Here is a 106,336-nt window from a genome sequence, read left to right as displayed (position 1 = left end):
CTCCGGCCGACGATCTCGGCGACTTCGGCGAAGGGGTAGCGGAAGACGTCGTGCAGGATGAACGCCACGCGCTCGGCCGGTGTCATCGACTCGAGCACGACGAGGAAGGCCATGTTGACCGACTCGTCCAGGGTGACCCGGTCAGCCGGGTCGACGCCCGGCCCCCCGCCGGGCCACTCGTCGCGATCGGGCAGCGGCTCCGGCACCCATTCGCCCACGTAACGCTCCCGCCGCACCCGCGCCGAGCCGAGCAGGTCGAGGCAGATGCGCCCGGCGACCGTCATCAGCCAGCCGCCGGGCGACCGGACGGCCTCCCGCTGCCGCGGGGTCATGGCGTACCAGCGGGCGTAGCTCTCCTGGACCACGTCCTCGGCCTCGGCCAGGGAGCCGAGAAGCCGGTAGGCCAGATTGATGAGCTGCCGCCGCTCGCCCATGATCGCACTCAGACCCGGATCGGCTCCGGCTCCGCCGTGCCCTGGCTCGGATGGGGTGGTCATGGTGTCGCCGGCTCCCTGGATCGCGTCTTCCCTCACCGGATCCGACGAGACAGCGCGCCGGACTGTGAGGCCGCGTGCCACCTCACATTCCCGGCGGTCACGTCGTCAGGCTACTGAGACACCATCCGGCGCTCAGACAAGGGAGACCTCACGATGTCCACATCCACGACGGCCGAGCAGCACGATCTCCAGTCGCGGCTGCCCGAGCCCGGCCAGTTCTTCCCCGAGCTGGGGGGAATCGCCGCGGCCATGACCAAGGCCACCCGGAACGGTTCGATCCCGCAGACCACCGTCGGCCTGGTGCAGCTCCGCGCCGGGCAGCTCGTCGGCAGCACGTACCACATCGTCCGGCAGAGCGGACTCCTGCGCCAGGCCGGGGAATCGGAGGAGCGCATCACCGCCGTGTCGTCCTGGCGGGACGCCCCCTACTTCACCGGCCCCGAACGGGTCGCCCTGGAGCTCGTGGACGCCGTCCTCACCCCGAACCCGTCCGGGGAACGCGTCCCCGACGACCTGTACGCCAAGGCGGCCGTCCACTACGACGAGAAGGCCCTCTGGACGCTCATCCTGGCGATCGCCCAGATCAGCTTCTTCATCCCCGTCGCCCTCATCGCCAAGCCGATCCCCGGCAAACCCCTCGGGAAGAACTACAGCAGTTAAGGACGCGTCACCGGGCGCCCTGGGTACGCACAGAGCCGGTCACGATTCCGGCACCTGCATGGTAACTTAGAGTAATGATCGAGTCGCAAAATGTGACCGAGAGTGACCATGCTGGGCAGGGGATCCTGCTCACCGGAGCGACAGGTTTCATCGGCGCCCATCTTCTCCGCAGGCTCCTGGAGAGCACCACCACCCGGATCCACTGCCTGGCCCGGGGCGCGACGGCCGCGGCGGTCGCGGGACGGCTTCAGACGACGCAGTCCCGCTACCGCCTGGGCCTGCTCGACCCGGGCCGGATCGTGGCCGTGCCCGGCGACCTGGCCATGCCCGCGCTGGGCCTGACGACGGACCGCTTCGGCGAGCTGGCCCGGCAGGTGAGCACGGTCGTCCACGCGGGCGCCCAGGTCAACCTCCTGCAGCCCAGCCGCATGCTGGAGGCCGCCAACGTGGTGGGGACGCGGGAGATCCTGCGGCTGGCGGAGGCGGGCGGGGCCACCGTCGCCTACCTGTCGACGTCGGAGGTGTTCGGCCCGGCCGACGGCGCGGTCGACGAGGACACCGTGCCCGTCGGCCCCCTCCAGCCGGTGTCCGGCTACGGGCAGACCAAGCGCGCCGGCGAGCTGCTGGCCCTGCGGGCTCGGGACGACGGGCGGCCGGTGCGGGTCCTGCGGCTCGATCGCGTCGCGGGCGACAGCCGTACCGGCGCCTGCCAGCCCGACGGCGACGACTTCTGGCTGCTCGTACGCTCGGCGCTGACCACCGGCGTCCTCCCGGACACCACGGTGAACCTCACCCCGGTCGACTTCGCCGCCGAGGCCGTGCTCGCCCTCGCGACCGCGACCGGCGGGCCGGGCCCCGTCGCGCACATCTGCCATCCCCGGCCGATCCGCATGGGGGACGTGGCGGCGGCGCTCGGCGGCACCGGGCGGCCCGTACGCGTCACGTCCGTGGACGAGTGGGCCGCCACGCTGCGACAGCTCGGAGAGCGCCCCTACTGCGACCCGCTCGTCCGCCTGCTCCCCCTCATCGCCGAACGCGTCCTGGGCGGCAGGCCGCGCTTCCAGGCTCCGCGGACCACCACCGCCCTCGACCGGCTGGGGCTGCGCTACCCGCCGGTCGACGGCCCCCTCCTCGCCCTGTACGTACGGCATCTGCGCTCGACCGGCTTCCTGCCGGCCTCCGATCCGGACGACCAGACGATGAGCATCGACCTCCGGGGCTGAGAACACCCGGTGCCGCAGCCGAGCGCGTCACCATCCACCCCCGGCGCAGACGGTTCACCTACGACGAACCGGCACGGCGTCAGCGCGGTCGCCTGGCGTGGGTGTCGCGCTCGCGGCGGACGGTCGGCCGCCTGCCCTTGATCGTGGCGTGGCGGAGGGCGTCGATCACCTCGTCGACCGCCGCCTGCGGCACCTCCACCAGCGAGAACCGGTCGGCGATCTCGATCGCGCCGATGTCGCGCCCGCTCAGGCTGGACTCGCCGGCTATCGCGCCGACCAGGTCCTGCGGCCGGATGCCGGCGCTGCGGCCCAGGTTGAAGAAGAGGCGGGCCATGCCGCCGGCCGGCCCGCGCCCGCGCCGGTCGCCCTGCGGGGCGGAGTCGCGCTGCCCGCGCCGGTTGTCCAGGGCCCGCGGGGCCACCTCGGGGATCTCCTGCTCGTCCAGCGCGGCCCCGCTGGACTCGTGCGCCAGCTTGACCGCGGCGAGCGCCACCTCCATGAGGTCGAACTCGTCGGTGAGCGACTCGACCACGACGTGGTAGGACTCGAGGTCCTCCTGGAGCAGGCATTCCTCCAGCGCGGCACGGGTCAGCTCCATCCGGCGCGCCCGCAGGTCGGCGACGGTGGGCAGGCGCTCGACCCGGATGCGCTGCTTGGTCACCCGCTCGATCGACTTGAGCATGCGGTGCTCGCGGGGCTCCACCAAGGTCATGGCCACCCCCTCGCGACCGGCGCGGCCCACCCTGCCGATGCGGTGCACGTAAGCCTCGGGCGCGGACGGGACGTTGTAGTTGACGACGTGGGTGAGCTGCTCGATGTCGAGCCCGCGCGCCGCCACGTCGGTGGCGACGAGCAGGTCGGCGGTCCCGGCCCGCAGCCGCGCCATCACCCGGTCGCGCTGCTCCTGCTCCATGCCTCCGTGCAGCGCCTCGGCGCGGTAGCCGCGGCCGTTCATGGCCTCGGTGAGCTGGTCGACCTCTTCACGGGTGCGGCAGAAGATGATCGCGGCCGTCGGCGCCTCGATGTCGAGCAGGCGGCCGAGCGCCGCCGGCTTGTGCGCCCTGGCGACCAGGTAGGCGATCTGCTCCACCAGCGGCGTCGCCTCGCGCCCCTCGGCCGCCGCGCGCCCCATCTCGATCCGGACCGGGTCGCGCAGGTGACGGCGGGCGATCCCGTCGATGCGCGGCGGGAGCGTCGCGGAGAACAGCACGGTCTGGCGATCCTCGGGGGTCGCCGCGAGGATCTCCTCGATGTCGTCGGCGAAGCCCATGTCGAGCATCTCGTCCGCCTCGTCCAGCACGACGGTACGCAGCCCGGCCAGGTCGAGCGTCCCCCGGCCGATGTGGTCGAGGGCGCGGCCCGGCGTCGCGACCACGACGTCGACCCCGCGCTTGAGCGCCTGCAACTGCCGGCCGATGGGCGCGCCGCCGTAGATCGGCAGGACGCGGGTGCCGAGGGTGCGGCCGTAACGGTGGAACGCCTCGGAGACCTGGACGGCCAGCTCGCGCGTGGGCACGAGCACCAGCGTCACGGGCCCGGAGCCGTCGGTGGAGGGCGGTGTGCGCTGCAGCACGGGCAGCGCGAACGCCGCGGTCTTCCCCGTGCCCGTCGCCGCCTGCCCGAGCAGGTCACGCCCCTCCACCAGCGGCGGGATCGCCTCGGCCTGGATCGGCGTGGGCTCCTCGTAGCCCAGGGCGGACAGCACGTCCAGGAGCTCGGGGCGGAGCCCCAGGTCGGCGAAGGTGGCCTCACCGCTGGTCGCGTTCATGGTCATCGCCGACTCCTTACGTACTTCCACAGCTTTTCGACACTCCTGACACCTGGTCGTCCTCCAGAAGGGCGGTGACGCACCCCATCCCCTGACGGGCGGGAGCGTCAGGGCCGCGTCAGGGCACTGACGCCACCCCGCCGAGCACGGCTCAGAACACCGTCCCACCGTGCGCAATACCGCAGCTCTACCCAGGCGGACAGCCTGGGAACGTCTCGAATCACCCTTCGGGCGGCAGACCCCGTCGCGATGAGCACGACGCTGGAATCGCCCCGGCGGGGAGCGGCGGCGGCAGAAAGCAGGGAGGACTTCGAGGCCTGTCACGACCACGACCGGCAGGTCGCCGGAGACTTCGCCACCCTGATCATACTGAGCGGAGAAAGTAACCGCACCTCTGCCCCCCTCGCGACCGCCACGGGCCGGCTCGGGGACGGCGGGCTCAGCTGAACTCCCGCCAGGGCGCGAAGGCGTTGCGCACCCCGCTGAGGGCCGGGGCGAGCTCGGGATGATGGCGCCGCAGGACCTCGGTCATCCCGGTACGGTCGATCCAGTCCAGCCCTTCCGGGCTGTAGATCTCGGCCGTGTGCAGATCGGTGAAGAACGGGTCGCTCTTGAGCCGGCGGGACGCCATGAGCACGAAGATCCGGAAGGCGCTGTCCGACAGCGCGAAACCCGCCGGTTCGGCCCCGGCGAGCAGCCCGACGCTGGTGTCCACGCTTTCCAGGTCGCCGCCGTCCCACCAGTGCGTGACCGTGTTCTCGAACGTCGGCGGCGCTCCGGGCACGGTGTGGCCGGTGGGGTGGGACCAGGTCCGGCGCACCCGCAGGGGCCGTTCGCCGCCCGCCCCCGTGGGTGTCGTGCAGGTTGTGCCTGGAGTTCTGCCTGGTCTACACGCTTCCCGCGTTCCTGCGCGGCGCCGTCGTCGGCAACCCCGCGCGCATGCGCCTGCTGGCCGCACTCGACACGCGCGCCAGGGGCGCGGCGTCTTCGGCGCCGTGCACCACCGAAGTCCGCAGATCGACTACGCCGACGCCTTCACCCGCGAAGCCTGGCTGGACGGGACGGCGCAGGCGGACTGGTGGATCGTCCCGTTCGCCGGCGGGCCGGGCCGCTGCCCGGGGGCCGAGCTGGGGCTCCAGGTCACCGCGTCGGCGCTGGCGCGCTGCTGCGCCAGGACGACCTCCGCCCGATCGGCCCGGGACTCGTACCGGTGACCCGCGGCAACTTAGAGTGAAAGTGACACGCCGCCCGGCGGGGAAGGGTGGCAGGCATGGACCTACGCCAGCTGCGCTATTTCGTCACCCTGGCCGAGGAGCTGCACTTCGGCCGGGCGGCGGCTCGCGAGCACATCGTGCAGTCCGCGCTGAGCCAGCAGATCCAGCGGCTCGAACGCGAGCTGGGCGTGCAACTGCTGGAACGCAGCACCCACCACGTCGCCCTCACCCCGGCGGGCGCCGCCTTCCTGACCGAGGCCCGCCTGATCCTCGACCACGTGGGCCGGGCCACGCGGGCCGCCCGTGACGCGGCGACGCCGACACCTCCGCTGCGGGCCGGCATCGTCGACGCGGGCTACGACTCCATGCCGCAGATCCTGCGCGAGGTCCAGCGGCACCATCCCGGCCTCACGATCAACCAGGTCGAGGCGGGCACCCCGGAGCAGTACCGGCAACTGGCGGACGGGCGGCTCGACATCGGGATCGGCTGGGCGGCCCAGCCCGTTCCCGGCGTGGCATCGGAGCTGATCCGGCTCGATCCGCTCGGCGTCCTGCTGCCCGACGAGCATCATCTCGCCGGCCTGGAGACCGTGCCCGTCGTCGCGCTCGCCGACGAGCTGCTCCTGTTCGGCGAGGAAGGCCAGACGCCTGAGCTCAACACGTTCGTCAGCGAGCTGTGCCGCTCGGCCGGGTTCACGCCCACGCCCTACGAGGGGACCGTGGAGAGCACGCGCGCCGCCGCGGACCTCGTGCTCCGGCGCCGCTGCGTCTCCTGCCTGCCGTCCTCCTTCCGCTCCTCCAACCCGCCCGGCACCACCTGGCGTCCTCTGTCCGAACCGGCCGCCCACTATCCGTGGTCGCTGCTGTGGCGCGAGTCCAGCCCTTCCCCGCACGTCTCCGCCGTCATCAACAGCGCCAGACGGCTCGCCCGGCAGCTCGGCTGGCTGGAGCCCGCGCGGCCGGAGCGAAGAGACCCGGCCGTCGACGACCTGCCCTCCTGAGCCATGCCGGGTCCGCGGTCGCTCAGGGTGAAAGGTCAGTCATCTCCGGGGCCGTCGTCGCCCGTGTCGAGGAGGTGGGCACCGGCGTCGTGCAGGGTGATGCCGTGGCCGCTCGGCTCGGGGCCGGAAGGCGCCTTCTCATCCGGCACGGCGGTGGCCCTGAATCGGGTGTCGCGGGTCGGCCCGTCGCCCACGAGGTGGCCGCGCAGGTGGCCGGAACGGTCGTACACGGCCCAGCGACCGGCCCCCACCTGTGGCATCGCGTCCGGGTTGTCCTTGAGCCACTGCGCGTTGGCCGCGTGCACCGCCCGTTCGTCGGGCGCCTCCGGCTGGGCGGACGCCTCGGCGGCGGCGAGATCTGGGGTGTTGCGAGCACTACTCATGTTGCGTCTCGCTCTCCGATTGTGGCCGATGCCCTCCGAACCTCGGAGGGACGGTCTTCGGCCTGAGAACTCATGCTACCGGCGCGCCTGACACTGCCCTGGACGCGCGCGGGTCGGGCGGCGCGAGACGATACGGTGAACTGTCACGAACCGATGCGACGACGTCCTCCCGTCCCCGGCACGGGCGAACGCCGCGAAAGGGGCCTGCCATCATGAGCGCCACCGGGCCGATCCGGCGGGCGGCCATGGCGCTGGGAGCGGGCTGGCGGCGAGCCCGTGACCGTCATGCCCGGCTCGACCACCTGGTACGCGCCGTGGTGCGCTACGACCACGCCGACGCCGGGCGGTTATCGGCCGCGCTCACCTACTACGCCTTCTTCGCCACCTTCGCCCTGGCGCTGCTGGCCTTCGCGATCCTGGCCTGGATCCTCGACGACCCGACCGCCCTGGCCACGGTGCAGCAGTACCTGAGCGAGAACTTCCCGCGCCTCGACGTGCAGGCGTTACGTGACGCCACGGGCACCGCCGGCGTGGTCGCCCTCGTCGCCCTGCCGCTGACCGGCCTGTTCTGGATGGACACCCTGCGATCGGCCAGCAGGGCGATCTGGCGGCTGGAGGAATATCCGGGCAACTTCTTCCTGCGCCAGCTCATCGACCTGGCCGTGGTGGCCGGCCTCGGGCTCCTGCTCGGCATCTCGCTCGCCCTCGCCTTCGCCGCCGAGCGGCTGCTGACCTGGCTCACCGCCCTCACCGTGGGCGTGGACGCCCTTCCCGCCCAATGGGTGCTCACCGCCGCCGCGTTCCTGCTCGGCTTCGGCATCAACACGCTGCTGGCCATGGCGCTGCTGACCGCGCCGCCCCGGTTGCGGCTGTCGGCGCGCCGCGTCATCAGTCCCGCGCTCGTCATCGCCGTCGGCCTGGAGATCCTCAAGACCCTGGGCCAGGCCTACGTCAACCTCACGGCGACCAACCCCGCGTACCAGGTCGTCGCGGGCGCCGCCGGGATGCTCCTGTTCCTCAAGGTCGTCAACCAGCTCATCCTGTTCGCCACCGCCCTGGCCGCGACCAGCACGGCCGGGGACGTCACCGACCTGGCGGCCCAGCGCGCCCCCTGAGCCTGCCTGCTCATCGCGATTGGTGATGGGCCTTGCTGGCATTGGCCGTTTCCGTCGTACCGCCGAGCGCATTGACTGGTGGGCGAGCAGCAGGCGCATCGTGCACCGCTGTCATGTGAGGCGGTCGCGATGTCCCTGGACGCGGAGGGAACGAAGGCGGCAGCGCGTGCCGGACTGAACGGTCAGGTGCCGCGCTGCGATCATGTCGACGTGCTCCCCCTCGTGGAACCCGGGAGACGTGAATGCCTGCCATGCCTGGCCGCCGACCGCGCCTGGACGCGGTTGCTGATGTGCCTGAGCTGCGGCTGGGTGAGCTGTTCCGGCGATTCGCAGGGCGGCCACGCCAAGGCTCACTACCAGGAGACCGATCATCCGGTCGCCGCGTCCCTGGAACCGGGGTCGACCTGGCGCTGGTGCTATGTGCACCGGCGGAATGTCTGAGCGAGACGAAAGAGATTTCATGACCATTTCCGAACAACCGGTGAAACGCCGCAAAGACTACGACGGCACCTCACCGTTCCCCGAAGCGGGAGAGCACACTCCGGGACGCCCGATCCAGGTGGCGCTGACGGCGGCGATCGTGATCCTGCCGTTCATCGCCCTCGGTGCGACGATCTTCCTGGCATGGGGGCAGGGAGTGGCTCTCACCGACCTGCTCCTGGCGGCGTTCTTCTACGTGGTGACCGGTCTCGGCGTCACCGTGGGATTCCACCGGCTGCTGACCCACGGCTCCTTCACCGCGCGGCCCTGGCTGCGGGTGGCCCTGGCGGTCGCGGGATCGATGGGGTTCCAGGGCAACGTCATCGACTGGGTGGCGGTGCACCGCCGCCATCACGCGTTCACCGACCAGCCGGGCGACCCCCACTCCCCCTACCGGTACGGCACCGGCCTGCGCGGGCAGCTCCGGGGACTCGCCCACGCCCACCTGGGCTGGCTGTTCTCCGACGACCAGACGCCCGCGGACCGCTACGCCCCGGACCTGCTGGCCGATCCGGCCATGACGCGCGTCGCCCGTGCCTTCCCCGCCCTGTGCGCGCTGTCACTGGCGCTGCCGTTCCTGGCCGGCTGGGCGATCACCGGCACCCTGTACGGCGGCCTGACCGCCTTCCTGTGGGCCGGGCTGATCCGCATCGCCCTGCTCCAGCACGTCACCTGGAGCGTCAACTCCCTGTGCCACGTCATCGGCAGCAGGCCCTTCAAGACCCGCCGCCACGACCGCGCGACGAACCTGTGGCCCCTGGCCCTGCTGTCCTTCGGCGAAAGCTGGCACAACGGTCACCACAGTGACCCCACCTGCGCCCGTCACGGCCTCGATCGCGGCCAGATCGACCCGTCCGGAGGCACGATCCGCCTGTTCGAACGGCTGGGCTGGGTGAGCGACGTACGCTGGCCCGACGCCGACCGCCTCGAGCGCCGCCGCGCCGACGCCCCGCCACCAACCCCCTGACCGCCGTTCCTGACCGCCATGCCCCTGACCGCCCCATGCCGCTGACCGCCGTCCCGCGCACGTGCCACCGTCGAGCACGTGCCACGCGGGCTCATGGCACCAGCGGCAGCCGCCGGTCCAGGCCGGTGATGCGCAGCAGCCGGCACATGAACGGGCGTGGTGCGGCCAGGGCGACGGAGATGCCCTGAACGCGGGCGCGGGACTGCAGGCCCACCAGCACCGCCAGCCCGGACGCGTCGCAGAACGACACCTCGGAGAGGTCGAGGATGAGCGTGCTGGTGCTGTAGTGCAGCGTGTTCAGCAATTGCTGACGCAGTGCCTCACTGGTGAAGAGGTCGATCTCGCCCCCCAGACGGACGATGGTGGGCTCCGATGGCCCCGCCACGCCCAAAGGCGATGCGTCGATGACGGTCATGGAATTCTCCGATCGGAGAAGTGCAGGAGCGAGGGAATTTCCGTGCCGGCGGACCGGCCACGGCGCCACAGGGAGTACGTTCGCCAGGTCTCGCCCACAGCGACGCGCCGGACCGGGATTCCACGGGAATGTCGAACCGAAACCGGAATCGTGTGAGCGACGGGGGCTTGCCAGGCCCGATGGCTGCTTCTCGTTGATCGATTTTGTCGTCGCGGGCGACGCCGACCTCGGTGTCGACGCACGAAATATCCCCGGACTTATAAGATTACCTGCCGCAACTCACCAATAAAGGGGCATTTAATCGTCCAGGCCAAAGCTTGGCGCTCTTTTGCCTTCCACAATCCGCCGCGCGGGCAGAAGGGACGTGCCGCCTACTCCTGCTTGTGCACCGTGACGGCCTGAACCGCGGTCAGCAGGATCGTGTGCACCGGGGACTCGTGCCGCGTCGAGGCGGATCCCTGCGCGTATTCGTCGAGCACGACGGTGTTGCGCGTGCGGTCCAGTTCGACGACGGCGCCTTTGAGGGATTGACCCCCGTAAAGGTGAACCGTTACCCGCTGCTGGTTGCCTTCCACGCCGGACAGTACGTGCATCCACACGTCCACAACGGCCATCTGTCCTCCACCCGAATCCTGGGAGCGGCGGGAACGTCGAGGTCTGTCCCTATTGTCCCATGTCAGGCCGGAGGGCTCCGGATGGGTGCCCGTCGAACGGCTCGCAGCCATGCTCACCTGACCGCCGGCATCGACAGGCGGCCTCGGATTCCGCCGGGCGGGCGGGGTTCCGGCATGCAGAAGTCGGCATGGAGAAGACTGCCGACCGCGAATGAGCTCTCCGGCTTCACCCAGGATCGACAGATTCGGTGGCGTCGCGGCAAGCCGACCGTCTCGTCACACGCTGCCGGCGGCTCGTCAAGGCCGCAGGCAGGTGGCACGCCGGCCGTCGCCTGCCTTACGACTGGGGAACGGCCGTCGTCATCACAGCTTGACGAGTTTGGCGTACGGCGCGGTGATGCGGCGAGTCTCCTCACCGAAGTCGACGAGAACGGCGAGGTTCTCCTCCACCACCACGACTCGGCCGAGGCCGTACTTGTCGTGGCTCACCTGGTCGCGCACGGCATACTGCTCGACTGGGGGTGGTGGGGCCTCCGGGACGTTGAAGGGACTTCCTGGCAGGCGTGGCCGGGCCGCGGCGCGAGTATGCCTCATTTGTGTCAGTATGTGCCATGCTGGCGAATAAAGCGACCTGTTTGGCAGAAACCGTGTCCAGGCTGCTCGCGTGCCGGCACTCCGTCACCCTCGCGCTCAGGCTACAAGGCCCGCGCCCCGGGCGTCCTGCCATCTCTCACCTGCGACGTCCCGCTCTGCGAGATCTGGGTCACAACCGGACACGCGCAGGGCCCCTCCCGGGTGCCGGGAGGAGCCCTGCGCGATCGGTCCTGAGCGTCCCGCCCGGAGGCGGGCCTGCGGTCAGGGCAGGTTCGGGTCGCGACCGTAGTAGTCGCCCACCTGCTCCCGGTAGCCGGGGTCGGTGTAGGTCGCCTCGTCGAACTCCGGCGCGTTCTTGATCTCTTCCTTCGTCCGCGCCAGGAAGACCTTCTTGTTCTGGGGATCGACCTCGGTCACGGTGCTGGCCGGCAGGACGACCTTCTTACCGAAGATCCAGAAACCCGTGTCGACGACCAGGTAACTGTCGCCCACGGCATTGCTCTCCTCGTCGACCGACCCGATCTTGCCGTCGGTCGCTTCGACGTCGAAGCCGATCAGGCTCAGGCTGGTGTCGGAGTTGACGCCGTCGCGATAGCTCCACGGCTGGCTCATAAGCGGGTTGCTCCTGTCGTTGATGGTGTGACTGCAGTGCGCTACCCCGTGCCCGGCGGGCAAACCTGCGGCCCGCCCGTGGCGCCGGCTACTGGTCGGCGCTGGGGATGTCGAGAGGGTCGTGCGGGGCGTCGGCCTTGGCCTTGGCCATCTGCTCGCCCAGTTCGCGCAGCCGGTTGCGGCCCATGGCCTCGCGGACCTTGGGGAACCAGTCCTGCTCCTCTTCCTCGACGTGGTGGCGCACGTTCTCCATGAGGACGGTCATCTTGGCGTCGTAGCGCTCGTCGGCGGGGTCGAGCTTCTTGAGCTCCGACAGCATCCAGACGACGACGTGGTGCTCCTCGACGCTCTCCAGGACGTGGTCGTCGGTGTCGGGCGCGCCCTCGCGGACCGCCGGATAGAAGATCGTCTCCTCGATGAAGGTGTGGGTGGTCAGCTCGTCGATGACCCGGCCGACGATCTTCTGCTTCTCCTTGTGGGCCTTGGGCCCGGCCTTCTCGAACTGCTTGAACAGTCTCTCGACGGTCTTGTGGTCGTCTTTGAGCAGGACGATGGCGTCCATGAGGGTCTCCTCGGGGGTCTGTCTCTTCGGAGGAACGGGTCTCCCCGCGTACCCCGCGGCCACGCCTTCACACGCGGTCTACGCCCTCCCCGGAGGGTTCGGCGCGCGGCGTACGAGATCGAAGCGTTATGGCCAGGAATGCACCCGTTCGTTTCCCGTCCGGAACTGAGGGCAGTCGTGGCGGCATGGCTACCCTCCTTTGGATCATCGCCGTCGTCCTCGTCATCGCCGGCATCTACGTGCTGCTGGCCCGTCGCGACATTCTGTGGGGCATCGTCCTCATCGTCGTCGGACTGCTGATCGGTCCCGGCGGTGTGAGCATCTTCAACGTCTAGGCGCGCTACCAGCCACTGCCGGGCCGCGCCTCCGACGTGGCCCGGCAGTGGCGCACCCTCAGGGACCGCACGTTGTTTCGTACGTTGTGAGGTGGCAGCTTGGAACGCGAACGGGACGTGAGCACCGAGTCACACGGTGAACGCGCGGACCGCAACTTCATGGAACTGCTGCAGGGCTCCAGGGTCGCGGTGACGGGCGTGCAGGTGCTGTTCGCCTTCCTGCTCACTGTGCCGTTCTCCCAGGGCTTCTCCGCCCTGGCCATGGCCGACCGGTGGCTCTACTACGTGGCGCTGGTGAGCGCCGCGCTGGCGGCCATCTGCTACATCGCCCCCGCCAGCCAGCACCGGGTGCTGTTCCGCCAGGGCCACAAGGAGACGCTGGTCCAGCGGTCCAACTTCTACGGCATCGCCGGCGCCCTGGCGCTGGCCGTCGCCATGACGAGCGCCACCGCGCTGGTGATCGACTACCTCTTCGGCAGCCCGGTCGCGTGGATCACCGCGGGAGCGCTGGCCGCTCTGGCGGCCTGGACGTGGTTCGTGCAACCGGCGGTCAGCCGCGCCGGCGACCCGCCCGCCGATCCGCCCGGCGACCCGTCCCCCGGGTCGGAGCCGGCGGCCGGCGCCCACGAGCCCAACCGGCTCTGACACCGCCGATCGTCGTGCCGCCGTTCCCTGGCGGCACGGCCGGGCCGTGCGCCTCGCCGAGGCGCTCCCCGGCCCTCCTGGTCACCCGGCCTGCGGCGGCAGGGCGTCGGCCATGTGCGGGCGGCGGTCGAAGACCCGCGCCAAGCCGGTGATCGCCAGCCAGCGCTCCAGATCGGCCTGAAGACCGGTGAGCACCAGATGGGTGGAGGCGGCCCGGCAGCGCCGCAGGGCGTGCACGAGCGCGGCCAGCCCGGACGAGTCGCAGTGCCCCGCCGCCGACAGGTCGATGATCATCGTGGCCGGGGGCGGCCCCAGCAGCGCGGCGTCCACCTCCCGGTTCAGCAGCGAGGCGTAGTGGAAGTCCAGGGCGCCGTGAACCTCGATGATCAGCGCGTCCGCGCCGACGGTCATGCTGACGGCGCAGAATGTCGGCTGTCGGTGATCCATCGAAGTGATCAGCCCCCTTGTGAACGACGCGTACCGGATGGATGCATCGATCCAGGCGGAGTCGGTCATCTCCTCTACCGGCAAAGGGCGGCTTGTAACCTGACACTTTCCGTGCGCACGTCGCCCGGGTGGGCCGATGTCACAGTGGCCGGTGCATGATGTGCAGGCCGACGTACCCCTGGGCCGGGTGGTGGAAGCCCTCCGGCACCGTTCCGATGATCTCGAAACCGAGCGACCGGTACAGCCGCACCGCGTGCGTGTTCGTCTCCACGACGGCGTTGAACTGCATGGCCCGGAAGCCCGCCACGCGTGCCCATTCCAGGGTGTGCTCGCACAGCGCCCGGCCGACGCCGTGTCCCGTGTGCGCCGGGTCGACCATGTAGCTGGCGCTGGCGACATGGGCGCCGTTGCCCGCCTGGTTGTTGTTCATCTTGGCCGTGCCCAGGACCGTGCCGTCGGGGTCGACGGCGACGACGGTGCGGTTGGGCGCCTGGAGGAGCCACCAGTCCCGGCCCTGCTCCTCGCCGAGGTCCACGGGGTAGGTGAAGGTCTCGCCCGCGGCGACGATCTTGTGGAAGAAGGGCCAGATGGCCGGCCAGTCCTGGGCGGTGGCTTCCCTGATCAGCATCGGGTCATTGTGCCGGACGGGCGTGCGCGCGTTCCAGCCACTTTCCCGCCGGCACGACGGGCACGACGGCCGGGTGCCGGCCTCACCGGTTACTGGCCCTGGACCAGGGCCACGATCACCGAGGTCAGCGCGACCGGGCCCATCACCGCCACCGTGACCACGGTCGCGCTGTGGCCGGGCAGGAGGCGGTGGAGGGTACGCGAGGCGGCGCGGCGTACCGGGCCCGCGCCGGGCAGGACGAACAGCCCCAGCGTGAACACGCCCGCTGCCAAGGACTCCGCGTGGCTCGTGCCCAACCGGCCGGCCATGTTCAGGAAGCCCGCGGCGACGACGCCGAGCGCCAGCGACAGCAGCAGGTGGCCCACCGTGACGAGCGCGGCCTTGGACAGGGTCGGCCGGTCCTCGCCGAAGAAGTAGTCGCCGGCACGCAGCGCCACCGAGAGCGCCGCCGCCAGCAGCCCCACGACGACCGGCATGATGACGGTGAACGCCATCAGCGTCACGAGCGCGAGCACGCCGACGAACCCGCTGCCGGTCAGGAACCGCCGGAGGTCGAAGGGCTGCGCGGGTGGCGCGGGCGGGCGACGGTCCTCCGGGCGGTCGGTGTGGAGGGTCGGCGCCGGGGCGGGCACGTAGGGGGGCGGCCGCTCCTCCTGGCGCCTCGGGGCGTACTCGACCGGCGGGAGCAGGTCGGAGACGATGTCCATGGTCAGCGTACGGTCGGCGAGGCCCTTGCCCCCGCCCGGACGGCCGGCCCGGTCAGGCGCCCCGCTCCCGCGGCCGGTCGGGTCGAGCGCGCCGGACATCCGCAGCAGTTCGCGCGCGCCGGGCCGGGCGGCCGGATCGACCTGCAGCGCCCGGGTCAGCCAGTCCCGCAGCCACGCCGGCGCCTTGTCGAGCTGCGCCCGCCCTTCCATGGTGTTGAAGCAGACCGCCTCGAACGTCCCCGTCCCGAACGGCGGCAGCCCCGTGGCGGCGAAGAACACCGTCGAGGCCAGCGCGTGCACGTCGGCCGCCTGGGTGATCTGCGAGTCACGGATGATCTCGGGGGCCAGGTAGCCCGGCGTGCCGACGAACATCCCGGTCTGCGTCAGCCGGGAGGCGTTCACCAGGTGCGCGATGCCGAAGTCGATGACCAGCGGCCGGCCGTCGACCAGCATCACGTTGGACGGCTTGAGGTCGCGGTGGATCACGCCGGCCGCGTGGACGTCCACCAGCGCCTGGCACAACCCCTGGGCGAGCGTGACGACCTCGGCCGCCGCCAGCGGGCCGTCGGTCAGCACGGCGCTCTCCAGCGTGCGGCCCGCGGCGAACCGGGTCACCACGTACGGCCGCCCGCCCGTCAGCTCGGCGTCGATCACCTCGGCCACGTACGGGCTGCGTACCCGTCGCATGGTCTCCACCTCGCGGAACAGCCGGTCGCGCGCCTTGAGGTCGGCGGCCACATGCGGGTGCAGCACCTTGATCGCGACTTCACGACCCGCGCCGTCGAGACCGAGGTGGACGACCCCCATGCCGCCCTCGCCGATCTTCCCGATCACCCGGTAAGGGCCGAGATGTTCCTGGGTCTGTGTGCTCATTCCCGACGTCATCCTCCGTGATTCCCCCGCACGAAGCGCCTTCGTGCGCACCGGCCCGGACATTGTCCCGCAGCGCTCCCCCCGATTTGCACAGTAAGCGAAGATCGGCCCGAACGCGGCGCTTGTGCGTTCCGCGGGCCGGTTCCCGCGCCCCGGAAGGGCCGTGTGGCCGGAGCGGGCGCGTACTTGTGGACAGGCCGGTTCACACGGTAGAAACAGGGCGAGAGAGCGCTCTCTCGCCGCCTCGTCCACCCCCCGATGTCCTCTCTCATACAGAGGCGCTGCGCACGTAGCGGAAAGGACGACCCCTATGACGACCCAGCCTCCCGGCGACGAGAGCCACCCGAGGCGGCGCCCCAGGCGGATCCGCCGGGCGTTCACGTTCGGCCTCGCGCTGGCGACCGCCGTCCTGTCAGCGGGAACGGCCGCCGCCGACACCGCCGCCACGCGCCCCGTCGGCACCCCCGATCTCGGGCCGAACGTCACCGTCTTCGATCCCGGCATGCCCGTCGGCACCATCCAGGCGACCTTGGACGCGGCCCACGCCGCCCAGGTCGACGACGAGATGGGCACCGCGCGCCACGCCTACCTCTTCAAGCCCGGCACGTACGGCACCGCCGAACAGCCCCTCCAGATCAAGGTCGGCTACTACACCGAGATCGCCGGCCTGGGCGCCTCACCCACCGACGTCGTCATCAACGGCAAGGTCGAGGTCTACAACCGCTGCCTGGCGGACGGCGGAACCGGCAACTGCCTCGCGCTCGTCAACTTCTGGCGCACCCTGTCCAACCTGTCGATCAACGTCAACGCGGCCGGGCAGGACGGCTGCCGGGCCTCGGCGAACTTCTGGGCCGTCTCCCAGGCGGTGTCGCTGCGCCGTCTCAACATCAGCGGCGGCAACCTGTCGCTGATGGACTACTGCACCGCCAGCCCGCAGTACGCCAGCGGCGGCTTCATCGCCGACTCCAGGCTGCCCTCCGTCACCAACGGCTCGCAGCAGCAGTGGCTCACCCGCGACAGCGAGGTGGCCGGCTGGTCGAACGGCGTGTGGAACCAGGTCTTCTCGGGCGTCGTCGGCGCCCCGGCCGAGACGGGCTTCCCGGCTCCGCCGTACACCACCCTCGACACCACTCCCGTCAGCCGGGAGAAGCCCTACCTGTTCGCCGACACGCAGGGCCGGTACGGCGTCCGCGTGCCCGCCGCCAGGAGGAACACGCGGGGCATCACGTGGGCCGACGGCATCACGCCCGGCCGTACGCTGCCGATCACCGACTTCTTCATCGCCAAGCCGTCGGATCCGGTGCAGGTCATCAACGACCACCTCGCCCGGGGCAGGCACCTGCTGCTCACCCCCGGCGTGTACGACATCGCGCGGAGCATCGAGGTCAGGCACCCGAACACGGTCATCCTCGGCCTCGGGCACGCCACGCTGACCGCCGTCAACGGCTCGACCCCGCTCGACGTGGCCGGCGTGCCCGGCGTCGTCGTCGCGGGCGTGACCATCGACGCCGGCCCGCAGAAGTCGCCGGTCCTGCTGCGGGTCGGCAAGAAGAACGGGGGCGGCCGGGGCACGCCGGACAACCCGACGACGCTGTCCGACGTGTACTTCCGGGTCGGCGGGCCGCACGTCGGCAAGACCGACGTCGCGCTCGAGGTCAACAGCCACGACGTGCTCATCGACCACGCCTGGGTGTGGCGTGCCGACCACGGCGTCGAGGGCTTCACCGACACCCAGCGCTGGAACATCAACACCGGCCGCAACGGCGCCGTCATCAACGGCGACCGCGTGACCGCGACCGGCCTGTTCGTCGAGCACTTCCAGCAGTACAACACCGTCTGGAACGGCGACGACGGCACCACGATCCTCTACCAGAACGAGCTGCCCTACGACCCGCCCACCCAGGCCGACTGGATGAACGGCGCCGTCGAGGGCTGGGCCGGTTACAAGGTCGGTGACGATGTGCGGCGGCACCGCCTCTACGGCGGCGGGGTCTACGTCTTCAACCAGAACAACCCGCAGATCCACACCGAGAACGGCTTCGAGGTGCCGCGGCGGCCCGGCGTCCGGCTGCACCACATCATGACCGTCAATCTCAGCGCCGGCACGATCGACCATGTCGTCAACGGCGTGGGCGACGCGGCCGACACGACCAAGGTCGGCGCGCCGGTGTACGTCACCGACTACCCGGCTCCGTAGGGCCGCCCCGGCGGGCCGGAGTCCATCCGGCCCGCCCGGGCGGTATACCGAAACCGGCGTCAGGCCGGTACGCGCTCCACCGGGATCCACAGCTCGGCGTCGGCCTGTGTCCCGTCGGCGGACAGCCGCGTCGAGGAGATCTCCGGTCCCGGCCGGCTGCGGTAGGGGTTGGCCGGGAACCACTGGGTGAACACGTCGCGCCACAGGTGCTGCAGCGCCTCCGGGAACGGCCCGGAGCTCTCGAACACCGCCCACGCGCCGGCCGGGACGGCGATCGCGTCCAGCCCGGCCGGGGGCTCCGCGCCGGTCACCACGCCGACCCAGTAGTCCAGCTCGGACCCCTCCGCCCGGTCGCCCGGCAAATTGTCGCTCACGTTGACGATGCCGCGCGGCTCCTGGTCGGACAGGTGCCCGAGGCGGTCCAGCGCCTCCTGGCCGACGCCACGGACGAAGGCCACGATGGCCGGGTTCATGCCCTCGTGCACCAGCGGCACGCGCGCCTTGTGCCCCGCCAGCGTGAACGCCTGCTTCTCCACGATCCGATATCGCATGGTGCTGTTCCCTTCAACGATGAGGCGGAAGGACATGCGGGGCTGGGAGCGCAGCGCCGTACCGGTGCGCCGGGCCTCGCCCGGTCCCACCCCGTGCACGGCGCGGAACGCCCGCGCGAACGCCTCGCCGGAGCCGTAGCCGTGGCGGACCGCGATGTCGAGCAGCGGTTCGGCACCGCCGATGACCTCCGCGCCCGCCACGGTGAGGCGCCGGCGCCGGATGTACTCCGACAGCGGCATCCCGGCCAGCGCCGAGAACAGCCGCCGGAAGTGGTATTCCGACGTGCACGCGATCCGCGCCAGCTCACTGCCCTCGATCGGCTGATCGAGATGGCCCTCGATGTAGTCCAAGGCCTGATTGAGCCCGTCCAGCACGTTCCGCCCGCCTTCCTTGCTTGCCTCACCACCGTAGGAAGCAACCATGGTGCCGCACCCGACTATCCATGCCCGGTTCGGTCGGGTGCGGCCCGCCCTCACGACACCGATCAGGACAGCGTCAGGGTGAGCGTCGCGGTGTAGGCGCCCGGCCTGGTGGCGGCCGGGACGGTCAGGGTGAGACCGGCCGCGCACGCGGAGGTGCCGGTCCCGGTGCCGGTCGCGGCCGAGCAGAGGGTGGTGGCCTCGCCCAGCGTGGCGCCGGGGCCCGGGGCCGCCGTGCCCTGCGTGCTCGGGGTCCAGCCCAGGGCCGAGGCCGCGATGGCGCCGCCCGCCGCCGAGGTGAAGTCCGTGACCTGGCCGACCAGGCTCCACCCCGCCGCGGTCCCGCGCTGGTCGGCGACCGTGGCGGTGTTGAGCGACCCGGAGGCGGACCGACCGGCCGGGGCGGCCGAGAGGGTGGCCGCGGTGCCGGCCACGCTCAGGGTCAAGTGGCCCGCGACGACCTGCGCGCTGACGGTCTGGGCGGCCGCCGCGCCCCCGCCGACGGTCAGCAGGGCGGCCTTGGTGGCGATGCGGCCCGCCGCGTTGGTGAAGATCGCGCGGTACTGGGTCCGGTCCTGGTCCGCCCGCACGGTCAGGGTGCCGGTGCCGGCGCCGGGCACGTCGGCCCACTGGCCGCCCGGGGGCCTGGACTGCCAGGCGACCGTGGGTTCCGGCACGCCGGTGGCCGCCACGGTGAACGTGGCCTCCGCGCCCCGGGCCGCCGTGGTGCTGCGCGGGTCCTGGATGATCGTGGGTGACAGAGCGCGGGTCAGGACGGTGAGGCGGTCCTGGGTGTTGTCCGGAACGTAGAGCCTGTCGTCGGGGCCGATCGCGATGCCGTACCGTGCGACGCCGCCCGGGATGCCCTCTTCCACGAGTTCGCCGTGCCGGTAGACCAGCACGTCGGAGCCGAGGGCGCGGGACACGTACAGGTCGCCGGTGCGCGGGTTGACCCCGAGGGCCGTCTGGTAGAGGACCGTCCGGAAGATCTCGGTGCCCGATGAGGTGATCCTGGCGGTGTTGCCGAAGAGGCTGCCCGCGTAGAGGACGCCGTCGGGTGCGAAGGCGAGGAGCTGGTAGGCGTCCTCGACGACCGTGGTGGCCGCCAGGGTGGCCGGGTCGTGGCGGGTGACGCCTGGTCTGACCCCGGCCCCGGTGTACGGCGTCCCGTCCGGCGCGACGGCCACCGACGACGCGTACGGCCGGTTCACGGTGGCCGCGACCCTCCAGGTGTCCCCGTCGCGCGTGATCAGCGACAGCCTGGCGTCGCCGAGGTTGGCGCCCGCCTCGTAGTGGATCACGTAGACGCGGTCGCGGCCGAGATCGAGCGTCAGGGCCTGGGCGTACGTGGCGTTCAGGTCGAGGACCTTGGTGCCGTCGGCGCGCCACAGGGCGACGGTGCTCTGGTCGCCCTCCTTGCCCCAGGTGCGTCCGGTGAGCACGTAGGCGTCGCCGGTGGCGGAGTCCACGCGTACGTGCTGGGCGCCCGGAATGTCGGTGGCCGTTCCCCCGGGGAGGGTGGTGACCCTGCCGCCGCCGGCCGCGTACACGCGGTTGCGCTTCTGGTCGACGTCCACGCTCGTGATCCCGGAGTCGTACCCGAGGGAGGTCGGCTCGGAGGTGTGCCTCGCGGTGCCGGGCGGCGTCCACTCCTCGCCGGGCTCGCCCGGCCCGCCGCCGCCCGCGCCTTCGGGGATCGGCGCGGCCGAGCCGGGCGCCGGAGCGCCGCCGGGGCCGTCATAGGCGACGGTGACCGGGTCGAGCGCCTCGCCCTGGCCGTAGAAGCCGGCGAAGGCGGGCACCCCGGCCGCGGTCAGGGCGGCGGGCAGGTCCGTCCACGCGCTGCCGTCGGGGGTGTCGAGCGTCAGGGTCGCGAGGTCGACGACCGGGTACGAGACCGGCTTGGTGCCGTCCAGCGGGAGGCTGGTGACGTCGGCGTACAGGGTGCTGCCGGTGGCGCCGATGGCCACCTGCGGATTGGCGATGATCAGGTCGAGGGCGCCCGCGTGGCCGGTGAAGCGGACCCGGCCGGTGTAGGAGAGCAGGGCGGTGCGCTGCTCGCCGTCGAAGGAGCCCTTGGCCAGGGGGAAGCGGAAGGTGCCGTCGCCGTTGTCGATGGCGCCGTCGCCGACGGTGATGGTGCCGTGGGCGATGGGGCCGGTGATGTAGGCGCGGAATCTCTCCTTGACGCCCCAGTCGAGGGTGCCGGCGGTGATGGGGACGGTGTCGGCGCTCGCCGACGGAGCGGCGGCCAGTAAGGTCGCCGCGGCCAGCATCGAGGCGATCATGCCCCGGAGTACACGCATGGTTCAGCCTTCTCGTGTCGGCCCTACGACGCTGTCGTCGAAGGGAAGCAGGGTCTCCGCCCAAGGGAAGATCACGAACCAGAGCAGGGCGGCGGCGGTCGCCAGCAGGACGGCGCAGCACAGCAGCCGGGTGGCCCGTCCGCCGGGCAGGCGCCGCCAGAGCCAGGCGTACATCTCAGGTGTCCTTCCGGGCGGTCTCGTCCAGTTCGGCGTGGACGACCAGCCGCTGCTGGTCGGCCATCTTGGGATGGCAGGTGGTGAGCGTGAGCAGGCGCTCGCCGGGCCGGGCGGCCAGCACCTCGACCGCCTCGGGCGCCACGACGAGCCGCTCGGTGACGCGGTAGACGTAGGAGGCGCCATGCGTCTCCACCACGACGGGGTCGCCCTCGCGCAGCAGGTCGAGGTCCCAGAAGAAGGCGGGGATGCGGTGGGCGGCGACGGCGAAGTTGCCCTCCTGGCCGGGGTGCGCGGTCTCCGGATAGTGGCCGGGGCCGCGCTTGAGCGCCTTCTGCGAGACGCCCTCCACGACCACCCAGCTCTTCTTCAGCCGGGGGATGCGCATCCGGCTGACCGGCTCCTCGGGCTCCGGTGCGCTCGCGGGGGCGGCGGCGGGCCGGACGGGAGCGGTCCACACCGTGGACAGGCGGGCCTGCTGCCGCTCGATCTCGCCGTCCGTGCCGTACAGGCCGTAGACGGCGAAGAAGGTCAGCACGATCCCGCAGGTCAGCACCAGCTCGCCGAACGCTCCCGCGGCCCGCGCGGCCAGCAGCCTCATCGCCTGGCCACCACGAGCGGAACCCCCGTCCGGGGGTGCGGCAGCACCTCGATGGCGTGCCGGTAGACGCGGGAGAGCAACTCCTCCGTGAACACCTCGGCCGGCGGGCCGCACGCCGCCACCACGCCCTCGGACAACACCGCCACCCGGTCGGCGTACGCGGCGGCGAGCGCCAGGTCGTGGAGCACGACCACGACGGCGTCGCCCTCCCCCGCCCGCGCGCGGGCGATGCCGAGCACGGCCTCCTGGTGGTGGATGTCGAGCGCGGCCGTCGGCTCGTCCAGCAGCAGCATCGGCGCGCGCTGGGCGAGCACCCTGGCCAGGGACACGCGGGCGCGCTCGCCGCCGGACAGCTCCTGGAAGGAGCGGGCGCGGAACCCGCGGGTGGAGGTGCGCTCCAGCTCGGCCTCGACGATCTCCTCGTCGTCCCGCTCCTGCGGGGTACGAGCCCACGGGGCGCGGCCCATCATGACCACCTCCTCCACCGTGAAGGGGAAGGACAGCGCGAGCTGCTGGGGCAGGACCGCCCGCCGCAGCGCCTGCTCGCGGGCCGTCCATCCGGCCAGGGACCGCCCGTCCAGACGCACGGCTCCCGCTGCCGGCCGCTCGTCGCCCGCCAGCACGGCCAGCAGCGTGGACTTGCCGGAGCCGTTGGGCCCGACGAGGGCGAGCACCTCACCGGCCACGATGCTCAGGTCGACGCCGCGCAGCACCTCGGCGCCGCCGTAGCCGAAGCGCACGGCGCGGCTCTCGGCGTAGACCGCGCCCGCCTCGGGGCGCCGCGGCGTCATGCCCAGCCTCCCTGCTTGGCCCGCGTGCGCATGAGCAGCCAGAAGAAGAACGGGCTGCCGATCAGCGCGGTGAGCACGCCGAGCGGCACCTCGGCGGGCGCCGCGACGGTCCTGGCCACCAGGTCGCCGCCCGTGAGCAGCACCGCTCCGCCCAGGGCGCTGGCGGGCAGCAGGACGCGGTGTCCTGGCCCGGTGATCATGCGGATGAGCTGCGGCACGACCAGGCCGACGAAGGTGATGATGCCGGCGACCGCCACCGCGGCCGCGCTGAGCAGGGCGACGAGCACGACGCAGACCAGCCGGACCCGCTCGACCTCCACGCCCAGGTGGCGGGCCGAGCGCTCGCCGAGCGAGAGCAGGTCGAGCGGCCGGGCCAGCCGGGGTGCGGCCAGCAGCCCCAGGGCGGCGCAGGGCGCGACGGCGAGCACCGTCTGCCAGCTCGCGCCGCTGAGGCTGCCCAGGGTCCAGAAGGTGATCGAGCGCAGCTCGGCGTCGTCGGAGAAGAAGGTCAGCAGGCCGATGGCCGCACCGGTGAAGGCGTTCAGCGCGATGCCGGTCAGCAGCAGGGTGATCACCTCGGCCCGGCCGCGGCTCCTGGCGACCAGGTAGACGCCGATGACCGAGGCGAGCCCGCCCAGGAAGGCGGCGGCGCTCACCGACCAGGTGCCCAGCAGCGTGAATCCGGCCACGATCGCCGCGACGGCGCCGAGCGCGGCGCCGGAGGAGATGCCGATGACGCCGGGTTCGGCCAGCGGGGTGTGGAAGACGCCCTGCATCAGCGCCCCGGCCACGCCGAGGCTGGCGCCGATGAGCACGCCGAGGACCACGCGGGGGAAGCGCACGTCCCACAGGACGGTCTCGGTGAGCCGGTCGAGCGCGGCGCCCTGCGCCAGGCCCACCCTGCTCAGCACGGAGCCGAGCACGTCGGCCGGCCCCGCGGGGTAGGCGCCGCTCGCGCCGGAGGTCAGGAAGATGACGGCCAGCGCGCACACGAGCCCGGTGATCAGCACGGTGCCACGGCGGGCGCCGGTACGCGGGCGTTGAAGCCGCCGCGTGCTCATGTCGCGTACAGCCGTTCGACCAGCGTCTCCAGCACGCGGGCGGTGCGGGGGCCGAAGTTGAGCAGCGAGCCGTCCTCGATGTCGACGACCCGGCGCCCCTGGCCGGCGGGCGTCTGCGCGATGCCCTGGATCTTGACCAGGCCGTCGACGCCGCCGACGGAGGCCAGACCCTTGCTCATGACGAGGATGACGTCGGGCCGGGCGGCGATCAGCGCCTCGGTGGTGATCGGGGTGAACGCCTTGGTCAGGCCCATCGCAGAGCCCGCGTCCACGCCTCCCGCCGCCTCGATCATGGAGTCGGCCCCCGACCCCTTGCCGCCGATCAGGTAGACGCCGGCCGTGCCCCGCAGGTAGAGGAAGGCGACCCGGGGCTTGGCCGCCGCCGGGGCCTTGGCGCGCGCCGCGCGTACCTGGGCCTTGGCGCGCGCCGCGCGTACCTGGGCCTTGGCGCGCGCCGCGCGTACCTGGGCCTCGGTGCGCTCGGCCAGCCGGTCGCCCGCGCCGGCCACGCCGAGGGCGCGGGCGATCGTCTTGATGCGCGGGGTCACCTCGGGCAGGCTCCACGCGGGATCGACGATGACGACCGGGATGCCGGACCCGCGGAGCTGCTCCATCGCCTCGGGCGGGCCGGTGTCGCGGTCGGCCAGGATCACGGTGGGGCGCAGCGACAGCACGCCCTCCACGGAGACGTCGTGCGCGCGGGTCACCAGCGGCAGGTGCGCGGCCTCGGGGAACGTCGCGGCGATGTCCCTGCCGACGACGTTGCCGCCCAGGCCCAGGGTGAAGACGACCTCGGCGATCGCGCCCGTGAGCGGAAGGATCCTGGAGACGTCGGTGACCGTGACCTTCGTGCCGTCCGCCGAGGTCGGCTTCACGGGCAGGTCCGGCCGGGGCTCGTCCGGGAGGATCTCCAGCGGCGGGACGGACGGCGGGGCCGACGGTACGGGCGCGCGCGGCGGCTCGGCGCGCGCGCACCCCGAGACGGCCAGGGCCAGCGCCACCAGCCAGGGGGCGAACCTCATGCCGGCCTTCTCCTCCGGGCCACGATCACCGCGCCAGCGGCCAGCACCAGCACCCCGCCGACGCCCGCCGCCACCGGGCCCGTGGGGAAGCCGCCGGCGAACGTGACCGGCACGAACACGTCCTGGCTGCGGTCGGCGGTGCGCGTGTGGTCGGCCCGGGTGACGATCCCGCAGGAGAGCTCGCGGCAGTCGAAGACCTGGGAGCCCTCGGCCGCGACGCCGATGACCGGGCTGATCTTGAGGGTGACCGTGAACGATCCGGCGTCACCGTACGGCTGGGCCAGGCCCTCGCCGTACTTGGGCGGGTTGGAGGAGATCCACTTGGACGCGCCGGACGCTCCCGACAGGTCGGCGCCGCCGCCGCAGGGCGTGGGCAGTTCGCCCGGTTTGGGCAGGACGCAGAAGGCGACGTAGACGCCCTTGGACGCGTCGTACCCCGAGCCCGTGACCGTGATCGTCTCCCCGTCGGGGGACAGGCCCGCGGCCTGCGAAACCGTCAGCCGCTGACCGGCCGCGCCGGTGGCTGCGGGAGAGGGCGAGAGGGCGAGAGACAGGGGGAGCAGCAGGCACGCGGCGCCTACTTTATGACGTTGTGTCATCAAAATGTTGACTTCTCCCTCGGAAGGTGATCCAATCACGGCGCGAACTTAGGTAAGGCTCACCTAACAAGGTTAGATCAATGTACAGGGGAGACAAGGGAGTGTCCACGTGGTGGTTCCGACCCGCCTGCTGCTCACGGCGGGAATCCTGGCGATCGCGGTGCCCCTGCTCGCAGGACCGGCACAGGCCGCGGACGAGTCGGCGACCGGACCTCAGGGCCAGACCCTGACCGTCTCCAAGGCCGCCCTCAGCCCGGCCGGTGAGGAGATCACCGTCACGGGCAAGGGCTACGACGTCGCCAAGGGCATCTACGTGGCCGTCTGTGTGGACAAGGGCGCCGGGCAGCTCGCCACTCCCTGCGTGGGCGGCGTCGACATGAGCGGCGGCAGCGGCAGCTCCAAGTGGATCTCCTCCAACCCGCCCGACTACGGCAAGGACCTCGCCCTGCCGTACACCGACGAGGGCGGCGGCAAGGGCGGCTTCAGCATCAAGCTGAGTGTGAAGGCCAAGGACGACATCGGCACCGACTGCACGGCCGCCGGCGTCAGGTGCGTCGTCTACAGCAGGGCCGACCACACGCGCAGCGCCGACAGGACGCAGGACGTCAGGATCCCCCTCACCTTCTCCGCCGGCGGCGGCTCCACCAGCCCCTCCCCCACTCCCACGCCCACCCCGAGCGCGACCCCGTCAGCGAACCCGTCTGTGACCCCGTCTGTGACCCCGTCTGTGACCCCGTCCGCCACGCGGTCGCCCGAGAGCACGCCGAGCGGGGACGTCGAGACGCAGATCGACGCCAAGGTCGAGCAGACGCCGACCCCCGAGCCCACCCGGCGCGCCAAGCTCGCCAAAACCGGCGTGGACGTGTGGACGGCCACGGTGGTCGGGCTGGCCGTGCTGGCGGGCGGCGGGATGCTCATGTACATCGGCCGTGAGATCCGCGCCGGCGCCCGCCGGTAGAAGACGTCGCCGGAGACCCCTCCGGCACGACCGGGGCGTCACCGCCCCGGTTCCCGCCAACAGAAAGTGAGGACCATGAGCACCCTGAAGCTGCGGCGCGCCGCAGTGGTGGTGGCCGGACTGGCGTTGGCTCTCGGCTCCCTGGCCGGCCCCGCCCTGGCGGACGTCAGCGCCACCGGGCCCCAGGGCCAGACGCTGACCGCCGCCAAGGCCGAGATCGATCCCGCCGGTGAGAGCATCCGCGTCACCGGCACGGGATACGACATCGGCAAGGGCATCTACCTCGCGCTGTGCGTGTCCAACGGCGCGGGGCAGGTGGCCACGCCGTGTGTGGGCGGCATCGACATGACCGGGCAGAGCCACGGCATGTACTGGATCTCGTCCAACCCGCCGCCGTACGGGGTCGGCATCGCCAAGCCGTACACCGACGAGGGCAACGGCAAGGGCGGATTCGACCTCACCCTGGACGTCAAGGCGACCGACGACCAGGGCGCGGACTGCACGGCGGCCGGTGTCCAGTGCGTCGTGTACACCAGGGCCGACCACACGCGGGGCGGCGACCGTACGCAGGACGTGCAGATCCCCGTGACGTGGAAGAGCGGGGGCGGCGACCCCGACCCCGATCCCGACCCGGGGACCGACCCGGTCGCGACCGCCGACCAGACCCTGTCGGTCGACGTCACCGGCGGCGCGCTGTCGCTGTCGGTGGCCGGTGACGCGGTGGCGCTGTCGGCCGCGACGGTCGGCGGCACGGCCACCGGGCAGATGAACGCCGCGACGGTCACCGACCAGCGCGGCAGCTCGGCCGGGTGGAGCCTGGTCGGCCAGATCGGCGACTTCACCGGCGACGCGGGCACCATCCCCGCGGCGCAGCTCGGGTGGGCGCCGACCGCCACGGGCGACGGCGTCACCGCCGGCGGCGTGGTGCGGCCGGGCACGGGCTTCGGCACTGCGGCGGCGCTCTGCACCGCCCCGACCGGCAAGGGCGCGGGCTCCTCGGACTGCGGGGCCGCGCTCAACCTCGGTATCCCGGGTGGGACCAAGCCTGGCGGCTACAGCGCCACGCTGACGCTCACCCTGTCGTAAGCCGGGTGGTGGACGCCTGAATCGTCCACCACCCTCTTCGTGAAGGTTAACCGCTATGAAGAAGCTGGCCGCCGCCTTCGCCCTGCTGGTCGGCTGGGCCGTGCCGAGCGCCGGCGAGGTCCTCCGGGCCGCGCCGGCCTCCGCCGGCGTCCACGGGACCGCGCCCGCCGCGGACGACCTCCGCTGGGCCGTGCAGCCCTCGTCGGCGAGCGGCCCGACCGGCCGCGACTACTTCGTCTACGACGTCCGGCCCGGCCAGACGATCACCGACTACGTCGGCGTCACCAACCTGGGCGGTGACCCGCTGACCGTGAACATCTACGGCACCGACGCCTTCACCACCCCGGACGGCTCGTTCGCGCTGCTCACCGCCGACAAGGCGGCGTCCGGCGCCGGCACCTGGATCGCCGTCTCCACCGCCACACACACCATCCAGCCGGGCAGGCGGACCGACGTCCCCTTCGCCATCACCGTGCCCGCCGACGCCACCCCCGGGGACCACGTGGGCGGCGTCATCGGGTCGGTCTCCGGGGAGGCGCTCTCGGGGAACGGGCAGCGCATCAAGGTCGACCGGCGGGTGGCGGCCCGCGTCTACCTGCGCGTGGCGGGGCCGCTGCGGCCCGCGCTCCAGTTCGACGCGCTCGACGTGGCCTACGACGATCCGGTCAACCCGTTCGCCGGCGGCGGCGCCGAGGTGACCTACACCCTGCGCAACACCGGCAACGTACGGCTGGGCGCGGGCAGTGAGGTGAGCCTGGCCGGCCCGCTGGGCTGGTCGCTCGGGGAGCGGGGCAAGGAGCTGCCCGAGGTGCTGCCCGGGAGCACGCTGACGGTCAAGGAACGGTTCGAGGGTGTCTTCCCGGCCGGCCGGGTCACCGCCACCGTCACCCTCAGCCCGCGCGTGGCGGTGTCCGAGCCGATCGCCCGCGCCACGGCGCGCTGGGCCGTCCCCTGGCTCCTCACCGCCGTCCTCGCCCTCGCCGTGGCGGTGATCGTCGTGGTACGGATCCGGCGGCGCCGGCGATGAGGGCCCTCCTGCTGCTCGGCTGGCTGCTGCTGGCCCCCGCGCCCGCCCCGGCGATCGGGCTGGACCGGGCGGAGGCGGCCGTGGGTGAGACGATCACCGTCGCCTTGAGCGGCTGGCCGTCGGGCAACGTGCTCGTCGAGGTGTGCGGCAACGAACGGCGCGGGGGCTCGGGCGACTGTGCCGTCTCCGGCGGGGTCACCGCCGTCGTGCTCGACGGCGGCGCCACCCGAACCTCCCTCCCCCTGTCCGCCCCGCCGGTCGCGTGCCCCTGCGTGGTGGCGGCCACGGGGGTGACCGGCGGGGCCGTCGTGACCGCGCCCCTCCGGCTCACCGGCGCTCCCGAGACGGCGCCCGCCCCCGCGGCCCAGGGGACGTCCCGGCTCACGATCGTCGGCACCGCGATGCCGGACGGGCCGTCGTGGTGGTGGCTGTTCGGCATGTCCGGCACCAGTCCCCTGGAGATCACCGTGCGGAACGACGGCACGGCCCCGGCCGTCGACCCTCCGGTCACCCTCTCGGCCGGCCCTCGGGGGGCGCCGGGCGCGGTCGTCGCCGCACCGGGGCTGGGGACGATCCAGCCGGGCGAGCAGCGTACGTTCCGCGTGGAGGTGCCGCTGGAGGGCCCGGTCTTCGGCGACTACGAGATCACGGGGACGGTCCAGGACGCCGTCGTGCGCGCCGGCGACTCGGTCTACCCGTTCGCCCTGCTCGCGCTCCTGGTCGTCCCGCTGCACCTGACCACCGCGTGGATCGTCTTCAGCGCGCCGATACCCGCGTCCGGGCGACGCGAACAGGAGCTCGTCCCGTCGTGACGGCAAGGCCGCGCCCGCCCGCGAGCCGGAGGCCACCCTGGAGGTGGTGAGAAGAGGAGGGAAGGAATAATGCCCCCCATGATCAAACGCCATCTGACGAGGTCAGTCGCCCTTGCCGCCCTGTTCATGAGCGTCGCCGCCCCCGCCACGGCGGTGGCGGACGGCGAGCCGGCCCCCTCGACGAGTCCAGGCCCGGTCTTCAAGACGGTCACGGACAAAAGCGCCCTGCTCTCGCTGCAGACGTTCGGCCGCCCCGACGGGAAGGACATGATCTTCCGGATCTCCGGCAGTGTCTATGCCAACGTCGAGGGCAACAGCCTGGACCCGGCGTTACGCCACGGCCAGAAGCTGTTCAACATCGAGGGCTACAACATCCGCCGCCTCTACCGGGTGCCGGACACCAACCAGCTCTACCAGCTCTCCCGCGAGATCGTCTTCTACACCGACCCCGCCGACCCGACGCGGATCCTGCGGGAGTGGAAGAACCCCCTCGACCAGAAGACCTACCCGGTCGTCCCCATCAACAACGACACGGTGAACTTCGGCCCGTTCACCGTCACCCCGTCCTACGTGGGCCCGCCGCTGCGCCAGTCGTACGACGAGAGCGTCTGGACCAGTGACATCCCCGTCCGCACCGACTTCGGCACCGGTCTCGGCGAGCGGTTCGGGCTGGTCGGCGGCGTGTACGCGGCGCAGGAGATGTTCGACTTCTCCGTGGACGACCGCGAGGTGGCCGCCCGCGCCGTCGCGGGCAGGGTGCCCTCCGGGGCCATGAAGACGAAGATCAGTTGGGCGCGCACGAGCCCGTGGACGCCGTTCATGTGCCTGGCCGAGAGCGAGGTGCGCGGGCAGCTCACCTACCGCGCCCGAAGCTGGTCGCTGAACTCCTACGCCGACATCGAGTCGTGGCTGCGCGCCGAGATCGAGGCGGACTACCCGCTGTACAAGAGCACGCCCAGCGCTCCCGGCCCGAGCGAGAACTCCTGGAGCTCCTTCTACAACAAGCAACTCGGCAAGGGTGCCACCACCTGGGCCGGCTGGTGCGCCGCCAACGGGCGCGCCTGACCGCGCCGGTCCGCGCCCGTCCGAGCCCGTCCGCGAACCTCGGCGCCGCAGCGGCGCCGAGGTCTCAGGGCTTGGGCAGGCGGGAGATCAGCCAGGTGACCGCCAGGGCCGCGGCGCACATGCCGGACAGGGCCCACAGCCCGGCGTCGAAGGAGCCGGTCGCGTCCTTGAAGGCGCCCAGCCCGAACGAGAAGGCCACGCCCCCGAGGTTGGCGCAGAAGTTGCCGAACCCGGTGACCAGGCCCGGGTTGGCGGTGCCGACGTAGCGCAGCGGCACGGCGAACAGGGGCCCGAAGTAGAGCTGGAGGAAGATCGAGTTCACGGCGATCACCGCGATCAGGGCCGGGAGGGCGTCCACCCAGGGGATGAGGAAGATCGTGACGGCCAGCATGCCCAGGGAGAGGCCCACGACGGCGAGCGGGCGGCCGAGGCGGTCGGACACCCAGCCGCCCAGGAAGTTCGACGGGGCCGTCACCGCCGCGCCGATGGCCACGACGGCGCCCGCCACGGCGAGCGAGTGCCCCTTGTCCTCGACGATGAGGCTGGGCAGCCAGAACGCCATCCCGGTGACCACCGCCAGGCGGACGAACTGGATGAAGCCGGCCAGCCACACGGCCCGGTGCGCCAGGAGCTCGCGGGCCTCGGTCCAGGTCGGCGGCTTGGCGCCGGCCTTGCGCGGGGCCGGGGCGCCCAGCTTGGCGAACGCGAGCAGGACCAGCAGGCCGCTGGCGGCGAAGAGGATCAGCAGCCAGCGCCAGCCGAGCGGGCCGACCAGCGCCGGGCCGAGCGCGTTGAGCAGGATGTTGGAGGAGAAGCCGCCGGCCACGTACAGGCCCATGGCCGTGGCCCGGCGGTCCTCGCGGAACTGGCGGCTGATCAGCATGAGGCCGGGGGCGAACACCAGCGACCGGAAGATCCCGGAGACCGCCTGGTTGGCGAGGAGCCAGCCGTAGGAGTCCAGCAGGGCGAAGGTGATCGAGAGCAGGTTGGTGCCGAGCAGCCCGGCCACGAACAGGCGCTTGGGGTCGAACCGGTCCGACAGGTAGCCGGACGGGATCTGCATGAGCGCGTACGTGAACGTGCCGGCGGCGGCGATCAGCCCGGCCTGGGACGGGCTGATGCCGAGGTCCCCGCGGATGAGCGGCAGGAACAGGGCGATGCCGCCGAAGGCCAGGCCCTGCATGCTCTGGCACACGACGATCAGCGCGATGTTGAGCCTTCGTAAGCGTGCCGACGGGCCGACGGTTTGTGTGGTCATCAGACGTGACGATAGCCCCCAGGGCGAATTCCGCCACGGTGGGGCCTTCGCGCCGGGAACCGCCCACTGGTCGAAAGTTTCGGCGATCGCCAGCCGAAGCGAGCGAAGACTGCCTATTTTCAGCTAGTTTCCGAAATTTTCGACGGTTCTCGCTGCTCAGATATGATGTCAGCCGAAATATTTCGGCTTCTGCGTTGACATGTTTCGGGACGATTCTCAGACTGATCGCCAACACCCCCACCCCGGAAGGGAGAGCCCCGGTGATCAAGATCCTTTCGAGGGTCGTCGCGCTGGCGGTGGCGGGAGCGGTGACGCTGGCGCCCGTCCAGAGCGCCGCGGCCGCCGGCGTCGAGAACGAAGGCGCCGACTGCGCGGTGCCCACCCTGCCCGACGCGGGATCCTTGCCCACCAACTCCCGGCTTCCCGATCCCTTCAGGAAGCTGGACGGCACGCGCATCACCACCAGGTCCGAGTGGCGGTGCCGCCGGGAGGAGATCAAGAGACTGGCCGAGAAGTTCGTCTACGGCGAGAAGCCCGCGAAGCCGTCGAGCGTCACGGGCACGGTCTCGAGAACCGGCATCACGGTCAACGTCAGCCACAACGGCAGAAGCTCCAGTTTCTCGGCGGGCGTCTCGTTGCCCAGTGGCTCCGGACCGTTCCCGGCCGTCTTCGTCCTGGGCGGATTCGGCGCGGACACGGCCGCCATCACCGCGGCCGGCGCCGCCGTCATCACCTACGACCCGTACGCGGTCGGGCGCGAGGGCACCCCGCGCAGCAACAAGCAGGGCGCCTTCTACAGCGTGTACGGCTCCTCGAGCAGCACAGGGCTGCTGCTGGCCTGGGCCTGGGGCGTGAGCCGGGTCATCGACGTCATCGAGCAGTCGGGCGGCGCCATCCTGCGGGCCGACGCGACCGGCGTCACGGGCTGCTCGCGGTTCGGCAAGGGCGCCTTCGTGGTCGGCGCGTTCGACCAGCGCATCGCCCTGACCATGCCGATCGAGTCGGGCAGCGCCGGCGTGCCCATCTTCCGCGGCATCCCCGGCGAGGGCGCCCAGAGCCTGAGCAGCGCGTACGGCGAGCAGCCCTGGCTGGGCGACGCCTTCGGCACCTTCACCGGCAGTCCGGGCCGGCTCCCGGTGGACACGCACGAGATGGTGGCCATGGTCGCGCCGCGCGGGCTGTTCATCATGGACAACCCGCACATCACCAATCTGGGCCCCAGGTCCGCGAGCGTGGCGGCGCTCGGCGGGGCCGAGGTCTACAAGGCGCTCGGCGCCGGGGAGAACATCACGTACTGGTCCGACGTCCAGGACGGCAGCCACTGCGCCAACCGGCCGGAATGGCGGACCCCGTTGCAGCAGAACATCCAGAAGTTCCTGCTGAAGACGGGCAACGCGCCCGGTGCGATGCGGATCTCGTCGAGGGCGAGCGGCAACCTGGCCGAGTGGCGGGACTGGCAGACGCCCACCCTCGGCGACTCCGGCGACACCACCGCCCCGAGCACGCCGGGCGCCCCGGCCGCGTCCAACGTCACCGCCACCGGCGCCACGCTGACCTGGGCCGCCTCCACCGACCAGGGCGGATCCGGCCTGGCCGGGTACGACGTCCACCGCGAGCAGGGCGCCACCGACCCGCGGCTCGGCCAGTCCGCCACCAACTCGATCACCCTCACCGGGCTGACCGCGAACACCCAGTACCAGGTGTACGTACGGGCGCGCGACGGCGCGGGCAACCTGTCCGGCGAGTCGCCGCCGGTCACGTTCACCACGGCCACCGGCGGTGGCGACACCTCGCCGCCGACGGCCCCGGCCGGCCTGGTGGCCTCGGGCACCACGGCCACCGGCACGACCCTGAGCTGGACCGCCTCGACCGACGACACCGGCGTCGCCGGTTACGACGTCCTGCGCGCCCCCGGCGCGAGTGGCGGCACGTTCGCCCAGGCCGGCACCTCGGCCACGACCTCGTACACCGACACGGGCCTGACGCCGAGCACCACGTACCGCTACCAGGTCAGGACGCGGGACGCCGCGGGCAACGCCTCACCGGTGTCGAACACCGCGGCGGTCACCACCCAGCCCGGCACGTCCACCGGAACCTGCACGGCCGTCCCGACCGTACAGACCCAGTGGGCCACCGGGTACGTCATCCAGCCGCTCACCATCACCAACACCGGCACCTCGACGATCACCGGATGGACGGTCACCTTCACGCTGCCCGCCGGGCACACGCTGACCGGCTCCTGGAACGGCACCGCCACCGCCAGCGGCCAGACCGTGACCATCAGGAACGCCGGCCACAACGGCACCCTCGCCCCGGGAGCCGCCACCACCGGCGTCGGCTTCCAGGCGACCCGCCCGAACGGCGACACCGCCCTTCCGTCCGGATACACCTGCGCCTGACCTCCCGGCCCCCTGAGCGAGGGGCCGGACCTCAGGCCGGCTCCGTCGGCTCGGCGCGGTCGAGCGCCCGCACCGCGGCGATCGCCTGCTCCACGTGGTCGTACACGGTCACGGCCCGCCAGGCGCCGGTGATCTCCAGCAGCCGGGCCACCCTCGTCTGGAGCCCGGCCAGGTGCAGGGCCGCGCCGTGGGCGCGGGCGAGGGTGGCGGCGGCGAGCAGCACGGCCAGGCCGGAGCTGTCCAGGAAGGTCAGCCGGCTCACGTCGATGATCAGGTGCTCGTGCAGGTCACGGCGCACCCGGTCGACGTAGGTCTCCAGGTAGCCGGAGGTCGCGGCGTCCACCTCCCCCGACAGCGTGATCAGTGTCACGCCCGGCAGGTGGCGGCTGGTCAGCTTCATCACGTCCGCCCGAAGCGGCCGGTGGGGTGATCGAGGATGGCGGTGGTGGCCTCCTCCACCCCCGCATGGATGTTCATGGCGTCCCACACTCCGGTGATCTGCAGGATCCGGGCCGGCAGGTCCTGCACGGCGGCCAGGTGCAGGGCCCCGCCCTCCCGCCGTACGTCGGCGTGCACGCGTAACAGCGCGTGCAGGCCGCTGCTGTCCATGAAGGTCAGCCCGCCCAGATCGAGGACCAGAGGCCCGCCCGGCAGGCGCGAACGGCCGACTGAGGACTCGAGGTGGTCGGCGTTGGTGGCGTCGAGCTCGCCGGCCACGGTGATCAGCACACCCGCGGGCAGCGGCCGGCAGTTCAGACTGAGGGGAGACATGGCGACCTCGGCTGCGCGGCTCAACCTGTCGGCATGTGGGCGACGGTGACGAACATGAGTGGTCCCCCAAGTAGGTCGGCTACGGCTGTGACGGCGTCGATGCCGTCACGGAAGAGGCTACGGCCGAAGGCTGTTACGCGAAAGACAATTCGTCATAAGATCTTCTGGTAAGGATTTCGTCCGCCTCCGGAAAGCGGAGAGCTCAGGCGGAGAGAGCACAAAGGGCCGTGGCCACTTCGAAGGACCGCCCGTCAACGTGGACGTTTCTGACCCATCATGCCCGGGTGTTGGTGGAGATCGCCCGCGATCCCGAGGCGCGCCTGCGTGACATCGCCGAAAGGATCGGCATCACCGAGCGGGCGGTGCAGATGATCGTGTCCGATCTCTACACGGCGGGCTACCTCAACCGGGAGCGCGTCGGCCGGCGCAACCGCTACAGCCTCGACCTCGACCTGCACTTCCGCTATCCCACCGAGTCCGGCCTGCCCGTCCGCCTGCTGATCGGCATCTTCACCGACCACGACCTGGAGCCCTGAACGGCTCGGCCCGGCGGCCCGCACGGATCCTCAACACATCCTCAACCGTCCCCGGCCTACGTTCCTCACGTCGATCACCACGAGAGGAAGGCCAGAACATGACCAGGACATCCATCCGCCTGCGCGCCTCGGTCGCCGGCGTGGCCATCGCCGGCGCGCTCTCGGCCGGGCTGTTCGCCACCGCACCGGCGGCGAACGCGAGCGTCACGGCGGTCCAGGCCGCGGGCGCCCAGGCGCTCGGGGGCACGGCCCCGGCCTGTGTGGCCCGCTACGCCGCCAAGCCCGTCGGGACCATCGTGCTGCGGAACAAGTGCCGCAAGACCATGCGGGTCAAGGTCATCGTCAAGCGCGGCCCGGACAGCCCGTGCTGGACCGGGTTCAGGCCCGGCCAGATCCGGGTCTGGAAGTGGCTCGACTCGACCTTCGCGCGCTACGAGAGGACCGTCACCTGCTGACGGCGCCCATCGGCGGTCGCCCCGCACGGGCGACCGCCCGCGGGAGGGGAGCCCGTCGCCCGGCGGAGAGCCGGGCGACGCGATGGGACGGACGGTTACGCGGCCTTACGGATAGTTGCGTCGACCCGTAATGTGTCAGGAACCGAACCGAACGATCGTCAAGGACCACTGCCATGGCCCAGACCAGTCCCCCCAGTCCTCCCGTAGCCGACGGCAACGACCCGCCCGCCCTGAAGCAGGTGATGGGCCCGGGTCTGCTGTTGCTCTTCATCATCGGTGACATTCTCGGCACCGGGATCTACGCGCTGACCGGCCAGGTCGCCGGCGAGGTGGGGGGCGCCGCCTGGCTGCCCTTCGCCATCGCCTTCATCGTCGCGTTGATCACGGCGTGCTCCTATCTGGAGTTGGTCACCAAATATCCGCAGGCCGCGGGCGCCGCCCTCTATGTCCATAAGGCCTTCGGCAAACACATTCTGACCTTCCTGGTGTGCTTCGCCGTGATGTGCTCGGGCATCACCTCGGCCTCGGCGGCGTCGCGGGCCTTCGCCGCGAACCTCGCCACCGGGTTCGGCCTCGACGTCGGCAACGGCGTCATCCTGATGATCGCGCTGGCCTTCATGCTCCTGGTCCTGGCGGTCAACCTGCGCGGCGTCGGCGAGAGCGTCAAGGTCAACGTCGTCCTCACGGCCGTCGAGCTCTCGGGTCTGCTGCTCGTCATCGTGATCAGCGCGTACTTCATCTCCGGCGGGAACGCCGACTTCTCCCGTGTCGTCGCGTTCGAGACGCCCTCCGACAAGAGCGTGTTCCTAGCGGTCAGCGCCGCGACGTCGCTGGCCTTCTTCGCCATGGTCGGGTTCGAGGACTCGGTCAACATGGCCGAGGAGACCAAGGAGCCGGCGCGGATCTTCCCCCGCATGATGTTCACCGGCATCGGGATCACGGGGCTGATCTACGTCCTCGTGTCCATCTGCGCCGTCGCCGTGGTCCCCGTCGGGGAGCTCGCCGCCAGCGAGACCCCGCTGTCCACGGTGGTGCAGACCGCGGCGCCCGGCTTCCCGATCTCCGACCTGCTGCCGTTCATCTCGATGTTCGCGGTGGCGAACTCCGCGCTGATCAACATGCTGATGGCCAGCCGGCTGCTCTACGGGATGGGCAAGCAGGGCGTGCTGCCGCCGTTCCTGGCCCAGGTGCACGCCACGCGGCGCACCCCGCAGGCGGCGATCCTTTTCACCACGCTGCTCGCGGGCGGCCTCATCACGTTCGTCTCGCTCGACCCCGACAGCCCGGTCGTCTCGCTGCTGGGCGGGACGACGTCGCTGCTCCTGCTCGCGGTCTTCGCCCTCGTCAACCTGTCCGTGCTCGTCCTGCGCAAGGACAAGGTGGCGGGTCAGCACTTCCACGCGGGCCGCGTTCTGCCCGTGGTGGGGACGATCACGTGCCTGTATCTGGTGCTGCCGTGGTCCTCAGGGCGTCCGGTGGGCCAGTATCGGATCGCGGGTGTGCTGCTGGCGATCGGCCTGGTCCTGTGGGCGGTCACCTGGTTCACCCACCAGCGCCAACGCTCCTAGCCTCGGAGCCGGCCGAGCTCGCCTGGCGACGGCCGCGGGTCGGGTCCCGCGTGACGTGCCGGGCGAGCAGGGCCGCCATGGCGACGGCGATCAGCACCAGGCCGAGGTTCGGCCAGGCGAACTCGCCACGGACCACGTAACTGAAGACCGAGACCGTCAGGACCCCTCCCGCCCAGCCGAAGGCGAACAGCAGCGCGGTGGGCGCGTGCCTGGCCGGCAGCGCGCTCCTGATCGCCAGGAACGCGGCCACGGCCACGTCCGGCCACAGGAAGGGGTCGTCCGGTCGATGAGCGCCGTCCAGGGCCAGGTAGCCGGCCATGATCAGGCTCATGAGGGCGGCGGCGCAGCAGGCCCCAGAGGAAGGCCAGCGGGATCGCGGCGAAGGCGACCTGCACGGACAGGGCCACCGCCAGCCGGCGACGAGACCTCACCCGCCACGCCGTCACGCCCGCCACGAGATAGGCCGCACCGGTGACGATCGGCACGAGCGGCCATCCGGGCAAGCCCAGCGTGTCCAGGGCCGGCCTCCCTCACTGGTCCGACGAAGTCCACTGAGAGAACGCGGTGAGCCCGGCGGGGGTTCCCACCGGCATCCCGGCCGACCCGCCCCCGTGCCGCTGGGCCGGACCAGGCGTATTCACGGCGGCTTCAGGGCGGCTCCCACGGCCACCCGTGGTGACCTACCCGCCGCACGCTCCTGACGGCTCCACGCCGAGCACCGGTCGGCGGTGTACGCCTACGCGGAATGGCGGACCAGGTGGGCACGGACGCTCTCGACGTCGACCCCCTGCTCCTCGGTCCGGTCGATGCCGAGGCCGCTCAGGATGGTCAGGACGTCGATCCAGTGCCGGCAGGCCTCCCCCGGCCGGTCGAGCGCGGCGTGGGCGTGGGCCAGGCCGTCGTGGGCGCGGGCCCGGTCGCTGGGCTGGTCGAGGTCCGTGGCCAAGGCGAGCGCCTGCCGATGGCTCTCCAGCGCCTGCTCCGCCCGCCCGCTCTGGAGCTGCAGCCGCCCCAGGCTGTGGACGGCCTCGAACTGCCAGTTGCGGTTGCCGATCTCGCGAGCCAGGTCGAGGGCCCGCCGGTAGCCGTCGCGGGCCCGCTCGTGCCGCCCCTCCGCGCGATGCAGGTCGCCGAGCGCGTTGAGGACGCTGAGCTCGCCCAGCCGGTGGCCGGCGTCGCGCGCCAGGCTGAGCGCCCGGGTGAAGTAGCCGATGGCGGGCTCGTGCCCGCCCCGCTTGAGATGGATGCGGCCCAGGCCGATCAGGGCGCGCAGCTCGCCGATGCGGTGACCGATCGAGCGGGCGATGCCGAGCGCCCGCGTCAGGTCGGCGACGCACTGCTCGTGCTGGCCGAGCAGCCGGTGCACGTTGCCGCAGGCGATCAGCGCGTCCAGCTCACCGGTGCGGTGGCCGATGGCCGTGGCGATGGCCAGCGCCTGGGTGAAGTGGCGGGCGGCCAGCGTGTATTGTCCTTGGACCCCGAGGATCATGCCCAGGCTGTTGAGGGCCCTCACCTCGCCGGAGCAGTGACCGATGGCACGGGCGACGGTCAGGGCGCGCGTGATGTCCTCGGTGGCCCTGTCGCGCCGGCTCTGCATGCGGCTGATCTCGCCGAGCGCGATGAGCGCCTCCGCCTCGCCCAGGCGGTCGGCGGTGGCGCGGGCGACGGACAGCGCCCGCGTGTGCAGGCCCTCGGCCTCGGCGTAGCGGCCACGGGTGAACAGGCACCGGTGCAGCGTGGCCGACAGGTGCAGGACGTGGCCGGGCAGGCCGTGCTGGGCGAGGGCCAGCAGGTTGGCCAGCTCCGCGTCGAGCCAGGCGGTGGCCGCCGCCACGTCGGGCATGGACGCGGTGCCGGACGGCGGGCGCGGGCGCGTGTCGGCCTCGTAGGGGTAGAGGCGGTCCATGGCGGCCGAGGCGGCCCGGCTGTAGTGGTCGAGCAGGCGGGTCAGCGCGGCGCGCCGGTCGGCCTCGGGCTCCTCACCGGCGGCGGTCGTGGCGGCGTGGGCGCGGATCAGGTCGTGGAAGCGGTAGCGGCCGGGCACCGGCTCCTGCAGCAGGTGCGCCTCCAGCAGCCGGTCCAGTGAGCGGCCGGCCTGGGCGGGCGTGGTGTCCAGCAGCGCGGCCGCCGCCTCCGGCGCGATGTCCACCCCGGCGTGCAACCCCAGCAGCCGGTATGCCCGCCGCTCGGCCTCCCCCAGCTCCCGATATGACAGGTCGAGCGCCGCCGCGATGCTGCGCTGCCCGGCCCGCAACTCGCCCAGCCGCCGCCGGTGCTCCTCCAGCCGCTCCAGCAAGTGGCCCACGCTCCACGCCGGATGCGCCTTGAGCCGGGCCGCGGCCAGCCGGATCGCCAGCGGCAGCAGCCCGCACCGCCGCACCACCTCGGCCGGCTCGTCGCGCGCCGCCCCGGCCACCCGCTCCGCCCCGGCGGTCTGGGTGAACAAGGCGATCGCGTCGGCCAGGGGCAGGACGTCGACCGACACCGTACGGGCGTCGTCGAGGCCGACCAGCCGCCGCCGGCTCGTCACCAGCACCACGCAGCCGCCCACGCCCGGCAGCAGCGGGCGCACCTGCGCCTCGTCGGCGGCGTTGTCCAGGACGATCAGCATCCGGCGACCGGCCAGCACGCTGCGGTAGAGCGCGGCCCGGTCGTCGGCGTGCTGCGGAATCGACTCCCCCGGCACGCCCAGCACGCCGAGCACGCGGGCGAGCGTGTCGGCGGGATCCGCCGCGGCCACGCCCTGCGTGTAGCCGTGCAGATCGACGAACAGGTCACCGTCGGGGAAGCGGGGGGCCAGCCGGTGTGCCGCGTGCACGGCCAGCGCGGTCTTGCCGACCCCGGCCATGCCGTCGATCGCGGTGATCACGACCGTCGCGGCGTCGCCCACCTCGCCGAGCAGGGCCAGCTCCCGCGCCCGGCCGACGAACGCCGGCACGTCGACGGGCAACTGCCGTGGCGCCTCCCTCCGGGGTCCCCCGCTCCCGGTCGCCCACCGGAGGCCCGCCACCCGGCCGCCCACCACGTGCGGGGAGCCCTCTCCGCCGTCCGCCCACGGGGTGCTCCCCGCCGGTGGGAAATCCTCCGCGGTCCCGCTCGCCGATCGGGAACCGGGCGCGCTCTCGTCCGCCGCCCGCCGGGAATCCTCCGCGTTCGCGTTCGCCGCCCGGGTCAGGGCCGCCAGCTCCGCGTCGTCCAGCTCCAGCGCCGCGGCCAGCGACCGCACCGACGTGCTGCGCGGGCGCCGCAGCTCACCCGCCTCCAGCCGGCGCACGCTGCGGACGTTGAGCCCCGCCCGCGCCGCCAACTGCTCCTGGGTCAGCAGCGCCCGCTCACGCCACGACCGCAGCAACGCGCCCAGCGGGCCGGCGACGGCACCCCCATGTGCTCCTGACGCCATGAACACAACCCCCGCGCTCACTTGCCCGGATCAGAAACCGACTATTTCACACAGCGCCGACAATCCCGGGGCCCGGACGGCCGGTCACCGGACACGATTCTTATGCCCGGTGAATGTCCGGTTGGCGACCTGGTCCGGCCCCGGCCGGACCTGAAGAGTTGGACACCATGAGGTCCCCCTTCCTGAGCAACGGTCTTCGCGTGGCGCTCCTAGGACCGCTGGAGGTGTGGCGGGACGACGCCTCGGTCGCCCTGAGCTCGCATCGGCTCCGGACGCTGCTGGCCGTCCTGGCCATGGCCGCCGGCCGGACGGTCTCGGTGGACCAGCTCGTCGTCGCGTTGTGGGCGGACGACGTGCCGGCCAACCAGCGGCGTACCGTGCAGACCTACATCTCCCGGCTGCGGCACGAGCTCGGGTCCGAGGTGATCCGCACGACGCCGGAGGGCTACCGGCTGGACGTGGACCCGGACCGGATCGACGCGCTGCGGTTCCGCCGGCTGCTGGGCGACGCGACGCTGTCGCGGGGCACCCGGGCGGAGCTGGACCTGCTGGAGCAGGCCCTCGCCCTGTGGCGGGGCCGGCCGTTCGACGGGGTCGACTCGCCCGCGCTGCACGGGGCCAAGGCCACCCCCCTCGTCGAGCTGCACCTGTCGGCCGTCGAACGGTGGATCGACCTGGGGCTGGCCGAGGGACGCCATGCCGAGCTGGTCGCCGAGGTACAGGAGCTGGCGGCCCGCCATCCGCTGCGCGAGCCGCTGTGGGCGCGCCTGCTCCTCACGCTCGACCGCTGCGGCAGGCAGGCCGAGGCGCTGGCCGGGTACGAGCGGCTCAGGCGCCGCCTCAGCGAGGACCTGGGCGTCGACCCCTCCCCCGAGCTGCGGCGGATCCACCTGGCGCTGCTCAAGGGCGACACGTGGCAGGCCACGCCCATGGCGCCCCGCCAGCTCCCGCCGGGTGTGGCCGAGTTCGCCGGCCGCGGCGACGCGCTGAAGGAGCTGGACCGGCTGTTCGGCGAGGGTTCGAGGACCTGTGTCCTCACCGGCGCCCCCGGCGTCGGCAAGACCGCGCTGGCCCTGCGCTGGGCGCACCGGGCCGCCGAGCGTTTCCACGACGGCCAGCTCCACATCGACCTGCAGGGGTTCGGGCCGTCCGACCTTCCGGTCCGGCCCGACGCGGCGCTGTCGGCCTTCCTCCAGGCCATGGGCGTGCCGCCGCAGCGGGTCCCGCAGGGGCTGCAGGCCAGGGCCGCGCTCTACCGGACGATGCTGGCGGGCAAGCGCATGCTGGTCGTCCTGGACAACGCCCGCGACGCCGAGCAGGTGCGCTGGCTGCTGCCCGGCGGCGCCGAGTGCACCGTCCTGATCACCAGCCGCCAGGGGCTGAGCAGCCTGGTCACCACGGAGGGAGCCGCGCTGCTCACGCTCGGCGTGCTCTCCCGGGAGGAGTCCCTGGAGCTGCTCGCCCACCGCCTGGGCCATGAGCGGCTCGGCTCGGACCGGGGGGCCGCCGAGGAGATCGCCGACCTGTGCGCGGGGCTGCCGCTGGCCCTGGCCATCGTGGCGGGCCGCGCGGCGGCCGGCCCGTCCTTCCCGCTCGGCGCGCTGGCCGCCGACCTGCGCCGTGTCCGCGACGACATCGGGGCGCTGGCCACCCGGGACGCCCTCACCGACATGCGCACGGTGCTCTCCCGCTCGTACGACCTCCTGCCCCCCGACGTGGCCCGCCTGTTCCGGCTGCTGGCCCTGCACCCCGGGCCGGATCTCACCACCGCGGCCGCCGCCAGCCTGGCGGGCGTCGACCGTGCGCAGGCGGCCCGGCTGCTCGACACCCTGCTCGACGCCCACCTGCTGACCGAGGTCGCGCCCGGCAGGTTCGGCTTCCACCCGCTGCTCCACACGTACGCGCGGGAGCTCGCCCGCGTCGTCCCGGCCCATCGGGAGGTGGCGCGGCGGGCGATCGAGCACTACCTGCACACCACGTACGCGGCCGCCCGGCTGCTGGAGCCCGGCACGCGCCTGGTCGCCCTCGACCCGCCCGCCCCCGGCGTACGGCCTGAGCGCCTCGCGAACCACCGGCAGGCGACGACCTGGCTGCGCGCCGAGCACAGCGTCCTGCACGCCGTCCTGCGCCAGGCGCGGGCCGACGGGTTCCACGCCCACGCCGTCCGGCTCGCCCCGGCCCTGGCGGCCTGGTGCGACTGCCGGGCCGAGCGGTTCGGACACCGCGCCCTCGACCACATCCCGCTGACCAGCGCCGATTCTTGACCGGGACTTACCGCGACATAGGAGGATCGCTGCGATTGCGCCCGTTAGCGTGGCGCTTATGACCTCGACGAGGGAGACGGCGTTCACGGTGAACGGCCGTGCCGTCCGTCTGGATCTCGACCCGCGCGAGTCGCTGCTCGACGTCCTGCGTGAGCGGCTGGCGCTGACCGGGACGAAGAAGGGCTGCGACCACGGCCAGTGCGGCGCCTGCACCGTCCACCTGGACGGGCGCCGGATCGTCTCGTGCCTGACGCCGGCGGTCCAGGTGGACGGGCGGCGGGTCACCACGATCGAGGGGGTGGCCGAGCCCGGCGGGGACCTGCACCCGCTGCAGCGGGCGTTCGTCGACCACGACGCCCTGCAGTGCGGCTACTGCACGCCGGGGCAGGTGATGTCCGGGCTGGGCTGCATCGCCGAGGGGCACGCCGGCGACGACGACGAGATCCGCGAGTACATGAGCGGCAACCTGTGCCGGTGCGGCGCCTATCCGGGCATCGTCGCGGCGGTGCGCCAGGCGGCCACCGGCGAGCGGGACGGGTGAGGGTTCATGCGGCCGTTCGCCTACGAGGCCCCCACGACCCTGCCCGACGCGCTGCGCGCGCTGTCGGCCGCCGGACCGGGCACGAAGGTGCTGGCCGGCGGCACCACCCTGTACGACCTGATGAAGCTGGACATCGAGACCCCGTCCGCCGTCGTGGACGTGCGCGCCCTGAGCGAGCTGGCCGGCTTCGACACCGGCGGGCCCCGTGAGCTGACGTTCGGCGCCGGGGCGCCGATGGCCGACGTCGCGGCGGACCCGGTGCTGCTGCGCGACTATCCCGCGCTGGCCGAGTCCCTGGCCAAGGCCGCCTCCCAGCAGTTGCGCAACATGGCCACGGTCGGCGGCAACCTGCTCCAGCGCACCCGCTGCGCCTATTTCCGCGGCGGGCCGCCGTTCCCCTGCAACAAGCGGCTCCCGGGCAGCGGATGCGGCGCGATCGGCGGTCTCGACCGCGGGCACGCGCTGCTCGGCGGCAGCGACGCCTGCGTCGCCACCTACCCCGGGGACTGGGCGGTCGCGCTGATCGCCTTCGACGCCGTCGTGGACGTCGCCGGGCCGCGCGGCGAGCGCACGATCGCCCTGGCCGACCTGCACGTGGAGCCCGGGGACACGCCGGAACGCGAGCACACGCTGGACTGGGACGAGCTGATCGTGCGCATCCGGGTGCCGGTCGCGCCCGCCGGGCGCGGCTCGACGTACCACAAGGTCAGGGACCGGGAGTCGTACGCGTTCGCGCTGGCCTCGGCCGCCGCCGCGGTGGAGCTGGACGGGCGGGGCCGCGTCGAGGACTGCCGCATCGCGGTGGGCGGGGTCGCCACGCGTCCCTGGCGGTGCCGCGAGGCCGAGCGGGAGCTGGTCGGCGGGGTGCTGGACGGGCCCGGCGCGCGCCGGGCCGGCGAGGCGGCCCTGTCCGGGGCGCGTCCGGGCAGGCAGAACGCCTTCCGTGTCGAGCTGGGCGTCCGCACGGTCGCCGAGGCGCTGCGCATCGCCGGGGAGAGGGCCGCGCGATGACACGTCCGCGGCTGCCGCGGGTCGGCGCCAGGGAGAAGGTCACCGGGGCGGCGAAGTACGGGGCCGACCACGCGCCGGACGGGGTGGCGTACGCGATGCCCGTCGTCGCGACCGTCGGCAAGGGCCGGATCACCGACCTCGACGTCCGGGCGGCCACCGCGGTGCCGGGCGTCCTGCTCGTCCTGTCGCACCTCGACGACCTGGGCATCACCCCGGCGGGGTACATCATGGCCGGCGGCTACGCCTTCCAGAGCCTGCAGCCGATGCTGGACGACCGCGTCGCCTACCGCGGCCAGCCCGTCGCGCTGGTCGTGGCCGACACGCTGGTCGCCGCCACCGAGGCGGCCGGGCTGGTACGCGTCACCTATGACACCGAGCCGTTCGCCGTGGAGGTCGGCGCGGCGGGCACCGAGACGGTGCTCCAGGAGGAGGCCCTCCCGCTGCCCTTCCTCGCCGACGTGGTCGTGGGCGACGCCGAGGCCGCGTACGCCGCCAGCCCCGTGCGGGTGGATCAGAGCTACCGGAGCGGCCCGCAGCACCAGGTGCCGATGGAGCTGATCGGCGGCGTCGTGGAATGGCAGGGCGACACCGTGGTCGTGCACGAGGGCACGCAGAGCGTCGGGGCGCTGCGCGGCGGCCTGGCCGGCCAGCTCGGCATCGACCGCGAGCGGGTCGAGGTCATCTCCCCGTACGTGGGCGGGGCCTTCGGCCAGAAGAACTCCCTGCAGCCGCACCTGGGGCCGCTGGCCGTCGCCGCGCGCCGGATCGGGCGGCCGGTCAAGCTGGTCCTGCCCCGGGCGCACACCTTCCACGCGGCCAGCTTCCGCCCCGTGGCCCGGCACCGGATCCGCCTCGGCGCCGACCGGGCGGGCCGCCTGCTCGCCGCGATCCACGAGGTCGACCAGCAGGCGTCGCGGCAGGATCTGCTGCCGGCGACGTATACGGAGATCACCTCGCGCCTGTACGCCATCCCGGACTTCCGCGGCCGGCAGCGGCACGTCAGGACCGACACGCAGACCCCCGGCTACATGCGGGCGCCCTTCGAGCACTCCGCCGCCTTCGCCCTGGAGTCGGCCATCGACGAGCTCTGCCACGTCATCGGCCGGGACCCGGTCGCGCTGCGCCTGGACAACGACGCCGCGACGGATCCGGTGACGGGCAAGCCGTTCTCCTCGCGGCATCTCGGCGAATGCCTGCGCCTGGGGGCCGAGCTGTTCGGCTGGGCGGACCGCACGCCGGAGCCCGGCTCCATGCGCGACGAGGACGGCGCCCTGATCGGCTGGGGCGTGGCGGTGGGCGCCTATCCGTCGCTCACGGTGCCGACGCAGGCCCGGTTGCGCGCGTACGCGGACGGGCGGCTCGTGGCCGAGGTGGGCGGGCACGAGATGGGGCAGGGCATCACCACGGCCCTGACCTGCGCCCTCACCGAGGACCTCGGGATCGTCCCGGAGGCGGTGACCGTGGTGGTCGGCGACACGCGGGCCGTGCCCCACCACCTGACCGCCGGGGCCTGGGGGACCAACAGCACGCTGCGGGCGGCGCACGAGGCGCTGCGTGAGCTGCGCGCCGCACTCGGCCTCGCCCCCGAGGGCCCCGTCGACCTGGCCGCCGCCGTGACGGCGTCCGGCCGCGACCCTGTCGAGGTGGAGGTCGTCACCCAGGGCCCCGGCCAGCCGCCCGAGATGATCGACCGGATGCGGGCCGGCCTGGTGGCCCTGGCCGGCCCGGACTATCCCGGCTACGTCTCGTTCAGCTTCGTCGCGCACTTCGCCGAGGTCCGGATCGAGCCCGTCGTCCACCGCGTACGCGTCCCCAGGGTGGTCAGCGTCGCCGACTGCGGCCGCGTGGCCAGCCCGGTGACCGCCGAGGCGCAGGTACGCGGCTCGGTGGTGTGGGGGATCGGCGCGGCGCTGCGCGAGCACAGCGAGGTCGATCCGCGCTACGGCGGCTTCCTCAACACCGACCTGGCCGAGTACGTCATCCCGGTCAACGCCGACATCGGCCGGATCGACGTCGCCTTCGTCGACCGGCCCGACCACGTGCTCAACCCGATGGGGGCCAAGAGCCTCGGCGAGGTGGCCCTGGTCGGCATGGCCGCCGCCGTGGCCAACGCCGTGCACCACGCGACGGGGCGGCGGGTGCGCCACCTGCCCATAATGATCGAGGACGTCATGTGATCGGAGGCGCGAGGTGGGCCTGGGCGAGCTGGGGGCGTTCCTGAAGTCGCGCAGAGACCGGCTGAGCCCGGAGAGCGTCGGGCTGGCCCGGGCCCTGCGGCTCGACGACGACGAGACCGGCCACCTGTTCCACCTGGCGGGGCGGCCGGCGCCGATCGGTTCGGAGGCGACCCTGGTGCAGCACGCGCTGCGCGGGCTCCTGGATCGCCTGCGCGACACCCCCGCCATGGTGATCACCGACCTGCACGAGGTGGTGACGCAGAACCACGCGGCGCAGGTGCTCGTCGGCCCGCAGGCGGGGCTGACGGGGGTCCAGGCCGGTTTCCTGCACTGCTGCCGCCCAGCGGCTGCTCTGGTTCGTGCCGGACGGCGCCGGCGTGGTGGCGGCGCTGCACGCCCTCGACCCCGCCGACGTCTGGCGCGACATCCCCGGCCCGGCGTTCGGGCTCCGCCGAGGCCGGGGTTGACCACCCCAGGCTGCGCGCTGTCCCCACGAGCCCGATGACGGCACGCTGGAAGGTGGCGGCGCGATCGCGTGCCGCCGGGAGGAGATCATCATGCGCGCAGCAGTCGCGACCGGGGTGAACGCCCCGCTGTCCCTGACCGAACGCGAGATCCCGGAGCCGGGTCCGGGAGAGGTCCTGGTCGAGATCACCGCCTGCGGCGTGTGCTACACCGACCTGAACCTGGTGCGCGGCCACTACCCGTTCGCCCGTTTCCCGGTCGTCCCCGGCCACGAGATCACCGGTACGGTCGCCGCGCTCGGCGCGGGCGTGCCCGGCCTGGCCGTGGGCGACGCGGTCGGAGCCCAGTTCCTGTACGACTCGTGCGGCCACTGCGGCTACTGCGTGTCCGGCGACCAGATCCTGTGCCCGACCAAGCGCGTCACCGGCATCGTCGCCGACGGCGGCTACGCCGAGTACGGCCTGTTCAAGGGCGGCTACGTGACCCCGCTGCCGGTGGGGCTCGACCCGGTGGCCGCGGCGCCGCTGATGTGCGCGGGGCTGACCGCGTTCAACGGCCTGCGGCGGGCCGGCGCCACCCCGAGCTCACGGGTCGCGGTCATCGGCAGCGGCGGCATCGGCGCGCTCGCCGTCCGGTACGCCCTCGCCATGGGCGCGCGGGTCGCGGTGATCGGCCGCTCGGCCGACGGCGCGGCGAGCGCCAAGGAACTGGGCGCCGAGCTGTACGTCGCGAGCCGCGACACCGACCCCGCCGCGGCGCTCAGGGCGTGGGACGGCGGCGCGGACGTCGTCCTGAACGCCGCCCCGTCCAACGAGGCCGCCGCCGCGGCCCTCGGCGGGCTCGCCCCGGACGGCACGCTCGTGCTGTGCGGCTACGACAACACCCCGCTCACCCTGCGGGCGCAGCCGATGGTGCTCAACCGGCTGCGGGTCATGGCCTCGCCGTCCGGCTCACCGCACGACCTGCGGGACACGCTGGCCTTCTCCGCGCGGCACCGCATCCTGCCCGAGGTCACGCCGATCACGCTCGACCAGGCGCCGGAGGCGCTGGAGGCCATGGGCGGCGGGTCCGGCGGCGGGCGCCGGGTCATCACCTTCCGCTGACCCGCCGGGGCCGCTGTCGCTTCTGTACAAGCCCTGGGCTCGCCTTCCCGCCTAATCTCCTAGGCGCCGAACGCGACAAGGAGGGCTTGTGAAAAAGCTGGTCATTTCTGAGTTCGTCTCACTCGATGGCGTGATGGAGGGTCCGGGCGGCGAGCCGGGCTTCCGGCACAGCGGCTGGGTGCTGGAGCATTTCACCCCGGAGCACGACGCCTGCCGCTACGAGGAGCTCATGGAGACCTCGGCCCTGCTCCTCGGCCGGGTCACCTACGAGGGCTTCTCCGCCGCCTGGCCCAAGATGGGCGGCGAGTTCGCCGACCGGATGAACGCGCTGCCCAAGTACGTGGTGTCCGCCACTCTGCCCGAGCCGCTGACCTGGAACGCCTCCCTCCTCAAGGGCGACCTGACCAGCGCGGTCGAGGCACTCAAGCACCAGGACGGCGACGGGCACGTCTTCGTCCACGGCAGCCGGTCGCTGGCTCAGGAACTGCTCAGGCGGGGCCTCGCGGACGAGCTGCGGCTCATGGTCTTCCCCGTGCTGCTGGGATCCGGCGCGCGCCTGTACCCCGAGACGCCCGACAGGCTCTCGCTGACGCTGGCCGGAAGCCGCACGTTCGACTCCGGCGTGGTCCTGCTGACCTACGCCCGCGCCTGACGCGCCACCCGGTCAGCGGACGCGCCGTGGGCCATCAGGTGGGCGGCCGCGAGCGCCTGCCAGGGCCGCCACCGGTCCGCGGCCGTGGCGGGGTCCAGGCCCAGACAGGCCAGGGCGGCGCGGAGGTCCGGGTCGCCGGCGGGGAAGGCCGCCCGACGGCCGAGCCGGAACGCCAGGTCCTGCCGCAGGTCGTCGTCGTACGACAGGGTGTCTGTGCTCGCGTCCGGGCTCGCGTCCGGGCTCGCGTCCGGGCTCGCGTCCGGGCTCGCGTCCGGGCTCGCGTCCGGGCTCGCGTCCGGGCTCGCGTCCGGGTCGAGGGCGGCCGGTGCCGTGAGCGCGCTCACCTCGTCGTCCGCCAGCCCCGCGTGGGACAGGGCGGCCGGCGTCAGGGCGGCGGGCTCGGGGAAGGTGTGGGTGAGGCCGCCCCGCAGGCCGGGGACGACGGTCCCGGCTCCGGTGACCAGTGCCTTCAGCACCGTGGCCGCCTCCGTGGGGGTCCGCCTTCGGCGTACGACCGCCTGGACGGCGGCCTCGAGGGCGGTCCACGCTCCCGGCACCGCCAGCCCGGGGCGCCCGCGTACCAGGGGGCCGAGCAGCGGGTCGGCCGACAGGGCGGCCACCCCGGCCGCCTGGTCGAGGTCGGCGCCGAGCACCCGCCCCACCTGCCCCACGACGTGGATCAGGCCCTCCCAGTACGGCAGGTGCGCGCGCAGCAGCAGGAACCCGTCCCCGCCCGGCGACACCTCCAGGACGCCGGGGGCGCCGTCCACGGTGATCGTCCGCCGGTACGTGTCACCGTCCGCCTCCTCCACCCCCGGCACCGCCCGCGCCGCGAGCAGCCGCAGCACGGCGGGCCAGTCGTAGCCGGGCACGTGCGGCAGCCGCAGCGCCAGCCCTCCGTCGGCGGCCAGCCGGTCGGCGCGGTGCCGCCGGTCGCGCAGGTCGGTGGGCGAGGCCCGGAAGGTCTCCCGCATGATGCGGTTGAACTGCCGCAGGCTCCCGAACCCGGACGCGAACGCCACGTCCAGCACCGTCAGATCGGTGTCGTCCAGCAGCCGCCGCGCGAAGTGCGCCCGCCGCGACCTGGCGAGCTGGTCGGGCGTGGCGCCGAGGTGCCGCAGGAACAACCGGCGCAGGTGCCGCGGCGACAGGCCCATCCGCCCGGCCAGCGCGGCCTCGGCGGCGGCCGGATGCTCGTACGTGCGCGTGTTGCGGGCCAGCGGCCGGGCACCGCACCCGGGCCGGCAGTAGATGCCGGTGGTTACGACGGCCGAGTACGTGGTCATACCTCATGTGTACGCCCACCCGCGGCCCGATCACCGGCCGGATCCGGACATACGACCCCGGCCATGTGAGAGACCCGGTGGTGATGTCCGAATCCGGCCGGACACGCTCGCGTCGCGCCCGCCATCCTCTGATGGCGAATCCGCTCATCCGACGAAGAGGACCATCATGATCGACCAAGCCGCCCGGTTCCGTGCCCTGCACCAGGGCCCGGTGCTCGTGCTGCCCAACGCCTGGGACGCCGCCTCCGCCGCCGTCATCGAGGCCGCGGGAGCGCACGCGATCGCCACGACGAGCGCCGGCGTCTCCTGGGCGAACGGCACCCCCGACGGCTCCGGCCTCGACCGCGACCGCATGATCGACGCGGTCGCCCGCATCGTGGCCGCCGTGAAGGTGCCGGTCACCGCCGACGTCGAGGGCGGCTACGGCGACGTCGCCGCCACCGTGCGCGCGGTGATCCGGGCCGGCGCGGTCGGCGTCAACCTGGAGGACTCCCCCGGCCCTGACGGCGCTCCCCTGCTCCCGGCCAAGGACCAGGCCCAGCGCATCGCCGCCGCGCGGGCCGCCGCCGAGGCCGAGGGGGTGGACCTGTTCGTCAACGCCCGGACCGACGTCTACCTGGCCGGGGTGCCCGGCGACCGGGTGGCCGAGGTCGAGGAGCGGGCGCGCGTGTACGCCGACGCGGGGGCCGACGGGCTGTTCGTGCCGGGGCTGGTCGATCTGGACGTCATCGCCCGGCTGGCGGGCGGGCCGCTGCCGCTCAACGTGATGGTCGGCCCGGGGGCTCCGGCGGTGCCCGAGCTGGCGGCGGCGGGGGTGGCGCGGGTGAGCCTGGGCTCGGCGATCGCCCAGGCCGCGTACGCGACCGCCGCCCTGGCCGCGGCCGAGGCGCTGGGCGAGGGCACCTACGAGACGCTCGCCGGCGGGCTCGACTACGGCACCCTCAACAACGCGCTGCGGTGATCCCGCCGGGCGCGACCCGATACCCGCTGGAGGTCTGATGCGTCTCGACACGCTGTTCGTCAACGGCCGGTTCACCACGCTCGACGCCGGCCGGCCGGCCGCCACCCGCCTGGGCGTGCTCGGCGGCCGGATCGCCGGGCTGGACGAGGAGCTCGACGGCGTCACCGCGGACGAGGTCGTCGACCTGCGCGGGGCGCCCGCCGTGCCGGGGTTCAACGACGCCCACCACCACCTGAGCCTGCGCGGCCAGCGGCTGCGCGAGCTGGACCTGCGGGTGAGCGACCTGGACGAGCTGTACGCGCGGGTCGCCGCGCGGGCCGCCGCCCTGCCGGGGGGCGCGTGGGTCCGGGGCTCCGGCTACGACCAGAACAAGCTGGGCGCCCACCCGGCCCGCGAGGCCCTGGACCGGGCGGCGGGCGGCCGTCCGGTCTGGCTCCAGCACACCTCCGGCCACATGGGGGTGGCCAGCACGGCGGCCTTCGCCCTCATGGGCTTCCCCGCCCTGGAGGAGGTGCCCGACGTCCCCGGCGGGTCGGTGGGCCGCGACGAGCGGGGGCTGCCCGACGGTCTGCTCGCCGAGCAGGCGCAAAACCTGGCCCACCGGCTGCTGCGCCCGCTCGCGCACGAGGAGTTCGTCGAGGGCATCGCGCTGGCGAGCGCGGCCGCGGCGGCGGAGGGCCTGACCAGCTTCACCGAGCCCGGCGTCGGCGCCGGGCTGGCGGGCAACGGCCCCTGGGACCTCGCCTGCTTCCAGGACGCCGCGCGACGCGGCCTGCTCGCGCAGCGGGCCACGCTCATGCCCGGCTCCCCCAACCTGCACGCCGTGGACGCCGAGTTCGGCCTGGACCTGGGCGTGCGTTCGGGGCTCGGCGACGAGTGGCTGCGCGTCGGGCCGGTCAAGCTGTTCTCCGACGGCTCACTGGTCGGCAGGACCGCCGCCATGTGCCACGACTACGAGGGCGACCCCGGCAACCGGGGTTTCCTCCAGGAGGAGGCGGCGGCGCTGCGCGCGTTCATCCTGCGCGCGCACGCCTCCGGCTGGCAGATCGCCACGCACGCCATCGGCGACGCGGCCATCGACGTGGTCCTCGACGCCTACGCCGAGGCACAGGCCCGGCACCCCCGTCCCGGCGCCAGGCACCGCGTCGAGCACTGCGCGGTCACCAGCGACGCCCAGGTGGCCAGGATCGTGGCGCTCGGCGTCATCCCGGTCCCGCAGGGCCGGTTCATCTCGGAGCTCGGCGACGGCATGCTGGCCGCGCTGGGCCCGGAGCGGGCGCGCGGCTGCTACCGGCAGCGGTCGTTCCTGGAGGCGGGCATCGTCCTGCCCGGCAGCTCCGACTGCCCCGTGGTGGCGGGCGCGCCGCTGCTGGGTATCCACGACCTGGTCAACCGGACGACCGCGAGCGGCGTGCCGTTCGGCCCGGACGAGGCGCTGCGGGCCTACACGGCCGGCTCCGCGTACGCGGTGCACGAGGAGCACATCAAGGGCACGCTGAGCCGGGGCCGGCTGGCGGACTTCGCGGTGCTCTCCGACGACCTGCTGGCGGTCGGCCCTGAGACGATCAAGGACCTCACCGTGACCGCCACGGTCGTGGGCGGCCGTCTAGTCCACGACCGCCGCTGACCCCGCCCGGCGTCCCTCGTGGGCTCGGTCAGGCGAACGGCTGGGCGATCTGGTCGAGCGCTCGCGTGGTGAGCTCGTTCAGCATCAGCGTCTCGTTCTCGGCGCACCACCAGTGGGCGGCGACGCGCAGCGCGGTCAGGAACGCGGCGGTGACCATCTCGGGTCCGACGTCACCGCGCTGGTCGCCGCGCCGGTCGCCATGCTGGTCGCCGCGCTGGTCCCGCCCGGCCAGCCCGCGCTGTTCCCGCCCGGCCAGCGCCTGGCAGAGCTCGCGCTCCAGTCGCACCCTGCCGGCCAGTTGCCTGGCGAGCAGGGAGGGGTGGCGCATGGCCAGGCGGGCGCGGAGATGGTACTCCCGGTCGGGGCCGCCGCTCTCGGAGTAGAGGCTCTCCAGCGCGCCGCGCAGCGCCTGCCAGGCGGACAGGCCGGCGGGCTGCTCGCGTACGCGCCGGACCAGGGTGCCCAGGAGTTGCTCGTCGCCGTAGAGCAGCGCGGCCTCCTTGCCGTCGAAGTAGTTGGAGAACGTCCGCCGGGAGATGTTGGCGGCGTCGGCGATGGCCTCGACGGTGACGTTGTCCAGGCCGTGCTCGATGGCGAGACGCAGTGCGGCCTCGTGCACCGCCTGGCGGGTCTCGGCCTTCTTGCGCTCACGCAACCCTGCTGTGCTGTCCATGATGCGAGCAAGCTTACCCAATGGGAATAAATGCTCAATGAGCAAAGTTGCCGCTTGAGCATGTATGGTGTCCGGGTTGCATCCCATTTCCCCTTGATCGGAGGTTGCGTGTGAGTGCCCAGCCGGCAGCGCCGTCCGCGGCGGAGCCGATGACCCATCGCCAGATTCTCGAAGCCCTCAGCGGCCTGCTGCTCGTCCTGTTCGTCGCGATGATCAGCGGCACCATCGTCTCGGTGGCGCTTCCGCAGATCATCGGCGCGCTCGAGGGCAGCCAGTCGCAGTACACCTGGGTCGTCACCGCCTCCCTGCTGGCCTCGACCGCCTCGACGCCCATCTGGGGCAAGCTGGCCGACCTGTTCAACAAGAAGCTGCTGCTCCAGATCTCCATCGTGATCTTCATGGTCAGCTCGCTGGCCTGCGGGCTCGCCCAGAACACCGGCCAGCTCATCGCCTTCCGCGCCCTCCAGGGCCTCGGCATGGGCGCGCTGCAGATCCTCGCGCAGGTCATCATCGCCGCGATGATCTCGCCCAAGGAGCGGGGCCGTTACAACGGCTACCTCGGCGCCGTCATGGCCGTGGCCACCGTCGGCGGCCCGCTGCTCGGCGGTGTCATCGCCGACACCTCCTAGCTCGGCTGGCGCTGGTGCTTCTTCATCGCCGTGCCGTTCACCATCGCCGCCTTCGCGCTGCTGGCCAAGACCCTGCACCTGCCGACCGTGCGCCGTCCCGACGTGAGCATCGACTACTGGGGCGCCACCCTCATCGCGGCCGGCGTCAGCATCCTGCTCATCTGGGTCACCTTCGTCGGCAACTCCTTCGCGTGGCTGTCCTGGCAGAGCGCGGTCATGGCCGGCGGCGGCGTGCTGCTGCTCGCTGCGGCCACCTGGGTCGAGTCCGTGGTCAAGGAGCCGGTCGTGCCGCTGCACGTCATCCGGCGCCGTACCCCCGCCCTGGCCATCCTGGCCAGCCTCGCGGTCGGCATGGCCATGTTCGGCGGGTCGGTCTTCCTCGGCCAGTACTTCCAGATCGGCCGCGGGTACGGGCCCACCGCCGCCGGCCTGCTGACCATCCCCATGATGATCGGCGTGCTGCTCTCCTCGACGATCAGCGGCAGGATGGTCTCCAACAGCGGCCGGACCAAGCCGTACATCCTCGTCGGCCTGGTCGTCCTGCTGGCGGGCTTCGCCGGTCTGGCCACCATCGACCACGAGACCTCACTGGTGCTGATCTCGGCGTACATGCTGGCGGTCGGCGTCGGCGTCGGCATGTCCATGCAGAACCTCGTCCTGGTCATCCAGAACACGGTCCCGCTGCGCGAGATCGGCGCGGCCAGCGGCGCGGTCACCTTCTTCCGCTCGCTCGGCGGCACCGTGGGCGTCTCGGTGCTCGGCGCGGTCCTGGCCAACCGGGTGGCGACCGGCATCGCCGAGGGCCTGGCCGAAGCGGGCATCCCCGCGGCGGGCAAGGCGGCCTCGGGCAGCCTGAACATCGCCGCCCTGCCCGAGCCGGTCAGGGAGATCGTCAGGGCCGCGTACGGCGACGCCACCGGCCACATCTTCCTGATCTCGGCGGCCATCGCCGTCGTCGGCCTGATCGCCGCTGCCTTCCTCAAGCCGGCCCCGCTCCGCGACAGCCTGGACCTGCCCGAGCAGACCCCCAAGCAGGAGGCCGCCACCCCAGCCTGACCCGGACCCCAGCCCTGATCGCACCCCGCCTTGATCGACCCTGGCCTGATCGCCGCCGTCAGACCCGGGCCGACCTGACCCGGAAGGTCGCGTTCTCGCATCGCCCGCGGGGACGCGGCCTTCCGTCTTTGAGTCGCTTGACTTAACTAAGTAGGGTGACTTAAATGGCGTCGAGCCGACCAGAGGGAGAGCGATCGTGACCGAGGCGCCCGAATACCCCTTTCGCAACCCGAGCGCCCTGGAGCCGCCGCACGAGTGGGCCGAGCTGCGGCAGGGTTGCCCGGTGGCGCCCATCCGGCTGGCCAGCGGCGACCGGGCCCTGCTGCTGACCCGCTACGACGACGTCAAGCAGGTCCTGTCCGACCCGCGCTTCACCCGCCAGCTCGACGCCGAGGACGCCGCCCGGGTCACCGCCAACGAGTCCGGCGGCGTGTTCGGCAGCGGCGGCAACCTGACCGGGGAGAACCACCGGGCGTGGCGGCAACTGGTCGGCAGGGCGTTCACCGCCAGGCGGGTCACCGCGATGCGGCCCCGGATCCAGGCGATGGCCGAGCAGCTCGTCGAGCGGATGGTCGCCACGGGCGCGCCGGCCGACCTGGTGAGCGCGGTCGGCTTCCCGCTGCCGGTGTGGGCGATCTGCGACCTGCTGGGGGTGCCCGACTCCGACCGGAGCCGGTTCGCGTACTGGTCGGACACCATGCTGAGCATGACGAGGTTCGGTCAGGACGAGATCGACGCCGCGCAGGCCGAGTTCGACGCCTACCTGATCGCGCTGGTCGAGGCCAAGCGCGCCGAGCCGGGCGACGACCTGATCAGCGAGCTGCTCTCGATCGTCGAGGGGCTGGACGGCCGGCTCACCGAGCAGCTCATGCTGGGCACCGCCAAGGGCCTGCTGGTGGCCGGGCACGAGACCACCGCGAACATGATCGGCAAGATGGTCTCGATGCTCCTGGCCGACCGGGCCCGCTGGGAGGCGCTGGTGGCCGACCGTACGCTGATCCGCCCGGCGGTGGAGGAGGTGCTGCGCTTCGACGCCAACCCCGGCTTCGGCATGCCCCGCTACCTCACCGAGGAGGTCGAGGTGGCCGGCGAGACCCTGCCGAAGGGCACCACGGTGATCTGCAGCATGGCCTCTGCCAACCGGGACGAGCGGCAGTTCGAGGGCGCGGGCGAGATGCGGCTGGACCGCTCGCCGAATCCGCACGTCGCCTTCGGCGTCGGCCCCCACTCCTGCATCGGCCAGGCGCTGGCCCGTACCGAGTTGCAGACCGTGCTGGAGGTGCTGCTCGACCGCCTGCCCACGCTCGAGCCGGCCGTCCCGGTCGGCGAGCTCAGACGCCGCGAGGGCCTGATCGTCGGCGGGCTGGAGCGCGTCCCGGTCCGGTGGTGACGGTGCCCGGCAGAACACCTGGAACAGCACCCGGCAGAAGCGAGCGGGCGCTGGAGACTCGTGAGGCCATCCTCGACGCCGCCGAACGGCTCTTCGCCGAGCACGGGATCGGCGAGGTCTCCAACCGGCAGATCGGCCAGGCGGCCGGGCAGGCCAACAACTTCGCCGTCGGCTACCACTTCGGCACCAAGGCCGACCTGGTCCGCGCCATCGTACGCCGCTACACCACCGGCACCGAGGAGCGGCGCCTGCGCATGCTCCAGGCGATCACCGACTCCTCCGACCTGCGCGCCTGGATCTCCTGCCTGGTACGCCCCGCCACCACCCACCTCGACGCGCTGGGCGTGCCGAGCTGGCGGGCCCGCTGCCTGGCGCAGGCCGCCCTCGTCCCGGCCCTGCGCCGGATCGTCGTCGAGGAGTCCGCGGCGACGCCCTCGATGCGCCGCACCCTGGAGGGCATGTTCCGGCTGCTGCCCGGCCTGCCCGACGAGGTGCACGCCGAACGCGGCGACATGAGCCGCCTGCTCATCATGCACACGCTGGCCGAACGCGAGCGCGCCCTGCACGAAGGCGGGCCGACCGCGCGCACCACCTGGGAGACCACCGCCGTCGGCCTCATCGACGCCCTGGCCGGTCTCTGGCCGGCACCCGTCACGAGAACGGACCCGTCATGCGCGGACTGAAGGACAAGACGATCGTCGTGGCCGGCGGCGCCACCGGCATCGGCGCCGCCACCGCCGAACGGCTGGCCGAGGAGGGCTCGCGGGTCCTGGTCGGCGACCTCGACCTCGAAGGGGCCGAGGCCACCGCCGCCCGGATCGCGGCCGCCGGCGGCACGGCGGTGGCGGCCGGGTTCGATCTGGCGGACGAGGCGTCGGTCGCCAGGCTGTTCGAGCGGGCGGTGGCCGCGTTCGGGGGCGTGGACGGGCTGTTCAACGTGGGCGCCGACCTGTCGCCGGGCACGCTCGGCCGTGACGCGGACCTGCTGGCGATGGACGCGGCGGTCTGGCGGCGTACGTTCGAGGTCAACCTCATCGGGTTCGCCCACACCTGCCGCGCCGCCATCCCCCTGCTGCTGGACAGCGGTGGCGGCGCCATCGTCAACACCTCGTCCGGCGCCGCCTACGTCGGCGAGCCCGTACGACCCGCCTACGCCGCCTCCAAGGCCGGCATCAACACGCTGACCCGGCACATCGCCTCCCGCTGGGGCAAGAAGGGCATCCGCTGCAACGGCCTGTCCCCCGGCATGGTGCTCAGCGAGACCGGCCTGGCGACGATGAGCGAGGAGTTCAGGGCCGCCGGGCTGGCCGCGAACCGCAGCACCCGCCTGGGCAGGCCGTCCGACCTGGCCGCCGCGGCGGCGTTCCTGTTGTCCGGCGACGCCGAGTGGATCAACGGCCAGACCTGGTGCGTCGACGGCGGCGGCCTGCTGCGCGACTAGCCGGCCGCCGCCGGGGCGGTCACGGGCCAGGCGGCCGCCGGCGCCCCCGCCTGCCGGAGCACGCACAAGGTGCGGGCGACGGACCCGGCCGTCCGCCCGCTCCTAGAGGATCTCGATGGCGCGCTCGGGGCAGTTGGACACCGCCAGGCGGGCCTCGTGCTCGCCGTCCGGCGACACGATGCCGTCGCCGATGACCTGCCCGTAGCCCTCGTCGTCCTCGCCGAACAGCTCGGGGGCGAGGTCATAGCAGCGGCCGTGGCCCTGGCAGCGCTCCGGATCTATGCGTACCTTCATCGTTCGTGCTCCATTTCCGTCGTCTTCCGTCGTCGAACCGGCTCAGAAGATGATGATCGCGCGGCCGGAGGGGCGGATGCGGGCGGCGCGCGGCGGTGTTCGTAGCTTGCCGGCCGGCCACGTCGCGGTCCCGGGGTTCAGAGCTGCACGGAGGTGGTGGTGAGGAACTCCTCCAGGCCGAAGCGGCCGTACTCGCGGCCGTACCCGGACTGCTTGAAGCCGCCGAAGGGGGCCAGGCCGTTGTGCGCGCCGTCGTTGACGCGGATCTGGCCCGCTCTGATCCGCCTGGCCACGCGGCGGGCGCGCTCGGGGTCCGCGGCGCGTACGCCGGCCGCCAGCCCGTACGCGGTGCCGTTGGCGATGCGGACCGCCTCGTCCTCGACGTCGTAGGGCAGGATGACCAGGACCGGCCCGAAGATCTCCTCCTGGGCGATCCGGGACTCCGGGCTGACGCCGGTCAGCACGGTGGGCCGTACGTAGAAGCCGCGGTCGAGCCCTTCCGGCTGCTCGGGGCCCCCGGTGAGGGTCGTCGCGCCGTCCTCGTCCGCCGCGCGCAGCATCTCGCGCACCCGCTCCCGCTGCGCCGCCGACACCAGCGGTCCGAGCCGGGTGCCCGCGTCCCGCGGATCGCCGGGCGTGTACGTCAGCGCCTCCTCCGCCGCGATCCGCTCGGCGTCCGGCAGCCGCTCGCGCGGGACCAGCAGCCGCGTCAGCGCCGAGCAGGTCTGGCCGGAGTTCAGGTAGCACGCGCCCACGCCCTTGCGCACGGCGTCCTCGAACCCGGCGTCGTCGAGGTCGTCGAGCAGCACGTTCGGCGACTTGCCGCCCAGTTCGAGCGCGGTGCGCTTCACACCGGCCGCGGCCAGCTCCGCGACCCGCCGGCCGGCGCGGGTGGAGCCGGTGAACGAGACCATGTCGACCAGCGGGTGCGCGGCCAGCGCCTCCCCCGCCTCGGGGCCCGTACCGGAGACCAGGTTGACCACGCCCGGCGGGAACCCGGCCTCGTGCATCACCTCGGCCAGCGCGAACGCGTTGAGCGGCGTGACCTCGCTGGGCTTGAGCACCACCGTGCACCCGGCGGTCAGGGCGGGGGCGAGCTTGGCGGCGATCTGGTGCAGCGGGTAGTTCCACGGGGTGATCGCGCCGACGACGCCGATCGGATCCCGGTACACCACCGAGTCCCCGATCCGCTCCTCGAACCCGATCCCGGCCGCCACGTCGGGCATCGAGGCGAAGGTCCGGATCGGCGCGCCCACCTGGATGAGCCTGGTCAGTGGGAGCGGCATGCCCAGCTCGTTCACGATCGTGTCGGCGAGGTCCTCGGACCGCTCCTTCAGCGCGCCCGCCACGGCCGCGCACAACGCGGCGCGTTCGGCGGCGGGCCTGGCGGCCCAGGCGGGCAGCGCGGCGGCGGCCGCCTCGACGGCCCTGACCACGTCTTTGGCGCCGCCGCGCGGCACCTCGGCGATGATCTCCTCGGTGGCCGGATTGACCACGGGGATCGCCTCGCCCCCGCTCGCCGCCATCCACTCACCGTCGACATAGATCCGGTACGGCATGCGCCCACCCCAATGATGAGAAACCGATTCTAGATTATGATTCTAGACCGATTCATGATCCACCGATGCGCAGGGGAAGGGCGCGGGGGCCGCGTACCTGGCTGGCCGCCCAGGTCACCGCCTCCGGCTCATCGAGGGAGAACTCCGGAATGCGCTCCAGCCACACCTCGAGCGCGACCCGCAGCTCCATCCGCGCCAGATGCGAGCCCACGCACCGGTGGATGCCCAGCCCGAACGCGGCGTGCCGGTTCACCTCACGGTCGATCACCACCTCGCCGGCCCGGTCGAACTGGGCCGGGTCGCGGTTGGCGGCCGGGAAGGAGAGCAGGATCCAGTCGTCGGCCTTCATGTCGACGCCGTTCCAGCTCATGTCCTCCCTGACCAGCCGCGCCATCGTGACCGGCGCGTAGGCCCGCAGGAACTCCTCCATCGCGGTCGGCAGCAGCCCCGGCTCGGCCACCAGCCGCTCCCGGTCGGCCGGCGTCCTGGCCAGGTGCCACAGCGACGCGCCGATCGCGCTCCACGTCGTGTCGATGCCCGCGATGAGCAGCAGCATCATCGTCCCCACCACGTGGACGGGGTCGAGCTTGCGCCCGTGGAGCTCGGCGTTGACGAGGTAGGTCGTCAGGTCGTCGCGCGGGTCGGCGAGATGGTCGTTGATCTGCGCGACCAGGTAGCCGGACAGCTCGTTGAAGTGCTCGAAGCGCTCCTCGGGCGGCCGGTCGACGCTCTCCAGGACGTTCTCGACGAACTCCCGGAACCGCGCGCCATCCTCCGGCGGGAAGCCGAGCATGTCACCGATCACCCGCATCGGGATGTGCTGGGCGTAGTCACGGGCCGCGTCCACGACCTCCTGCCCCTCCAGAGCGTCGATCAGCTCGTGACAGTACGCCCGCGTCGCCGCCTCCTGCCGGGCCACCGCCGACTTGGTGAACGCCGGCAACAGCAGCCTGCGGGCGTCATGGTGGAACGGCGGATCGGAGGAGATGGGCGGGGCGCCGCCCACCGGGGCCAGATCGATCGACGGCTTGACGTTGGAGACGATGACCGACCGCGAGGAGAACCGCTCGGTGTCGTACGCGATCGCCGCGACGTCCTCGTAGCGGGTCGGCAACCAGACACCGCCGAACCGCTCGGTGCGCGCGATCGGGCAACGCTGCCGGAGCTCGTCCTGGATGGGGTACGGATCGGCGGCCCATTCGGGGTCGACGTGGGAGAAGTCGGTCGCCCAGTCCGAGACCGGGTCGGTGACGATCTCGCTGATGGTGCCGGTTGGACGGTTCTTGCGCGCTTCCTCGATGCCTTGCCCGAAGCGGTCGTCCACGGTCATCGTGCAACTCCATCCCTGGGGTCGTTCACACGTTGTGGGTCCGGCTCGTCGCGGCATGCCGCTTGGAAGAATTAAAAAAGCATTCATTTGCACCCGTCAAGAGGCACCCTCGTTGTCTTGACTCAGGGGAAGGGCCGGCTTCCTTCATCGTCACCTGCGCCGAGTTCGGCCAGAGATCGCTCGCCACGCCGACGACTCCATCGACAACCCCATCCCGGCGGCCCTGGCACTCGCCAGCCGCATCACCACCATCGTGATCAGCCCACGACACCTTCGCCGGCCCGTCCTCGGTGCTGCCATACTCCGGCGCCTACCGCTGATCCGCCGGCGTCGAGACGGTGGGCGGTACCACCGAGTGTTCCGGACCGGGTCGGGTTGGGAGGGATGGACGGCTACCGTGAGTCTTGATCATCGGTGGGCAGCGGGATGCGGCGGAAGAGCCGCCACAGGGCGAGGTCGTAGCCGATCTTCGCGATCCCGGCGAACAGGAACGGCGCGGCCAGGCTGACCGATGTCAGCGCACCCGCCAGCGCCGGTCCCAGGGGCCTGGTGAGGTAGCGGGCGGTGTTGGTGATCGCGGCGGCGGCGGTGCGTTCCTCGGGCGGGACCATCGCCATGACGTACGCCTGCCGCACGGGCACGTCCATCGACGACAGGCAGGCACGCCCGAGCAGGAGGGCGATCGCCAGCGGGAGGGAGGGCGAAAACGGCACCGCGGCCAGCATGACGTTGGCGGGCAGGTGGGTGAAGACCATCGTGGGCAGCAGCCCGATCCGGTCGGCCACCCGCGGCGCGGCCAGCAGCGAGGCGGTCTGGAGGATCCCGGCCACGGCGAAGGTGATCCCGATCGTGTGGGTGGTGGCCCCGAAGCGGACCGCGAGCCAGTAGCCGACATAGGCCTGAATGACGAACCCGCCGGCGAGGCTGTCGGTGGCGAACAGGCCCGCCAGGCGGGCCACCGGGCCACGGGAGCGGGCCATCATGCGCGACTGCGGTAGCGCGGGCGCCGGAGCTTCGACGGTCGCGGGCAGCCGGAGGGTGAGCAGCATTCCGGCGGCGGCCGTGCCGGCCAGGATGCCGCCGAGCAGTCTCCTATCGGCGGGCAGGCTCCCCAGGAGCGCGCCGAGCGTCCCGGCAACGGCGGCGATCGCGTTGTAGAAGCCGAATCCCCGCACGACCTGCTTCTGGGGACGGCCGGTGCCGGCCAGCATGACCTGTTCCAGCGTGGTGAACGGCCCGGACTCGATGACCTCGACCGACATCGCTCCGCTGAGGGCGGCCACGGCCAGCAGCCACCAGGGCAGGCCGGTGGCGATGACCAGGCCGCACAGGAGCAGGGCGGCGTACAGGCCCGCGTAGGCGCGGCGGCGGCCGAGGCGGTCGCCCCACCGAGCCAGGACCAGACTGGTGAGAAAGCTGCCGGCCAGAATGGCCGCCAGCACCAGACCGACCTCGGTGGCCGACAGCCCGTCGCCGCCCATGAGAGCGCCGAGCTGGACGGCGGCCACGCCGTACCCGAGACCGCGAAACGCCTGCGAGGTCAGCAGCACGCCCACGGTGCGGTCACGGGCAGCGCTCATGCCGGTGCGCTAGCCGGCGGGAGGATGTACGGGAAGGTCCATGGTCCCGATCTTGTACCGAAACCCGCCCCTGTGACGACTGGTTTTGTGGCGTCAACTCCGGACGAGGTCGGCGGTGCGGAACGGATGCCCGCCCCCTGAAGGCTCGAAGCACAGCACTCGATCTTCAGCGGGTCCCCTGTCATCTTCGCCCAATCCAGAGGCGCCGGCTGGTGTCAGCACGGCCGCATTGAAACAAATGCCGGACTTGGTTCTTTCGGGTTATGTCAACTGGCGAGACCGCCACCTGTTAGATTCGGATACCAAGATCAAGAAAAGGTGAGCGTCAGCGGTCCTCGCCAGGGGCCGCCGACGCGTAGGCGGGTCTCCACGGATCGAGGGGGATCGACGCTTCGACGGGGGCTTGATCCTGTCCTGCGCGGCCGGTGAACGCAGCGCGGTCAGGAGCGGTCGCGTGCCGTGTGAGTGGCCCGCTCAGCCGATCGACGATGGGAGCAATGTGCGAAGAAGAACATCCGTGCTCGCCACCGCTCTCGTGGCGATGGCGACGCTGTTAGCCGTGCCGACGGCCGAGGCGGCCGACGCGGCGACCCCGGGGGGCGACGTCACGGAGGCCGTGGGAGAACACGGCATCACCTGGGGACCGTGCGAGGAGGACGACACCGTCGAGTGCGGCACACTGGCCGTGCCGATCGACTGGTCCAAGCCGAACGGGCCCACCCTCGACCTGGCCCTCGCCCGGCGCAAGGCGACCGACCCCGCGGCCCGGATCGGATCCCTCCTGACCAACCCGGGCGGACCGGGCGGGTCGGGCGTGAACAACATGCTCCGCCCTTCCGGCTTCAGCGAGGAGGTCCAGCGGCGGTTCGACATCGTCGGCTACGACCCCCGAGGCGTCGCCCGCAGCAACGCGGTGACCTGCTCGGCGTCGGTGTACAACGAGATGCCGAGCCCGGTCATGACCAGCCAGGCCGACTACGACACGTGGATCGCCTACAACAAGAGGCTGCGCGCGGACTGCCGCAAGCGCACCGGTCCCGTGTACGACCACGTCGACTCGGCCAACGTCGCGCGTGACATGGACGCCATCCGTGCCGCACTCGGCGACGACAAGCTCACCTCGTACGGCGTCTCGTACGGCACGCTCGCCCAGCAGATGTACGCCGAGCTCTTCCCGAACCGGATCCGGGCCATGGTGCTGGACAGCAACATGGACCACAGCCTCGACGTCAAGGCGTTCCAGGAGACCGAGGCGGCCACCGTCCAGGACAGCTTCGACGAGTTCGTCGCCTGGTGCGAGCGGGACACCGACTGCGTCCTGCACGGGCGCGACGTCCGGGCGCTGTGGAAGGGGCTGCGCGACAAGGCGCAGCGCGGCGAGCTGTACTACCCGGGCGTCACCGACCGCCCGCTGAGCGCCCACAACCTCCTCTGGCTGGGCGTGGTGCTCAACGAGGGCCCCGCCTGGCGGCAACTGGCCAAGGCGCTCCTCGCCCTCGACGGCGGGCCGGTACCGCCGGACATGCCGCCGCCTCCCGGCAACGGACCCGTGGGCGGGCAGTACGCCGAGCTGCCGACCGCGGTCCTCTGCGAGGACTACAACCTGGGGCTGCGGAACTACCGGGAGTACGCGGAGGTCATGCGCAGCTCCAACGCGCTGGCTCCGGACATGCGCTACAACCCGATGCCGATGGGGGACATGCCGATCTGCCAGGGCCACCCCGTCAACAACCCGCAACACCGGCTGCGGTACACGGGTAGCGCCCCGCTGCTGCTGGGCAACTCCCTGCACGACCCGGACACGCCTTACGCGTGGTCGGCCAACGTGGCCCGCCAGCTCGGCCCCAAGGCCGTGCTGCTCACCTACGAGGGCTGGGGCCACGGCGTCTACGGCATGACCGGCTGCACCACGGCCGCGATGGACGACTACCTGATCTCGCTGACCGTGCCCGCGCCGGGCTCCCGCTGCCCGGCGGAAGAACCCGAGGGCTAGACAGATCGAGACGTGACCCCCGTTGCCGGGCCGGCGCGAGCCGGCCCGGCAACGGCGCGGTCGCGAACGGTGTTCGAGACGAGGCGTCGGCGCCGGGCGCTCACGCCTCGGTCAGCACGACGTCCTCGCTCTTGACGAACATGACGCGGTGGCCGAACTGGATCTGGTGGTACTTCTCGTTACCGCGGACCACGCGATGCTGCTGGTCGTCGAAGGTCGTCGCCTTGTAGAACTCGCCGGTCGTGGTCAGGCCGACCGTGTACGACTGCCCGGCGGAGAACGTGTACCGCAGCGGCATCGGCGGCTGCACCTCCACGTCCGCCGGGTACGCCGCCGGCTCCGGGTAGGCGCGGCCGTACACGGGGACCGACTCCAGGCCCTGCCGGGGCGTCGCGAAGAGCGTACGGCTGGGCACTGCCACCGGGTCGGAAGCCGGGTTGTGGAACCACGCCTTCTGGCCCAGGTACCAGATGGCCGTCCAGTCGCCCTGTCGCTCGGCGACGACGTAACGCTGGCCGGTGACGGCGCGGGCGGCGTGGTCGTACACGCTGTAGGTGGACTCGCCCGTCGGGTGCTTGCCGATGTCCTTCACGAGGGGCGACTCCCAGCGCGGCTCGGTGTGCAGCCAGATGGAGGCCGACCCGTGCGGTGGGCAGGCGGCTTCGGGGTGGTCCTTGTCGCAGCCGGTGTAGTGCGGGCGGTTGCGGTAGTAGTCGGGCAGGATCATGACCGTGGCCGTGCCGGAGTCGCCGTCGGCGCGCAGGGGCGCGCCCAGCAGGTCGAAGAAGTGGGCCCAGTCCCAGTACGGGCCCGGGTCCTCGTGCATCCCCTTCACCTTGCCCGGTGTCAGTCCGGGCACGTTGTCGTGGCCGAGGATGTGCGCGCGGTCCAGCGGGATGCCGAACCTGTCGGCCAGGTAGCGCACGAGCTTGGCGGACGTGCGGTACATCGCCTCGGTGTACCAGGTGCCGCCGGCGGCGAGGAAGCCCTCGTGCTCCAGGCCGATCGCCTTGGTGTTGACGTACCAGTTGCCGGCGTGCCAGGCCACGTCCTTGGTGCGCACGTGCTGGGCGAGGTGGCCGTCGCGCGAGCGCAGCGTGTAGTGCCAGCTCATCTCCGTCGGGTCCTGGACGAGGCTGAGCGTCTTGTCGTACAGCTCCTCGGTGTCGTGGAGGACGATGTACTGGATCGTCAGGCTGGAGGGTCGGTCGGCGATGTCGTGGTTGCCGTACTTGCCCCCCGGGAGTCTCCTGTAGAGCGCCGGGATCCACTCGCAGGCGATCGAGTCGGGGCTCTCCACGCCGTCGGCGACGGCCAGGTGCGGCAGGTTCAGCCGGGTCAGCCAGGAGCGGGACGGGTGCACGTCGGGAGAGGGCGGCAGCGTCACCTCCGCACCGGTGTCGGTCGTTCGGGTGGCGCCCTCGTGGATGACCTCGTACACCTCGTCGGCGAAGTCCGCCGCGATCTCCTCGGCCGAAGCGCCCGAGTAGCGCGCCACCGCGCCGTACCACTCGGCGGGGTCGGCGCTCAGCGGGGCGCCCAGGGCCTGCTGGTAGTCGGCGAGCAGCGCCGCGCCGCCGTCGATGTTGGCCGCCGCGTCCTTACGCAGGCGCTCGAGGCTCTCCCCGGTCAGCTCGGCGGCACGCTCCAGGGTGTGCGGGGGCGGGGGATGGCCGTTGTGCCGCCCCGCCGGCTCGGTGGGATGCAGCTCAGGGCGGGAGTCGTCGCCGCGCGGGTCCTCGTCCCCGTCGATGTGGTGGTGCCGCGACCCGCTCAGCACGGCGCCGTCGGTCAGGTGCATGGGGCCGAAGCCGGCGGCCGTGCTGAGCCTGCCGCCGTTGCCGTCCCAGCGCGACTCCATGTAGGACACGGCGAGCAGGACGCTCTCCGGTACGCCGCGCCGCTTCGCGGCCTGCGCGAACGCTTGAGGCATCGTGGTCATCACAACCACCTCCTACCTGCACCGTCGCATGGACGCCCGGCCCAACTGGAGGTGAAATGGCGTGATTTTCCGCTTTCTTGTGGCAATGCGAAGAGACTTTTCGCGGGTCGATGCGCCCCTGTCGCTGGAACCACATCCGCTAAGATCTTGCACCTTCGCAGGCCTAGGGATGGAGCACTCCCATCGGCGTTGAGATCAAGCTCTTGGGGCCGTGGGAGGTCACGGCCGACGGCGCCGTGCTGAAGCTGGCGGGAGCACGGCGGGCGGGCGTGCTGGCGCGGCTGGCGCTGAACGTCGGGCAGGTGGTCACCACCGAACGGATCCTGGCCGACGTGTGGGCCGACAGCTCGGCCGCCACGGCGGGCAAGCAGCTCCACATCGTGGTCTCCAAACTGCGGGAGGCCCTGCCGGGCGAGGTCATCGCCACCGTGCCCGGCGGCTACCGGCTCGACCTGCCACCGGAAAGCGTGGACGCGCACCACTTCTCCCTGCTGACCCGGCAGGCGCGCGCCACCCGGGCACGGACCACCGCGACCGGCCTCTACGAACAGGCGCTGGCGTTGTGGCGCGGAGCCGCGCTGGCAGGCCGGAACGACACGTGGGCCCAGATCGAGGCGGCACGCCTGGAAGAGGAACGCCTCACGACGCTGGAAGACTTCATCGACCTGCGCCTGACCAGCGGCGCCCACCATGCCGTGGTGAGCGAGCTGACCGCGCACGTCGAGGCGCACCCCCTGCGCGAACGCCCCCGCGCCCAGTTGATGCTGGCCCTCTACCGCGCCGCCCGGCCCGCTGAGGCGCTGACGGTGTACCAGGAGACCCGCCGCGTCATGGTGAACGAGCTGGGCATCGAGCCCGGCGTCACCCTGCGCAGGCTGCACCGCGCGGTGCTGACCGGCGACCCCGCGCTCGACCTGGCCCCCGAGCCCGACGCCGGCACCGCTCAGCACGTGGCCTGCGCCGAGCTCCCGGCCGACACGCCCGCCTTCACCGCCCGGTCCGCCGAGATCGCCTGGCTGGACAGGGTGCTCACCGACGCCCCGCCCGGCTCACCGGCGATCACCGCCATCGGCGGCCCCGGCGGGATCGGCAAGTCCACCCTGGCGGTGCACGCCGCGCACGCGGTCGCCGACCGGTTCGACGACGGCGTGCTCTACGTCGACCTGCACGGTGCCACCGCCGGCCTCCAGCCGGCGACGCCGATCGAAGCGCTCGGCCGGCTGCTGCGGTCGCTGGGCCTCGACGGCGCCTCCATACCCTCCGGCGTGGAGGAGGCGTCCGCCCGCTACCGGTCCCTCACCGCGCACCGCAGGCTGCTGCTCCTGCTCGACAACGCCGTGGACGCCCGCCAGGTCCGCCTGCTCATTCCCGCCGGGGCCGGCTGCGCCGTCATCATCACCAGCCGCCGCCCTCTGGTCTCCCTGGACGGCGCGGAGCACCTCCACCTGACCGGCCTCGGCCCCTCCGACGCCACCGCACTGCTGGCCCGGGTCGCCGGCCGCGAACGCGTCCAGGCCGAACCGGAGGCCGCCGACCGGATCATCGCCTTGTGCGGCGGCCTGCCGCTCGCCCTGCGCATCGCGGCCGCCCGCCTGGCCGCCCGCCCCGACTGGACCCTCACCTACCTCGCCGGGCAGCTCGCCGACGCCACCGGCCGCCTGGACGCCCTGCAACACGCCGACCTGGCCGTCCGCACCGCCATCGCCGTCAGCCACCACCACCTTCAGGACGAACCCACCGGGCGCGACGCCGCCCACCTGTTCACCCTGCTCGGCCTCCTCGACACCCCCACCCACACCCCGGCCGCCACGGCGGCACTGACCGACTGGCCCGATCACCGGGCCGAAACGGCGCTGGACCGCCTGCTGGACGCCCGCCTCCTGGAATCGGCCGGCCGCGACCGGTATCGGATGCACGACCTCGTCCGCCTCTACGCCCGCGAACTGGCCGCCGGAGGCCCACCCGAAGCCGGACGCCTCGCCGTCCGCCGCACGCTTCACCATTACCTGGCCACGGCCAAGACGGCCAGCCTCCTGCTCGATCCCACGTCGGCCCACGCTCTTTCCGACCACGACGCCGACCGTCCCGGGATCGCGCTGGCCACCGCGCAGGAGGCCGGCCACTGGACGGACGAGGAGCGCGACAACCTCCTCGCCGCCGCCCGCCAGGCCGCCGCCGTCCACGACGACCCCCAGACCGCCATCGGCCTGGCCTGCGCCCTCTACTCGCCCTTCGCCAGCATGTCCCTGCAGCAGGAACTGATCGACCTCCACACCCGCGCCCTCGAGATCGCCGTCGCGTGCGGCGACCTCGCCGCCCAGGGGCTGGAGCACAACCTCCTCGGCATGCGGTACCAGGAGATGGGGCGGCCGGCCACCGCGGCCGAGCATCTGCGGCAGGCGCTCACCTGCTGGGAGCGGGCGGACCGGCCGCGGCGCATGATGTCGGCCTACAACGGCCTCGGCATCGCCTACGCCCAGCTCGGACGGTACGACGAGGCCCTCGACGCCATGGAGCAGGGCCAGGCCCTCGCCAGGACGAGCCGGCTACCGGACTTCCAGGCCATCTTCCTGAACAACCGCGCGATGATCTACCGCAAGCTGGACCGGCTGGCCGACGCGATCGCGACCGCCCAGGCCAGCGTCGCCCTCTGGGCCGGGCTCGACAACCCGTTCTGGGAAGGGAACGCCCACGACACGCTGGCGGACGCCTACCGCGGGTCAGGCCGGCTCGACGAGGCCGAGTCCGCCTACCGGACGGCCATCGAGCTCCAGCGGGAGGCCTGCCAACACCTCGGGGAGGCCACCTCCTCATGGGGCCTCGGCCAGACCTACCACGACCTGGGCCGGCACGACGAGGCCTGGACGTGGTGGCGGCGATCGCTCGACGTCCTCCGCGACGTCGAGCTGCTGACCCAGGAAGAGGTGGATCACTTCCTGGGGCAGGCTGTACCCGACATACCCGGCCCGATCAAGAACCGCCTGTGAGTCCCGCCGGACGGCGTGCGTCTGCCCGTCCATCACCCGGCGCGCAGGCCGGTATGGGCGGCGCAGAAGGCGAGGACGTCGGCCTGCAGCGCGAGCCAGCGGCCGAGGGCGCGTGGGCCGTGGCCGACGCCGCTCTCGCACCGCAGCAGGACCGGCCGGCCGGAGGAGGTCGCGTGCTGGAGGGCGGCGGTCATCTTGCGGGTGTGCAGGGAGTCGACGCGTGGGTCGGTCCGGGGGCAGGTCAGCAGGATGGCCGGGTAAGCAGTGCCGGGCCGGACTCGGTGGTAGGGCGAGTAGCCGAACAGGGTGGCGAACTGGTCGGGGTCGTCGGCGGTGCCGAACTCCGCCGTCCACAGATGGCCGAGGCCGAAATGCTGGTAGCGCAGCATGTCGGTGACGGAGTCGGAGCACACGGCGGCGGCGAACAGCTCGGGAGCCTGGGTGAGGGCGGCGGCGACCATGAACCCGCTGTGGGAGCCGCCGCGGATCGCCAGTTGCCGGGACGTGGTGCGGCGGTGATCGATCAGCCAGCGGGCGGCGGCCAGGAAGTCGGCGATGGCCTGGGGTTTGTTGGCACCGCTGCCGGCCGCGTGCCAGCCGGTTCCCTCGTCGCCGCCACCGCGTACGCTCGCGATCGCGTAGGCGCCGCCGGCCTTCACCCAGGCGGCGATGGCCGGTGAGTACGCGGGCGGCATGCAGGCGCCGAACCCCCCGTAGGCGGTGAGCAGGACCGGGCACGGCCCGGTACGGCCGGGCGGGGCGATCAGATGCAGGCGCACCGGGGTGCCGTCCTGGGAGGCGTAGGTGATCTGTTCGACCACCGGCCCGGCGGCCGGTCGGCTCGCCCTCGAGCCCGCCACGGACCCCGGAGCGTGCCGGGCGCGGGGTGTCCGGGCGGGTGGGCCGGGATCGGGGACGCAGCGCCGTTCGGTCAGGTCGAAGCGGTGCACGGTGGGCGGGGTGACGAAGTCGGTGTAGGTGAACCAGGCGCTGGGCCCGCCCGCGGGAGGCGCGGTGAGCCGGGAGATGTGCCCGTCTCCTGGGGCGGCCACCTGGGCGAGGAGGACTCCGTCGGCGGTGTGCAGCCGCAGCCGGCTCAGGCCGTGGCGGTTGTGGGTGGTGAGCAGGTACGGCTCGCCGGTGGCGGGGTCGGTGAGCGTCACGCAGGCGGCCAGCACGCTGCCGGGCCGCTGGCCGATCACCGTGCGCCAGCCCTTCGCGTGCGGGTCGGCCGCGTGGACCGCGCACACGTGGCCGAAGGGGGCGTCGGCGTCGGTGATGGCGTAGATCCGGCCGCCGGGGGCGAACTTCAGCGCCGCGCGGGTGTTGTCCGCGGTGCCGTCGAAGACGGGGACGGGCCGCGGCCGCTCGCCGGGATGGCGCGGCACCCGGGCCAGCCAGAGGCGGTTGCCGCTGGTCGCCCCGGGCGAGGCCGACAGCGCCAGGTGGGCTCCGTCCGGGCTGGTGGCCACCGTCAGTTGCGGCAGCTCGGTCGTGAACAGCACGGGGTCGTGGCGGGGGTCGGCGCCGACGCGGTGCAGCCGCAACTGCCGGCCCGTCCGGCCTTGGGAGGTGCCGATGTAGAAGAAGCCGCTGTCGTCCGCCAGCCAGGCGACCGCCGTCTTGCGTCCCGGGTCCAGCGGCCCGTCCACGACGGTACGGCCGGCCACCCGCAGGACCCGCAGCCGTGGGCGTTCATCGCCCTGGTAGGAGCTCTGGCAGGCCACGAGGTCGCCGCTGGGCGAGGGCCGCCAGGAATCCAGTGTCGTCGCGCCGCTGGGGTCCGCGTCCAGCGGGTCCAGCAGGACCTGCGCGGGCCGGCCGGGCTCGGCGACCATCAGTGCGGGCAGCGGCCGGCCGGGTGAGTGCCGCAGGAAGAACCGGCGCCCGCCACGCCACACCGGTGGCATGCTCGCCTCTCCCCCGAAGGCGTCCTCGAGAAGCCGCTGCCAGGAGGCGCGGCCCGGCCAGGCCGCGGCGCTCTCGGCGAACAGGTGGGCCTGCTCCCGCAGCCAGGCCGCGCACTCGGGGCCGTCACCGTCCTCCAGCCACCGGTAGGGGTCGGCCACGGTGCGGCCGTGGAGTTTTTCGATCACGGCGGCCCTGCGGGGCGAGGGGTGGCCGGGGGGAGATGACGCCGGCGCGCCGGACATGGGTGGCCGTCCTTCCTCGGACAGGACGAGGCTCCCGAAGAAGATCCGGGAGCCTCGTGTGCGGCTCTTGGGCGGCGCGGCCGGTCAGTCCAGATCGCCTTCGGCCAGTTCGACGCGCCAGTCCTCCAGGGTCACGGCCTCGTCGGCCAGGATGAGGGGAAGGCCGAGATGGGTGGGAAGCTCGCTCATGACATCTCCTGTCGATAGGGTTTCTCATCTCCTTCCCTCACCGTGAGTGATTATGCAAATACACATGGTTGATGGGGGATGCCTAGAAGAGGTCGCTCCGGTCGACGCTCTCCAGGACGTTCTCGACGAACTCCCGGAACTGCGCGCCGTCCTCCGGCGGGAAGCCGAGCATGTCACCGATCACCCGCATCGGGATGTGCTGGGCGTAGTCGCGGGCCGCGTCCACGACCTCCTGCCCCTCCAGAGGGTCGATCAGCTCGTGACAGTACGCCCGCGTCGCCGCCTCCTGCTCGGCCACCGCCGACTTGGTGAACGCCGGCAACAGCAGCCTGCGGGCGTCATGGTGGAACGGCGGATCAGAGGTGATCGGCGGGGCGTCGCCCGCCGGGGCCAGGTCGAGTGGGGGCTTGTTGTTGCTGATGATGATCGCCCGGGACGAGAAGCGCTCGGTGTCGTACGCGATCGCCGCGACGTCCTCGTACCGCGTCGGCAACCAGACGCCCCCGAACCGCTCGGTGCGCGCGACCGGGCAGCGCCGCCGCAGCTCGTCCTGGATGGGGTACGGATCGGCGGCCCATTCGGGGTCGACGTGGGAGAAGTCGGTCGCCCAGTCCGAGACCGGGTCGGTCACGGTCTCGCTGAAGGTGCCGAACACCCGGTTCCTGCGTTCCTCTTCAAGCCCTTGGCCGAAGCGGTCCTCCACGCTCATCGCTGCTCCGTCTCTGACGTCGGTTCTCGCGCCGGGCCTCCATTCCCTCGATACGTCCGTCGGCCGCCGCCGGATTTCCCGGAACCCCGCCGATGGCCTTGACCGCGCCGGCCGCTCACTCCTGCGGGGCGTCACGGCGCCGCCCGATGAGGATCATCCACCTGGCGTTCGCCGGCCTGCCGGGTACCCTGAAGACGGCGTCCGTCCGCGCCCAACCTCCGGCGACCCGCCCCAGCCGGGTCACCTCAGGAGGCAAAGGGAGGTCCACCTCCCGGCCGGGGCTTCGTTGTCGATCGTGCGTCCGCCGCACCGGTCGCTGGGGGATCCGCGAGCGGGCCACGGGAGATGACGATGACCAAGAAGGCCGACTTCAAGCGACGCGTGCGCGCCCGCATGGCCAAGACCGGCGAGTCGTACGCGACCGCCCGCAGCCACCTCCTGGCCGAACGGCCGGACCCGACGGACGTGACCGGCACGACCGGCACGACCGGCACGACGGCCGCCGGACTCGACGACGAGGCGATGGCGGCGGCCCTGCACGTGAGCAACGGCGACGCCACCGACCTGCCCGGAACCGGGCTCACGCCACGCCTGGTGTACTGGCGCGACGTCCTGCACGAGGGACCGGTGCCCGCGGTGGGTCTCGAGGAGCTCCGCCGGATCAGGGCCGCCTTCCTGTCCGGGGCGGGCGCGGACGACCGCGCCGAGGGCGCGGCCATGTTCGCCGAACGGGACCGGACCCTGGAGGCCAACCGCGACGGCGAGTACGTCCTGTGGTTCGAGGCGGATCTGTACGACCAGTTGCAGATCATCCAGATCCTCGACCGCCTGGCCGGCCTCGGCGTGCCGGCGGAGCGCATCACCCTGATCTGCATCGGCGAGCACCCCGGCATCGCCCGCTTCGGCGGTCTCGGCGAGTTGACCCCCGCCCAGCTACGCGAACTGCCCGCCACGAACGCGTGCGCCCGGCTGACCCCCGCCGCGCTCCAGCTCGCCACCCAGGCCTGGGCCGCCTTCCGGGCGCCGACCCCGGAGGGGCTGCGCGCGATCGCCGGCAGCCGCCTGGCCGAGCTGCGCTTCCTGGGCGAGGCGTTCGACCGGCTCAGCCGGGAGTACCCGGCGGCGCGCGACGGGTTGTCGCTGACCGAACGGCGGATCCTGGCCGCCGTCGCCGACGGGGCGGCCGACGCCGGGACGGCGTTCGTCCGCGCCGCGTCGCGGGAGACGCGCCCCTACCTGGGCGACACCTGGGCGTTCGCGATGACGGACCGGATGACGCACGTCCCCGTCCCGCTCCTTCACGCCGATCCGGCGGACCGCCCGGCCGACCACGGCACCGGCCTGCGCCTGACCGAGGCCGGGACGCGAGTGCTCGCCGGCGCGGCGGACCACGTGCGGCTCAACGGCATCGACCGGTGGATCGGCGGGGTGCACCTGCTCGGGCGGCACGTGCCGTGGCGCTGGGACGACGGCACCGAGACCATCGTCCGTCAGGCGGAAGACCCGCCCCCCGGGCCGCTGTGATCCTTCTCGCCGGTGGTGCTCCTCCCGCGACGGGGAGGAGCGCCCTAGCCGATCGGCTCAGTTGAAGGGATTGTCATAGGTGAACCAATCCTTTTTCCAGGTGGCGGTCTGGCCGTTGAAATTGACGCCCTCCACCTCGAACCGCACGTTCCTGACCGTGCTTCCGACGTAATCCGTCTGACCGTAGAGCTGCGCCGGGTACCTGCACTGGGAGATATCCGTGTTCCCGTAATTCAAGCTGTACGAAGCGCGCTGGGTCGTCCGGTCGTTGATCCACACATACCCGCCGGCGGCACTGTAGCTCGACTCGCGGCACAGGTAGAACTGGTACGTGTACGTGTTGCTGTCGTTGAACTCGATCCAGCCGTACATGCCGGACAGCTTCTGGTTGTTGTCCCCGCGTACTTCCAGGAAAATCGTGACCGGGGCGCTTCGGGCGGTGGCCTGGGCCGCCGGGGCCGGCAGGGCGATCGTGGCCAGTAGCGCGAGAACGATGGTCACAAGCCTTGTGGTGCGGTTCCGCAGGATGGTTGATAACAATTCTTGCCCCTTTCGGCTCGGTGTCGCCAGGTGCTCGGAGGCTATTGGTTGAAGATTAATCCGTCCACTGGACGATTCGTCCCGACAGGAATCGGGCGGGCGTTAATGGGGTGGATCGCCGGGCTGATAAGAGTGGCTTCTTTTCGCCACTGGCGATGATGGCGGCGGCTCGCACCTGGGCCTTCCACGGCCGTGTCATGAAAGTTTCACGACCGAAACTTTCGGCGCCCATCGGGGGCACGGGAATGGCCGGGGCCTGCTCACCGTCCGGCCCATGGAAGGACCCGGTGAACACGGGCGCAGCCGAAAGACCCTTTCGCCGGGATCGGCCCCGCTCGTGGCGGGCCCTCCGAAGAGGGCGGCGCAAAGTTGCGGCGCATTGTGGGAGTTTTCTTGACGATCTACGATCCGAAGATGCGGCTGGTGGATATCCGTATTTATCCCGTTAAGTCGAGCGCCGGGTGCCCCCTGCCCGACGCCACCGTGGAGCCCTGGGGCCTGGCCGGGGATCGGCGGTGGGCGGTCGTCGACGAGGCGGGCGGCGATCTCTGGCTCGCCGAGCATCCCCGCCTGGCCTCCGTGCACGCCCAGAACACCGACGACGACGGCCTCCTCCTGGCCGCCGCCGGCCTGCCCGACCTGAAGGTCCCCCCGGCCACCGGCGGCCCGGTCCCGGTGGGCTTCCCCGGCCTGGATCACGCCATCGCCGCCGGCGACGACGCCCACGCCTGGTTCACCCGGCTCCTGGGCCGCCCCGTCCGCCTGGTCTGGCTGGACGATCCGCGCCGTCGGGCCATCGAGCCGTCCCACGGCGGCCTGCCGGGCGAGGTGCTCTCCTTCGCCGGGGACGCGCCGCTGCTGCTGACCTCAGCCGCGTCGCTGCGCCTCCTGGACGAGCAGATCGGCGGCGACACCCCGCTCGACATGGCCCGCTTCCGCCCCAGCGTGGTGATCGACGGCGCCGAGCCGTACGCCGAGGACTCCTGGAGCGAGGTCACGATCGGCGAGGTCCGCTTCCGCGTCTCCGAGCTGTGCGACCGGTGCGCGGTCACCACCATCGACCCGGTGACCCTGGTCAAGGGCAAGGAGCCGCTCCGCACCCTGGCCCGGCACCGCCGCTGGGACGGCAGGACCTGGTTCGGCATTCGCCTGGTGCCGCGCGACCGGGGACGGCTCAGGGTCGGCGATCCGGTGCGCGCGTCTGGACGCCCGGACTCCTAGCGCACGCGGCGGATCCGGATGCCGTGGGCGTCGGCGCGTTCGGTGCCCGTCGCGTCGACGTTGGTGATGGGGATCAGGCCGCGGACCTGGCCGGTGCGGCCGTCGGCCGTCATGCGGACGACCAGCAGGCCCGGGTCGTGGCCGTGCGAGGAGTGCGGGTCGCCGGAGAGCGGGTTCGGGCCGCGGGTGGAGGCGAACAACCACGCGCGGTCGGGCGACGAGGCGAACAGGTCCACCGTCGGGTCCGCGCTGTACGGCGACGTCAGCGGCACCGTGCCGGCCCGCGCGCCGGTGCGGCCGTCGAAGACCTCCGCCACGTTGCCGTCGCGGTCCCCCACCCAGACGTACCGGTCCTTGGCACTGACCGCGGTGCCGTGGGCGTCGCGCTCCGGCGAGTCGTCGTCGTACAGCCGCTGCACGGCGGGGGTGTTCGGCGGGTTGGTGGCCGCGTAGCCGCTCCTCGGCAGCCGGAAGACGCTGAACTGGTCGAGGTTGGCGGGGGTGCCGCCGCCTCCGTCGCCGAAGACGGCGCCCTTGGCCTCGACGAAGCCGCAGCCGTTCGCGGGGACGTTGGCCCCGTCGTACTCCCCCACGATCGCCATCGGCGTGGCCCGCCAGTCCACGACGAACAGGCCGCCGCCCCGCAGGCTGATGAAGACCGGGCCGTTGTCCGAGGCGATGAACGGGCAGATCGGGGCGTTGTCGGGGCGCGTGGCGGGCGCCTGGCAGGGGGCGCCGCTCGGGGTGGTGCAGCCGGCCAGGTCGAGCGTGGCCGCGGGCTCCTGGGTGAAGGTGTTCGCGGCGTAGTCCGTACGGACGCGCTCCAGCTTCTTGCCGTTCTGGTTGGCGATGACGAGGTACCGGTCGTCCTCGGTGGGCCAGAGGGCGTGCGCCTGGCGGGCACCGCCCGCGCCCACCTCGGTGGCCAGGCAGGCGAGCGGCCGGCGGGTAAGGGCGTCGAAGATCACCACGTGACCGCTGGCGACGAAGGCGAGCGCCGCGTGGGTGTCGGCCTTGTTGAAGACGATCATGTGGGGCCGGACCGGGTTCCGCCCGGTGCTCGCCAGGCACAGGGACGAGGTGGCGGCGCCGAGGTCGATCACGTCGGCGGGCCGGGCGGCGGACAGGCGTCCGGTGACGTCGCCGCCGTCGTACACGTGGATGGTGCCGCCGTACGCGAGGCCGTTCGTGTCGGACTGGTCGACCAGCCAGATCTCATAGGAGGAGCCCTTCGGGGCCTCGGCCGCCCCCACGGTGAGGGCCATCAGTAGCGCGACGATCACGGCACGCCATCTCACGGCGCCTCCCCATCCCGTCCGTCCCCATCGTCCAGCAGGGGCTCCGCTCGCAGTGTCTCCGCGATCTCGTATGAGGACAAGAGGGGATTTATCGTCCAGACCGACCCCCCGTGGTGCAATTGGCAAGGGTAGCCTAACCTTAGCTTCATGACCGAGGAGATCTCTCTCCGCGGCGCGGAGCTATACCTCAGCTACCACGGCACCACCGTGGTCGAGGACGGTCGCATCACCTTGCGCCCGGGCCACGTGACCGCCCTGGTGGGCCCCAACGGCAGTGGCAAGTCCACGCTGCTGCGCGCCCTGGCCAGGCTGCACCGACCCGACGGCGGCGCCGTGACACTGGGTGACGGCACCGACGCGCTGGGGCTGTCGGCGCGCGACTTCGCCAGGCGGGTCAGCCTGCTGGCGCAGAGCCGCCCCACACCCGGCGGCGTACAGGTCCGCGACGTCGTCGGGTACGGCCGCCACCCGTACAGGCGGCGCTGGCAGGCCACCGACCCCGAGGGCGCCACCGCCGTCGCCAGGGCGATGGAGCTGACCGGCGTGACCTCCATGGCCGAGCGGCCCGTGGACGAGCTGTCCGGAGGCGAGTTGCAGCGCGTCTGGCTGGCCACCTGCCTGGCCCAGGACACCGGCGTCCTGCTGCTGGACGAGCCCACCACGTTCCTCGACCTGCGCTACCAGGTGGAGTTGCTGGAGCTCGTCCGCGATCTGGCCGACGAGCACGGTGTGGCGATCGGCGTCGTCCTGCACGACCTCAACCAGGCCGCCGAGATCGCCGACCACGTCGTCCTGCTGCACCAGGGCCGGGTCCGCGCGGACGGCACACCCGCGGAGGTCCTCACCGAAGAGCTGCTCAGCGACACGTACGGCCTCCGCATCGAGGTCAGCACCGACCCCGCCACGGGAACGGTGACCACCCGGCCGATCGGCCGGCACAACACGAGCAAGACAAGCGTCGCAACGACATGACAGGAACCAGCATGCGCAGTGCCCTGACGGCCATCGCCGCCATCGTCGTCCTCGCCGCGTGCGGCACGACCGAGGCACCCGTACCCGAGCAGGCACCCACCGGCGCCGGCACCGCCTCGGCCACCGCCGCCCCCGTGACCGTGACCGACGGCCGGGGCAAGGAGGTCAAGCTCGACCGGCCGGCCACCCGGGTCGTCAGCCTCGAGTGGGGCGAGACCGAGATGCTGACGAGCCTCGGCGTCATGCCGGTGGGCGCGGCCGACGTCAAGGGCTACACCACCTGGGTCTCCGCCGCCAAGCTCGACCCCTCGGTCAAGGACGTCGGCACCCGGCAGGAGCCCAGCGTCGACTCCATCAGCGCCCTCCAGCCGGACCTGGTCCTCATGGAGGCCGAGCGGGACGCCCCGCTGGTCGCGCAACTGGAGAAGTTCGTGCCGGTGCTGGTGTTCACGGGCAGCGACGCGACCCGCAACCTCGACCGCATGCGCGAGGACCTCAACCTGATCGCCACGGCGGTCGGCAAGACCGACGCGGCCGCCAAGCTGCTGACCGCGTTCGACGCGGCCATGGCCGACAGCAAGCAGAAGATCGCCGCCGCGGGCGCCGCGGGCAAGCCGTTCGTCATGGCCGACGGATGGAAGCAGGGCAGCACGATCTCCATCCGCCTGTTCGGCAAGGGCGCGCTGGTCTCCGACGTCGCCGAGCTGGTCGGGCTGAAGAACGCCTGGACGGGCAAGGTCGACAAGGCGTGGGGCCTGGGCACCACCGACGTCGAGGGCCTGACCGGGCTCAAGGACCCCGACATCCGCCTGTTCTACAACGCCCCGGAGGACGACGTGTTCGCCGACGGGCTCGCGGGCAACGCCATCTGGAAGTCGCTGCCGTTCGTGGAGAAGCAGCAGGTCACCAAGCTGCCCAACGGCATCTGGACCTTCGGCGGCCCGCTCTCCTGCCAGCAGTACGCCGAGGCGCTGGTGAAGGCGTACACGGCTTGAGCACAGACGTCCTGACCCCGGCGGACGCGCCGCCCGACACGCCGCTGCGGCGGATTGGCACCGCCGGGGTCTTCCTCCTCGCGCTGGCCGCCACCGTCCTGGTGGCCGCCGTGCACGTGACGCAGGGCACCTCGTCGATCGGCGCGTTCGACCTGCTGGCCCTGCCGTTCGGCGGCAGCGACGAGGCCGCCCGCGTCCTGCTGGCCTCCCGGCTGCCCCGGCTGCTGGCCGGCGTCTGCGTCGGCGTCGCGCTGGGAGTGGCGGGCTCGCTGCTGCAGACGATCGCCCGCAACGCGATGGCCTCGCCGGACACGCTGGCCGTCAGCGCGGGCGCCTACCTCGCGATCGCCCTGGCGGCCGCGCTCGGGCTGACGTTGCCGCTGCCGGTGTCGGGCGGGCTCGCCCTCATCGGCGGGCTGGCCGCCGCCGCCCTGGTGCTGGCCCTGTCGGCGGGCGGGCGCAGCGGGACGACCCGGCTGATCCTGGCCGGCTCCGCCACCGCCCTGGCGCTCAGCTCCCTGACGAACCTGTTCATGATCCTGTTCGAGCAGGAGACCACCGGCCTGTTCGCCTGGGGCAGCGGCTCGCTCGTGCAGAGCGACCTGGACGCCGTCACCCAGTTCGGTCCCGTGATCGCGGTGGCGCTGGCCGTCGCGATGCTGGCCGGGCCCCGGCTGGACATCCTCGGCCTGGGCGACGACACCGCCACGGTGCTCGGCGTGAACGTCCGGCGCCTGCGCCTCTACCTCACCATGCTCGCCGTGCTGCTGTCGGCCGCCGCGGTCACGATCGCGGGCCCGATCGGGTTCGTCGGGCTGTGCGCGCCGGTGATCGTGCGGCTGCTGCCCCGCTCCATTCCCGGGCTGCACCGCAACCGGACGATGCTGCCCCTGTCGGGGCTGGCCGGGGTGCTGGTCGTGCTGGGCTCCGACATCGCGCTGCGGGCCGTGCTGGGCGGTCAGGCCGGGGTGGAGGTGCCGCCCGGCGTGGTCACCACGGTGCTCGGCGCGGTCGTGATGGTGTGGCTGGCCCGCCGCTACCGCGACGCGGGCCCCACCCGGCAGCCGCCGGCCGTGCGCACCGGCGCGAGCCGCTCGCGCGCGGCCTTCCTGGCCGTGGTCGCGGTCTGCGCGGTCCTGGTCGCGGGCGCGCTGGTCATGGGCATGCTCGCCGGTGACCGGTGGCTGCTCACCGGTGACGTGGCCAACTGGATCCAGGGCCGCAGCGGACGGGCCCTGACCTTCGTGCTCGACCAGCGCTGGCCGCGTGTGTTCGCCGCCGTGCTGGCCGGCGCCGCACTGGCCGTGGCCGGCTCGGCCGTGCAGGCCGTGTGCCGCAACCCGCTCGCCGAGCCGGGCGTGCTGGGCGTCACCGCGGGAGCCGGGGTCGGCGCGATCTCGCTGCTCACGCTCGTGCCGGTGGCCGGCATCTGGACGATGTCCGCCGCCGCGGGCATGGGGGCGCTGGTCGCCTTCGCCCTGGTGTACGGGCTGGCCTGGCGCGGCGGGCTCAGCTCCGACCGGCTGGTGCTGATCGGCGTCGCCGTACAGGCCGCGTGCACGGCCATCACGATCCTGATCATCGTGCTGTCCGACCCCTGGAACACCGCCAAGGCGCTGACCTGGCTGTCCGGCTCCACGTACGGCCGCGTCCCGGCCCAGCTCATCCCCGTCGCGCTGGCACTGCTGCTCGTCGTCCCGCTGCTGGCCTGGCTGCGCCGGGACCTCGACCTGCTCGCCCTGGACGAGGACACCCCGCGCATCCTGGGCGTCCCCCTGGAGCCGGTACGGCTGGGCGCGCTGGCCGGCGCCGTGCTGCTCACCTCCACGGCGGTGTCGGCGGTCGGGGTCGTCGGCTTCGTCGGCCTGGTGGCCCCGCACGCCGCCCGCGCCCTGGTCGGCGCCCACCACACCCGGGTGCTCCCGGTGGCCGCGCTGCTCGGCGGGCTCCTGGTGAGCCTCGCCGACACCCTGGGCCGTACCGTCATCGCCCCGGCCCAGGTGCCGGCGGGCCTGGTGACGGCGCTGCTCGGCACGCCGTACTTCGTCTGGCTGCTGTGGCGCGCCCGCGCGCGCAGCGGCTGAGCGCGGGTCAGGTACGGAACGGACCCGTCACGCAGTACGTGATCCCGCCCGACGACGATCCCGAGGTGCCTCGCTGGGAGGAGAAGTAGAGCCGGTCGCCGGCGGGGCTGAAGGCCGGCCCGGTGATCTCCGAGGCGCTCTGGCCGTTGATCCGCAGGAACGGCGAGATCTTGTCGTCCTGCGTGATGAGGCAGACCTCCATGTTGCCGCCGTCCTCGGCCACGTAGAGGTCGCCGGAGGCGGAGCCGGTGACGTTGTCGACGCCGGTGAGCGGTGGGGTGCCGGGGCTGACGAGGCTGTCGTCGTAGGCGAGCTCGTAGGTGCCGTCGGCCAGGTTGACCTGCCAGACCCGGTTGTCGCCCTTGGTGGTGAACCACACCGTGTCGCCGGCGCAGTGGCAGCCCTCGCCGCCGTTGAACGACTTCGACCCGGACACCTGGCTCCGCGTCGCCGTCGGCGAGCCGTCGGGGTCGGGGACGTTCGCCCAGGTGAACGCGCCCGACGTGGCGGAGCCGGCGACCAGGACCTGCAAGGTGCCGGCGGACAGGTCACCCCACGTCGCCGGGACGAACCGGTAGAAGCGCCCGTTCGTCTCGTCCTCGGTCAGGTAGACCACCCGCCGCACCGGGTCGGCGGCGGCCGCCTCGTGCTTGAACCGCCCCATCGCCGGACGCTGCACGGCGGCGCCGCCGAACGGGTCGCTCTCGTAGACGAAGCCCCTGCTGACCTCCTCGCACGACAGCCACGTGTCCCAGGGCGTCTTCCCGCCCGCGCAGTTCGTCCTGGTGCCGGACAGGATCCGGTACGCCGACGTGACCGTGCCGCCCGCGTCGAACCGCAGGGCCGAGGCGCCGCCGCCCGGGTTGATCTCGGAGTTGGAGACGTAGATCCAGCCGGCGCCGTCGCTGAAGCAGGCGCCGCCGTCGGGGGCGTCGTGCCAGGTGTAGGACGTGCCCGGGACGGCCTGGCGGGAGCGGGCGATCACCTGGCTGGTGAAGCCGGCCGGCAGGTGGATGCCGTTGGCGTCGGCGGCCTGTAAGGGGCCGTAGGGACCGGGGGCGTTCTGGGCCGGCGCGGCCAGGGCGGCGCCCTGCCAGAGACTGCCGGAGAAGGCGACCGTGCTCGCACCGAGCACCGACGCGCGCAGGAAATGACGACGTTCCATCGAGCCTCCTTGAAAAGGGTGCTGTCAGAAAACCTAACGACTCACGGCCGGACGGGAAGGGGTCGCCGCGCCTGCGCCGGAGCGGAAGGGACGTCCCGCCGACCAGGACCTGCCGAGCCGCTCATCCGGGCGGCAGGCCGAACCGGGTCAGCGCCTTCCTGCCGTCCGTCACGATGACCGTGAAGTCGTCATCACCCTGCGAGAAGGCGAGCTCGTCGTCCCCGTCGCCGTCGTAGTCGCCCGACGACAGCGGCGCGGCCCGGCCCACCCCGTCGATCCCACCACCGGCGCGCAGGCCGCCGGAGCCGCCCCAGAACATCCGGACGGGACGGTCCGGCCCGCCGAAGGCGAGGTCGTCGCGGCCGTCGCCGTCGAAGTCGCCCGCGACCAGCCGCCCCGCCGCGCCCTTGAACGTCGTGGCACGGCCGTTCCCGTAGGAGACGGTCAGGGTCTCGTGGACCGAGGGCGCCTCCGTCTCGTAGCCGGGCTCGTTGTTGCGGTTGCCGTCGTCGCCGACGGCCACGTCTCTGGCGCCGTCGCCGTCGAAGTCGCCGAACGCGGCCGACATGCCCGGGGTCAGCCTGCGCCCCTGCTTCGCCAGGCCGCCGGGGCCGGCCGCGAGCAGCCGGCCGGAGGTCTGCTCCCCGTCGTCGGCCTCGTACACGATGAGCCCCGTCGCGCGCCGTCCCTCGATCCGGTCCACGGTCATCCGCCAGAACTCCGCACCGGTCGGGGACGGCTGGACGGTCTGGCGGGCCGGGGCGCCCGCGCGGCTGAAGGGGCCGTACAGGACGGCCAGGTCGGTGTCGCCCTGGCCGGCGGCGGGCGGCGTGGACATGGCCACGTCGGCGGCGCCGTCGCCGTCGAAGTCACCGGCGACGGCGCGGTAGGTGCCCGCGTCGCTCGCCACGGGCAGCGGCACCGGCACCGGCGTCGCGCCGAGACCTCGCGGGCCGCCCCAGAAGACGTGCGGGCGCATCCGCTCGTCCGGGCCGCCCGGCCGGCCGTAGCCCAGGACGTCGCCGAACCCGTCGCCGTCGAGGTCGGCCCTGACGCCGACGTCGATCAGCCACGAGGAGAACGTGTCCGGCGAGATGACCGTGCGCCTTTCCGGATCGAGGCCCTGGGGCGAGCCGTAGACGGCCGCGAGGTAGCGCAGGTCCTTGCGGACCAGGTCCACCTCGACGAACAGGTCCGCGCGGCCGTCACCGTCGAGGTCGTCGGGGTGCCCCTGCTTGACCGCGGGGCGGGAAGGAGACGGGGTGGCGGACGCCCGGGGCTCGGGCCCGTCACCGCAGCCCGCGAGCACGAGGAGGGCCGACACCAGCCAGATCATCACCCTTCTCGGCACAAGCCCGAGCTTAGTGCGCCGTACGAGCCCGGGCCCGCACGGCGCGGGGGGCTTACCAGTCGCCCCGGTAGAGCTGGCCGCGGATCGCGCCGCCGGGGAACTTGGCGGTGTGCAGGTTCACGTACCAGTTCTTCGGGTTCTTCCAGATGCGGCCGGCCGTCGCCTCGGAGGTGGTGGTGCTGCCCGCCAGGCCGTTGATGCCGGCCGGCAGGCCCTTCTCGGCGGCGAAGAAGGGCACGACCACGGGCCCGTTCTTACCCTTCGGGGCGCGGTGGATGTGCGCGCCGACCGGTGCCCCGATGTGCCTCCAGGCGCTGGCGAACCACACCCGGTCGCCCTCGGGCTGCACGAGCCAGCCGGCGCTGCCGTTGCCGTCGCCGACCTTCGTGTTGGGCGCCGGCACCTCCTGGTCGCCGTCGGCGCGCGCGGTGAGCGTCTTGCCGAAGCCGTGCGACAGCACCGACTCCAGCTCCACGGGACGGATCCGGTGCAACTGGGCCCGTACGGCGCCGCCGCCGAACTCGGCGTTGTGCAGGTTGGCGTACCAGTTGCCGGGGTTGTTGACGATGCGGCCGAGCAGGCTGCGGTCCTTGACCAGGACCGTGCCCTTGATGGCGTGCAGCGTGGCCGGCAGCGCCTCGCCCAGGAACGGGATGCGGACGTCGCCGTTCTCGTCCGGCCCGCCCCGGTGGATGTGGAACCCGCTGGGCGCGTTCACGTTTTGCCACCGGACGGCGTAGTCGACGCGGTTGCCATGGATCCGGAACACGGCGAGCGCGCTGCCGTCCTGATCTCCTACCTTCACCCCCTCTGCAGGCACTTCGTTGGCTCCTTTGAGCGACGCGGCCAGGTAAATGGGAGTGCTGGCCTGCGCCGATGCCGGGCTCACCAAGGTGGCCATCAGTACCGTGACGACTGACAGGCCGGGGACGGCGAGGGTGCGCATGTTCATGATTACCCTTTCGATGCTCTCTCGGCCTGGTACGGCTGCCTTCCCCGCGGGGTTCAATGGTCACTCTGGGTTCGTCCCGTCTCAGCCCTTTCACCCTGGCCGGCGAACCCGCCACAGTGTCCGTAACCGGACAATTCGCTATGACGTAGCCGGATTTATCGACGAATCTCCCTAAGTTGGCGGCGAGCGGGCGAACCGTGATCTTCTGATGACCGGAGGGGGAGGCGTGAGAACACCGTTGCGCCGGTCACTGCGGACGCGGCTGGCACTGCTCGCCAGCATCGCCATGCTGCTGCTGAACATCGTCGTGAGCACGTTCGCCCTGATCAGGGTGCGCGACGACGCCATCGAGGTGCGGGCACGCGAGGTGTCCGGAGCCGCCCTGCAGGTCCTGCTGCAGCTCAAGCGGGGCCGGTTGCCCGACCTGCTCCCGCCGCGCGGGCTGGACGGCATCCAGGTGGTCAATCCGTCGGGGTGGGTGGTCTCCTCGACGCCGAACCTGATCGGCGAGCCCCGCCAGACCTCCGCCTTCCCGAGCTCCGACCAGGCCAACGACGTCACGGAGCTCTGCGACCTGCCCGCCTTTCCCGGACAGTGCGAGATCGTGGTCGCCCTGCGCGCGTACCAGCCGGAGGGGACCTACGTCATCTACGCCTTCGACCGGACCGTCCCCTGGTACGTCAGCCCCCAGGTGTTCGTCTTCCACCTCTGCGTGGCGGCCGGCCTGGTGGCGCTGGCCTGGCTGGGCGTGTCGCGGATCGTGAACAGGACGCTCGCGCCGGTCAGCGACATCACGCGGAGGCTGGCGGAGATCAGCGCGGGCGGCGGCGGGATGCGCGTGCCCGTGCCGGAGACCGACGACGAGATCCGGGCCCTGGCCGACACCGCCAACCAGACGCTGGAGCGGCTGGAGACCGCCATGCGGCAGCAGGACCTCGCGATGGAGCGGCAGCGCAGGTTCGCCGGTGACGCCTCGCACGACCTGCGCAGCCCGATCACCGCCATGCGCGCCCAGGTCGAGGAGGCCATGCTCCACCCCGAGGACACCGACTGGCGGGAGACGAGCACCGAGGTGCTGGCCAGCCTCGACCGGCTCCAGGCCATCGTCACGGACCTGCTCACGCTGACCAAGCTGGACGCGCACGCCCCGAGCCGCCGCGAGACGGTGGACCTGAGCGACCTGGTCGTCAAGGAGAGCGCCAGGCCGCGCACGAAGCACGTCGTCACGCGGGTGGAAGGCGGCGCGCTCGTCACGGGCGACCGGTTGCAACTGGCCCGCCTGCTGACCAACCTGCTGGACAACGCCGAGCGGCACGCCGAGTCGCAGATCGCCGTGACGCTGTGGCGACGAGAAGGGCAAGCCCTGCTCGAGGTGCTCGACGACGGCGGGGGCATCGCGCCCGACCAGCGCGAGATCGTCTTCCAGCGCTTCACCAGGCTCGACGACTCGCGTAACCGCGACGCCGGCGGCACCGGGCTCGGCCTGCCCATCGCCCGCGAGATCGCGATCGCCCACCGCGGCACGCTGGCCCTCGAGGACTCCGACGTCGGCGCCCGGTTCGTGCTGCGGCTGCCGCTCACGACCGCGGAGCCGCCCGAGAAGTCGGCCGCGGAGCCGGTGGAGGAGCAGGGACAGGAGTAAACGCTCGCCCCAGAGCCGGTCAGCGTTCTCCCCACCGGTGTTGCGCCACTTTTGGCGCCCCTTTGTCCGATGCCTATAACGGAGCGTCATTGACCTTCGTCGCAAGGGCGGGGAAACCGTGTTGATCACCAAAATAGGACGAACGGCCACGGGAGTGGGCCTGCTCACCGCCCTGTGCGTGCCCGGGCAGGCGGTCGCCGACGAGCCCAGCCGCCCCGCCCCCGCCGCGGCGGCGGCGCCGATGACCCTGGTGCTGGACGGCGATTCGCTCTCGCTCCGGGACGCCTTCGCGATCCTCGACGGCCGGCCCGTCGCCGCCAGCCTCGCGGCGGCCGCGCAGGCGACGATGAACGAGACGCGGGCGGGCGCGCTGAGGGCCCTGGACGGTCAGCGTGTGTACGGCTGGAACCAGGCGCTCGGGCCGCTGAAGGACCGTCCGCTCTCCCTTGAGCAGGCCGAGCAGTTCCAGCGCAACATCCTGCGCTCCCATGCCTCCGGCGTCGGGGAGCCGCTGCCCGACAACGTGGTCAGGCTGGCCCTGATCCTCAAGGCGAACCAGATGGCCAGGGGCCGGGTCGGCGTACGCCCCGAGGTCGCCCAGCGGCTGCTGGCGATGGTCAACGCCGGCGTCGTGCCCCGGATGCCGCAGATCGGCTCACTGGGCACCGGCGACCTGCAGCCGCAGGCGGCGGCGGGGCTGGCCGCGCTCGGCGAGGACGCGCCGGTGCGCTTCCGGGGTCAGGAGGGCCCCGCCTCCCGGCTGCTGCCGCAGGCCGGGCTGCCCAGGGACTTCGCCTTCCAGGCCGGGGAGGCGCTGCCGATCATCAGCGGCAGCACGGTCCTGGCGGCCTCGCTGCTGGACGCCGTGCACCGGGCCACCGCGCTGGCCGACCAGGCGGAGGGCGCCTTCGCCCTGTTCATGGAGGCGACACGGGCCGAGCAGGGCTCGCTCGACGCGCGTACCCACCAGGAGCGCCGTATCCCCGAAGAGGACGCGATCGCCGCCCGGCTGCGGGCGATGGTGGCGGGCTCGGGCTGGATGACGGAGGACGGCCGCAGGCGTCTCGACCCGGCGAACTACGAGCCCCGCATCCAGGACGCGGTGTCGGTGCGGGCGGCGCCGCACATCATGGCCGGCCTGCGGCAGGTGCTCGCCGACGCCCGCAGGACCCTCGTACGCGAGGCCAACGCCTCGACCTCCAACCCGCTGGTCTTCAAGCGCAAGAGGGGCCAGGGGTACGAGTTCGTGATGGGCGGCAACTGGGACGGCTCCGTCATGGGCCATCTCGCCGACTCCCTGAACGCGGAGATCACCGACGTCGGGGTGCTGTCGCAGGAGCTGTCGGGCCGGCTGCTGTCGCCCCGGTGGAGCTACGGCCTGCCGGCCAACCTGGCGGGCGAGCCGGTCGGCCTGAACTCCGGCATGGTGCAGGTCCAGACGGTGGCCGCCGCCCTCGTCCCGGAGATGCAGGTCAGGTCCACGCCGGCGGGGACGCTGTCCCGGCCGGTCAAGGACGGGCAGGAGGACCACAACACGATGGCGATGGCCTCGGTCCGGCACCTGCACGAGAACCTCGACCGGCTCGAGATCGTCCTGGCGGTCCAGTACCTGATGGCGGCCCAGGGCATCGACCTCATCGCGCCGAAGATGGCGGGCCTGCCGCTGGGGACCGCCACGCGGAGCCTGCACGCCGAGCTCAGGCGGTACGTCCGGCCCCTGGCCGAGGATCGTTATCTCACCCCCGACCTGGAGCGGGCGATCTGGCTGGTGCACAACCGGCGGCTGCGGCCGTCCGTCGCGACATGAGCCACGTCCGGCCCGGCTAGGGCAGCACCGAACGCACGGCCTCCTCCGAGCGGCCGACCACCGCCGACCCGTCGTCGGCCGTGATGATCGGCCGCTGGATCAAGACGGGGTTCTGTGCCAGCGCCTTGACCCACCGGTCACGGCTGCGCGAGTCGCGCGGCCAGGCGTCCAGGCCGAGCTCGGCCGCCCGCGGCTCACCGGTCCTGGTGAGGTCCCAGGGTTCGAGGCCGAGCTTGGCCAGGACCTCGCGGATCTCGGCCTCGTTCGGCGGGTCTTCCAAATAGCGGCGCACGGTGTAGTCGGCGGCCTCGGCGTCCAGCACGGACAGCGCGGAGCGGCACTTGGAGCACGCGGGGTTGATCCAGATCTCCATGACACCCGACCGTATCCGCACAACCGCTCTTCGGGCGCCCCGGTGAGCCTGCATCCTCGTCGCCGGCTGCGGGATGGCATCGTTCACGACTGGTGGGCCCGTGCCGGGCGGGCGTTCTAGGATGCCCGCAGATGCGGAGGAACGTCAGGCTCGTCCTGGTGAAGGCGGCGGGGCCGCTGCTGGTCAAGGCGGCGGTCCTGTCGCGCATGGACGGGCGCGGCCGGGCGGTCGTCGTGCTCAACCTCGCCCTGGTGTACCTCCTGCTCACCGCCGTGCTGGGCGTCGTCTACTTCGGGATCATCGGGGTGGGCGGCCGGCTCGGCTCGTGGTCGGGGCCGGCCGCCGCCCTGGCCGCGGGCGCGCTGTTCCATCCCGCCCGCCTGCGCCTGCGGGAGCTGGTGAACCGGCTGATCAACGTCGAGCTGGACCCGTACCGGCTGGCCGACCGGGTGAGCCGGAGCATGCGCGAGGCCGACGGGCCGGTGGAGGCGCTGGCCTCGGCGGTCACGGCCACCCGGCTGACGCTCGGCGCGGACGGGGTCGCGGTCGAGGTGGTGCTGCCCGGCGGGCGGGTCCGCAGCGTGGCCGACGGCGAACCGGGCCCTGACCTGTCGGTCGTCCGGCTGGAGTGGCAGGGCAGGTCGCTGGGGCGGCTGCTGGTCTCGGGCGAGCCCCGCGACCCGGCCCTGCTCGGGATGCTGGCCAGGCAGCTCGCGGAGGTCGCGCACGCCGTACGGCTCAGCGCGGATCTGCGGCGTTCGCGTGAGCGCATGCTCGTCACCCGCGAGGAGGAGCGGCACAGGCTGCGGCGCAACCTGCACGACCACCTCGGGCCCACGCTGACGAGCCTCGCGCTCAGCATGGACGAGGCGCGGCGCAGCCTGACCGGCGACCCCGGCGCTGCGGCTGACGGTGTCCGACGACGGGATCGGCCTGCCCGAGCAGCGCCGCCAGGGCGCCGCGCTCATGCGCGCCCGCGCCGAGGAGGTCGGCGGCACCTGCGTGATCGGGCCGCGCGCCGCGGGCGGCACGGAGGTGGCGGCCCTCCTGCCGGGGTGACCGCCACCGCCCGCGGGCGTCACGCGGAGGCTCAGGCCCCCGCGTAGGTGATGTTCGGCCGGGGCGGCTTCGTCATCCCGGAGCCGAGGAAGTAGTCGACGTGATGGGACTGCATGTACCCCTTGAGGGTCATGCCGTTGCGGTAGGCGGGGTTGTGGGCGAGCGTGTACAGGCGGGTGGTGCTCGGCTGGTTCGTGGTGAAGACGATCAGCTCGTTGTGGCCCGCGTTGGTGTAGACGGCCTCCTCGCGCCAGTCGCCGAGAAGGTCGCCCACCAGGGTCGGCCCGCCCTGGGCGGCGGTGACCGCACCGTACTGCGAGGCGGTGAGCAGCCGCGGCAGGCTGTTGGTCGGCCTCGGGTCGGCCGGGTTCCACTTCTCGAACTTGCCGTCGTTGAGCAGTTCCATGGTCACGTCGCCGTCCCACCACAGGCCGAGCTGCGGCCACGGCCGCAGCGAGGTGTCGGGTTCGGTGAGCTGGTCGGTGCGGGCGTTGTAGAGGCCGGAGAACGACCAGACCTCCATGCCGGGGAAGCGCGGGTCGATGTCGCCCGCCATGCCGCGCCCGACGTCGGCGGTGCCCGCCTGGACGTGCTTCCAGATCATGGCGCCGGTGCGGGCGTCGTAGTAGTACTCGCGCAGGCCGCTGGGGTTGACCTGCTGCACGCCGTAGCCCTGCAGGCCGGCACGGCTCGGGTCCATCTTGGCGATGTGGAAGCGGTCGCCGTGGATGATGCCCGCGCCGGCCAGCGAGTAGCGCAGGGTGCCGTCGCCGTTGAGCACGAACCCGATCTCGGCGACCTCGTCCCTGCCGTCGCCGTCGACGTCCACGATGCGGGTGTTGTGGCCGTCGGGGAGGTCCTGGTTGCCCCGCAGGAACTTCCACTGCCTGGTCAGGGCGCCGCCGGTGAACTTCCAGGCGGTGTAGACGAGGTTGAAGCCGCCGTCGCCGACGCGGTTCTTCATGTACGCGACCAGGCTGTTGCCGGTGCCGTCGAGGGAGCCGATGCCGAAGCGGGCGTACAGCGGGCCGTCGGCCAGGTAGTCCGTGGGAACGGGCGCCGTGGCCCGGGGCGCGCCGGTCCGGCCGTCGAGGATGGCGATGGACTGGCGGACGTTGTCGCTCTCGGTGTGCCTGGCGCCGTTGCCGAAGGTGACCCCGTTCGCGACCCGCACGGCGACTTCGGCGCGGCCGTCGCCGTCGAGGTCGCCGACCGTGACACCGTCGTTGTGGCCGACGTCGATGGTGGCCGAGCCGCCTTCGATGTTGTCCTGGTCGGTGCTGTTGGGCCCCATATTGACCGACCACAGGAACGTGCCGTCGCTTCGATAGGCCTCGATCGTCTGGGGGGAGGTCTGCCGGTCGATGACGTAGTCGTAGGCGCCGTCGCCGTCGAGGTCGCCGGCCCAGGTGAACTTCACCGGGCCGCCCGCGCGCAGCGGGACGCGGACCACCGGCTCGACGGCGTGGTTCGCGGTCAGCGTGAAGGATTCGCTCGCCGGCTGCCAGACTCCGTCGATCACCGGCCGGACGTAGTAGCTGTTGCGCCGGGTGAGATCGGCCGTGGCGTCCACGAAGTTCGTGCCGCCGGTCAGCAGGTCGGCGTTGAGTTTGACGGCCGCGCCGCCGGCGGTGGACCGGTAGACGTTGAAGCCGATGCCGTCGGGGTCGAGGCCCAGCAGCCGCCAGGTGACCAGGACGCTCGTGGCGCTCGAACGCACGGCGACGACGCCGCGGCCGAGGTTCTCCATCGGGCGGGCGGCCGCGCCGCTCGCGGACGTGGGGACGGCGACCACGGCCGTGCTCAGGGCCAGGATCGCCGAGGCGGTGACGGCGGCTCGGCGTAAGGCTTTCATGGGGACCTCCTTTGTCCGTGCGGGAAGGTGGTCTGTCCGTGCGGGAGGGTGATCTGTCTATGCGGGAAGGTGGTCGCCCACGAGGGCGAGGCACTGGATGGCGGCCAGGCCGTACTGCGCGGAGGCGTTGGCGGAGGTGAAGGCGGCCTCGTCGACGGGCTTGAGCACCTTCGGCCCCTCCACCCGCACCGACGCGAACTCCAGGGTCCGCGGGTAGCCCGCGTGGCCGGTGTCGAACTCCTTCCACGCCCGCGCGGCCAGGGTGGCGTCGCCGAGCTTGGCGGCGGCGTAGGCGGTGAGCCGGGAGTGGGCCTGGCGCAGGTTCTGGTTGCCGAACGACTGCCCGGTCTCGGCCTGCTGCTCGGCGGCGGTGCCGTTGTAGAGGCGGCAGTACTGCAGCCACGCCTTGGTGAACGCCTCGTCGCCGGTCGCGGAGATCAGCTCGCTGCAGAGCTCGACCAGGCCGAACACCGCGCCGAGCGAGCCGACGCTGACCGCGGGCTCCGTGGGCTTGAAGGTGCCGTCGTCGAGGTCGTACAGGCCGCTGCCGCGCACGAACCCGTTGGGCATCGCCGCGATCGAGCGCATGCCGTTCAGCAGCTTCTCCTTGGCGACGGGAGCGCCGCCGCGCTCCCACTCGGTCAGCCAGGCCAGCGCGAGGCCGCTCCAGTCGGTGCCGGTGCTGACGCCGAGCGCGTGCGGGTCCGGCTCGTACGGCTCCGTGCGGATCTTACGGATGGGGTCCAGGACCAGGAACGTCCTGTCCACGTCCACGAGGTCGCGCAGCAGGTCGCCGATGCGCTCGTCGGCGGTCAGGTAGTAGAGGAAGCGGCGGTAGCCGGCGTTGCTGATGCGGGCCTGCTTGGCGCTGTCGGCGTAGTGCTGCACGCCGTGCCGGGTGCCGAGATCCCGCCATTTGCCCAGATGGTAGACGTCGACCTCGCCCGTGTGGCGGGTCATGGCCTCGGCGAAGCGGAACGCCTCGGCCTTGCCGGTGCGCAGGTAGTGGTACCAGAGCCACAGGTCGGTGGACAGCTCGGAGTTGTCCCAGGCGTAGCCGCCGACGTCGTAGCGCCAGACGTGCCGGTCGCCGTCGTAGCTGTGCATGATGTCGCCGTAGTCCCAGAAGCCGTACCAGGAGCGCTGCTCGGTCTGCTTGCTGTGGTGGTCGAACAGGAAGTCGAGCCGGTCCTCGATCAGCCTCCTGGCCGGGGTCGAGCGGTCCACCGGCGACCAGTCGCCGAACACCCGGGCCGCGTGCAGGTGCGCCGGGGGCGCGACGACCAGCGGCGGCGTCCGTACGGCAGCGGTCAACTCGGCGATCCTCCCGGCGGCGGGGGTGGCCGCGAGGGCCCAGAACACCAGCTCCGTGGTACGCGCGATGCCGTACGGGGTGCCGAAGCCCGGCTCGTAGTCCTCGTAGGTGATCTCCAGCCCTTCGAGCTGCTCGGCGTAGGTGTCCTGGCCCAGGCCGTCGTGGTAGAAGCGCAGGTCCATCGGCCCGGCCTCGGGCGACCAGAGCCACACCGTGACCTCGGCCCTGTCGCCCGCCGCGCCGCGGATGTCGAGCCCGGTGGGGTGCAACTGCCAGAAGTTGCGCATGCCGAACGCGAACCCGCCCTCGGGGCCGCCCACGTAGCCGAGGCCGCCCGCCCGGCTCCCGGCGTCCACCGGGATCCAGCCGTGCCCGGCCTTGGTGCGCTTGCGGATCTGGAAGCCGTCCGCGGTGAGCTGGCGCAGCGTGTAGTCGCCGAAGGCCGGGATGAGGTGCAGGCGTGAGCCGACCCGGGGGTCCCACGTCTCGACCGGCGGGGTGGCCTGCCCGGCGACCTGCGCCTGGCGCACCGCCGCGCCCGGGTCGCGGCGCAGGCCGGTGATGCCGCGCACCGCCTCCGACAGCACGCCGTCGCCGGGGCCGGCGAAGCGTACGTGCCGGTTGTACAGCTCGCCGCGCATCGGCACCTCGAACCGGATGCCGAGGCCGCGGACGAAGTCCTTCTTCTCATCGCCGTCGTAGACGAAGCTGTGCACCGCGCGGATGCCGTCGCCGCCGGCGTAGAAGTACAGGCGCACGGTGAACGGCAGCCACGACCGGCCGCCGCGCCGGTGCGCGCCCTCGATCCGGACCACCGCGCGGACCGGGCCCGACTGCTCGACCGTCACCTTCTCGGTCCGGCCGGTGAACCGCTCGGTCTTCACCGAGCCGCCCTCGTCGTCGTCGATCTCGTCCTGGCGCAGGCAGACCAGTTCGCCGTCGCGGGCGATCTCGGTCTCGCCGCGCAGGATGGCGCGTACGAGCCTGTCGCCCTTCCTGGGGATCCGGCACCTGATCACGCCGGTGTCCACCTCGACCTCGTCGCGGCCGTCCCTGACGGTCACGGCGGTCGCGGGCGCGGCGGGGGCGCCGGCGGCGAGCACGTATCGCTCGGCCGGGGCCACCTCGGCGCCGATGGCGTGCGCGGTCCACTTCAGCGACCCGTCCGGCCAGTACGCCGTCGCCCACGTCTGCACCGGCACCTGCTGACCGGCCGCCGTACGCAACGCGAACGCCTGATCCTTGGCCACGGTGCCCTTCGGCCACGGCACCCCCCAGGTGGACCCGGCGGCGAGCTGTTTCGGCGCGCCGCCTTCGAGCCACGTGAGCTGGACGCCGTCCTCGAGCGGGCCGGCCGCCGCGGCCTTCTGCGCGGCGCTCGCCGGGCCGGCCGTCCAGCCGATCTGTCCGGCGGCGCCGACCGCCGCCGCGGTGAGGAGCAAGTTACGTCGGGACATCATCGCCATGGGGGGCTCCACGTGGGATCGGCGCATTGTTTAACCGTTTACTAAGCGCTGATCGCAGCATGGCGGGGCAACCCTGTCAAGGGTGAACGGCTTCGTCGGGTATGCGTTTGCAGCGACAACCCCAGGCCGATGGCGTCCGGATGCCCGGCGGCGAAGTTCACCGCACGCCGGGGCTTGCACGGATGTTAGGGAAGCGTTTTAATCAACCTGTTCCCTCTATCGGAAAGCGCTTACCCTCTAGTGACGAGAATCCCGTCGTCGTCGCTGAACAGCTCAGCGCCGGGGCTGAAGGTGACACCGCCGAACGTGACGGGCACGTCGCGTTCGCCGTCGCCCTCCTTGGCGCTCTTGCGCGGATTGGAGCCGAGCGCCTTGACGCCGAGGTCCAGCTCGCGCAGGGCCACGACGTCGCGTACGGCGCCGTGGATGACCACGCCCGCCCAGCCGTTGGCGACCGCGAGCCCGGCGATGACGTCGCCCATGAGCGCGCAGTGCAGCGAGCCGCCCCCGTCCACGACGAGCACCCGGCCGGCGCCCGGCTCCATCAGGGCCGACCTGAGCAGGACGTTGTCCTGGTGACAGCGGACGGTGGCGATCGTGCCGTGGAAGGCGGCCCGGCCGCCGTACTGGCGTAGCTGAAGGTCGCACGAGTCGAGCTCGTCGCCGCGCTCGTCGTAGAGGTCCGCCGTGGCCATGCTCATGCCGGGGTCTCCCCATCCTGTTCCGTGTGGTGTTCGCGCCACGCTACCGGCCCGGCGCTCGCCCGCCGTACGTCCCGGGCGGCCCGCCGGCGGGTGCGGGCGAGACCGTCAGCGTCTCGCCGCTGACCAGCGACGCGTCGTCGGAGCACAACCACACGACGGCGCCGGCGACGTCCTCCGGGCCGCCGCCGGGCCCGGTGGTCACGGCGTTGATCCGGACCCCCGAGCCGGCGCGGTCCCGCGCCGCCGCACGGGTCAGCTCGATCACCGAGGCGGTCGGGGCCAGGTTGACGATGCGGCCACCGGGCCGCATCGAGGGGAGCTCGTACGTCATGGCCAGGGACACCGCACGCGTGTACGCGTGGTTGAAGGCGGCGTCGAGCCGGCCGAACGCGCCGAGCGTCTGCTCCACCAGCCGCCGCACCGACACCGGATCGGCGAGATCCGTGGGGACGGCGACCGCGTGACCGCCCGCCGCGCCGATGCGCGCGGCCAACTCCTCGATCGCCCGGCCGTCGCGGGCGGCGAGGACCACCCGGGCTCCCGCCCTGCTCAGCGCCCACGACACGGCGGCGCCGATGGCCCGGCCGGCGCCCGCGACGATGACGGTACGGCCCGACAACGCTTCCCCTGCCATGGCGACCTCGGCTTCACTGGTGACCTCTGGCCGACGCTAGGAGCGGGGTCGCCGGGCCCGCATCAGTGAAGTCGCCGGTCCCGTAGGCGTTGTCACCGGTTCCCGGGCTTTCTATGCTCGCCGTGTGCTGGGGAGAGACGCCGAGATCGAACTCCTGGATTCGTTGCTGCGGCAAGCGGGCGAGGGACACGGCGGCGGGGTCGTCCTGCACGGGGAGCCCGGCATCGGCAAGACCGCGCTGCTGTCGCATGCGGAGCAGCGGGCCGCCGGTTTCCGGGTGCTGCGCGCGGTGGGCGTCGCGCCGGAGGCCGAGCTGGCCTACGCCACGCTGCACCAGCTCCTGCTTCCGGCGCTCGGGTCGGTGGAGGAGCTGCCGGGCCCGCAGGCGCAGGCCCTGAACATCCTGTTCGGACGCGCGCACGGCACGCCGCCCGATCCGTTCCTGGTGGCGCTGTCCACGCTGTCGCTGCTGTCGCTGGTGGCCGGGGAGCGGCCCGTGCTGTGCGTCATCGACGACGCGCACTGGGCGGACCAGCCGACGCTGAAGACGCTGGCGTTCGTGGCACGGCGGCTGGACAACGAACCCATCGCGGTGGCGCTGGCCGCCCGCGCCGACGAGGGCCACGACACCGGCCTGCCCAACCTGCGCCGCGTACCCCTGATGGGCCTCAAACCGGACGCGGCCCTGGCCCTCCTGGTCGAGCGCGACACGGACGGGAGCGGGGGCAGGGGCAGGAGCGCGTCCGGGCGGCGGCTGACCGACGCCGAGCGCAGCCGCCTCCTGACCGCCACCGGCGGAAACCCCCTCGCCCTGCTCGAACTCGCCGGGACCGAGGTCCCGCCGGAGGGCGCACAGGAACCGCTGGCCATGACCGACGAGCTACAGCGCTCGTTCCTGGAGAAGGTGCGCGCGCGTCACGCCTCGGCCCTGCCGCTGCTGCAGCTCATGGCCGCCGACGGCTCGGGAGGCGTGGAGACCATCGACCGGGCGGCCACCTCACTGCGGATCACCACCGATCCGCTGCACCGCGCCGAGCTCGACGAACTGCTGACCTACGACGGGCCACGGCTGGTGTTCCGGCATCCGCTGATCAGGTCGGCGATCTATCACAGCGCCACGGTCAACCGGCGGGCGGCGATCCATCGGGCGCTGGCCTCCGCCTTCGACTCGCAGGCCGACCAGCACCGGCGCGCCTGGCACCTCGGGCAGGCCGCCGTCGGCCATGACGAGCAGGCCGCCGAACAGCTCGAACGCTCGGCCGAGCAGGCGGCGCTGCGGGGCGGGCCCGCCGCGGCCATGACCGCGCTGAGGCGGGCGGCCGAGCTCACCGCGGACGGCCCGCGCCGGGGGCGGCGGTTGTGGAGCGCCGCGCTCGCCGCCGTCCAGGGCGGATTCACCACCGTGGCGGCCGAGCTGATCGAACGTGCCGACCGCGAGCCCCACCTGGCCGAGGCGGACCGGATCGCGCTGGCCGCGGTGAGGGCGATCGTGGCCGAATTCGCCGGCTCCACCGAGGACGCGCTGGACCTCATCCGTCCGTGGATCCCCCGCGCGCTGCGCATCGACCGCCGCCTCTTCACCCCGACCATCGCCATGTACGGCGACCTCGGCTCCCGCGCCAACCACCCCCAGGCCTGGTCCGACCTCGCGACCTGGCTCGACGACCTCACCCCGCTGTCGGGCACCTCACCCTCGCAGTCACCCCACATCCGGCGGCCCGGCACCGCGTCCGGCGACCCGGAGGACGCGGTGCTGCGCCTGCTGCACCGGCTCAGCCTCGCCCGAACCGGCCACGACCCCGCCCTCGCCGGCCACGAATCCGAGCCGCCCCACGGCCACAGCCCGGCCCTTCCTGGCCCCGACCCCGAGCCGCCCCACCGCCACAGCCCGGCCCGAACCGGGCCTGGCGTCGAGCCGCCGGGCGGTCACGGCCCCGTGCTTGCCGGTCGTGATTCCGGGTCGGCGGCGGATGGTGGTGCTGCGGCCGGTGGCCGGGTTCAGGGTGGGGGCGCGGGAGACGATCGGGCCCAGGTCGAGGCGCTCAGTGATCCGGTCACGATGACCCTGGCCGGGGCGATCGCCCGGCGGCTGGGCGATCACGAGCTGAGCCGGCGGCTGTATCGCGACGCCGGGCGGCTGGCGCGTACCACCGGATCCCTTGGCGCGCTCGCCTGGAACCTCGAATACCAGGCCGTGGACGAGATCGCACGCGGCCGGTACGGGTTGGCCGAAGCCCATGCCGAGGAGGGCTGCCAGTTCGCCGAGGACGCCGGACAGCCGAACACCGCCTGCCGCAACCGGGGCCTGCTGGCCTTGTGCGCGGCGCTTCGAGGCAGGCCGGAGGCCGGCGAGCTGGCGAGTGAGGTGCTGGCCGAGGCGAGCGGCCGCAAGCTGTGCGACGCCTCCGCGTACGCCAGGCGGGCGCTCGGCCTGGTCGAGCTGGTCGCGGGCCGTCCGGGCGAGGCCGCGCGGCACTTCGAGGCGATCGGCGACCGGGACGGCGACCCGCCCGCGGACCTGGCCATGGAGGTCGTCCCCGACCTGGTCGAGGCCCTGGTCCGGGCCGGCGAGCACGACCGGGCCGCCGCGGCCACGGCGCGATACGAGAGGTGGACCGCGCACACCCCCTCCCCCGAGCTGGGCGCCCTCGCGGCCCGCTGCCGCGCGCTGGTCGGCGGCGACGCCGACGCGGGCGTCCATTACGCGGAGAGCCTGCGCCTGCACGGCCTGTCCGACGCCCCGCTGGAGTGCGCCCGCACCGAACTGCTGCTCGGCGAGCAGTTGCGGCGTGAGCGGCGGCGTACCGAGGCTCAGCGGCACCTGCGGGGCGCGGCGGAGGGGTTCCGCCGTGTCGGCGCGCTGGCCTGGGCCGAACGGGCGCTGGGTGAGTTGCGGGCGACCGGGGAGTCGGCGCGGGCGCGCACCCCTGAGGCGGGGGCCCTGAGCACGCTCACGCCGCAGGAGCTGCGCATCACGCTGGCCGTCGGCGAGGGGCTGACCAACCGGGAGATCGCCGCGCAGCTCTTCCTCAGCCCGCGCACCGTGGACTACCACCTGCGCAAGGTCTTCCAGAAGGCCGACATCACCTCACGCGCCGAGCTCATGCGGCTGGTCCTCGCCGAACGCCCCTCCTGACGACCCCTCCTGACGACCCCTCCTGACGACTGCACCGAACGACTCCGCCGAACGACCCCGCCCGGAGGCCCCGGCCAGATGACCGGCGACTTCACTGATTCGGTGGCGGGGCCGGCGTTCCTAACGTCTGTGGCATCACGTCCCTCACGTCAGGAGTCCGGAAATGATGTCAAAAGCACGTACCGTCGGCCGGTTCGTCTGGCACTACGCCGAGATGGTCGTCGCGATGATGCTCGGCATGCTGCTGCTCGCCCCGCTGTGGGGCGCGGTGCTGCCGGAGGTCACCCGGGTCGATGTCGATGTCCTGATCATGGCCGCCGACATGACCATCGGCATGGCGGTCTGGATGCGGGTCCGCCGCCACGGCTGGGGCGCGATCGCCGAGATGGGCGCGGCGATGTTCGCGCCGTTCCTGATCCTGCTGGTCCCGTACTGGTTCGGCGTCTTATCGGGAGAGATGGTGATGTCGGCCGGTCATGTGCTCATGTTCGTCTTCATGGGCCTGGCCATGCTGCGGCGGCGCGAGGAGTACACGCGGCACCGGCACAGGCTCGGCATCCGGCCCGCGTGGCTGAAGCGGGGCGCCGTCGTGCTGGTGGCGCTGCTGGTCCCGGCCGCGGTGTCCGGGGTGAACACGGTCGGCAAGTTCGGCGACCTCTACCGGGCGCGCCCGGACGCCGTGCGGGTCCAGCCGGCGTCGAACCAGCCGGCGTCGAAGGCCGCGGCCCACGATCCGGCGAAGCCCACGGTGGCCCTGCTGCTCGGCGGCGGCACCAACGTGGCCGACCTGCTGGGGCCGTACGAGGTGCTGGCGGGCAGCGGCCGGGTGAACACGTACGTGGTGTCGGCCGAGGCCCGGCTGATGCCCCTGACCGGCGGCCTGGATCTCGTGCCCGACCTGACGTTCGACCAGCTCACGAACCTCATGGTCGAGCGGCGGGACCGTCTCGACGCCGTGATCGTCCCGGCCCTGCAGCCGCCGGCCCCGGCGGAGCGGGATTCGATCAACGACTGGCTGCGGCGCCAGTCGGAGGCCGGCGCGCTGACCGTCAGCGTCTGCAACGGGGCCCGTACGCTGGCGGGCAGCGGGCTGCTGGACGGCAGGCGGGCGACCTCCCACTGGCTGCGGCTGTCGGGGCTGCGCGCCGACTTCGGCAAGGTCGACTGGTCGAGCGGCGTGCGGTACGTCGACGACGGCAACATGATCACCACGGCCGGCGTGCTGTCCGGCATCGACGGTGGCCTGCGGATCCTGGAGCGCCTGGTCGGCATGGACGCCGCCCGCGAGGCGGCGAGCAGGGTCCACTGGCGTCACTACTCCCCCGGCGCAGCCGGAGGGATCCCCGAGTCCCGTCTGGAGGCGGCGGACGCGGTCGTCGGGCTCAACGCCTCGTACCAGACCGGGCCGTCGGACATCGGCGTGCGGCTCGTCGAGGGCGTCGGCGAGCTGGAGCTGGCGTCGGCGTTCATCTCCTACACCGAGCACGCCATGGTCGGGCGCACCGTCGCGGTGGCGGACGGCCCGGTCCGCTCCAGGCACGGCCTGACGTTCGTGCCGCGCTCGACGGTGGCGTCGGCGGCCGGCCTCGACCGGCTCCTCGTCCCCGGGCTGGACGCGGCGCGCGATCGCGCGGCGGACGTCACCGGAGGCGGAGGCGGAGGCGGGGGCGGGGGCGGGGGCGGGGGCGGGGGCAAGCGCCCCGAATATCTGCACGTCAGCGCGGAGTTCGCGTTCGACCCCGTGCTGCGCGACATCGCCCGCACCTACGACGTGCAGACGGCCCGGTGGACGGCGAAGACCCTCGAGTACCCGGTGCTGGACGTCGAGCTGAGCGGCAGCGCCTGGCCGTGGGCCGCGACGATCGTCCCCCTGGTGCTCGCGTTGCTGGGCGCCGCCGTGGCGATTGGGGCCGGCCTGGTGTTCCGCCGGGTACGGGCCTCGCGGAGCCGTCCGTGACGGCCGGGAGGCGGCCGGCGCCGGTCTGGCTCGGATGAAGGCCGGTTATGGTGTGGATCATGCTTTCCTGGCACCCGTCCGTCGATGGCTCCGGTCCCACGTACGCCGAACCCCTCCAGTCGCTGAACCCGGGCGCCCTGCCGCCCGACGTGCACGCCGACCTGAACGCGTGCCTGCGGGCGCAGCTCCAGGGCGCCGAGAACACGCTCCGCACGGGCGCGGTGACGTCCGTCCTGCTGCCCCCGTCGGGCATCGTCCTGGCCGACGGGATGATGGACGGCGTCGCGGACTACGAGGTCGACTACTACTACGACGAGGGAGCCGTGCTGACCGCGCTGAACAGGATGTTCGGCGAGATCACCGGGCGGGCGGCGGAGCTGCGGTGCATGGCGCTCGGCTACAAGGTGCGGATGCGGTCGGTGGGCGAGGGCGTGCCGCAGGAGGTCACGATCGCCCGCCTGAGCGACTGGCAGCAGCAGGACGAGGGACGGCCGCCCGGAAGCACCGACGCCGTGTGCGTGGACATGGAGCACCGGGCGGGGATCGCGTTCCGGGTGTTCATGCCGTACATGTACCAGCAGCAGCGCCTGTTCCTGGGCGGGCTGACGTCCGTGCCGCACCAGCCCCGGGTGTGGGTCTGAGGGCCCCGGGCTATGACAGGGCGGCCAGGTCTTCGGGGGTGAGCCGGAGGGCGGCGGCGTCGAGGTTCTCCTCCAGGTGGGCGAGCGAGCCCGTGCCGGGCGTGGGCAGGATGACCGCCGAGTGGTGCAGCAGCCACGCCAGCGCCACCTGCCCGCTGCTCGCCCCCAGCCGCGCGGCCACCTCCGCCGGCCGCCCGTCCGCCGCCGCCAGCGAGCCGTTGCCCAGCGGGAACCACGGCAGGAACGCCAGCCCCCGCTCCTCGCAGATCCGCAGCACCGGCTCGGACTCGCGGTCGAGAACGTTGTAGCGGTTCTGCACGGAGGCGATCGGCGCCAGCTCCAGCGCCCGTTCGAGCTCCGGCGCGGTGACCGTGTCGAGGCCGATGTGCCGGATCTTGCCCTCCTGCCGCAGCTCGGCGAGTGTGCCGAGCTGGTCGGCCGACGGCACGTCGGGGTCGAGCCGGTGGAGCTGATAGAGGTCGATCGTCTCGGTCCTGAGCCGGCGCAGGCTCGCCTCGCACATGGCCCGCAGCCGCTCGGGCCGCCCGGCGACGTGCCACACGTTGGGCCCCGTACGCACGACTCCGCCCTTGGTGGCGATCACCAGCTCCTCCGGGTACGGGTGCAGCGCCCGCGCCACCAGCTCCTCGGCCAGGTCGGGCCCGTAGTTGTCGGCCGTGTCGACCAGCGTGACCCCGCGCTCGACGGCGCGCCGCAGCACGGCGACCGCCTGGCCGGGCTCCAGCCGCGGCCCCCAGTAGCCGGTCCCGGTGAGCTGCCCGGTGCCGTAGCCGAGACGGTTCACCCGCAGCTCGCCGGCGATGTCGAAGCTCTGACTGATCACGGTGTCCCTCTCGATGGCTCTGGCCGGTCGTGCTGTCTCAGTAGCTGTGGCTGGCCGTGACCTCGGCCGAGGCGGAGACCGCCCGCTCGGCCGGCTCTCCGCGCAGGGCGAGCACGATCATGGTCAGCGTGTCGATGACGGTGAGATGGGCCAGCCGGCCGGCCACCGCCTCCATGCCGAAGACCAGGTCCTGGCCGCCGCCGACGAGCGCCCACGTGCTCAGCTCGGTCAGCGGCGAGCGGGCGTAGCTGGTGACCGCCACGACCTGCGCCCCGGCGGCGCGGGCGCGGCGGGCGGTGTCGACCGTGCTGCGGGTGGCGCCGCTGTGGCTGATCGCCAGGCAGACGGAGGACTCGGGCAGCAGCTCGGCGGCCAGGTGGGCGGTGAGCGGGTCGGGCGGCAGGTCCACGGCCAGCCCGAGGGCCCGCAGCCGGTAGGCGGCGTCGATGGCGGTGGCGCCGGACAGCCCGGTGGCGGCGACGAGCACGCGGCGGGCGTGGCCGATGGCCTCGGCGGCGGCGCGCAGGTCGGTGGGCGACAGGGTGGCGGCCAGCCCGCCGAGCGCCTCCTGCCCGGCCCGGACCGTCGCGGCCAGCACCCTCGCGGTGGGGTCGGCGTCGTCGCCGGGCCCGTCGTCCTGGGGCGTCTCCCGGGCCGCCGCGAGCTTCAGCTCCTGGTAGCCACGGAAGCCGAGCCGGCGGCAGGCGCGTACGACGGTGGAGGCGGACGTGCCGGCCAGCCCGGCCACGTCGCTCACGCTCTGGTGCACGAGCGCCGCCCCCTGCTCGAGCACGACCTGCGCGACCCGCGCCTCGGCGTCGTGCAGCCCGGCGAGCCCGGCCCGCACGACCGCCGCCAGAGAATTCCGTTCCACAAGGGAAGGCTAACAGAGAACCAAATTCCGCCCGTCCCAGGGCAATCCCTAGGGTGCTCCCCAGGAGACGGCTCGACGACCTGCGCTCACCCCCGCCGGTGGCGGTTGGCGTGCTTGCGGGCGGCGAACCGGTACGCCTCGTCCAGCAGGGCCCGCACGTCGCCGAGCGTCTTCGTGGCCGGGTCGACCACGCACACCCAGTGCTGGGAGGCGTAGTGCGGATGCGGCATCACCTCGTCCCGGCGGGAGTGGTCGAATCCCGTCTCCAGCACGCCGTGCTCGTCGCGACGCGTCGGCCGGGGGCCGAAACGGGAGGTGTAGGTGGCCTTGGTCAGGCCGATGTTGAGCCGGTACGAGCCTGCCGCGCCGAGGTCGGAGACCGAGTCGTAGGTGTCGCCGGTCACGACCGTGGCGAAGAGCAGCCACTGGTCTCCGGGCGGGCCGTAGGTGAAGAACGTGTCCCCGGAGCTTTCCACGCCCCGGGCCTGGTCGAAGGTCTCGCTGATGTAGCGCGTCATGGCCGCAGCGTCCACGCCGATGCCCTCCTCACTGGGTCACGTCAATTGTTTCATTGACGCTCCCAGTGAAGGTTTCAGCGCATTTCCCTGCATCGAGCGGCGGCAAGTCTCAAAGATGAGTGTCAGGCGGGGACGCGGTCGCACGGGTGTACGGGGGTGCCGCTCCTGGCCAGCCAGGCGCCCATGGTCCAGGGCACGTCGGCGTTCTGGTTGTCGCGGAACTCCAGCACGAGCGTCTCGTCCGGCCCGATGTGCTCCGGGAGGATGCCGATCTCCCGTACCGAGATCGGCCGGGTGGCCTTGACCGAACGCCAGCGCCGTGTCTCCCTCATGAGCTCCTCCTTCGAGAGAGGCGGCCCGCCGTACGCCCCGTCCACGCTCTCGAAGCGCGGGACCGCGCAGCGTGTGCGCGGCTCCAGGAACGTGATGTCGGCCTTGACGCCGACCGCGGCCAGCTCGGCCGCCAGCCCTTCGGGGTCGCGCAGCTCGTTGACGGTCACCGCGATCGTCCCGTCGGGCCGCTCGATCACCGCGTACGCGCTCGTCCCGGTCCCCGCGATCAGCGGGGTGACGACGGCCGCGGTCACGACACCGGCCACGACCAGCAGCCGGGGCACGGTGACGACGCGGCGCCGCCGGGTGCGCATCCCCTCCAGCAGCCGCCGCCTCGCCCCCGCGAGGTCGTCGGGGGTGGCGGGGGGAACGGTCTCCCACATGGAGGACAGCGGGTCCATGGTCATTCTCCTTGTCCCAGCGCTTGGCGGATCTGGTTCCTGGCCCGGTTCAGCCGGGAGGCGACGGTGCCCGGCGGGATGGCCAGCGCGTCGGCGACCTCCTGGTAGCTCAGCTCGGCCCAGGCCACGAGGAGCAGCACACTGCGATCGTCCGGTTTGAGCCGCAGCAGGGCCCGTGCCAGCGGGCGGTTGACGGCCAGGGTGTTGAGCCCGTCCTCGACCTGCCGGCCCGGGGTCTCCGCCGGGTGCACGCCGCTGCGGATGTAGGCGCGGTAGAGGCTCTGCTCGGTACGCCGCCGCTTTCCGATCAGGTTGGAGGCGATGCCGTACAACCATGGGCGGGCATCGGAGCGGCCCCTGTCGTAATCGCCCCGATGCTGGAAGGCGGCCAGGAAGGTGTCGGCCACCACGTCCTCCGCCTCGCCGGCCCCCAGCCGCCTGGCGGCGTAGCGGTGCAGCAGCGGTGCGTGCCGGTCGAACAGGACGGCGAAGAGCTCGGGCTCGTTCAGCGACCGCTCGATGAGGGTCGCGTCATCGGCCTCGACTTCGCGGGGGATGGTCATGCGTGTCGGCCTTTCTCGGCGAACGCGGTCACCTGTACTTACCGCGCCGAGCCGAAAACCTTCACCGCCCCGTCCACCCCGAGCTCCGGCCTGCTCGGTCTCAGTGGTCCACGGTGACCACGATCTTGCCGATCTGGGCGCCCGACTCCAGGTGGCGGTGGGCCTCGACGATCTCGTCCAGGCCGAAAACGCGGTCCACGACCGGCCGGAAGGCCCCGGCACGCAGGCCGGACAGGACGAACGCGGCCGCGCGGCGCAGCCGTTCCGGGTCGGTGGTCGTCTCGTGGACGGTGTAGGTGCGCAGGCTCAGGGCGGGCATGCCCAGCTCGAACCCCGGGTAGGGGGTCGGCTCGCCGCTCAGCATGCCGTACAGGATGAGCGAGCCGCCGGGGGCGACCCCCTTGGCGAGCTCTCGCACGCCGGGACCGGCGACGGCGTCGAAGACGTGCGCGGCGCCGCGGCCTCCGGTCAGCTCGCGCACCCGTGTCACGACGTCCTCCTCACCGGCGACGATCACCTCCGCCGCCCCGGCCGCGCGCAGCCGCTCCGCCTTGGCGCGGGTGCGGGTGGTGGCGATCGGCGTGGCGCCGACGCGCTCGGCGACCTGGATCGCGGCCAGGCCCACACTGCTGGAGGCGGCGGTCAGCACGACCGTGTCGCCCGCGCGCATCCCGCCGGTCTCCACCAGCGCCCCGTAGGCCGTGAGGAAGGGCATCCACACCGCCGCCCCCTCGACCGCGCCGAGCCCGGCGGGACGGGGCACCACCGCGGCGGCGGGCACGATCGCGCGCTCGGCGTAGACGCCGTAGTCGTTCATCGAGAACGCGGGCACCACGCTGACCGACCGGCCCGGCTCGAACCCGGGCACCCCGGCGCCGGCGGCCTCGACCACGCCTGCGGCCTCGGCGCCGAGCCGGGCGGGGAACTCCTTGACCGGCTCGATGTAGTCACCGCCGCGGAACAGCGCCTCGGCCCGGTTGAGGCCGATGGCGTCCACCCTGATCAGCAGCTCGCCGGGGCCGGGCGCGCCGGTCTCGACGTCCTCCAGCCGCAGCACCTCCGGCCCGCCGAGCTCGTGGAACCGCACCGTTCTGGCCATCGCCCCTCATCCCTTCGCGTCGATGACGCCTCACCCAAGCACGAAAGTACGATGGCCGTCAAACTTCGATGACTGTCGTACTATGGGGGCCATGGCGACCACACGGCGAACCGGGCAGGACCGCGTCCCACCTCACCCGGACATCACCACGATCACCCTGCAGCAGGTGCTCGAAGCCCTGGTCGACCCGGTGCGCCGCCACAT

96 protein-coding genes and 1 pseudogene (1 of these 97 cut by a window edge) are annotated in these 106,336 nt (G+C 72.6%); 47 read left to right on the top strand and 50 right to left on the bottom strand.

Annotated elements, in window-relative coordinates; genetic code table 11:
* Positions 1–497: sigma factor (locus tag AB0I15_RS16075; protein WP_358095309.1), on the bottom strand; the 497-nt coding region annotated here is incomplete at its 3' end.
* A gap of 153 nt (positions 498–650) precedes the next feature.
* Here AB0I15_RS16075 and AB0I15_RS16070 point away from each other — a divergent pair.
* Positions 651–1,157 (top strand): carboxymuconolactone decarboxylase family protein, encoded by a 507-nt coding sequence (locus AB0I15_RS16070; protein WP_358095307.1) that lies wholly within the window; start codon positions 651–653, stop codon positions 1,155–1,157.
* A gap of 74 nt (positions 1,158–1,231) precedes the next feature.
* Positions 1,232–2,380, top strand: coding sequence for a thioester reductase domain-containing protein (locus AB0I15_RS16065; RefSeq protein WP_358095305.1), 1,149 nt, complete (start codon positions 1,232–1,234; stop codon positions 2,378–2,380).
* Between the two features lie 79 nt (positions 2,381–2,459).
* Here the strand turns inward: AB0I15_RS16065 and AB0I15_RS16060 are convergent, their stop codons facing one another.
* The gene (locus tag AB0I15_RS16060) at positions 2,460–4,154 is read right to left on the bottom strand and encodes a DEAD/DEAH box helicase (protein ID WP_358095304.1); all 1,695 of its coding nucleotides are present in this window, start codon (positions 4,152–4,154) and stop codon (positions 2,460–2,462) included.
* Positions 4,155–4,397: 243 nt separating this feature from the next.
* On the opposite strand from AB0I15_RS16060, the gene AB0I15_RS16055 reads away from it, so the two are divergent.
* A complete protein-coding gene (locus AB0I15_RS16055; RefSeq protein ID WP_358095303.1) occupies positions 4,398–4,595 on the top strand; it encodes a hypothetical protein in 198 nt (65 codons plus the stop codon).
* On the opposite strand, the gene AB0I15_RS16050 is transcribed toward AB0I15_RS16055, so the two are convergent.
* A complete protein-coding gene (locus tag AB0I15_RS16050) occupies positions 4,588–4,968 on the bottom strand; it encodes a peroxidase family protein (protein WP_358095301.1) in 381 nt (126 codons plus the stop codon). The two genes, AB0I15_RS16055 and AB0I15_RS16050, sit on opposite strands and share 8 nt — an antisense overlap.
* Positions 4,969–5,143: 175 nt before the next feature.
* Here AB0I15_RS16050 and AB0I15_RS16045 point away from each other — a divergent pair, with 175 nt between their 5' ends.
* Positions 5,144–5,362, top strand: a complete 219-nt coding sequence (locus AB0I15_RS16045) for a hypothetical protein (protein WP_358095300.1) — start codon at positions 5,144–5,146, stop codon at positions 5,360–5,362.
* A gap of 56 nt (positions 5,363–5,418) precedes the next feature.
* On the top strand, positions 5,419–6,363 hold the full coding sequence (locus AB0I15_RS16040; RefSeq protein WP_358095298.1) for a LysR substrate-binding domain-containing protein: 945 nt from the start codon (positions 5,419–5,421) through the stop codon (positions 6,361–6,363).
* Positions 6,364–6,398: 35 nt separating this feature from the next.
* On the opposite strand, the gene AB0I15_RS16035 is transcribed toward AB0I15_RS16040, so the two are convergent.
* The gene (locus AB0I15_RS16035; protein WP_358095296.1) at positions 6,399–6,746 is read right to left on the bottom strand and encodes a hypothetical protein; all 348 of its coding nucleotides are present in this window, start codon (positions 6,744–6,746) and stop codon (positions 6,399–6,401) included.
* Between the two features lie 212 nt (positions 6,747–6,958).
* Between AB0I15_RS16035 and AB0I15_RS16030 the strand changes: the two genes are divergently transcribed.
* From AB0I15_RS16030 to AB0I15_RS16020, 3 genes are all read left to right on the top strand, one after another.
* Positions 6,959–7,861, top strand: a complete 903-nt coding sequence (locus AB0I15_RS16030) for a YhjD/YihY/BrkB family envelope integrity protein (protein ID WP_358095294.1) — start codon at positions 6,959–6,961, stop codon at positions 7,859–7,861.
* A gap of 78 nt (positions 7,862–7,939) precedes the next feature.
* On the top strand, positions 7,940–8,302 hold the full coding sequence (locus AB0I15_RS16025; RefSeq protein WP_358095292.1) for a UBP-type zinc finger domain-containing protein: 363 nt from the start codon (positions 7,940–7,942) through the stop codon (positions 8,300–8,302).
* A gap of 19 nt (positions 8,303–8,321) precedes the next feature.
* A complete protein-coding gene (locus AB0I15_RS16020) occupies positions 8,322–9,308 on the top strand; it encodes an acyl-CoA desaturase (protein WP_358095291.1) in 987 nt (328 codons plus the stop codon).
* 91 nt (positions 9,309–9,399) lie between these two features.
* Here the strand turns inward: AB0I15_RS16020 and AB0I15_RS16015 are convergent, their stop codons facing one another.
* From AB0I15_RS16015 to AB0I15_RS15995, 5 genes are all read right to left on the bottom strand, one after another.
* Positions 9,400–9,723, bottom strand: coding sequence for an STAS domain-containing protein (locus tag AB0I15_RS16015; protein ID WP_358095289.1), 324 nt, complete (start codon positions 9,721–9,723; stop codon positions 9,400–9,402).
* A 371-nt stretch (positions 9,724–10,094) separates the two neighbouring features.
* Positions 10,095–10,337 (bottom strand): hypothetical protein, encoded by a 243-nt coding sequence (locus AB0I15_RS16010; RefSeq protein WP_358095287.1) that lies wholly within the window; start codon positions 10,335–10,337, stop codon positions 10,095–10,097.
* A 363-nt stretch (positions 10,338–10,700) separates the two neighbouring features.
* The gene (locus AB0I15_RS16005) at positions 10,701–10,931 is read right to left on the bottom strand and encodes a hypothetical protein (RefSeq protein WP_358095285.1); all 231 of its coding nucleotides are present in this window, start codon (positions 10,929–10,931) and stop codon (positions 10,701–10,703) included.
* Positions 10,932–11,192: 261 nt separating this feature from the next.
* A complete protein-coding gene (locus AB0I15_RS16000; RefSeq protein WP_358095283.1) occupies positions 11,193–11,543 on the bottom strand; it encodes a PRC-barrel domain-containing protein in 351 nt (116 codons plus the stop codon).
* A gap of 88 nt (positions 11,544–11,631) precedes the next feature.
* Positions 11,632–12,105, bottom strand: coding sequence for a hemerythrin domain-containing protein (locus AB0I15_RS15995; RefSeq protein ID WP_358095281.1), 474 nt, complete (start codon positions 12,103–12,105; stop codon positions 11,632–11,634).
* 185 nt (positions 12,106–12,290) lie between these two features.
* Between AB0I15_RS15995 and AB0I15_RS15990 the strand changes: the two genes are divergently transcribed.
* Positions 12,291–12,440: a GPGG-motif small membrane protein gene (locus tag AB0I15_RS15990; RefSeq protein ID WP_358095279.1), complete on the top strand. Its 150-nt coding sequence runs from the start codon at positions 12,291–12,293 to the stop codon at positions 12,438–12,440.
* Positions 12,441–12,539: 99 nt separating this feature from the next.
* Complete coding sequence (locus tag AB0I15_RS15985; RefSeq protein WP_358095278.1) at positions 12,540–13,085, top strand: DUF6328 family protein; 546 nt, start codon at positions 12,540–12,542, stop codon at positions 13,083–13,085.
* 81 nt (positions 13,086–13,166) lie between these two features.
* Here AB0I15_RS15985 and AB0I15_RS15980 read toward each other — a convergent pair whose 3' ends face one another.
* From AB0I15_RS15980 to AB0I15_RS15970, 3 genes are all read right to left on the bottom strand, one after another.
* Positions 13,167–13,496 carry an STAS domain-containing protein gene (locus AB0I15_RS15980; protein ID WP_358095276.1) on the bottom strand — a complete coding sequence of 110 codons (330 nt, stop codon included), beginning with the start codon at positions 13,494–13,496 and terminating at the stop codon, positions 13,167–13,169.
* A gap of 175 nt (positions 13,497–13,671) precedes the next feature.
* The gene (locus AB0I15_RS15975; RefSeq protein ID WP_358095275.1) at positions 13,672–14,160 is read right to left on the bottom strand and encodes a GNAT family N-acetyltransferase; all 489 of its coding nucleotides are present in this window, start codon (positions 14,158–14,160) and stop codon (positions 13,672–13,674) included.
* 89 nt (positions 14,161–14,249) lie between these two features.
* Positions 14,250–15,740, bottom strand: coding sequence for a serine/threonine-protein kinase (locus tag AB0I15_RS15970; RefSeq protein WP_358095273.1), 1,491 nt, complete (start codon positions 15,738–15,740; stop codon positions 14,250–14,252).
* A 310-nt stretch (positions 15,741–16,050) separates the two neighbouring features.
* Between AB0I15_RS15970 and AB0I15_RS15965 the strand changes: the two genes are divergently transcribed.
* Positions 16,051–17,937 carry an adenylyl cyclase gene (locus tag AB0I15_RS15965; RefSeq protein ID WP_358095271.1) on the top strand — a complete coding sequence of 629 codons (1,887 nt, stop codon included), beginning with the start codon at positions 16,051–16,053 and terminating at the stop codon, positions 17,935–17,937.
* 59 nt (positions 17,938–17,996) lie between these two features.
* On the opposite strand, the gene AB0I15_RS15960 is transcribed toward AB0I15_RS15965, so the two are convergent.
* The 8 genes from AB0I15_RS15960 to AB0I15_RS15925 form a co-directional block, all read right to left on the bottom strand.
* Complete coding sequence (locus AB0I15_RS15960; protein ID WP_358095269.1) at positions 17,997–18,911, bottom strand: AraC family transcriptional regulator; 915 nt, start codon at positions 18,909–18,911, stop codon at positions 17,997–17,999.
* Between the two features lie 62 nt (positions 18,912–18,973).
* Positions 18,974–21,214 carry an HtaA domain-containing protein gene (locus AB0I15_RS15955; protein WP_358095267.1) on the bottom strand — a complete coding sequence of 747 codons (2,241 nt, stop codon included), beginning with the start codon at positions 21,212–21,214 and terminating at the stop codon, positions 18,974–18,976.
* 3 nt (positions 21,215–21,217) lie between these two features.
* Positions 21,218–21,388, bottom strand: coding sequence for a hypothetical protein (locus AB0I15_RS15950; protein WP_358095265.1), 171 nt, complete (start codon positions 21,386–21,388; stop codon positions 21,218–21,220).
* Between the two features lies 1 nt (position 21,389).
* The gene (locus AB0I15_RS15945; protein ID WP_358095263.1) at positions 21,390–21,989 is read right to left on the bottom strand and encodes a class E sortase; all 600 of its coding nucleotides are present in this window, start codon (positions 21,987–21,989) and stop codon (positions 21,390–21,392) included.
* The gene (locus AB0I15_RS15940; protein ID WP_358095261.1) at positions 21,986–22,780 is read right to left on the bottom strand and encodes a heme ABC transporter ATP-binding protein; all 795 of its coding nucleotides are present in this window, start codon (positions 22,778–22,780) and stop codon (positions 21,986–21,988) included. Before AB0I15_RS15940 ends, AB0I15_RS15945 begins: the two co-directional genes overlap by 4 nt.
* Positions 22,777–23,841, bottom strand: a complete 1,065-nt coding sequence (locus AB0I15_RS15935) for an iron ABC transporter permease (RefSeq protein ID WP_358095259.1) — start codon at positions 23,839–23,841, stop codon at positions 22,777–22,779. Before AB0I15_RS15935 ends, AB0I15_RS15940 begins: the two co-directional genes overlap by 4 nt.
* The gene (locus tag AB0I15_RS15930) at positions 23,838–24,863 is read right to left on the bottom strand and encodes an ABC transporter substrate-binding protein (protein WP_358095257.1); all 1,026 of its coding nucleotides are present in this window, start codon (positions 24,861–24,863) and stop codon (positions 23,838–23,840) included. Before AB0I15_RS15930 ends, AB0I15_RS15935 begins: the two co-directional genes overlap by 4 nt.
* On the bottom strand, positions 24,860–25,462 hold the full coding sequence (locus AB0I15_RS15925; RefSeq protein ID WP_358095255.1) for a hypothetical protein: 603 nt from the start codon (positions 25,460–25,462) through the stop codon (positions 24,860–24,862). Before AB0I15_RS15925 ends, AB0I15_RS15930 begins: the two co-directional genes overlap by 4 nt.
* 109 nt (positions 25,463–25,571) lie before the next feature.
* Here AB0I15_RS15925 and AB0I15_RS15920 point away from each other — a divergent pair, with 109 nt between their 5' ends.
* From AB0I15_RS15920 to AB0I15_RS15900, 5 genes are all read left to right on the top strand, one after another.
* Positions 25,572–26,420: a hypothetical protein gene (locus tag AB0I15_RS15920; protein ID WP_358095253.1), complete on the top strand. Its 849-nt coding sequence runs from the start codon at positions 25,572–25,574 to the stop codon at positions 26,418–26,420.
* Between the two features lie 75 nt (positions 26,421–26,495).
* The gene (locus AB0I15_RS15915) at positions 26,496–27,506 is read left to right on the top strand and encodes a hypothetical protein (RefSeq protein WP_358095251.1); all 1,011 of its coding nucleotides are present in this window, start codon (positions 26,496–26,498) and stop codon (positions 27,504–27,506) included.
* A 55-nt stretch (positions 27,507–27,561) separates the two neighbouring features.
* Positions 27,562–28,533: a DUF916 domain-containing protein gene (locus tag AB0I15_RS15910; RefSeq protein WP_358095249.1), complete on the top strand. Its 972-nt coding sequence runs from the start codon at positions 27,562–27,564 to the stop codon at positions 28,531–28,533.
* Positions 28,530–29,345: a hypothetical protein gene (locus AB0I15_RS15905; protein ID WP_358095247.1), complete on the top strand. Its 816-nt coding sequence runs from the start codon at positions 28,530–28,532 to the stop codon at positions 29,343–29,345. The genes AB0I15_RS15910 and AB0I15_RS15905 overlap by 4 nt, the downstream gene beginning before the upstream one ends.
* Before the next feature lie 78 nt (positions 29,346–29,423).
* Entirely contained in the window at positions 29,424–30,410 is a 987-nt protein-coding gene (locus AB0I15_RS15900) for a DUF1838 family protein (protein ID WP_358095245.1), read from the top strand.
* 64 nt (positions 30,411–30,474) lie between these two features.
* On the opposite strand, the gene AB0I15_RS15895 is transcribed toward AB0I15_RS15900, so the two are convergent.
* Positions 30,475–31,668, bottom strand: a complete 1,194-nt coding sequence (locus AB0I15_RS15895; RefSeq protein ID WP_358095243.1) for an MFS transporter — start codon at positions 31,666–31,668, stop codon at positions 30,475–30,477.
* 260 nt (positions 31,669–31,928) lie between these two features.
* On the opposite strand from AB0I15_RS15895, the gene AB0I15_RS15890 reads away from it, so the two are divergent.
* Positions 31,929–34,067 carry a fibronectin type III domain-containing protein gene (locus AB0I15_RS15890; RefSeq protein ID WP_358095242.1) on the top strand — a complete coding sequence of 713 codons (2,139 nt, stop codon included), beginning with the start codon at positions 31,929–31,931 and terminating at the stop codon, positions 34,065–34,067.
* 31 nt (positions 34,068–34,098) lie between these two features.
* On the opposite strand, the gene AB0I15_RS15885 is transcribed toward AB0I15_RS15890, so the two are convergent.
* Both AB0I15_RS15885 and AB0I15_RS15880 read right to left on the bottom strand, forming a co-directional pair.
* Positions 34,099–34,467, bottom strand: a complete 369-nt coding sequence (locus AB0I15_RS15885; RefSeq protein ID WP_358095240.1) for an STAS domain-containing protein — start codon at positions 34,465–34,467, stop codon at positions 34,099–34,101.
* On the bottom strand, positions 34,467–34,838 hold the full coding sequence (locus tag AB0I15_RS15880) for an STAS domain-containing protein (protein WP_358095238.1): 372 nt from the start codon (positions 34,836–34,838) through the stop codon (positions 34,467–34,469). The genes AB0I15_RS15885 and AB0I15_RS15880 overlap by 1 nt, the downstream gene beginning before the upstream one ends.
* A gap of 284 nt (positions 34,839–35,122) precedes the next feature.
* Between AB0I15_RS15880 and AB0I15_RS15875 the strand changes: the two genes are divergently transcribed.
* The 3 genes from AB0I15_RS15875 (at position 35,123) to AB0I15_RS15865 (ending at position 37,397) form a co-directional block, all read left to right on the top strand.
* Positions 35,123–35,374, top strand: coding sequence for a winged helix-turn-helix domain-containing protein (locus tag AB0I15_RS15875; RefSeq protein ID WP_358095236.1), 252 nt, complete (start codon positions 35,123–35,125; stop codon positions 35,372–35,374).
* Positions 35,375–35,472: 98 nt separating this feature from the next.
* A complete protein-coding gene (locus tag AB0I15_RS15870; RefSeq protein WP_358095235.1) occupies positions 35,473–35,829 on the top strand; it encodes a hypothetical protein in 357 nt (118 codons plus the stop codon).
* A gap of 173 nt (positions 35,830–36,002) precedes the next feature.
* On the top strand, positions 36,003–37,397 hold the full coding sequence (locus tag AB0I15_RS15865; RefSeq protein ID WP_358095233.1) for an APC family permease: 1,395 nt from the start codon (positions 36,003–36,005) through the stop codon (positions 37,395–37,397).
* Here the strand turns inward: AB0I15_RS15865 and AB0I15_RS15860 are convergent.
* Positions 37,372–37,728 carry a hypothetical protein gene (locus AB0I15_RS15860; RefSeq protein WP_358095231.1) on the bottom strand — a complete coding sequence of 119 codons (357 nt, stop codon included), beginning with the start codon at positions 37,726–37,728 and terminating at the stop codon, positions 37,372–37,374. The two genes, AB0I15_RS15865 and AB0I15_RS15860, sit on opposite strands and share 26 nt — an antisense overlap.
* 405 nt (positions 37,729–38,133) lie before the next feature.
* Positions 38,134–40,797: a tetratricopeptide repeat protein gene (locus AB0I15_RS15855; RefSeq protein ID WP_358095229.1), complete on the bottom strand. Its 2,664-nt coding sequence runs from the start codon at positions 40,795–40,797 to the stop codon at positions 38,134–38,136.
* Positions 40,798–40,997: 200 nt separating this feature from the next.
* On the opposite strand from AB0I15_RS15855, the gene AB0I15_RS15850 reads away from it, so the two are divergent.
* The 7 genes from AB0I15_RS15850 to AB0I15_RS15820 all read left to right on the top strand — a co-directional run bounded on the left by AB0I15_RS15850 (position 40,998) and on the right by AB0I15_RS15820 (position 49,010).
* Entirely contained in the window at positions 40,998–43,061 is a 2,064-nt protein-coding gene (locus AB0I15_RS15850) for a BTAD domain-containing putative transcriptional regulator (protein ID WP_358095227.1), read from the top strand.
* A gap of 58 nt (positions 43,062–43,119) precedes the next feature.
* On the top strand, positions 43,120–43,602 hold the full coding sequence (locus tag AB0I15_RS15845; protein ID WP_358095226.1) for a (2Fe-2S)-binding protein: 483 nt from the start codon (positions 43,120–43,122) through the stop codon (positions 43,600–43,602).
* A 6-nt stretch (positions 43,603–43,608) separates the two neighbouring features.
* Complete coding sequence (locus tag AB0I15_RS15840; protein WP_358095224.1) at positions 43,609–44,613, top strand: xanthine dehydrogenase family protein subunit M; 1,005 nt, start codon at positions 43,609–43,611, stop codon at positions 44,611–44,613.
* Positions 44,610–46,790, top strand: coding sequence for a xanthine dehydrogenase family protein molybdopterin-binding subunit (locus tag AB0I15_RS15835; RefSeq protein ID WP_358095223.1), 2,181 nt, complete (start codon positions 44,610–44,612; stop codon positions 46,788–46,790). Before AB0I15_RS15840 ends, AB0I15_RS15835 begins: the two co-directional genes overlap by 4 nt.
* 13 nt (positions 46,791–46,803) lie before the next feature.
* Entirely contained in the window at positions 46,804–47,295 is a 492-nt protein-coding gene (locus tag AB0I15_RS15830; protein WP_358095221.1) for a hypothetical protein, read from the top strand.
* Between the two features lie 52 nt (positions 47,296–47,347).
* The gene (locus AB0I15_RS15825) at positions 47,348–48,358 is read left to right on the top strand and encodes an alcohol dehydrogenase catalytic domain-containing protein (RefSeq protein ID WP_358095219.1); all 1,011 of its coding nucleotides are present in this window, start codon (positions 47,348–47,350) and stop codon (positions 48,356–48,358) included.
* 88 nt (positions 48,359–48,446) lie between these two features.
* Positions 48,447–49,010: a dihydrofolate reductase family protein gene (locus tag AB0I15_RS15820; protein WP_358095218.1), complete on the top strand. Its 564-nt coding sequence runs from the start codon at positions 48,447–48,449 to the stop codon at positions 49,008–49,010.
* Here AB0I15_RS15820 and AB0I15_RS15815 read toward each other — a convergent pair.
* Complete coding sequence (locus AB0I15_RS15815) at positions 48,995–50,296, bottom strand: AlkA N-terminal domain-containing protein (RefSeq protein ID WP_358095216.1); 1,302 nt, start codon at positions 50,294–50,296, stop codon at positions 48,995–48,997. The genes AB0I15_RS15820 and AB0I15_RS15815 overlap by 16 nt on opposite strands.
* A 166-nt stretch (positions 50,297–50,462) precedes the next feature.
* Between AB0I15_RS15815 and AB0I15_RS15810 the strand changes: the two genes are divergently transcribed.
* Together AB0I15_RS15810 and AB0I15_RS15805 are read left to right on the top strand one after the other, a co-directional pair.
* Positions 50,463–51,257 (top strand): isocitrate lyase/phosphoenolpyruvate mutase family protein, encoded by a 795-nt coding sequence (locus AB0I15_RS15810; RefSeq protein WP_358095214.1) that lies wholly within the window; start codon positions 50,463–50,465, stop codon positions 51,255–51,257.
* A 37-nt stretch (positions 51,258–51,294) separates the two neighbouring features.
* Positions 51,295–52,884, top strand: a complete 1,590-nt coding sequence (locus AB0I15_RS15805; protein WP_358095212.1) for an amidohydrolase — start codon at positions 51,295–51,297, stop codon at positions 52,882–52,884.
* Between the two features lie 28 nt (positions 52,885–52,912).
* Here the strand turns inward: AB0I15_RS15805 and AB0I15_RS15800 are convergent, their stop codons facing one another.
* Positions 52,913–53,557 carry a helix-turn-helix domain-containing protein gene (locus tag AB0I15_RS15800; protein WP_358095210.1) on the bottom strand — a complete coding sequence of 215 codons (645 nt, stop codon included), beginning with the start codon at positions 53,555–53,557 and terminating at the stop codon, positions 52,913–52,915.
* A 149-nt stretch (positions 53,558–53,706) separates the two neighbouring features.
* On the opposite strand from AB0I15_RS15800, the pseudogene AB0I15_RS15795 reads away from it, so the two are divergent.
* The 4 genes and pseudogenes from AB0I15_RS15795 to AB0I15_RS15780 all read left to right on the top strand — a co-directional run bounded on the left by AB0I15_RS15795 (position 53,707) and on the right by AB0I15_RS15780 (position 58,073).
* Positions 53,707–55,242: pseudogene (locus AB0I15_RS15795) on the top strand (MDR family MFS transporter).
* A 196-nt stretch (positions 55,243–55,438) separates the two neighbouring features.
* Positions 55,439–56,632 (top strand): cytochrome P450, encoded by a 1,194-nt coding sequence (locus AB0I15_RS15790; RefSeq protein ID WP_358095208.1) that lies wholly within the window; start codon positions 55,439–55,441, stop codon positions 56,630–56,632.
* A gap of 2 nt (positions 56,633–56,634) precedes the next feature.
* The gene (locus AB0I15_RS15785) at positions 56,635–57,315 is read left to right on the top strand and encodes a TetR family transcriptional regulator (protein ID WP_358095206.1); all 681 of its coding nucleotides are present in this window, start codon (positions 56,635–56,637) and stop codon (positions 57,313–57,315) included.
* Entirely contained in the window at positions 57,303–58,073 is a 771-nt protein-coding gene (locus AB0I15_RS15780) for an SDR family oxidoreductase (protein WP_358095205.1), read from the top strand. The genes AB0I15_RS15785 and AB0I15_RS15780 overlap by 13 nt, the downstream gene beginning before the upstream one ends.
* Before the next feature lie 102 nt (positions 58,074–58,175).
* On the opposite strand, the gene AB0I15_RS15775 is transcribed toward AB0I15_RS15780, so the two are convergent.
* The 4 genes from AB0I15_RS15775 to AB0I15_RS15760 form a co-directional block, all read right to left on the bottom strand.
* Positions 58,176–58,367, bottom strand: coding sequence for a ferredoxin (locus AB0I15_RS15775; RefSeq protein WP_358095203.1), 192 nt, complete (start codon positions 58,365–58,367; stop codon positions 58,176–58,178).
* A gap of 137 nt (positions 58,368–58,504) precedes the next feature.
* Positions 58,505–59,926 (bottom strand): aldehyde dehydrogenase family protein, encoded by a 1,422-nt coding sequence (locus AB0I15_RS15770; RefSeq protein ID WP_358095201.1) that lies wholly within the window; start codon positions 59,924–59,926, stop codon positions 58,505–58,507.
* Between the two features lie 52 nt (positions 59,927–59,978).
* Entirely contained in the window at positions 59,979–61,256 is a 1,278-nt protein-coding gene (locus AB0I15_RS15765; RefSeq protein ID WP_358095199.1) for a cytochrome P450, read from the bottom strand.
* Positions 61,257–61,648: 392 nt separating this feature from the next.
* Positions 61,649–62,836: an MFS transporter gene (locus AB0I15_RS15760; protein ID WP_358095197.1), complete on the bottom strand. Its 1,188-nt coding sequence runs from the start codon at positions 62,834–62,836 to the stop codon at positions 61,649–61,651.
* Between the two features lie 517 nt (positions 62,837–63,353).
* Between AB0I15_RS15760 and AB0I15_RS15755 the strand changes: the two genes are divergently transcribed.
* Positions 63,354–64,829 (top strand): alpha/beta fold hydrolase, encoded by a 1,476-nt coding sequence (locus AB0I15_RS15755; protein ID WP_358095195.1) that lies wholly within the window; start codon positions 63,354–63,356, stop codon positions 64,827–64,829.
* Positions 64,830–64,929: 100 nt separating this feature from the next.
* Here the strand turns inward: AB0I15_RS15755 and AB0I15_RS15750 are convergent, their stop codons facing one another.
* The gene (locus AB0I15_RS15750) at positions 64,930–66,771 is read right to left on the bottom strand and encodes a peptidoglycan recognition family protein (protein WP_358095193.1); all 1,842 of its coding nucleotides are present in this window, start codon (positions 66,769–66,771) and stop codon (positions 64,930–64,932) included.
* A 203-nt stretch (positions 66,772–66,974) separates the two neighbouring features.
* Here AB0I15_RS15750 and AB0I15_RS15745 point away from each other — a divergent pair, with 203 nt between their 5' ends.
* Positions 66,975–69,758, top strand: coding sequence for a BTAD domain-containing putative transcriptional regulator (locus AB0I15_RS15745; RefSeq protein WP_358095192.1), 2,784 nt, complete (start codon positions 66,975–66,977; stop codon positions 69,756–69,758).
* A gap of 32 nt (positions 69,759–69,790) precedes the next feature.
* Here the strand turns inward: AB0I15_RS15745 and AB0I15_RS15740 are convergent, their stop codons facing one another.
* Together AB0I15_RS15740 and AB0I15_RS15735 are read right to left on the bottom strand one after the other, a co-directional pair.
* Positions 69,791–71,911: a prolyl oligopeptidase family serine peptidase gene (locus AB0I15_RS15740; protein WP_358095191.1), complete on the bottom strand. Its 2,121-nt coding sequence runs from the start codon at positions 71,909–71,911 to the stop codon at positions 69,791–69,793.
* Positions 71,912–72,182: 271 nt separating this feature from the next.
* The gene (locus AB0I15_RS15735) at positions 72,183–72,809 is read right to left on the bottom strand and encodes a hypothetical protein (protein WP_358095189.1); all 627 of its coding nucleotides are present in this window, start codon (positions 72,807–72,809) and stop codon (positions 72,183–72,185) included.
* 351 nt (positions 72,810–73,160) lie between these two features.
* On the opposite strand from AB0I15_RS15735, the gene AB0I15_RS15730 reads away from it, so the two are divergent.
* Entirely contained in the window at positions 73,161–74,333 is a 1,173-nt protein-coding gene (locus AB0I15_RS15730; protein WP_358095188.1) for a hypothetical protein, read from the top strand.
* A 57-nt stretch (positions 74,334–74,390) separates the two neighbouring features.
* Here the strand turns inward: AB0I15_RS15730 and AB0I15_RS15725 are convergent, their stop codons facing one another.
* On the bottom strand, positions 74,391–74,834 hold the full coding sequence (locus AB0I15_RS15725) for a hypothetical protein (RefSeq protein ID WP_358095186.1): 444 nt from the start codon (positions 74,832–74,834) through the stop codon (positions 74,391–74,393).
* A gap of 453 nt (positions 74,835–75,287) precedes the next feature.
* Between AB0I15_RS15725 and AB0I15_RS15720 the strand changes: the two genes are divergently transcribed.
* Complete coding sequence (locus tag AB0I15_RS15720; RefSeq protein WP_358095184.1) at positions 75,288–76,094, top strand: MOSC N-terminal beta barrel domain-containing protein; 807 nt, start codon at positions 75,288–75,290, stop codon at positions 76,092–76,094.
* On the opposite strand, the gene AB0I15_RS15715 is transcribed toward AB0I15_RS15720, so the two are convergent.
* Positions 76,091–77,392: a hypothetical protein gene (locus tag AB0I15_RS15715; RefSeq protein WP_358095182.1), complete on the bottom strand. Its 1,302-nt coding sequence runs from the start codon at positions 77,390–77,392 to the stop codon at positions 76,091–76,093. The two genes, AB0I15_RS15720 and AB0I15_RS15715, sit on opposite strands and share 4 nt — an antisense overlap.
* 147 nt (positions 77,393–77,539) lie before the next feature.
* Between AB0I15_RS15715 and AB0I15_RS15710 the strand changes: the two genes are divergently transcribed.
* The 3 genes from AB0I15_RS15710 to AB0I15_RS15700 are packed head-to-tail and all read left to right on the top strand — an operon-like array spanning position 77,540 to position 81,443.
* The gene (locus AB0I15_RS15710; RefSeq protein WP_358095180.1) at positions 77,540–78,364 is read left to right on the top strand and encodes an ABC transporter ATP-binding protein; all 825 of its coding nucleotides are present in this window, start codon (positions 77,540–77,542) and stop codon (positions 78,362–78,364) included.
* Positions 78,365–78,375: 11 nt separating this feature from the next.
* A complete protein-coding gene (locus AB0I15_RS15705; protein WP_358095178.1) occupies positions 78,376–79,359 on the top strand; it encodes an iron-siderophore ABC transporter substrate-binding protein in 984 nt (327 codons plus the stop codon).
* Positions 79,356–81,443, top strand: a complete 2,088-nt coding sequence (locus tag AB0I15_RS15700; RefSeq protein WP_358095176.1) for an iron ABC transporter permease — start codon at positions 79,356–79,358, stop codon at positions 81,441–81,443. Before AB0I15_RS15705 ends, AB0I15_RS15700 begins: the two co-directional genes overlap by 4 nt.
* Before the next feature lie 7 nt (positions 81,444–81,450).
* On the opposite strand, the gene AB0I15_RS15695 is transcribed toward AB0I15_RS15700, so the two are convergent.
* The 3 genes from AB0I15_RS15695 to AB0I15_RS15685 form a co-directional block, all read right to left on the bottom strand.
* Positions 81,451–82,608, bottom strand: coding sequence for an alkaline phosphatase PhoX (locus AB0I15_RS15695; protein WP_358095174.1), 1,158 nt, complete (start codon positions 82,606–82,608; stop codon positions 81,451–81,453).
* 121 nt (positions 82,609–82,729) lie between these two features.
* Positions 82,730–83,959, bottom strand: a complete 1,230-nt coding sequence (locus AB0I15_RS15690; protein WP_358095172.1) for a VCBS repeat-containing protein — start codon at positions 83,957–83,959, stop codon at positions 82,730–82,732.
* A 52-nt stretch (positions 83,960–84,011) separates the two neighbouring features.
* Complete coding sequence (locus tag AB0I15_RS15685) at positions 84,012–84,911, bottom strand: CHRD domain-containing protein (RefSeq protein ID WP_358095171.1); 900 nt, start codon at positions 84,909–84,911, stop codon at positions 84,012–84,014.
* A gap of 226 nt (positions 84,912–85,137) precedes the next feature.
* Here AB0I15_RS15685 and AB0I15_RS15680 point away from each other — a divergent pair, with 226 nt between their 5' ends.
* Entirely contained in the window at positions 85,138–86,553 is a 1,416-nt protein-coding gene (locus AB0I15_RS15680) for a HAMP domain-containing sensor histidine kinase (RefSeq protein WP_358095169.1), read from the top strand.
* Between the two features lie 118 nt (positions 86,554–86,671).
* The gene (locus tag AB0I15_RS15675; RefSeq protein ID WP_358095167.1) at positions 86,672–88,360 is read left to right on the top strand and encodes an aromatic amino acid ammonia-lyase; all 1,689 of its coding nucleotides are present in this window, start codon (positions 86,672–86,674) and stop codon (positions 88,358–88,360) included.
* Between the two features lie 16 nt (positions 88,361–88,376).
* Here the strand turns inward: AB0I15_RS15675 and AB0I15_RS15670 are convergent, their stop codons facing one another.
* Positions 88,377–88,733 carry an arsenate reductase family protein gene (locus AB0I15_RS15670; protein WP_358095165.1) on the bottom strand — a complete coding sequence of 119 codons (357 nt, stop codon included), beginning with the start codon at positions 88,731–88,733 and terminating at the stop codon, positions 88,377–88,379.
* Positions 88,734–88,864: 131 nt separating this feature from the next.
* On the opposite strand from AB0I15_RS15670, the gene AB0I15_RS15665 reads away from it, so the two are divergent.
* The gene (locus AB0I15_RS15665; RefSeq protein WP_358095163.1) at positions 88,865–89,839 is read left to right on the top strand and encodes a histidine kinase; all 975 of its coding nucleotides are present in this window, start codon (positions 88,865–88,867) and stop codon (positions 89,837–89,839) included.
* Here the strand turns inward: AB0I15_RS15665 and AB0I15_RS15660 are convergent.
* From AB0I15_RS15660 to AB0I15_RS15645, 4 genes are all read right to left on the bottom strand, one after another.
* On the bottom strand, positions 89,824–91,647 hold the full coding sequence (locus tag AB0I15_RS15660) for a hypothetical protein (protein ID WP_358095161.1): 1,824 nt from the start codon (positions 91,645–91,647) through the stop codon (positions 89,824–89,826). The two genes, AB0I15_RS15665 and AB0I15_RS15660, sit on opposite strands and share 16 nt — an antisense overlap.
* Before the next feature lie 57 nt (positions 91,648–91,704).
* Positions 91,705–94,419 carry a Tat pathway signal sequence domain protein gene (locus tag AB0I15_RS15655; protein ID WP_358095159.1) on the bottom strand — a complete coding sequence of 905 codons (2,715 nt, stop codon included), beginning with the start codon at positions 94,417–94,419 and terminating at the stop codon, positions 91,705–91,707.
* Positions 94,420–94,658: 239 nt separating this feature from the next.
* The gene (rraA, locus tag AB0I15_RS15650; RefSeq protein WP_358095157.1) at positions 94,659–95,129 is read right to left on the bottom strand and encodes a ribonuclease E activity regulator RraA; all 471 of its coding nucleotides are present in this window, start codon (positions 95,127–95,129) and stop codon (positions 94,659–94,661) included.
* Positions 95,130–95,172: 43 nt separating this feature from the next.
* On the bottom strand, positions 95,173–95,766 hold the full coding sequence (locus AB0I15_RS15645) for an SDR family oxidoreductase (RefSeq protein ID WP_358095155.1): 594 nt from the start codon (positions 95,764–95,766) through the stop codon (positions 95,173–95,175).
* 124 nt (positions 95,767–95,890) lie between these two features.
* Here AB0I15_RS15645 and AB0I15_RS15640 point away from each other — a divergent pair, with 124 nt between their 5' ends.
* The 3 genes from AB0I15_RS15640 to AB0I15_RS15630 all read left to right on the top strand — a co-directional run bounded on the left by AB0I15_RS15640 (position 95,891) and on the right by AB0I15_RS15630 (position 101,500).
* On the top strand, positions 95,891–98,902 hold the full coding sequence (locus tag AB0I15_RS15640) for an AAA family ATPase (RefSeq protein WP_358095153.1): 3,012 nt from the start codon (positions 95,891–95,893) through the stop codon (positions 98,900–98,902).
* Positions 98,903–99,065: 163 nt separating this feature from the next.
* Positions 99,066–100,859 (top strand): DJ-1/PfpI family protein, encoded by a 1,794-nt coding sequence (locus tag AB0I15_RS15635; protein ID WP_358095151.1) that lies wholly within the window; start codon positions 99,066–99,068, stop codon positions 100,857–100,859.
* 59 nt (positions 100,860–100,918) lie between these two features.
* Positions 100,919–101,500 (top strand): hypothetical protein, encoded by a 582-nt coding sequence (locus AB0I15_RS15630; RefSeq protein WP_358095149.1) that lies wholly within the window; start codon positions 100,919–100,921, stop codon positions 101,498–101,500.
* A gap of 10 nt (positions 101,501–101,510) precedes the next feature.
* Here the strand turns inward: AB0I15_RS15630 and AB0I15_RS15625 are convergent, their stop codons facing one another.
* The 6 genes from AB0I15_RS15625 to AB0I15_RS15600 form a co-directional block, all read right to left on the bottom strand.
* Complete coding sequence (locus AB0I15_RS15625) at positions 101,511–102,344, bottom strand: aldo/keto reductase (RefSeq protein ID WP_358095147.1); 834 nt, start codon at positions 102,342–102,344, stop codon at positions 101,511–101,513.
* Positions 102,345–102,381: 37 nt separating this feature from the next.
* Positions 102,382–103,218, bottom strand: coding sequence for a MurR/RpiR family transcriptional regulator (locus AB0I15_RS15620; protein ID WP_358095145.1), 837 nt, complete (start codon positions 103,216–103,218; stop codon positions 102,382–102,384).
* A gap of 86 nt (positions 103,219–103,304) precedes the next feature.
* Entirely contained in the window at positions 103,305–103,736 is a 432-nt protein-coding gene (locus tag AB0I15_RS15615; RefSeq protein WP_358095144.1) for a DUF6194 family protein, read from the bottom strand.
* 122 nt (positions 103,737–103,858) lie between these two features.
* On the bottom strand, positions 103,859–104,470 hold the full coding sequence (locus AB0I15_RS15610) for a hypothetical protein (protein WP_358095142.1): 612 nt from the start codon (positions 104,468–104,470) through the stop codon (positions 103,859–103,861).
* 2 nt (positions 104,471–104,472) lie between these two features.
* The gene (locus tag AB0I15_RS15605; protein WP_358095140.1) at positions 104,473–105,033 is read right to left on the bottom strand and encodes an RNA polymerase sigma factor; all 561 of its coding nucleotides are present in this window, start codon (positions 105,031–105,033) and stop codon (positions 104,473–104,475) included.
* Positions 105,034–105,133: 100 nt separating this feature from the next.
* A complete protein-coding gene (locus AB0I15_RS15600; protein ID WP_358095139.1) occupies positions 105,134–106,132 on the bottom strand; it encodes a zinc-dependent alcohol dehydrogenase family protein in 999 nt (332 codons plus the stop codon).
* Positions 106,133–106,223: 91 nt separating this feature from the next.
* Between AB0I15_RS15600 and AB0I15_RS15595 the strand changes: the two genes are divergently transcribed.
* Positions 106,224–106,336, top strand: the 5' portion of a protein-coding gene (locus tag AB0I15_RS15595) for a helix-turn-helix transcriptional regulator (RefSeq protein WP_358095137.1). 223 nt of this gene lie beyond the right edge of the window; only the first 113 of its 336 coding nucleotides appear in the window; its start codon is at positions 106,224–106,226; the stop codon falls past the right edge of the window.

Source organism: Nonomuraea sp. NPDC050643 (assembly GCF_040654715.1).
In the GTDB taxonomy this organism is placed as follows: Bacteria; Actinomycetota; Actinomycetes; order Streptosporangiales; family Streptosporangiaceae; genus Nonomuraea.
This window is presented reverse-complemented; position numbering and strand designations above follow the sequence as displayed.

Excerpts from the sequence above, each read along its gene's own strand:
- AB0I15_RS15950 (WP_358095265.1), bottom strand. The coding sequence starts at position 21,388 with ATGTACGCCTGGCTCTGGCGGCGCCTGCCCGGCGGACGGGCCACCCGG.
- AB0I15_RS15655 (WP_358095159.1), bottom strand. The coding sequence starts at position 94,419 with ATGTCCCGACGTAACTTGCTCCTCACCGCGGCGGCGGTCGGCGCCGCC.
- AB0I15_RS15775 (WP_358095203.1), bottom strand. The coding sequence starts at position 58,367 with ATGAAGGTACGCATAGATCCGGAGCGCTGCCAGGGCCACGGCCGCTGC.
- AB0I15_RS16000 (WP_358095283.1), bottom strand. The coding sequence starts at position 11,543 with ATGAGCCAGCCGTGGAGCTATCGCGACGGCGTCAACTCCGACACCAGC.
- AB0I15_RS15905 (WP_358095247.1), top strand. The coding sequence starts at position 28,530 with ATGAGGGCCCTCCTGCTGCTCGGCTGGCTGCTGCTGGCCCCCGCGCCC.
- AB0I15_RS15925 (WP_358095255.1), bottom strand. The coding sequence starts at position 25,462 with ATGACACAACGTCATAAAGTAGGCGCCGCGTGCCTGCTGCTCCCCCTG.
- AB0I15_RS15660 (WP_358095161.1), bottom strand. The coding sequence starts at position 91,647 with ATGAAAGCCTTACGCCGAGCCGCCGTCACCGCCTCGGCGATCCTGGCC.
- AB0I15_RS15730 (WP_358095188.1), top strand. The coding sequence starts at position 73,161 with ATGACCAAGAAGGCCGACTTCAAGCGACGCGTGCGCGCCCGCATGGCC.
- AB0I15_RS15600 (WP_358095139.1), bottom strand. The coding sequence starts at position 106,132 with ATGGCCAGAACGGTGCGGTTCCACGAGCTCGGCGGGCCGGAGGTGCTG.
- AB0I15_RS15860 (WP_358095231.1), bottom strand. The coding sequence starts at position 37,728 with ATGAGCCTGATCATGGCCGGCTACCTGGCCCTGGACGGCGCTCATCGA.
- AB0I15_RS16040 (WP_358095298.1), top strand. The coding sequence starts at position 5,419 with ATGGACCTACGCCAGCTGCGCTATTTCGTCACCCTGGCCGAGGAGCTG.
- AB0I15_RS15720 (WP_358095184.1), top strand. The coding sequence starts at position 75,288 with ATGCGGCTGGTGGATATCCGTATTTATCCCGTTAAGTCGAGCGCCGGG.
- AB0I15_RS15980 (WP_358095276.1), bottom strand. The coding sequence starts at position 13,496 with ATGACCGTCGGCGCGGACGCGCTGATCATCGAGGTTCACGGCGCCCTG.
- AB0I15_RS15760 (WP_358095197.1), bottom strand. The coding sequence starts at position 62,836 with ATGAGCGCTGCCCGTGACCGCACCGTGGGCGTGCTGCTGACCTCGCAG.
- AB0I15_RS15645 (WP_358095155.1), bottom strand. The coding sequence starts at position 95,766 with ATGGCAGGGGAAGCGTTGTCGGGCCGTACCGTCATCGTCGCGGGCGCC.
- AB0I15_RS15915 (WP_358095251.1), top strand. The coding sequence starts at position 26,496 with ATGAGCACCCTGAAGCTGCGGCGCGCCGCAGTGGTGGTGGCCGGACTG.
- AB0I15_RS15615 (WP_358095144.1), bottom strand. The coding sequence starts at position 103,736 with ATGACGCGCTACATCAGCGAGACCTTCGACCAGGCCCGGGGCGTGGAA.
- AB0I15_RS15930 (WP_358095257.1), bottom strand. The coding sequence starts at position 24,863 with ATGAGGTTCGCCCCCTGGCTGGTGGCGCTGGCCCTGGCCGTCTCGGGG.
- AB0I15_RS15670 (WP_358095165.1), bottom strand. The coding sequence starts at position 88,733 with ATGGAGATCTGGATCAACCCCGCGTGCTCCAAGTGCCGCTCCGCGCTG.
- AB0I15_RS16030 (WP_358095294.1), top strand. The coding sequence starts at position 6,959 with ATGAGCGCCACCGGGCCGATCCGGCGGGCGGCCATGGCGCTGGGAGCG.
- AB0I15_RS16005 (WP_358095285.1), bottom strand. The coding sequence starts at position 10,931 with ATGAGGCATACTCGCGCCGCGGCCCGGCCACGCCTGCCAGGAAGTCCC.
- AB0I15_RS15800 (WP_358095210.1), bottom strand. The coding sequence starts at position 53,557 with ATGGACAGCACAGCAGGGTTGCGTGAGCGCAAGAAGGCCGAGACCCGC.
- AB0I15_RS15735 (WP_358095189.1), bottom strand. The coding sequence starts at position 72,809 with ATGAGCGTGGAGGACCGCTTCGGCCAAGGGCTTGAAGAGGAACGCAGG.
- AB0I15_RS15910 (WP_358095249.1), top strand. The coding sequence starts at position 27,562 with ATGAAGAAGCTGGCCGCCGCCTTCGCCCTGCTGGTCGGCTGGGCCGTG.
- AB0I15_RS15810 (WP_358095214.1), top strand. The coding sequence starts at position 50,463 with ATGATCGACCAAGCCGCCCGGTTCCGTGCCCTGCACCAGGGCCCGGTG.
- AB0I15_RS15970 (WP_358095273.1), bottom strand. The coding sequence starts at position 15,740 with ATGAGCACACAGACCCAGGAACATCTCGGCCCTTACCGGGTGATCGGG.
- AB0I15_RS15845 (WP_358095226.1), top strand. The coding sequence starts at position 43,120 with ATGACCTCGACGAGGGAGACGGCGTTCACGGTGAACGGCCGTGCCGTC.
- AB0I15_RS15995 (WP_358095281.1), bottom strand. The coding sequence starts at position 12,105 with ATGGACGCCATCGTCCTGCTCAAAGACGACCACAAGACCGTCGAGAGA.
- AB0I15_RS16055 (WP_358095303.1), top strand. The coding sequence starts at position 4,398 with ATGAGCACGACGCTGGAATCGCCCCGGCGGGGAGCGGCGGCGGCAGAA.
- AB0I15_RS15805 (WP_358095212.1), top strand. The coding sequence starts at position 51,295 with ATGCGTCTCGACACGCTGTTCGTCAACGGCCGGTTCACCACGCTCGAC.
- AB0I15_RS15765 (WP_358095199.1), bottom strand. The coding sequence starts at position 61,256 with ATGACCGTGGACGACCGCTTCGGGCAAGGCATCGAGGAAGCGCGCAAG.
- AB0I15_RS15945 (WP_358095263.1), bottom strand. The coding sequence starts at position 21,989 with ATGAGGCTGCTGGCCGCGCGGGCCGCGGGAGCGTTCGGCGAGCTGGTG.
- AB0I15_RS15610 (WP_358095142.1), bottom strand. The coding sequence starts at position 104,470 with ATGGACCCGCTGTCCTCCATGTGGGAGACCGTTCCCCCCGCCACCCCC.
- AB0I15_RS16060 (WP_358095304.1), bottom strand. The coding sequence starts at position 4,154 with ATGACCATGAACGCGACCAGCGGTGAGGCCACCTTCGCCGACCTGGGG.
- AB0I15_RS15750 (WP_358095193.1), bottom strand. The coding sequence starts at position 66,771 with ATGACCACGATGCCTCAAGCGTTCGCGCAGGCCGCGAAGCGGCGCGGC.
- AB0I15_RS15825 (WP_358095219.1), top strand. The coding sequence starts at position 47,348 with ATGCGCGCAGCAGTCGCGACCGGGGTGAACGCCCCGCTGTCCCTGACC.
- AB0I15_RS15975 (WP_358095275.1), bottom strand. The coding sequence starts at position 14,160 with ATGCTGATCAGGGAAGCCACCGCCCAGGACTGGCCGGCCATCTGGCCC.
- AB0I15_RS15740 (WP_358095191.1), bottom strand. The coding sequence starts at position 71,911 with ATGTCCGGCGCGCCGGCGTCATCTCCCCCCGGCCACCCCTCGCCCCGC.
- AB0I15_RS15940 (WP_358095261.1), bottom strand. The coding sequence starts at position 22,780 with ATGACGCCGCGGCGCCCCGAGGCGGGCGCGGTCTACGCCGAGAGCCGC.
- AB0I15_RS15865 (WP_358095233.1), top strand. The coding sequence starts at position 36,003 with ATGGCCCAGACCAGTCCCCCCAGTCCTCCCGTAGCCGACGGCAACGAC.
- AB0I15_RS15770 (WP_358095201.1), bottom strand. The coding sequence starts at position 59,926 with ATGCCGTACCGGATCTATGTCGACGGTGAGTGGATGGCGGCGAGCGGG.
- AB0I15_RS15665 (WP_358095163.1), top strand. The coding sequence starts at position 88,865 with ATGCGGAGGAACGTCAGGCTCGTCCTGGTGAAGGCGGCGGGGCCGCTG.
- AB0I15_RS15685 (WP_358095171.1), bottom strand. The coding sequence starts at position 84,911 with ATGAACATGCGCACCCTCGCCGTCCCCGGCCTGTCAGTCGTCACGGTA.
- AB0I15_RS15605 (WP_358095140.1), bottom strand. The coding sequence starts at position 105,033 with ATGACCATCCCCCGCGAAGTCGAGGCCGATGACGCGACCCTCATCGAG.
- AB0I15_RS15855 (WP_358095229.1), bottom strand. The coding sequence starts at position 40,797 with ATGGCGTCAGGAGCACATGGGGGTGCCGTCGCCGGCCCGCTGGGCGCG.
- AB0I15_RS15835 (WP_358095223.1), top strand. The coding sequence starts at position 44,610 with ATGACACGTCCGCGGCTGCCGCGGGTCGGCGCCAGGGAGAAGGTCACC.
- AB0I15_RS16035 (WP_358095296.1), bottom strand. The coding sequence starts at position 6,746 with ATGAGTAGTGCTCGCAACACCCCAGATCTCGCCGCCGCCGAGGCGTCC.
- AB0I15_RS15840 (WP_358095224.1), top strand. The coding sequence starts at position 43,609 with ATGCGGCCGTTCGCCTACGAGGCCCCCACGACCCTGCCCGACGCGCTG.
- AB0I15_RS15965 (WP_358095271.1), top strand. The coding sequence starts at position 16,051 with ATGACGACCCAGCCTCCCGGCGACGAGAGCCACCCGAGGCGGCGCCCC.
- AB0I15_RS16020 (WP_358095291.1), top strand. The coding sequence starts at position 8,322 with ATGACCATTTCCGAACAACCGGTGAAACGCCGCAAAGACTACGACGGC.
- AB0I15_RS15780 (WP_358095205.1), top strand. The coding sequence starts at position 57,303 with ATGCGCGGACTGAAGGACAAGACGATCGTCGTGGCCGGCGGCGCCACC.
- AB0I15_RS16065 (WP_358095305.1), top strand. The coding sequence starts at position 1,232 with ATGATCGAGTCGCAAAATGTGACCGAGAGTGACCATGCTGGGCAGGGG.
- AB0I15_RS16070 (WP_358095307.1), top strand. The coding sequence starts at position 651 with ATGTCCACATCCACGACGGCCGAGCAGCACGATCTCCAGTCGCGGCTG.
- AB0I15_RS15990 (WP_358095279.1), top strand. The coding sequence starts at position 12,291 with ATGGCTACCCTCCTTTGGATCATCGCCGTCGTCCTCGTCATCGCCGGC.
- AB0I15_RS15885 (WP_358095240.1), bottom strand. The coding sequence starts at position 34,467 with ATGAAGCTGACCAGCCGCCACCTGCCGGGCGTGACACTGATCACGCTG.
- AB0I15_RS15895 (WP_358095243.1), bottom strand. The coding sequence starts at position 31,668 with ATGACCACACAAACCGTCGGCCCGTCGGCACGCTTACGAAGGCTCAAC.
- AB0I15_RS15710 (WP_358095180.1), top strand. The coding sequence starts at position 77,540 with ATGACCGAGGAGATCTCTCTCCGCGGCGCGGAGCTATACCTCAGCTAC.
- AB0I15_RS15870 (WP_358095235.1), top strand. The coding sequence starts at position 35,473 with ATGACCAGGACATCCATCCGCCTGCGCGCCTCGGTCGCCGGCGTGGCC.
- AB0I15_RS15635 (WP_358095151.1), top strand. The coding sequence starts at position 99,066 with ATGATGTCAAAAGCACGTACCGTCGGCCGGTTCGTCTGGCACTACGCC.
- AB0I15_RS15630 (WP_358095149.1), top strand. The coding sequence starts at position 100,919 with ATGCTTTCCTGGCACCCGTCCGTCGATGGCTCCGGTCCCACGTACGCC.
- AB0I15_RS16015 (WP_358095289.1), bottom strand. The coding sequence starts at position 9,723 with ATGACCGTCATCGACGCATCGCCTTTGGGCGTGGCGGGGCCATCGGAG.
- rraA (WP_358095157.1), bottom strand. The coding sequence starts at position 95,129 with ATGAGCATGGCCACGGCGGACCTCTACGACGAGCGCGGCGACGAGCTC.
- AB0I15_RS15705 (WP_358095178.1), top strand. The coding sequence starts at position 78,376 with ATGCGCAGTGCCCTGACGGCCATCGCCGCCATCGTCGTCCTCGCCGCG.
- AB0I15_RS15900 (WP_358095245.1), top strand. The coding sequence starts at position 29,424 with ATGATCAAACGCCATCTGACGAGGTCAGTCGCCCTTGCCGCCCTGTTC.
- AB0I15_RS15880 (WP_358095238.1), bottom strand. The coding sequence starts at position 34,838 with ATGTCTCCCCTCAGTCTGAACTGCCGGCCGCTGCCCGCGGGTGTGCTG.
- AB0I15_RS16010 (WP_358095287.1), bottom strand. The coding sequence starts at position 10,337 with ATGGCCGTTGTGGACGTGTGGATGCACGTACTGTCCGGCGTGGAAGGC.
- AB0I15_RS15815 (WP_358095216.1), bottom strand. The coding sequence starts at position 50,296 with ATGACCACGTACTCGGCCGTCGTAACCACCGGCATCTACTGCCGGCCC.
- AB0I15_RS15960 (WP_358095269.1), bottom strand. The coding sequence starts at position 18,911 with ATGGTTGCTTCCTACGGTGGTGAGGCAAGCAAGGAAGGCGGGCGGAAC.
- AB0I15_RS15695 (WP_358095174.1), bottom strand. The coding sequence starts at position 82,608 with ATGGAACGTCGTCATTTCCTGCGCGCGTCGGTGCTCGGTGCGAGCACG.
- AB0I15_RS15935 (WP_358095259.1), bottom strand. The coding sequence starts at position 23,841 with ATGAGCACGCGGCGGCTTCAACGCCCGCGTACCGGCGCCCGCCGTGGC.
- AB0I15_RS15955 (WP_358095267.1), bottom strand. The coding sequence starts at position 21,214 with ATGCGTGTACTCCGGGGCATGATCGCCTCGATGCTGGCCGCGGCGACC.